Source organism: Streptomyces malaysiensis subsp. samsunensis, from assembly GCF_024519315.1.
In the GTDB taxonomy this organism is placed as follows: Bacteria; Actinomycetota; Actinomycetes; order Streptomycetales; family Streptomycetaceae; genus Streptomyces; species Streptomyces malaysiensis.
Genome location: NZ_JANIIC010000017.1, coordinates 1 through 114,140 on the forward strand (window position 1 = coordinate 1; position 114,140 = coordinate 114,140).

The window sequence follows — 114,140 nt, forward strand, 5'->3', positions numbered from 1 at the left end:
GTGGGGTGCGGCCCTCCGTCGTGCCGGGGGGTCGCTGTGTCTTGGGTCGTTCTGCCTGGACCGCGCTGTGCACGGGACCGCTCCGTCGAGAGCGCTCTGTCCGGGGCCGTTGTGGGGCGTGGGCCGACCCGGCACCCCGGCACCGTGGCTGGCGGGTCGGCCCGGCTCAGCTTCGTACCGCGCCGGTGACGATCCAGCGGCCGGAGCGGGTGCGCAGCCACAGGGTCGCCATTCGGACCGACATCATCAGCGCCATGGTGCACCACAGCGCGGTCAGTCCCCCGCCGAGCGATGGCACCAGCAGCGCCACCGGGGCGAAGACGACGAGGGTGACGATCATCGCCCGGGCCAGATACGGCCCGTCGCCCGCGCCCATCAGCACTCCGTCGAGGACGAAGACCACGCCCGAGACCGGCTGGATGAGGGCCGTGACCAACAGGGCGGGCAGCAGGGCGTCCCGTACCGCGGTATCGGTGGTGAACAGGGGGATGAACAGCGGCCGGGAGACGACCACCAGCAGGCCCAGCGCCACGCCCGAGGCGACGCCCCAGTGCACCATGCGGCGGCAGGCGACCCGAGCTCCCTCCTCGTCGCCCGCGCCCAGATAGCGTCCGATGATCGCCTGGCCCGCGATGGCGATGGCGTCCAGGGCGAACGCCAGCAGGCTCCACAGGGTGAGCACGATCTGATGGGCGGCGATATCGGTGTCGCCGAGGCGGGCCGCCACGGCCGTCGCGATCAGCATCACGGCGCGCAGTGAGAGCGTACGGATCAGCAGCGGTGCCCCGGCGTGGGCGCAGGCCCTGATCCCCGCGGCATCGGGCCGCAGGGAGGTGCCATGACGCCGGGCGCCCCGGATGACCACGACGAGGTAGACGGCGGCCATGGCGTTCTGGGCGATCACCGTGCCCCAGGCCGAGCCCGCGATGCCCAGCCCGGCTCCATAGACCAGGGTGGCGTTCAGCGCGGCATTGGCCCCGAAGCCGCCTATGGCGACATAGAGCGGAGTGCGGGTGTCCTGGAGGCCGCGCAGCACACCGGTGGCGGCGAGCACCACCAGCATCGCGGGGATGCCGAGGGCACTGATCCGTAGATAGGTGATGGCGTGGGGCGCGGCGGTGTGCGAGGCGCCGAAGAGATCGACGAGGGCGGGGGCGGTGGGAAGCGCGACGGCGATGACGGCGGCACCGAGCAGCAGGGCCAGCCAGATGCCGTCCATGCCCTGCCGGATCGCCCCGGCGAGGTCACCCGCGCCGACGCGGCGGGCCACCGCCGCGGTGGTGGCGTAGGCGAGGAAGACAAAGATGTTGACGGCGGTGGCGAGCAGGGCCGCGGCGACGCCCAGCCCGGCCAGTTGGGCGGTGCCCAGATGGCCGACCACGGCGCTGTCGACCATGACGAAGAGGGGTTCCGCCACGAGTGCGCCGAAGGCGGGAAGCGCGAGTGCGATGATCTCGCGGTCGTGGTGGCGCAGGGCGCTCCGCGCGCTCGTGGGGGCCTGTGTCATGAGGGCAATGTAATCGTCCACAGGTAAGAGACACAAGCTGCTGCTGGTCCTTACAAGGCGGCGCGCGGGACGATCTTCTCTGCGCCCTTTGTCGTGATCTTGCGCTGGGGGCGGAAGTTTTTCTTCTACACAGCCCCTGGATAGAGAAACCGCAGGTCAGGCTTGGACTCTCGGGGTGATTGTGTGTTTGTCCACAGCACTGTCCCCCGACCCGTGCACAGGTTCACGCGACTTACCCACAGGAAGGATCCCATCATCCACATGCCCTGTGGATAACCAAGTTGGCTGGCGGTCCCGACGGGCCTAACGTGGTCCGGCGCCCGCCACTCGATCCGGCCCTGGGAACCCCCAGACTCCGATGCGCCGTGTCCGGAAAGCCGGCCGCTCAGTTGTGTCATAGCCGTGCCGTAAGAAGGACGGGCACGGCGAGGTTCGCTACGCGGACGGGAGGAGGTGGCGGGGTGAGCGTTCCCGAGCCCATGGACGACCCATGGGCGGACTCCGGCCCGTCCGACCGGTTCCCGTCCCCCCGCTTCCGCCGCGGTGACGGAGGCGGCGGCCGGGGCCGCGACGACCGCGACGGAGGGGGCGGCTCCCCCTGGGAGGGCTCCGGCTTCGAACGCGTTCCGCCGCAGGACCTCGACGCCGAGCAGTCCGTCCTCGGCGGCATGCTGCTCTCCAAGGACGCCATCGCCGATGTGGTGGAGGTCCTCAAGGGCAATGACTTCTACCGGCCCGCCCATGAGACCGTCTACCAGGCCATCCTGGATCTCTACGCCAAGGGCGAGCCGGCCGACCCGATCACCGTCGCCGCCGAGCTGACCAAGCGCGGTGAGATCGCCCGGGTGGGCGGCGCCTCGTATCTCCACACCCTCGTCCAGTCGGTCCCCACCGCCGCCAACGCCGAGTACTACGCGGAGATCGTCCATGAGCGCGCCGTGCTGCGCCGCCTGGTCGAGGCGGGCACCCGCATCACCCAGATGGGATACGCGGCGGACGGAGACGTCGACGAGATCGTCAACAGCGCCCAGGCGGAGATCTACGCCGTCACCGAGCAGCGCACCAGCGAGGACTATCTGCCGCTCGGCGACATCATGGAGGGTGCGCTCGACGAGATCGAGGCGATTGGCTCGCGCAGCGGGCAGATGTCCGGGGTGCCCACCGGCTTCACCGACCTGGACTCCCTGACGAACGGGCTGCACCCGGGCCAGATGGTCGTCATCGCCGCCCGCCCCGCGATGGGTAAGTCCACCTTGGCCCTCGACTTCGCACGCGCCTGCTCGATCAAGCACAACATGCCGAGCGTGATCTTCTCCCTGGAGATGGGCCGCAACGAGATCGCGATGCGTCTGCTCTCCGCCGAGGCGCGGGTGGCGCTGCACCATATGCGCTCGGGCAGTATGACCGACGAGGACTGGACCCGGCTGGCCCGGCGGATGCCGGACGTCTCCCAGGCCCCGCTCTACATCGACGACTCCCCGAACCTGTCGATGATGGAGATCCGCGCCAAGTGCCGTCGGCTCAAGCAGCGCAACGATCTACAGCTGGTCGTCATCGACTACCTCCAGCTGATGCAGTCCGGCGGCGCCCGGCGCCCCGAGAGCCGTCAGCAGGAGGTCTCGGACATGTCGCGAAACCTGAAGCTGCTGGCCAAGGAGCTGGAAGTGCCGGTCATCGCGCTCTCCCAGCTCAACCGTGGCCCCGAGCAGCGCACGGACAAGAAGCCGATGGTCTCGGACCTCCGAGAGAGTGGATCCATCGAGCAGGACGCGGACATGGTCATCCTGCTCCACCGCGAGGACGCCTATGAGAAGGAGTCGCCGCGCGCGGGTGAGGCGGATCTGATCGTGGCCAAGCACCGTAACGGTCCGACGGCCACGATCACGGTCGCCTTCCAGGGCCACTACTCCCGCTTCGTGGACATGGCCCAGACCTGACGCGGACGCACGGGGTCGCAACATGTGTGCCGCCGTTTGCTGCGCACCCCTTTTGCCGTTTGCGCAAAGAACTTTGTCGGCTCGTCATGGGCGGGGGCAGGGTGGTGCGTATGGACACGCAGTTCTGGGACGACATGTATCGCAGCCGCGAGCAGCTCTTCAGCGGCTCGCCCAATGGAGTGCTCGTCACCGAGGTCACCGACCTGCCGCCGGGGCAGGCGCTCGACGTGGGTTGCGGTGAGGGCGCCGACGCACTCTGGCTGGCCCGGCGCGGCTGGCAGGTCACCGCGGTGGACATCTCCCGGATCGCCGTGGAACGCGCCGCCGCGGCGGCCACGGACATCGAGAGCCGGGTGGCGTGGACACGTGCCGATCTCGCCAGTACACCGCCCCCGGCCGCGGCGTTCGACCTGGTGTCCGCCCAGTACTTCCCGCTCAAACGGCAGCCGGACCACAGCGTGCTGCGCGGTCTGCTGGACGCCGTCGCACCCGGTGGCACCCTGCTCTTCGCCACCCATGCCCTCGCCGATCTCACCCCGGACCAGGAGCGGGACTTCAACCCCAGCGACTACTACCAGCCCGACGACATCGCCGGGCTCCTGGACGACGGCTGGACCGTACTGGTCAACGAAACCCGTCCACGCACCGCTCCCGCCCCCGCCGGCACCCACCACACCCGCGACACCGTCCTGCGGGCGCGACGCCTGCGATAGCCGCTGGGGGAGGCGGGTCAGGGCTGTAGCTGGTGCCCCAGCTCCGCCGCCTTCTCCGCGCGCCGGGCGAGGACCTCCTCATGGAGGTCCGCCATCTGCCGCAGCGCGTCCTTACGGTCGCGTTTGGAGAGCCGGTCGATGTAGAGATGCCCCGAGAGATGGTCGGCCTCGTGCTGGAGACACCGGGCGAAGTAGCCGGTGCCCTCGATCACCAGCGGGTTGCCGTCCTTGTCGACGCCGCGGACCACGGTGTGGTCGGTGCGCGGCACGTCCATCCGCGCGCCCGGTACGGACAGACAGCCCTCGGCCTCCTCGATGAGCAGCCGGTCGGCCGGGGCGGGCTGGTCCAGGACGGGGTTGATGATGTGGCCGATATGCCGTACGCCGTGGTCGTCCGGGCAGTCGTAGACGAACAGCCGCAGATCGACGTCGACCTGATTGGCGGCCAGCCCGGCGCCTTCGGCGATGTACATGGTGAGGAACATGTCGTCGATGAGGGCGTTCAGCTCCGGTGTGCCGAACTCGGTGACCTCTCGGCAGGAGCGGCGGAGCACCTCCTCACCGACCTCGGTGATCCGGCGCGGTGAACCGCGCTCGGCCTCGGGCGGCAGCGCCGGATAGGAGTCGACGGGTTTCCCCTGCACCAGGACGCGCACCGCTGACCTCACCTTTTCCGCCCCCACTGATAGCCGCCCCACAGATGGCCGCTCCCGCCGATGGTCTTGTCCGGACAACGTAGCAGGGGCGGTTCGGCCGCGGCCGTGGCACGCGTCAGATCGCGTCGGCGAGCTCCTCCAGCAGCCGCCGCTTGCTACGGGCCCCGACCAGCGACCGCACCGGCTCGCCCGCCCGGAACAGCATCAGCGTCGGCATCGACAGCACCCCGTACGCGGTGGTGGTGGAGGGGTTCTCGTCCACGTCCAGGGACACCACCTTCAGCCGGTGGCCCTCCTCCTGCGCGATCTCCGCCAGCACCGGCGCGATCATCCGGCACGGCGGGCACCACGAGGCGGTGAACTTCACCAGCACCGGCAGCTCGGCCGCCAGCACCTCCTCGGCGAAGGTGGCGTCCGTGACCGTGGCCACTCCCCCGGTGTGTGTCAGCGACATCTCATCTCCCCTTCGGAGTCCTTGTTGCGGAGTTCGTGCTTCGAGGTCGTTGCTTCGAAGCCGTCGTTTCGGAGTCGTTGTTTCGGAGTCGTCTGTGGTGACGGAAAAGGGCTCACGGTCCGGGCGGCGTCAGCTCGCAGCGCGGCTCCGGGGCCCTTTCGGGCGCCGTCGCCGCGGCCTCCAGCCGCGCGCGGGCCCGCTCCGCCTGGTCGAGCTGTGTTCCGACCCGCTCCCGGATGGCGCTCAGCCGGCCGATGCACTCGTCCAGCTCGGCCAGCTTGCGCCGGTAGACCTCCAGCGAGGCGGGGCAGGAGTCACCGGCCGGATGGCCGGAGCGCAGGCATTCGACGAACGGACGCGTCTCCTCCAGCTCGAAGCCGAAGTCCCGCAGCGTGCGGATCTGCTGGAGCAGCCGCAGGTCGTCCTCGTCGTACGACCGGTAACCGTTGCCGGTGCGGCGCGCGGGCAGCAGCCCGAGCGACTCGTAATAGCGCAGGGTGCGGGTGGTGGTACCCGCCCGTTCGGCCAGCTCTCCGATCCGCATGTGCCGACGGTAGACCTTGACCCCGACGTCAAGGCCAGACCGCCGTGCGCTCCCGGGCGCCTCCCCTGCTGTGGACGACTCACTGACCGATGTCGGACCTCGGCCGTACAGTGCCGACATGACCACACCCGACGTGGATGAGTTCGCCGAGCCGCTGCCCGCCACCCGCCGTGCTCTGCTGCGGCGCCTCGCCCTCGGCCAGGTTCAGGGCCGTGCCCCGTCCCTGATGGGGGCCGTGGTGCGGGAGGGGCGGCTGGTGTGGACGGGCTCGCGCAGCAGTGTGGAGGGAGCCGACCCGGACGCCGACACCCAGTACCGCATCGGCTCCCTGACCAAGACCTTCGTGGCGGTGCTGGTGCTGCGGCTGCGCGACGAGGGGCTGCTGGACCTCGGCGATCCGCTGGCCAAGCACCTGGACGTGCCGGAGGCCGCGGGCGCGACCGTGGCCCAGCTTCTCTCCCACACCTCGGGTCTCGCCGCGGAGGCCCGCGGCCCGTGGTGGGAGCGCACACCCGGGGCGCTGCGGCCCGAGACGGCCGATATCTTCGGCGAGCGCCCGCTGATCCACCCCGCGGGCCGCCGCCACCACTACTCCAACCCCGGTTTCGCGCTGCTCGGCGCACTGGTCGAGCGGCTGTGCGGAGCGTCCTGGGGCGAGGTGCTCGCCCACGAGGTGCTGGAGCCGCTGGGGATGGGGCGTACGTCGCTGGAGCCGCGGGCCCCGCACGCCGCGGGATGGGCCGTGCACCCCTGGGCCGATGTGCTGCTGCCCGAACCGGCCGAGGACACCGGGCGGATGGGCCCTGCCGGGCAGCTCTGGTCGACCGTGGGGGACCTGGCCCGCTTCGCCGCCTTCCTGCTGGACGGGGACGAGCGGGTGCTCGGCGCGGAGACGCTCGCCGAGATGCGGGAGCCCGCCGTCGCCCCCGAGGAGGGGGACTGGGACGGTGGTTACGGCCTGGGGACACAGCTCGTCCGCCACGGCGGGCGGTTCCTCTATGGCCACACCGGCTCCATGCCCGGCTTCCTGGCCTCGCTGTGGGTGAGCGCCGAGGACCGGCTGGCCGGGATCGCGCTGGCCAACACCACCTCGGGGCCCGCGATCGGCGCCATCGCCGCCGATCTCATACGGATCGTGGCCGAGCGCGAGCCCCGTATCCCCGAGCCCTGGCGGCCGCTGACCGAGGCCGATCCGGCGCTGCTGGCGCTGACCGGCCCCTGGTACTGGGGCCCGCGCGCCTACCATCTGCGGCTGCGCGCGGACCGGGGACTGGAACTGTCCCCGGCCGTCGGGGGAGGCCGGGCCTCCCGCTTCAGGGCCGAGCAGGACGGCACCTGGACGGGGCTCGACGGCTATTACGCGGGGGAGACGCTGCGGGTGGTCGAGGGGGAGGGCGGCGCCCCCGCCCATCTGGACCTGGGCACCTTCGTGTTCACCCGGCAGCCCTACGCCCCGGGCGACGCGGTGCCGGGCGGGGTCGACCCGGAGGGCTGGCGGCCGCTCTGAGGGTGCGGGGGCAGGGGTGCCGCGATCAGTCCGACGGTCGGGGGGTCCGGCGGCCGTAGCCTGACCCCACGAGTGGTACGCACGGCCGGGGGATGGGTCGGCGGTGCGTAGAGCGGCAGGTTGGTCTCCGGTACTCCCGAAGGCCCCGTACCGCGGTACATGGGACGCCGGTACGCCGGTGGTCACGTTGCTCGGTACGCCGGTACGCCGCGCTTGCGCGCTCACATACCTTCGCACGGGAGTGCCTGGTCCGCCCTCATCCCACCCTCCCCAGGAGCCCCGCCGTGCGCTTGTCCACGCTTCGCCTCAGCGCCTCCCTGCTCGCTCTCACCACCGTCATCGCCGCGTCCGGGACGGCCACCGCCCGGCCCGGGGGCCCGGCGGCCGGCCGCGACCGGCCGGGGACCGTCTGGGCGGCCGGATGGGCCGCCCCCGTCCAGCGCCCCAGCTCGGGCTTCGAGCAGAACTGGGCCGAGAGCGGCTTCGCCGAGCGCACCGCCCAGACCCTGCGTCAGGTCGTCCGGGTCACCGGCGGCGGCACGGCCGCCCGGATCAGGCTGTCGAACCGCTATGGCACCGCGCCGCTGCGGATCGCGGGCGCGACCATCGCCCGTACCGCGCACGGCGCCGCCGTCCATGACGCGAGTCTGCGCGCGCTGACCTTCGGGCACCGGCGGTCGGCGGAGATACCGGCGGGCGGGGAGACGGTGAGCGACGGGGCCCCGCTGCGCGTGGCGCCCCGTCAGCCGGTCACGGTCACGCTGTACTTCGACCGCCCGACCGGCGCCGCCACCTTCCACGCCCAGGCGTACGCCCGCAGCTACCGCGCGGACGGTGACCACCGCGCCGACCGCACCGGGACGGCCTTCGCCGAGACCACCCACTCCTGGTACTACCTCTCCGATGTCGAGGTCACCGGCGGCCCGCGCCGGCCGGGCACGGTGGTGGCCTTCGGCGACTCGATCACCGACGGGTTCGGCTCGACCTACGACGCGGACCACCGCTGGCCGGATCTGCTGGCCGAGCGGCTCGCGGCCGCGGGCACCCCGCGTCCCGTCCTCAACTCGGGGATCGGCGGCAATCTGCTGCTGCACGACTCGGCCTGGTACGGGGACCGGGCGGGCGCCCGCTTCCGGCGCGATGTGCTGGACAAGCCGGGCGTACGGTCGGTGATCCTGCTCGAGGGGCTCAACGACATCGGCTTCAGCGAGGTCGATCTGCCCACCTACAAGCCCAATCCGCAGGTGTCGGCCGAGGAGGTGATCGCCGGTTACCGGGAGCTGATCGCCCTGGCCCACGCCCGCGGTATCAAGGTCGTCGGCGGCACGATCCTCCCGTTCAAGGACGCCGAGTACCACACCGCGCGCTCCGAGGCGAAGCGTGCCGCGATCAACGAGTGGATCCGCACCTCGGGCGCCTTCGACGCGGTCGTCGACTTCGCGAAGGTCATGGCCGCGCCGTCCGATCCGCTGCGGCTGGACCCGGCGTACGACTCGGGCGACTTCAAGCACCCGAACGACGCGGGCTACCGGCGGATGGCCGAGGCCGTCGACCTCGCGACGCTGTGAGGCCGCCGCTCGCCGGTGAGGGCGGGTCGGCCGGGACGGGCCGGGACGATCCAGGCCAGGCCACGCCGGGACGATCTTGGCCAGGTCGGGCCAAGTCAGGCCAAGTCAGGTCAGGTCAGATCAGCGGCAGCTTGAAGCCGACGTGGCTGGCCTCGAAGCCCAGCCGCTCATAGAAGCGATGCGCGTCGATGCGGGCCGCGTCCGAGGTGAGCTGCACCAGCGCACACCCCGCGCGGCGCGACTCCTCGACGGCCCATTCGATCAGCTGGGTGCCGAGCCCGCCGCCGCGCTCCTCGGAGTGGATCCGGACGCCCTCGACGATCGAGCGCGTGGCACCGCGCCGCGACAGCCCGGGGATCACGGTCAGCTGGAGGGTGCCGACGGTGCGGCCGTCCCGGACCGCGACGACCAGCCGCTGCTGGGGGTCCCGGTCCAGCCGTTCGAAGGCGGCGAGGTACGGGGCCGGGTCGTCCGGGGACTCCCGGCGGGCGCCGAGCGGGTCGTCGGCGAGCATGGCCACGATCGCCGGGATGTCATCGGCGGTCGCGCGCCGTATCTCGATGTCGCTCATGCGGTGAGCCTACGCGGGGCCCCGTGAGCCCGGACGGCGGCGATGGGCCGGGGCGGGCGCCCTTTTGGCCGACGGCGGTCAGCAGGCGGTGCCGGTCAGCCCCTCGACGGCGGCGACGAGCGGCGCCAGCTCCGGCCGCCGGGCGGCGTCGGCAAGGGCCTCGCGCAGCGCGGCGTCATGTGTCGGCCGCGCCTCCTCCAGGAGCTTGAGCCCATCGGCGCTGACGTTGGTGTAGATGCCGCGGCGGTCGCTGGGGCAGATATAGCGGGAGAGCAGACCGCGGTCCTCCAGCCGGGTGACCAGCCGGGTCGTGGCGCTCTGGCTGAGCACGACGGAGTCGGCGAGCTGCTTCATCTGAAGATGTCCGCCGTCGCCGTCGTGCTGCCCGCTGAGCACATTGAGCACGGAGAATTCGCGGACGCTCAGATCGTGCCCGGCTTGCAGCGCACGCTCGATATGCGTCTCTATCCGGCCGTGCAGCGAGGACAGGGCGCACCAGCCCTGGGCGAGGGCCTGCCCCGCGGGCGGGGCGACGGCGCCGTGCGGCTCTTCCGGCATGGAACCCCTCCTTGGTGGGTGAGCGGATTCCAGGATAGTCCAGAGATGAAAAAGACCGCGTATGCAATTATCGGCGCTTTGTCGCCCGCAGCAGCCGCCCCCGGGCGGTGAGCCCCCAGGGCTTGATCACCGAGATCGCCGTGAGAAAGGTATAGACGCCCAGGCTGACCGACGGCGCCAGGATCAGGTCCGTGGTCGCCCCGACCGACCGCCCGGCCACCACATCGGCCATCGCGGCGTCGATGCGGGCACGCAGGGCGAACGCCGTGGCGGCGGTGGTGATCAGTGTCAGCCAGAACTTCACATACACCCACCGATGGCGCGCCAGCCCCCAGGGCGTCCCCAGCGACAGCACGATTCCGCTGGCCAGCGACAGCAGGCTGATCGGAATCAGCAGCCAGTCGCCCAGGACGTTCATGGACCGGTACGCGGCCCCGGCCTCTTCGGCCGAGTCGGCGACGGCCCCGGTGATCCCCAGGGCCAGCAGCCCGAGGGTCAGCCCGAGCCATCCGACGGAGACGACGACATGTACGACGAGGAGGCCCCGGCGCACGGGGCGGGTGAGCTGCTGCATGCCCCCACCGTGGCGGCGCCGCGGCCCCCGCGGCGTCTGACGACGGGAGTATCCGCGGGTACTCCCGGCGGCGGGCGATGGCGCGGGGCGATGGCGCGGGTGCGAGTGGGCTCCGGCTCCGGCTCTGGTTCCGGCTCTGGTTCTGGCTTTGGCGCGGGTCCTGGTGCCGGGCCGGGTCGGCGGGTCCCGGGTGGCTGCATCTACGCTCGGTTGAATGACCAGACTGCATCTGTTCGACCTGGACGGGACGCTCATACACGGCTCCGCCGCCGCGATCGAGATCTCCCGGCAGCTCGGTCTGGAGCGGGAGATCGCCGCGCTGGAGCGGGCGTTCGCGGGCGGGGAGCTGACGACGGCCCAGTTCGCGGAGCGGGCCTGCGTCCTGTGGGAGGAGCTGACGGAGGACCATGTGGCGGCGGCGTTCGAGGGGGCGCCGTGGCTGGAGGGGATCCGTGAGGTGTGGGCGGACATCCGGTCGCGGGGCGAGCGCTGTGCGGTGATTTCGCTCTCGCCGGGCTTCTTCGTGTCGCGGCTGCTGGAGTGGGGCGTGGACGCCACCTACGGATCGGCCTGGCCCTCCGTGCCGTTCCGGGAGCCGGTGGATCCGGCGGGGATCCTGACCCCGGCCGCGAAGGTCCGGATCGCCGATGAACTCTGTGCGAAGTTCGGGCTGACCAGGGATCACTGCGTTGCCTACGGGGATTCCCTCTCGGACGCCGAACTGTTCACGGTGGTCCCGGTCTCGGTCGCCGTGAACGCCGATCACCATGTGAGCGAAATCGCATCGCACGCCTATACCGGCCGTGATCTCCGAGGGGCTTACGAATTGATGGGTAACCACACGTAACTATCGGTAATTACCCGAGTTGGTGGGTGTAACAGATGCGGTGCACTTGGGGCTTGTGAATTCATCCCGGGCCGGTAGGGTCGGGTCCGGTTCCGTGCGGCAGACTGTAACGGGGTCAGAACGGGCATCCCAGGCCAATCAGCATAACGGGAACGCAGCCCCCGTTCCCCGGACTTCGGGCCTATGCGCCCGGGGCGGGGAGGGAGCGTGGCATGCTGCCCGGAAGAGAGTTACGGAGAGGGTCGGCACGACCATTCTCACTTGAACCAGTGCACCAGGACGGGGAATTGCGGGCACATTCCGGCAGCGGAAGTGCGAAGACCGACAGAAAGATGTTCGAGGCGAGGCAACCATGGACGCTCCGACCACCACATCGTCGGCCGGCAGTGACGGCTCCGGCGGAAACAGTGGCGACTGGGGCTGGTTCACCCCGAGCAGGAAACCGCCCGAGGACCAGAGGGCCCCGGACCAGCAGAGCGATGAGCGCGCGCCCAGCCGCCCGGTGAACCCGATACGGCCGGTCGGCACCGAAGCCGACCGCCGTACACCCGCGGCCCCCGCACCCGGCCCGGGGGCAGGCGACCGCCGCGGCGACAACCGCCGCACGGGCGGCCCCGCGAACACCGGTCCCGCGAACACCGGCCCCGCGCCCACCGGCCGCGCCGCCACCGGGCGCGAGGAGCATCAGCGCCCCGATGAGGCGGCCCCGGCCCCGCAGGATGTCCGGCCCGGCCCCGACTCGCCGTTCGTCGCCCCCGAGACCGCCTCGCCCGACGCGATCCTGTTGCGCCGCACCATGGCCGAGGTCGAGCCCATCAGCGACAAGGTCACCTCGTACTTCTACGCGCTGCTCTTCGTCCAGCACCCCGAGCTGCGGCCGCTCTTCCCCGCCGCCATGGACGCCCAGCGCGACCGGCTGTTCAAGGCGATCCTCACCGCCGCCCGGCTGATCGACGACCCCGACATCCTCACCGACTTCCTCTCCCGGCTCGGCCGTGGCCACCGTAAGTACGGCACCCAGCCCGAGCACTACCCCGCCGTCGGCGAGTGCCTGATCGGCGCGCTCACCCGCTATGCGGTCACCACCTGGAACGACGAGGCCGAGGCCGCCTGGGTGCGGGCCTACACCGCGATCTCCCAGATCATGATCGACGCGTCCGCCGAGGACGAGCTGATCGCTCCCGCGTGGTGGCAGGCCGAGGTGGTCGAACACGAGTCGCGCACCCATGACATCGCCGTGATCACCGTCCGCCCGGACCAGCCGTACCCCTTTCTGGCGGGCCAGTACACCTCACTGGAAACCCCCTGGTGGCCCCGGGTGTGGCGGCACTATTCGTTCGCCTCGGCGCCGCGCACCGACGGGTTGCTCTCCTTCCATGTGAAGGCCGTCCCGGCCGGATGGGTGTCCTCCGCGCTGGTGCACCGGGCCCGCCCCGGCGATGTGATCCGACTCGGGCCCCCCGCCGGTTCCATGACGGTCGACCACGCCAGCGACAACGGGCTGCTCTGCCTCGGCGGCGGCACCGGTATCGCGCCGATCAAGGCGTTGGTCGAGGACGTCGCCGACCACGGCCGCCACCGTCCGGTCGAGGTCTTCTACGGCGCCCGCAACGATCACGATCTGTACGACATCGACACGATGCTGCGGCTGGCGCAGAGGCATCCGTGGCTCGCTGTCCGCCCCGTCGTCTCCGACGGCCCTACCAACGGCCTCAGCGGCCGGCTGCCCGACGCCGTGCGGCAGTACGGCCCGTGGAACGCGTTCGACGCGTATCTCTCCGGGCCGCCCGGGATGATCCGCAGCGGTGTCGACGCCCTGGTGGGCGTCGGCATTCCGTCCCACCGCATCCGGCACGACTCCATCGAGGAGCTCGCCGCGGCCGCGGAGTAGGACGCGGACGGCACACGGCCAAACACCGGTAACAGGCAGGCATTCCGGCGATCCGGACGGCGCATCAGACGGCAGACGCAGACGGCGAAGCAGGGACGGGGACGAGAACCGTGGACAGTGCGGAGCACCTGGACGACCGCGCGTGGCGTCCGGGGAGCGACGGAGAACACCAGCTACAGCGGCGGCTGGGCACGGTCGACCGCGCCGACCGCTTCTACGACGATCAGGTGCTGGACCACCTCAACGTCCGGATGCGGGAGTTCATCGACCGCCAGGAAATGTTCTTCCTGGCCACCTCCGACCGGCACGGGGAGTGCGACAGCACCTTCCGCGCCGGGCCGCCCGGCTTTCTGCGGGTGCTCGACGCGCGCACGCTGGCCTACCCCGAATACCGGGGGAACGGCGTCCTGGCCAGCCTCGGCAATATCCAGGAGAACCCCCACCTCGGCATTCTCATGGTCGACTTCTTCCGGGACCGGATCGGGCTGCATGTGAACGGCCGGGCCCGGGTGGTGGAGGACGCCGAGATGCGCGAGACACACCCCGGGCTGCCGGTGGACCCGGTGCCGGGGCGGCGCGCGGTGGTGTGGGTCGAGGTGACCATCGAAGAGGCGTACATCCACTGCGCCAAGCACATCCCGCACCTCCAGAAGGTCCCGCCGCAGCGGCGCACCGCGGGAGGCGACGCCCGGCGCCGCGGACTCACCGGTGACCAGGCCCTCGAACATGACCGGGAGCGGGACTGGGGAACGGACGACGTCAAGCGGAAGGGCGGCGACTTCTTCGGCGCGGCCGCGGAGGCCCGAGAGGGCCGCCGGACCCCGCCTGGGCCGCCCGCTCCGCCTTCGCCCCCTGCTCCGCATGCTTCCTCGCAGCCGCCTGCTCCGCCTGTTCCACCGGCCATGCCTGCCCCGCGGGCCCCACTGGCCTCGCGGCCGGTGGACTTGCCGGGTGACCAGGCTGCCCCGGATGCGCAGGCCACGCAGGCCGTCCCGGGCCTTCAGGGCCCGGCGGACTCCGGCCTCAAGACCCCGGGCGTCCCTGGCCCCCTGACGCCTTCGGGAGTCCCGGGAGTCCCAGCCGAGCTGGCGCTCTCTGACGCACAGACCCATCCAGCGGCCCCGGCCTTCTCGGGTTCTCAGGCTCCGGCAGCCCCTGCCGTGCCGGCTGCCCCTGGCACTCATGAGACCTCTCCGGTCGCCTCGGCCGTCTCGGGCCCTGAGTCGTCGATGCCAGTCGCCCCGGCTGGCCCGGGTTCTCAGGGCCCGGCGGTCCCAGCCGCGCCGGCTGTCCCGGGGGCTCAGACTTCTCCGGTGGCTCCGGCCGTCTCGGGCCCTGAGTCGTCGGCTGTGCCAGCCGTCCCGGCCGTGTCGGGTCCTCAGGGCCCGGCGGTACCGGCAGCCCCAGCTGTCTCAGGCGCTCCGGGCGTGGTCGTCCAGGGCCCGCAGACTCTTTCGGTGCCGCCCGCCGCCTCGCGGGCCGAACCGGCTGTCCTGGTCGGCCCGGGGCCTCAGGCCCTGGCCACGCCAGCAGCCCCCACCGCCCTGGTCGTCCCGGGCCCTCAGAGCCTGGCGACCCCAGCGGCCCCGGACGCCGAGGCCCCAACTACCGCGGCTTCCTCGGCTGCCCCAGGCCCTGAGGCCCCCGCCGCCCAACCCGTCCCGGCGGTCCCGGGCCCTGAGGCTGCGGCCATCCCGACCGCACCGGCCGTCTCGGACCCTGGGACCGCAGCGATCCCAGCCGCTCCAGGACCTGAGGCCGTAGCCGTCTCAAGCGCCCCAGCCGTTCCAGGCCCCGCGGCCTTGGCCGGCCCGCCTGCCCCGGTCGTCCCGGGCCCCGAGGCCGTAGCCATCCCAGCCGCCCCGCCCGTACCCGGCCCCCAGACCCCTCCGGCCGCACAGGCCGGATCCGTCGAGGCGACTCGGCGGGGGCCGGAGCCGACCGTGGCGCGTGCCGATCTCAGCCCGGCCATCCGTCCGCCGGTCCGCCCCGAGGTGGGACCCGAGTCCTGGCGCGAGGAGGCCGAGCGGGTGCTGGCCGAGGCGCGTCAACGGGCGGCCCGGAAGACCCAGCAGCCGTTCAGCGGCTGGTTCCGCTAGGCCCGTCCCCGCCGGATCCAGTCCCCGCCGGATCCTGTCTCCGCCGAGCCCTGCCCGCGCGGGGCCCGCTTCCCCGGTCCCCCCCCGGATCCTGCCCCGCCGGGCCCTGTCGCGGGAAGATCTGCCGGGCGTGGCGCCTAGCCGAGGTCGTCCGCGAGCAGGGCCAGCACGCCCTCGATGTTGGCGTCGAGGTAGGCCCGTAGCGAGGGCGGCACCACCCCGACCGAGGCGATCCCCTCGCGGGTGAACGGGACTCTCACCACGTCGTACTCCCCGCACGGCTCGTCCACCTCCGGGCCGTGCCGCCGGGAGAGGTCCATCGAGGCGAGTCGGCAGACGAAGAAGTGCTGCACCTTCACACCGACCGCGCCCTCGGCGCCCTCAGTGCCGTCCGCCCCCGCCGGGTCCTCGGCGGTGTGCGGGACGGTGTCGACGAAGGCGGGCACCACATCGGTCACCTTCGCGCCCAGTTCCTCGTCCATCTCGCGGTGCAGGGCCTCGACGACGGTCGCGTCCTCGGGCTCCATCCCACCGCCCGGAGTGATCCAGTACGGCGCCTCGCCGGGCTTGGTGCGCTTGATCAGAATCATCCGGGGGGCGGCGGTGTCGCCCTCGAGGAGAATGGCGCGGGCTGTGCGTTTGACCACGGGTCGTTCGGTCATGCAGGACATCTGCCGCACCGTTCGCCCCGCGAAACCACTTACTCACCAATCGACAGCCGCACGCAGAAGCCACTCGTGCGCCCGCGCGATATGCGGGAGCGCGAGTGCCCCCGTCCGCACCACCAGGAAATAGGTGCGCAGCGGCGGTACGGGCGGGTTGAGCAGCGCCACGACCTGCCCGGTGTCCAGGGCGTCCATGCACAGATAGCGCGGCAGGACGCCGAGCCCGGCGCCCTCCGCGACGCAGGCGAGCACCGCGCGCAGATCGGGCGCGATGATCGTGCCGGCGGTGACGGGCCGGGCGTCGAAGACGGTCGACCAATAGCGGGTGACCAGCGGCAGGCTCTCGTGCACCTCGACGACGGGCAGCGCCTCCAGCGCGCTCACCCCCTTGATCTGGAGCACCGCGGGACCGCCGAGCCGGGCGGCCCAGCGCGGGGCCGCGACCAGCACATGCTCCTCGTCGCACAGCGGGGTGGCGGCCAGCAGCCGGCCCCGTGGCCGGGCGGTGGCGATGGCCAGGTCGTAGTGGCCGGCGCTCAACCCCTCGAAGAGCTCCTCGGCACTGCCGAAGGCGCAGCGCACCGCCAGCCCCTGGGCGACGAGGGCGGTCAGCGCGGGCAGGGCGCGCAGCGCGGTGAACTCGGGCGGGCCCGCGAGATGCAGGGTGCGCAGGGCCGAGCGGCTGTCCAGCCCCGTCTCGGCGATCTCCACCAGGGCGTCGAGATGCGGTGCGGTCTTGTGGGCGAGTTCGTCCCCGACGGTGGTGGGGACGACGCCGCGCGCCGTACGGAGGAAGAGGGGGCGGCCGAGCTGCCGCTCCAGGGTGCGTATCTGGCCGGTGACGGCGGGCTGGGAGAGCCCGAGCAGCCCGGCGGCGCGGGTGAAGGACCCGGCGCGGTGAACCGCGACAAAGGTGCGTAAGAGGGCCAGATCCATGCGGTTCCCCTCGCCTCGTCGAGCCCCGAACGCATGCCAACTATAAATATGCCGATAGGTCCATGTCGCTACTGTGATTGGACACTGACGCTGAGTCAACTAGCCTTGTTCGAGCGGTTCTCCACGAGAGGATCCGGGGCGTCTCAAGCCACGAGGGGGGAGGCTTGAGACGCCCGTTCAGACGTACCCGCCCGCTTTCAGCCACCTGCGGCGGGTCAGCCACCCGCCGCGGCGGACGCCGTGTCGGATGCGGCGCCGGACGCCGCGTCGAGCGCCCGCAGCACATCGGCGATCAGATCGTCCGGGTCCTCCGCGCCCACCGAGAACCGGATGAAGCCCTCGGGCACCGCGTCGCCGCCCCACCGTCCGCGCCGCTCCGCCGTGGAGCGCACCCCGCCGAAGCTGGTGGCGTCGTCCACCAGCCGCAGCGCGGCCAGGAAGCGGTCCGCACGCTCCTTGTCCGGCAGGGTGAAGGAGACCACACAGCCGAAGCGCCCGCCGCGCATCTGCCCGGCCGCGACCTGGTGGGCGGGGTCGGTCGGCAGACCGGGGTGGCGCAGCCCGGCGATCTCGGGGCGGTCGCGCAGCGCCTCGGCGAGGGCCAGCGCGGTAGCCGCCTGGCGGTCGACGCGCAGCTGGAGGGTGGCCAGCGAGCGGTGGGCGAGCCATGCCTCCATGGGGCCTGGGATCGCGCCGACCGTCTTGCGCCAGGCCCGCACCTCCGCGGCGAGCCGCGGATCGCGGCAGGTCACATAGCCGAGCAGCACATCGCCATGGCCGGTGAGCGCCTTGGTGCCGCTCGCCACGGCGAAGTCCGCGCCGAGCTCCAGCGGGCGCTGGCCCAGCGGGGTGGCGAGGGTGTTGTCGACGGCCACCAGTGCGCCCCGGGCGTGCGCCGCCTCGGCGAGCCGGCGGATGTCGCAGACATCCAGTCCGGGATTGGACGGAGTTTCCAGCCACAGCAGCTTCGTCCGGTCGTCCAGGGCGGCCAGCTGGGCGTCCTCGCCGGTCGGGGCGGTGCGTACCGCGACCCCGTAGCCCGCCAGCCGCTCGACCAGCGCCGGGAGCAGCTGATAGCCGTCGGACGGCAGGACGGCCGCGTCGCCCTGGCGCAGCTGGGACAGCAGCACGGCCGATATCGCGCCCATCCCGGAGGAGAAGACGACCGTCTCGGCGTCGGTGCCCGGTGACTCCAGCTCGCTGATCGCCCGCTCCAGCAGGGACCAGGTGGGGTTGCCGTCCCGGCCGTAGGTGTAGGGGCCGACGGCGTCGCCGGGCAGGTGGTAGTGGGCGGCGAAGACCGGGCCCGGCAGGGTCGGTGCGTACGCCTCGGCCTCGGGCAGTCCGGCCCGTACGGTGCGGGTGCCGTCACCGGTCATGCGGGCTCCCTTCCCGCGCCGGGGCCATCGGCGGCCGACGCGCTCTCCATGCTCCCGGCGCGCTCGGCGCCGCTCCCGGTGGTCTTCGCCGCGATCCGCCGCTCGGACTCATCGGCGGGGATCCGCCCCGTGGACTCGTCGGCGGCCCGCTCCGTGGCGTCCATGGCCGCTATGGCCTCGGAGACCGCCTCCAGCAGCCCGCCGCCGGCCGCCTCGATCATCTCCAGGCACTCCTCGAAGTCGTCCGGACCCCCGAAGTAGGGGTCCGGCACATCGAGGCCGCCCAGCGCGTCCTGGTCCGCGTCCGGGTCGTAGCTCCGCAGCAGCCGCACCTTGGCGGCGTCGTGCGGGGTCGGCGCGAGCGCGCGCAGCTCATGCAGATGGCCGCTGTCCAGGGCGATCACCAGATCGAGGCGATCGAACCACTCGGCACGGAACTGGCGCGCGATGTGATCCTGCTCATAGCCATGGGCGGTGAGCGCGTCGATGGCGCGGCGATCGGCCCCGTCGCCCTCGTGCCAGGGCCCGGTGCCCGCGCTGTCCACCTTGACGTGGCCGTCCAGACCGGCCTCCGCGGCATGGGCGCGGAAGACGGATTCGGCCATCGGCGAGCGGCAAATGTTGCCGGTGCAGACAAAGCAGACACGGTAGGGCGACGGGTCTCTCATGCCTCCCATCATCTCTGGCCGCGATCAGTCATCGTCATCGGGCAGCACGACATGCAGGGCCCACGCGACTATGGAGACGATCAGGCCGCCGAGCACCGCGGTGCCGAAGCCGTCGACGTGGAAGCTGAGATCCAGCTTTCCCGCCAGCCAGGAGGTCAACAGCAGCATCAGGGCGTTGATCACCAGCGTGATCAGGCCGAGGGTCAGGATGAACAACGGAAATGCCAGGAGCTTGACGATCGGCTTGACCACCACGTTCACCACGCCGAAGACCAGGGCGACGAGAATGAGGGTGAGCGCCTGGCGGCCGGTGTTCTCACCGGTGAGCGTGATGTCCTTGAGCAGCCAGATGGCGACGCCGAGGGCGCCGGCGTTCGCGATCGTCTTGACGAGAAAATTCTTCATGGCTGAGATCGTCGCAGACAGGCCCCGCGATCGGCAGGGGCATCTTGAGCAGGGGTGGAGAGACGAATGAAGGCGTTCCGGCTGGATGAGCTGGAGGCGGAGCGGGCCGCGAACAACGGCGCGTATCTACAGTTCCTGCGGGAGCGGAACATGTCCGTGGGGCTGTACGCGCTGGACGCGGGCCAGCCCGACCCACAGTCGCCGCACGGCCAGGACGAGGTGTACGTCGTGATGAGCGGCCGGGCGTCGGTCACGGTGGGAATGGAGACGACGCAGGTGGCGCGGGGCAGTGTGGTGTACGTCCCGGCGGGCACGGCGCACAAGTTCCACCACATCACCGAGGACCTGAGGGTGCTGGTGGTGTTCTCGCCCCCGGAGGGCTGATGCCGGTGCCGCCCCGGGGCTGATGCCGCCGGGGAGCTGATACCGCGGGAGAGCCGATTCCGCCGCCGGGCCCGTCCACCGTGGAGCCGATGTGCGGTGGGCCGGTCCCGTAGGGGTCCGGTCAGGGGAGGACGGGGGGCGCGGGGCGCCCGCGCGCTTCCGTCCCGCCCTAGCATCGATGGCAGGGAAAACCGGCCGTCGGCGTCCGGACCCAACGGCTCGGAGAGAAAGCAGGGAGTCACGTGACCACGAAGGGGATATTCCAGGGCCTGCCATGGTGGGTGACCTGGATCGCGATACCGGTCCTCGTCCTCGCCGTGTTCGGCGGTCTGATCATGAGCGTGATCGGGTTCGTGGTGAGCCTCGTCTTCAAGGCGCTGCTGCTGGTGGTGCTGATCGCCGGGCTGATCTATGTGGTGAGGAAGTTCACCTCCTGACCCGCCGCCCCGCGGCGCCCGCCGTGGCCCGCGGCGCCCGCCGTGTCGCCCAGGGCCTGACGCATCCCCGCAGGCCCTGACGGCCCCCGCGGCGCGCGGATACGCCGCGCGAGGGATACCGCCGGGGCGGGAGCACCGCCCCGCGCCACCCCTGCCGTTAAAGTGCGAGTCCTCGGCGTTCTTCCTCTCGGCGTCTGCCTCGCAACAACACCCCGGGGGTGCCTGTTGACGACAGCGATCTTCGATACGGCCGGTGCGCCGGCCCCGATCTCCCGCCCACCGGACCCGCCTCGTCCGCGCCGTCCGGCCCCGCGGGTTTCCTCACGGCAACACTGGCCATTTTCGTTCCCTCACACGAGGCAAACCGACTCCGCACCGCAATCGAGTCGCTACGCTCCAGAGTCGGCGAAGCGCAAACAACCCGGGGCGGCGAACGATGCGTGAGATGCGTGACACGGTTCAGGCGGAAGTGACGATGACCTTCCTGGTCTCGCAGGATCTCTCCTTCCGGATCCCGGTCGAGCTGTCCTACGACAGCGGCGACCCCTACGCCGTCGAGATCACCTTCCATTTGCCCGGCGATGCGCCAGTGAGCTGGGCCTTCGCGCGGGAGCTACTGCTGGACGGGTTGAGCAAACCCACCGGCGAGGGGGATGTGCGCATCGCCCCCGCCTCCCCCGAGGGGCTTTCGGACGTCTTCATCAGACTCCAAGTGGGCTGTGAACGCGCCCTGTTCCGGGCCGGGGCCGCTCCTCTGGTGGCCTTCCTCGACCGGACGGACCGGGTGGTGCCTTTCGGCCAGGAGCCGGCGGCCTGCGATCCGGTCGGCGATCTCGACGCCGAACTCCACCGCATCCTGGCCGAGGACCGATACGCGGGCTGAGAGCCGGGTGCGTACGGTGGGCCGGGGGCCGCTGCCGAGCCCTGACCGAGCCGCCGCGGGGGCGGCGTGCCATGCCCATCGGCTCAGCGTGCCACGCCCGTCGGCCAGCCTGCCACGCCCGTCGTCTGGGCGGTCTTCGCCCGGCGGCTCGGCGGTCCTCGCGCGTTGTCTGGGCGGTCTTCGCCCGGCGGCTCGGCGGTCCTCGCGCGTTGTCTGGGCGGTCTTCGCCCGGCGGCTCGGCGGTCCTCGCTCGTCGGCTCGGCGCGCCTTCGCCCACAGGCTCAGCGGTCTCGTCCGTCGCCTCGGCAGGTCTTGTCCGCTGCCTCGGCAGGTCGCGACCGTCCTCTCAGCGCGTCTTCGCCCGGCGCCGCCGCCCGCGTCCGCCCCGGCCGCTCCGGGCTCCCTGCGCGCCTTGCGCGCCTTGCGCGCTCTGCGTGCCGCCCGCGTCGGCCCCCGGCCGCGCGCCGCCGTCCGCCGCCGGGGCGCGGTCCGCGGAGACCACGAGCACGGCCAGCGCCGTGGTCACCGGCACCGACGCGACGAGCCCGATGCTGCCCACCAGCGTCCGTACGATCTCCTCCGCGACGATCTCGCTGGTGGCGACCGCGCCCACCCCGCTGTCCGCGATGGAGAACAGCAGCAGCAGCGGAAGCGACGCGCCCGCGTACGCCAGCACCAGGGTGTTCACGACGGAGGCGATGTGATCCCGCCCGATCCGCATCGCCGCGCCGTAGAGCCTGCGCCGGGACACGGTCGGGTCCGCGTCCCTCAGCTCCCACACCGCCGAGGTCTGGGTGACCGTCACATCGTCCAGCACGCCCAGCGAGCCGATGATCACGCCCGCGAGCAGCAGCCCCTTTATCTCGATGTTCGGATAGAGGCCGTGCACCAGCCCGGTCTGGTCGTCCGTATTGCCGGTCAGGCTCGCCCAGCCGATGAACAGCGAGCCGAGCACCCCGATCAGCAGCAGTGACACCAGTGTGCCGAGTACGGCGACCGATGTTCGGGCCGTCAGTCCATGGCACATATAGAGCGCGAGGAGCATGATCGCGCTGCCCCCGACGACCGCGACCACCAGCGGATTGGAACCCTGGAGTATCGCCGGGAGGATGAACAGCGTCAGCACCCCGAAGCTGATCGCCAGGGCTACCAGCGCGAACACCCCGCGCAACCGCCCCACCGCCACGACGGCCAGCGCGAACAGCCCCGCCAGCAGCGCCATCGGCATCGACCGGTCGACGTCGGACACGGAGTACTGGAGCTCCTTGGGCGCCTTGGGCGCGTACGCGAGCTTCAGCTGCTGCCCTGCGCTGAAGTGACGCGAGGCGTTGGGCTGGATGATTTCAGGGAAAGTGCGGCCTTTGTCCTTCCCCGAGGTGACCTCGATGGTGGCCTTCTCGCAGACGCTCTTCTTCGCGCTCTGCCCAGGGGCACCGTTCTGTGCGGCGCTGTCCTGGCCGGGCTCGGTGGGCGCCTGCGGCTGGGCGTTGACATCGGCGCAGTTCACCTCCTCGACCTTCACCACCCGTCCGGCGACGGTCTCCTGGTCGAAACCCAGACCGCTGCGGCCGTGCGCCTTGTGGTCGGGCGTGCCGCCCGGCCAGAGCGCGATCAGACCGGCGACGACGGCCACCGCGAAGGGGATGAGCACCGCCGCGATGATCTTGCGGAGGCGGGTGGAGACGGGGGTGGCGGGGCCATGGCCGTGGGAGTGGCCATGGGGAGTGCCGTGGCCGTGTGCCTGATCGGAGGGGTGGTGGGGCTGCTCGGGCGGGTGGTCCTGCTGGATGGCGGTCACGGTCGCATCATCGCAAGAGACGTGGGCCCTCTGTTCAGCGCTGTGGATAAACCGTTAGCGTGGTGACGAACCTTTGCAATCGCGGGAGCTCGGAGCACCGGGCTGAGAGGGCGCTGACGCTGAAGCTGCGCCGACCGCTGAACCTGTTACCGGGTAATGCCGGCGTAGGGAGTGGGTCTCATGACTCAGCAGGATGCACAATCGCGCGCCGAAAAGGCCGAATTCGGCTGGCATAAGGGATATGTCGCGGGTTCGCGCCCGGACCTCCAAGTCCCGGTCCGCCGAGTGCACCTCACCAACGGCCAGGACGTGACGCTGTACGACACCTCCGGCCCGTACACCGACCCCAACATCGAGACCGATGTCCGCCGCGGCCTGGCGCCGCTGCGGCAGAACTGGATCATCGCCCGCGGCGACACCGAGGAGTACGCGGGCCGCCCCGTCCGCCCCGAGGACGACGGGATCAAGCACACCTCGCCCCGCGGCGGACTGCGCAACCTCGACGCGGTCTTCCCCGGCCGTCCGCGCCAGCCCCGGAGCGGACGGCCGGGCGTCCCCGTGACCCAACTCGCCTATGCGCGGCGGGGCGAGGTCACGGCGGAGATGGAGTACGTGGCGATCCGCGAGAACGTCTCCCCCGAGGTGGTCCGGGAGGAGATCGCGGCGGGCCGCGCCGTGCTCCCGGCCAATGTCAACCACCCGGAGATCGAGCCGATGATCATCGGCAAGCGGTTCCTGGTGAAGGTCAACGCCAACATCGGCAACTCCGCCGTCACCTCCTCCATCGAGGAGGAGGTCGAGAAGATGACCTGGGCGACCCGCTGGGGCGCCGACACGGTCATGGACCTCTCGACCGGCCGCAACATCCACACCACCCGCGAATGGGTGCTGCGCAACTCCCCGGTCCCCATCGGCACCGTGCCGCTCTATCAGGCGCTGGAGAAGGTCGACGGCAGGGCCGAGGAGCTGACCTGGGAGATCTACAAGGACACGGTCATCGAACAGGCCGAGCAGGGCGTCGACTACATGACCGTCCACGCCGGCGTCCGGCTGCCGTACGTCCCCCTGACCGCCCGCCGCAAGACCGGCATCGTCTCCCGCGGCGGCTCCATCATGGCGGCGTGGTGCCTGGCCCACCACCAGGAGTCCTTCCTCTATACGCACTTCGAGGAGCTGTGCGAGATCCTCGCCGCGTACGACGTCACCTACTCGCTGGGCGACGGACTGCGCCCCGGGTCGATCGCCGACGCCAACGACGAGGCCCAGTTCGCCGAGTTGCGCACGCTCGGCGAGCTCAACCGGATCGCCAAGGAGCGCGGCGTCCAGACGATGATCGAGGGTCCGGGCCATGTCCCGATGCACAAGATCAAGGAGAATGTCGACCTCCAACAGGAGGTCTGCGAGGAGGCCCCCTTCTACACCCTGGGCCCCCTCACCACCGATATCGCCCCCGCCTACGACCACATCACCTCGGGCATCGGCGCGGCGATGATCGCCTGGTGGGGCACGGCGATGCTCTGCTACGTCACCCCCAAGGAGCACCTGGGCCTGCCGGACCGCGATGACGTCAAGACCGGCGTGATCACCTACAAGATCGCCGCCCACGCGGCCGACCTGGCCAAGGGCCATCCGGACGCCCAGGCGTGGGACGACGCGCTCTCCGACGCGCGCTTCGAATTCCGCTGGGAGGACCAGTTCAACCTGGCCCTCGACCCGGACACGGCCCGCTCCTTCCACGACGAGACCCTCCCGGCGGAGCCGGCCAAGACAGCACACTTCTGCTCGATGTGCGGGCCGAAGTTCTGCTCGATGAAGATCTCCCAGGACATCCGCCGTGAGCACGGCGGCGCGATGGACGCGGCGGAGGCCGAGGCCGGTATGGCGCAGAAGTCCAAGGAGTTCGCGGAGGCGGGCAACCGGGTGTACCTGCCGCTCGCGGACTGAGGCGCGGACGCGTAGGCCGAAATCGCGGGTGGAGTCCGGCAAAGCGGCGCCCGCGGATTGAACCAGGCGATACGCTGCGAGGCGGGTCCGAAGCCGCAACGTCGTTTTGCGACTTCGGACCCTCAGCGTGCCGCTACGCGGGCGGAAGCTCAGCCACGTAGATCGGGTTCCCGCTGTCCGTCATCCCGTTCTGACGGATGCAGCGGTGCTTCTGGAGAAAGCGCAGACAGTCGTGCACCCGCTGCCGGGTGAGCCCCGTCTTGGCCGAGAGCGTCTCCAGCGAGTGGCCGACCTGGCCGGCTTCGGCCAGCGTGGGAAGGATGTAGACGGCCACCGCCCACACGTCCTCGGTGATGCTCAGCCGGTCCTTCCACTGTGCGAACAGGTTCTCCGTCCTGAGCCTCAGCTCCCGCTTGTCCGCCTCGGGCTCAGCGCCCGGTCGGCAGCCCAGCGCGTCGAGGATCTGTGACCAGGCCTGCTCGGACCGGTGCAGGGACTCCAGTACCTCTGTATGGAAGCGTTCGGTCCGCATCTCCAGTCGGACGATCGCGTCCATGAGCTCGCTCGGTGGAGTGGGGCGGGAGATCTCGGAGACCTCCAGCGCGTATGAGCCCTCGCGTTGGACGGTGGCGATCACTCTGGAGACCCATTGTTTGAAGGGCAGGCACGCGGGCTTGGTGCAGCCGTTCACGAGCTGAATCAGCCCTTGCAGATTCACCAGATGCAAGTCTCGGCGCCACTCCCTACCTGCTGGAATGCTGAGACCGTAACGTGAGGTTACGTTCTCGAGCGTAGACTTTCCGCCAGCTTGTACATGGTCCGCCAACGCTTTTCGCGGGTTGGTGTGGCCGAGTTCCGCGCAGACGTCGACCGTTGGGAACCAGTGCTCGCCGTCCGGCATGGTCAGTCGGCGAAGCCGGGCCCCCGTGGCCGCGTAGACGAAGTCGTTGACGTCCATGGCGTCGTGCCGAGCGGACGGGCCCGGCGGTGTGTTGTGTTTGCGCATCGCGCATCACCTCCACCTACGGACGCTAAACATCACCGCCCATCAATTCCCCCGAATAGGCGGAAGTTCGCTCGATAGGATGGTAATCGATCAATCCGAGGGCGAACCGACCATCAGTGCTAATCCGGCTGGTGCTCCGGCCCGCCGTAGTCGGGGCTGGTGTAGTCCGGGCTGCTGTAGCGGGGGCGGGCCTTGGGGCCTTCGCCGTCGGTGCTGAAGCCGGGGCGGCTGTAGCCGAGGTGCGGGGTGCGGCTGACCGTCTCGGGGTTGATCGGGACGTAGGCGGAGGGGGACGGGGCCGAGGGGTTGGCCAGGGCCTCGTGGAGGAACGGCAGGATGCCGCGCTCCAGCAGGGCCTGGCGCCAGACCTCTCTGGCGCGGTCCACCTCCTCGAGCCGCTCGCTGCGCGCCTCGCCCCGGATCGCGCTGGAGCCGTTGCGCAGCGCCGTCAGCAGCAGTCCGACGCCGGCGATCAGGATGCCCGCGGCGGTCAGCGCGGCGAAGAGCCAGCCCGCGGTGACCATGGGCCCGGCGATGGAGGGGGCCGGATCGAGGACGTTGAGGGTGTAGCCGACGAGGAGAAAGATGATCGCGGCGGTGCCGGCGAGCACCGGGGCCAGCACCGCGAGCATGGCGAAGAGCCCCGCCCCCGTGGCGTCCTGCATCGCGCCGGCGAGCCCCACCGTGCCGTCCGGCTGCTCGCGCTCGCGCTCGCGCTCGCCCACGTCCCCGGCGAGCGGGAAGAGCGGCGCGGGCTCGCGCAGTTTGGCGCGAGTTTCGCGGTAGTCCTGATATTCGGCGGCGGCGCATGCCGCTATCGCTGCCGAGGCGCCGAGCGCCATTGTGCGCAGCTGCTCGGCGGTGAGCCGCTGCCCGGCACCGGTGAGGTCCGGGCGGCGGTCCGTGGTGCGCAGTGCCTCGTCGAGAACCCGCTCGAACTCCGGGCGGTCCTCGGTCAGCAGGTGCGGAGCGCTTTTCATGGTGCATCCCCCGATGCTCCGTAAGGCCGTGACACCCGGCTTTCACCGGGCAGTCGGGCGGAAACGGAGGAGAGCCTGCGACGGATAAGCCGATGGTAGAGCCGATCCGGCGTGGGGTGACAGCAAGTTTCGTGAATTGCTCCCGCGTCGGTGAAGCTCTCTATCTGCCCCGGACAGCGCCCGCTGAACCCTCAGTTCGCCAAGGGAAGTTGTACGACCAGCAGTTTTCCGGCCATGGTGATGCCGCCGTCCATGGCCACGGCGAGATTGTCCGCGTAGACATGCGGGCCCTCGATGGTGGGCGCGCCGCCGTCCTCGTCCTCGGAGCCGACCTCGCCGAGCAGATACGGAATGGGGCTGTGGCCGTGGACGACGCGCTCCCCGCCGTAGGTGTCGAGCAATTCGCGGGCCGCCGTGGGCCCGGAGTCCTCGTCGCGGAAGGCGAACCGCTTGGTGAATTTGCGGAACAGGTCCCAGCACTCGTCGGCGTCGCTGCGCTGGAGGGTCTCGGTGACGGTGTCGTTGACGGCCTCGATCGAGTCGCCGTACTCCAGATAGGCGGTGGTGTCGGAGTGGACCAGTAGATGGCCGTCCTCCTCGGCCATGGCGTCCAGCCGGGACATCCACTGGAGGTGGTGGTCCTCGAGCCGCTCCATGTCGGTGCGCTGGCCGCCGTTGAGCAGCCAGGCCGCCTGGAAGGAGGCCGTTCCGGCACCGGAGTTGACGGGAGTGTCGCCGAACCGCTTGGCGCCGATCAGCAGCAGCTCGTGATTGCCCATCAGCGCCTTGCAGTAGCCGCCCGCCGCGGCGGCCTCGGCGGACAGCTGCATGACCAGGTCGATGACGCCGATGCCGTCGGGGCCGCGGTCGGTGAAGTCGCCGAGGAACCACAACCGGGCGTTGCCCGCGGACCAGTTGCCCTTGGCGTCGATCAGGCCCTCGGCGGCGAGCGCCTCGCGCAGCTCCTCGTGGTAGCCGTGGACATCGCCCACGACGTACAGCGGGCCGGGCCCCTCGTCCTGGGCGAGCGGGCCCTGCTCGGGCTCGGGCACCGGGGTGAGCGCCACGGTGGGGCGGTCCTGCGGCGGGACCAGCGGGGTGTCCGGGATGGTGTGCCCCGGGCCCATGACCGGGAGCCGCTCGGTCGGGGTGTACTCGGCGGGCGGGGGCGCGGTGGGCGCGGGCGCCCCGGGAGCCGGCGCCTCGGGCGCGGGCGCCGGCGCCGGCACGGGCGCGGCGGGGCCCGGCGCGGTGGGCGCGGGCCCGGCCCCGGGCGCGATCATGCTGGGCGGGGTGGACGCCCCGTACGCGGGCACGAGCGGGATCGCAGCCGTGGTCCCTGCCGTGGCTTCCAGACCGGCCCCCTGAGTCATCGACCCCTCCACCATCACGCCGCCGTGCCACCTTGTGGACCTTGCCTGGTCGACGGCGGTCCGCGGTGTCGTCCGCCCATCATAGGAATGACCGTGAGGGCTTGTGACGCACCAGGGTGCCGTCAATCGCTGCTCGCTCCTGCCAGGTCGGACTTTTATCCCGGATTGGCCCAGTAGGGAAAGCCCATTGGCCTCAGGTCCTCCTCGGGTCATCCTTGAGTCACCCTCAGGTCAGCCTCCGGAGCGGCTGCGCGGGGCGCTGACCGTCGTACGCGGCGGACGGCGCTGTGACGACGTCCGCACCATCAATTCGGTGGGTATGACCTGTTCAACGGGCTGGTCGCCGTCAAGGCCCTCGATGGCGTCGATGAGCAACTGTACGACCGCCGTGCCGATCCGGCGGGGTTTGAGTGAGAGGGTCGTGATGGGCGGCTCGGTGGTGCGGTAGACGGTCGATTCGCTACAGCACACCAGCAGCAGATCGTCCGGGACGCGCAGCCCGTAGCGGCGGGCGGCGGCGAGCAGGTCGGTGCCGTTGGGGTCGAAGAGGCCGTAGACCGCGTCGGGGCGGTCCGGGCGCGCGAGCAGCCGGTCGGCGGCGACGGCACCGGCACAAGGATCGTGGGCCGGGTACGCCTCATACACCGGATCCTGTCCCACCCGTTCGCACCACTGGAGGTACGCCGTGGTGGACAGGCGGGTGTAGGTGTCGGTGGAGGTCCCGGTGAGCAGCCCGATCCGGCGGGCGCCGGCCTCGGCGAGGTGGTCGAGCAGTCCGAGCACCGCCGCCTCGTGGTCGTTGTCGACCCAGGCGGTGACCGGGAGGGAGCCGGCCGGGCGGCCGTCGCTGACCACGGGGATGCCCTGGCGCAGTAGCTCGGCGACGACCGGATCGTGGTCGGAGGGGTCGATCACCACGGTGCCGTCGAGGGCGACGTTGGACCACACGTCGTGGCGTGAGGTGGCGGGGAGGATGACGAGGGCGTAGCCGCGCGCCAGCGCGGCGGAGGTGGCGGCCCGCGCCATCTCGGCGAAGTAGGCGAACTCGGTGAAGGTGAAAGGTTCATCCCCGTACGTGGTCACGGTCAGGCCGATGAGGCCGGACTTGCCGGTACGGAGGGTGCGGGCCGCTGCGGACGGGCGGTAGCCCAGCCGCTCGGCGACCTCGCGGACATGGCGGCGGGTGGCTTCCGGAAGCCGTCCCTTGCCGTTGAGCGCGTCGGAGACGGTCGTGATCGAGACCCCGGCGGCGGCGGCCACGTCCCGGATGCCCGCCCGCCCTAACCGGCGGCCGGTCGACCGGCTCACCTGGTGCTTCCCTGCTGCTGTCATGGCCAGCCGATAGTAGGGCGCGGGTGGGAGGGTTGCGCGATTCCGCCATCGGTATTCGGAAGGCACGTTTCTGCATGAGCGCCTTCCCCAATTCCCTTGGAAGTGAAGCCAGTTGGGGGTTCCACCGGGCCTCTGGGCGCCCCTGGCATATCCACATCTGCTGATTGATACATGTCTCGAAGAGGTCTCAACTCACCTGCACGAGTGATGCGCGCCACGGCGCTCGCCACGGGCGCACGCGGAAAAGTGGGGCGCTCCCCCCGGTGGGTACGCGGGCGCCGGGGGCGGGTACGCGGCTCCCCCCGGCGGGTACGCGAGACGGGGGAATCCTCATAAGGTGTGCAGTATTGCCGTGTGCGAATGCTGTGCACGGCCGGGACAGGATGGGTCGAGGAGGACTGTCGGTGACCGAGAAGAGCCCCAAGCTGCGCGCCGCGCTGGACGGCATTCCGACGTACAAGCCCGGTAAGCCGGCCGCCGCGGGCGGCCCCCTGGCCTTCAAGCTGTCCTCCAACGAGAACCCCTATCCGCCGCTGGCCGGGGTGCTGGAGACCGCGGCGAACGCCGCCGCCTCCTTCAACCGCTACCCGGACCTCGCCTGCACTGCGCTGATCGCCGAGCTCGCGAGCCGCTTCGATGTGCCGCTGGAGCATCTGGCCACCGGGACCGGCTCGGTCGGTGTCGCCCAGCAGCTGGTCCAGTCCACGGCCGGACCGGGCGATGAGGTGATCTACGCCTGGCGGTCCTTCGAGGCATATCCGATCATCACTCAGATCGCCGGTGCGACAGCGGTGCAGGTGCCGCTGACCGATGCCGAGGAGCACGATCTGGAGGCGATGGCGAACGCCATCACCGACCGCACTCGGCTGATTTTCGTCTGTAATCCCAACAACCCGACCAGCACCGTGGTGCGCCGCGCCGAGCTCGAACGCTTCCTGGAGCGGGTGCCGTCCGATGTGCTGGTGGTGCTCGACGAGGCGTACATCGAGTTCATCCGGGACGACCGGGTCCCCAACGGCATCGATATCTACCGCGACCGGCCGAATGTGTGTGTGCTGCGCACCTTCTCCAAGGCGTACGGCCTGGCCGGACTGCGGGTCGGCTTCGCGATCGCCCATGAGCCGGTGGCGGCGGCGGTGCGCAAGACCGCGGTGCCGTTCGGCGTCAGCCAGCTCGCCCAGGACGCGGCGGTGGCCTCGCTGCGCAGCGAGGACGCGCTGCGGGAGCGGGTGGACGCGCTGGTCACCGAGCGGGGCAGGGTGTGGGAGGCGCTGACCGCCCAGGGGTGGACTGTCCCGGACTCCCAGGCGAACTTCGTCTGGCTGCGGCTGGGGGAGCGCACGGCCGACTTCGCGGTGGCGTGCGAGGCGGCGGGCGTGGTCATCCGTCCGTTCCCGGGCGAGGGGGTGCGGGTGACGATCGGCGAGCGCGAGGCGAACGAGATCTTCCTGCGGACCGCGGAGGAGTTCCGCAAGGAGCTCTGAGCCGCGCGGGGCGGCCGTCCGCGGGGCCGCCAAGGGGTCGTCAGCCCTGCCGCGAGGTGCGAAGGATAGCCATACGTGCCGCATTCGCCCCCTCCCACCCCCCTGGTGGGAGGGGGCGAAGCCGTATGCGTATCATTGCTTGTGAATGTGAATACGTTCACAAGCTCGCCCGCGAGCAGGCACGCCCGTAAGGAGAGATTCAGGTGAATCTGGCTCTGGCGCCGGAGACGCTGGCCCGGTGGCAATTCGGCATCACAACGGTCTACCACTTCCTCTTCGTGCCGCTGACGATCTCTCTTGCCGCGATCACGGCGGGTCTGGAGACCGCCTGGGTCCGCACGGGCAAGGAGAAGTACTTCCACGCCACCAAGTTCTGGGGCAAGCTCTTCCTGATCAACATCGCGATGGGTGTGGTCACCGGCATCGTGCAGGAGTTCCAGTTCGGTATGAACTGGTCGGACTACTCCCGCTTTGTCGGTGATGTCTTCGGCGCCCCGCTCGCGATGGAGGCACTGCTGGCCTTCTTCTTCGAGTCCACCTTCATAGGTCTGTGGATCTTCGGCTGGGACAAACTGCCCAAGAAGATCCACTGCGCCTGTATCTGGATCGTCGCGATCGGCACGATCCTCTCGTCGTACTTCATCCTCGCCGCCAACTCCTGGATGCAGCATCCGACCGGCTACACCATCGACAAGGCCACCGGGAAGGCCCAGCTCACCGACATCTGGGCGGTGCTGACCCAGAACACCACCCTCGTCGTGGTCTTCCACACCCTGACCGCGGCCTTCCTCACCGGCGCCGCCTTCGTCGTCGGCATCTCCTCCCTCCATCTGCTGCGCGCCAAGCGCCTCCGGGAGCGCGGCGAGGAGCTGGGCGAGGGGCGGAAGAAGCAGATCGGGGCGATGCGGACCTCGCTGCGGGTGGGCCTGGTGGTCGCGGTCATCGCCGGGCTCGGCACGGCGACCAGCGGTGACCAGCTCGGCAAGGTGATGTTCGAGCAGCAGCCGATGAAGATGGCGGCCGCCGAGGCGCTCTGGGACACCCAGGCGCCCGCACCCTTCTCGGTCTTCGCCGTCGGCGATGTCAGCAAGGGGCACAACAGCGTCGAGCTGGAGGTGCCCGGGGTGCTCTCCTTCCTGGCGCACAGCAACTTCACCGACTCCGTCCCCGGGATCAACGACATCGCCCAGCGGGAGGCCGACGCCTACGGCGGTCAGCCCGATGACTACATCCCCAGCATCTTCATGACCTTCTGGGGCTTCCGGCTGATGATCGGCTTCGGGATGACCTCGTTCGTCGCCGGGCTGATCGGGCTGTGGACGACCCGGCGCAAGCTGTGGCTGGCGCCCGCCTTCCGCACCGGCGAGGACGAGGTGCCCCGGCTCATGCTCACCAAGAAGCGTGAGATGGCCCCGCTGCTGTCCACCTGGTCCTGGCGGATCGGCATTCTCACCATGGGCTTCCCGCTGATCGCCAACTCCTTCGGCTGGATCTTCACCGAGATGGGCCGTCAGCCCTGGGCGGTCTACGGGCTGATGAAGACCGCCGACGCGGTCTCCCCCGGGGTCGGCCGGACCGAGGTGCTGATCTCGCTCGGCGTCTTCACGCTGCTGTACGGGGCGCTCGCGGTGATCGAGGTGCGGCTGCTGGCCAAGTACGCCAAGGCCGGACCGGACACCGACGAGAAGCCGCCCGCCAAGGACCCGAAGCTGCGGCTGCCCTCGGGCGGTCCGGGCGGCGGGGGCGCCGTCGAGGACGAGGACGCCGACAAGCCACTGACCTTCGCGTACTGACGGCCGGAGAGGATCGGGAGAGGATCATGCACCTTCACGACTTCTGGTTTCTGCTGATCGCCGTCCTGTGGACGGGCTACTTCTTCCTGGAGGGCTTCGACTTCGGCATCGGCGTACTGACCAAGCTGCTCGCCCGCGACCGCACCGAGCGCCGGGTCCTGATCAACACGATCGGGCCGGTGTGGGACGGCAATGAGGTCTGGCTGATCACGGCGGGCGGGGCGACCTTCGCCGCCTTCCCCGACTGGTACGCGACGCTGTTCAGCGGCTTCTATCTGCCGCTGCTGGCCGTCCTGGTGTGCCTGATCCTGCGCGGTGTCGCCTTCGAGTACCGGCACAAGCGCCCCGAGGACCGCTGGCAGCGCAACTGGGAGCAGGTGATCTTCTGGTGCTCGCTGCTGCCCGCGTTCCTCTGGGGAGCGATCTTCGCCAATCTGGTGCACGGGGTGCCGATCGGCCGTGACGGGAACTACGCGGGCGGTCTGACGGATCTGATCACGCCGTACGCCCTGCTGGGCGGGGTGGTCACGCTGGTGCTGTTCACCTTCCACGGCGCCGTCTTCGCCGCGCTCAAGACGGACGGGGGCATCCGGACGCGGGCACGGCGGTGCGCGGCCCGGCTCGGTCTGGCCACCGTCGTGGTCGCGGTGCCGTTCCTGGTCTGGACGCAGGGGGACAGCGGGAACGGTTCCAGTCTGGTGGCGGTCGCCATCGCCGTCCTGGCGCTGGCCGTGGCGCTGATCATGAACCAGCGGGGGCGTGAGGGGTGGGCGTTCACGCTGTCCGGGGTGGCCATCGCGGCCGCCGTCGCGATGCTCTTCCTGGCCCTCTTCCCCGATGTCATGCCCTCATCGCTGGACCCGGAGTGGAGCCTGACCGCGGCGAACGCCTCCTCAAGCCCCTATACGCTCAAGATCATGACCTGGATCGGGGTCATCATGATGCCGCTGATCATGGCCTACCAGGCGTGGACGTACTGGGTCTTCCGGAAGCGCATCGGCACCCGGCACATCCCCGCGACCCACTGACGCGGGTGCGGTGTTTCACGTGAAACCAATCGACCCCCGGCTGCTGCGGTACGCACGGGCCACCCGCTTCTTCCTCGCCGCCTCCGTGGCGCTGGGCCTGGCCGGAGCGGGGCTGGTCATCGCACAGGCGATGCTGATCGCCGAGATCGTGGTGGGCGCCTTCCAGCACGGCGACGGTGTGCGGGCGCTGACACTTCCGCTGGGGTTGCTGGCCCTGGTCGCCGTCGGCCGGGCGGTCGTCTCCTGGCTGACCGAACTGGCCGCCCACCGGGCCGGTGCGGCGGTCAAGTCGGAGCTGCGGCTGCGGCTGGTGGAGCGGGCCGTGCGGCTGGGGCCAAGCTGGCTGGATTCCCAGCGGACCGGTGAGCTCACCACCCTCGCCACCCGGGGTATCGACGCCCTGGACGACTACTTCGCGCGCTATCTGCCCCAGTTGGGGCTGGCCGTGGTGGTGCCGGTGGCGGTGCTCGCCCGGATCGTCACCGCGGACTGGATCTCCGCGCTGATCATCGTCGCGACGCTGCCGCTGATCCCACTGTTCATGGCGCTCATCGGCTGGGCCACGCAGTCCCGGATGGACCGTCAGTGGCGGCTGCTGTCCCGGCTGTCCGGGCACTTCCTCGATGTCGTCGCCGGGCTGCCGACCCTCAAGGTCTTCGGCCGGGCAAAGGCCCAGGCCGCCTCGATCCGCGCGATCACGGCCGACTACCGGCGGGCCACGCTCAAGACGTTGCGGCTGGCCTTTCTCTCCTCCCTCGCCCTGGAACTGCTCTCCACGGTCTCGGTCGCGCTGGTCGCGGTCGACATCGGAATGCGGCTGGTGCACGGCGAGATGGACCTCTACACCGGGCTGGTGGTGCTGGTGCTCGCACCCGAGGCGTATCTGCCGCTGCGGCAGGTGAGTGCGCAGTACCACGCGGCGGCGGAGGGGCTGACGGCGGCGGACGAGGTGTTCGCGGTGCTGGGGCGCGAGCCCTCGGAGGCGGGCGGTTCACCGGCCCCCGACGCCCGGGGCGCCGCGCTGGCGCTGGACGGGCTGGTGGTACGTCACCCCGGACGTGTCGAACCGTCCCTCGCGCGGACCTCGTTCGAGATCCGCGCGGGGGAGACGGTCGCCGTCGTGGGCCCCAGCGGTGCCGGGAAGACGACCCTGCTGAACGCCGTGCTGGGCTTCGCCGCGCCACACGAGGGCCGGGTGCTGATCGGGGGCCGGGACCTGGCCTCGCTCGAACCGGAGAGCTGGCGGCGCCAGATCGCCTGGGTGCCCCAGCGCCCCTGCCTCTTCGCCGGGACGATCGCCGAGAACGTCCGGCTGGCCCGGCCGGACGCCGACGACGAGGCGGTACGGACCGCCCTGCGGGACGCCGACGCGCTTGGCTTCGTCTCCGTCCTGCCGGACGGGATCGAGACCCGGCTCGGCGAAATGGGCGCGGGGCTGTCCGCGGGCCAGCGACAACGGATCGCCCTGGCCCGCGCCTTCCTGGCCGACCGGCCCGTGCTGCTCCTGGACGAGCCCACGGCCAACCTGGACGGTGAGACGGAGGCGTCGGTCGTCGAGGCGGTGCGGAGGTTGGCCGAGGGCCGCACCGTGCTGTTGGTGGTCCACCGCCCGGCACTGCTTCCGCTGGCCGACCGTGTCCTGCGACTGGCGGGGCCGGAGGGTGGTGCCGGGTCCGGGGCCGGGCCCGGGGCCCCTGTGGCCTCCGTGGCCACGCTGCTCGCCGCCGGGCACGGGGCGACGGTGGACGGTGCGGGTGTGGCCGGGGATCTGCGCACCGAGGCGTGCGTATCCGTGCGTCGGGGTGCAGAGGTGCGACTGTCCGCGTTGGAGGCGGCCACGGGCGCGGAGCGGGCACGGGCTGATGTTCCCGGTGGCGCGCATGAGCCGATGGCGGATGCGCCCGCTGGCGTGGAGCGCACGCCAGCCGCCGTATCCGGCGCCGCGCAGGCGCCGACGTCGGATGCCGGGTGCGGCCGGCGGTTGGGCGAGGCGCGGCCCGGGTCGGACGGGACGGATCTGGCTGCGTCGGATGGCCCGGTCGCGTCCGCTCGCCCGGCCGTGTCGCGCGGCTCGACCTCGTCGTACCGGACCGGCGTGCGGTCGCCGCGCGGTGTGTTGGCTCGGGTGCGGGTGGGGGCTCGTGGTGGGCGGGGGCGGTTTGGGCTGGCCCTGTTGCTTGGGAGCCTCGCTCTGCTGAGCGCGGTCGGGCTGATGGCCGTCTCCGGGTGGCTGATCTCGCGGGCCGCGCAGCAGCCGCCCGTGCTGTATCTGATGGTGGCGGTCACCGCGACCCGGGCGTTCGGAATCGGGCGGGCCGTCTTCCGTTACGCCGAGCGCCTCGTCTCGCATGACGCCGTGCTGCGGGTGCTGGCCGAGCTGCGGGTCGCCGTCTACCGGAGGCTGGAGCGGCTGGCGCCCGCCGGGCTCGGCCGGACGCGGCGCGGCGATCTGCTCTCCCGGCTGGTGGCCGACGTGGACGCCGTCCAGGACTACTTCCTGCGCTGGCTGCTGCCGGTCGGCACCGCGCTGATCGTCGGCGCGGCCTCGGTGGGCTTCCTCACCTGGGTGCTGCCCGAGGCCGGGGCCGTACTGGCGGCGGGGCTGCTGGTGGCGGGGGTCGTGGTGCCCGCCGTGTCCGGGGCACTCGCGCGGCGGGCGGAGCGTCGCCTGGCACCGGCGCGCGGTGCCCTCTCGGCGCAGGTCGTCGATCTGCTCGCGGGTGCCGCCGAGTTGACCGTCGCGGGCGCGCTGCCGCGCCGGCTGGACGAGGTACGCCGCGCCGATGGGGCGCTCACCCGGATCGCCCGGCGTACGGCGGCCGCCGCCGGCACCGGTGCCGGGCTGTCCGCGCTGGTCTGCGGGCTGACCGTGGCGGCCGCGGCGTGGGTGGGGGTGCCGGCCGTGGCGGACGGCCGGATCCACGGGGTGTGGCTGGCGGTCGTGGTGCTGACCCCGCTCGCCGCCTTCGAGGCCGTCGCGGGGCTGCCGCTCGCGGTGCAGCACCGACAGCGGGTGCGGCGGGCCGCGGAGCGGGTGTACGAGGTGCTGGACGAGCCGCTTCCGGTGCGCGAACCCGACGAGGCGCGGCGCGAGGAGGCGCCCAGCACGCCGTATCCGCTCGTACTGCGCGGGATCACCGCCCGCCACCCCGGGCAGTCCGCACCCGCCTTGGACGGGTTCGGGCTGGAGCTGCGCCCGGGGCGCCGGGTCGCGGTCGTCGGCCCGTCGGGGGCGGGCAAGACCACCCTCGCCCAGGTGCTGCTCCGCTTCCTGGACCCCGAGGGGGGCACCTACACCTTGGCGGGCCGGAACGCCGCCGCCCTGGACGGGGACGCGGTGCGGCGGCTCGTCGGCCTCTGCGCCCAGGACGCTCATGTCTTCGACAGTTCGCTGCGCGAGAACTTGCGGCTGGCGCGTCCCGGCGCGAGCGATGGCGAGCTCCGCTCGGCGCTGGCCGGGGCCCGGCTGCTCGACTGGGTGGACGGGCTGCCGGACGGCCTGGACACGCTCGTCGGCGAGCAGGGCGCACGGCTCTCCGGCGGTCAGCGGCAGCGGCTGGCGCTGGCCCGCGCGCTGCTGGCGGACTTCCCGGTGCTGGTGCTGGACGAACCGGCCGAGCATCTGGATCTGCCCACGGCCGACGCGCTGACGGCCGACCTGCTGTCGGCGACCCGGGGGCGCACCACCGTCCTGATCACACACCGGCTGGCGGGCCTGGCCGCGGTGGACGAGGTGATCGTGCTCGACGGGGGCCGGGCCGTCCAGCGCGGGACGTACGAGGAGCTGGCCTCGGCCGACGGACCGTTCCGCCGGATGCTGGAGCGGGAGGACGTGGAGGGTGGAGTGCCGGTGGGGGCTGGGCAGCTGGGTGCCGGCAAGGTTCTGTGTGGCTGATGCCGTGGGGTCGGGGACGGCCTGGCCCGGTGCGGGTGGGTGCCGGGCAGGTGTGGCCCTGGCGGGAGGACGTGGAGGGTGGAGTGCTGGTGGGTGCCGGCAAGGTTCTGTGTGGCTGATGCCGCGGGGCCTGCGACGGCCCGGCCCGGCGCCCGTGGGTGCCGGGCACGGGGGCGCCCACCAGGCCCTGTCGGCGGGTTTTCACGGGCCCGCCGACGCATCTCCCAGCGGCCCTCGGCCACGGCGGGGCTCCGTGGCGTCGGCCGCTCGTGCCACAGGCGCCGCCAAGGTCCACCGGACAGGGCCTGGCACGGCAGGGCGTTCATCCGCCGCATTCATTAGGCTCGACGGCATGGCGGCCGCTGCCCCCTCCCCCGACCCTCTGGACGTGGCCGCGGAGGCGACCCGCGGTCTGCGAGGGCTGTCCACCGAGCTCACGGCCCGGCTGCCGCGGCTGCTCGAGGCGATGCGCGCGCTCGGCACCGGGCCGGACGCGCACACCGTCCTCGACCGGATCGTCCGCACCGCGGCCGAGCTGGTGGGTGCCCGCCGCGCCGCGATCGGGGTGCACCATGCCGAGGGTGACGCGGCCGCGGGCCAGGGCCTGGCCGATGTGGTCACGTACGGCGAGACCGAGGCCGACCGGGAGGGGTGCGCGGAACTGCTCGCCGAGGCGCGCCGGACCGGGGCGCCCTCGGCCGCCGGGCCGCAGGGCTCGTATCTGGCCGTTCCGCTGCGGGTGGGGGAGGAGACCTTCGGCACCCTCTGCCTCGCCGGGAAGCGGGACGGCGGTCCGTTCACCGAATCCGACCGGCATCTGGTCGAGGTGCTGGCGACCGAGGCGGGGATCGCCATCGGCCACACCCGCGTCCAAGGGGCCACCCGGCAGCGCGAGCGCTGGATCGAGGGGGCGGTGGCCGTCACCCAGGCGCTGCTGTCCGGCGGCGCCGGGGAAAGTGCCGTAGGCGGGATGGGCGGCGGGCCGTCCGTGGTCGCCGAGAAGGTCCGGGAACTCGCGGACGCGGCGGTGGGGATCGTGCTGCTGCCGGAGGACGGCGGCGGCGGGCTGAAGGTCACGGCGGTGGCCGCCGACGAGCCGTCCGGGCTGCTCGGCACGGCGCTTCCGGCCCGCTCCCCGGCCGTGCCGAGGCTGCTGGCCGGGCAGCCGGTCCTCATCGAGGATCCGGCCGCCGACCCGCTGCTCGGCACCAGCGCCCCCGGACGCTACGGGCCGAGCCTGATGGTGCCGCTGAGCAGCGGCGACCGGGTGCTCGGCGCGCTGGCCACCGCGCGCGAGCGCGGCGGCCGCCCGTTCACGGCCAGCGAGCGCGCTCTGGCCGCCCAGTTCGCGGCGCAGGTGGCGATCGCGCTGGTGCTCGCCGAGGCGCAGCGCGACCGGGAACGGCTCGTGGTCCTCGAGGAGCGCGACCGGATCGCCCGCGATCTCCACGACCTCGTCGTCCAGCGGCTCTTCGCGGCCGCGATGCTGCTGGAGAGCGCGGAACGCCGGTCGGACGCGCCGGAGGTGCGGGCGCGGATCGAGCGGGCCGTCGAGGAACTCGGCGCCACCATCCAGGAGGTGCGGACGGCGATCTACGCGCTCCAGCAGGCCCCGCCCGAAACCCCGGCCGGGCTGCGCGGCCGGGTGCTGCGCGAGGTCAGGGCGGCCGCCGTACCGCTGGGCTTCCAGCCGTCCCTGACCTTCGTGGGCCCGGTGGACGACCAGGTCGGCCCGATGACCGGCGCCCATCTCGTCGCGGCACTGCGCGAGGCGCTGTCCAACGCCTTCCGGCACGCCCGGGCACAGCGGATCGAGGTGGTCGTGGACGCCACGGCTCGGCTCGCGGACGGGCGCCCGGCGGTCCGGCTGACGGTCGCCGACGACGGCGTGGGCGTGCCCGCGGGCGGCCGGCGCAGCGGCCTGGCGAACCTGGCCCGGCGGGCCGAGGCTCTGGGCGGATCGAGCGCCTTCGGCCCCGGCCTGGGGGAGGGCGGCCGCGGCACAGCGGTGACGTGGGAGGCACCGCTACCTGGCGAGGGCGCTTGATGGGGTGTTGTGTGTCTCGGTGGCGTTTTGGGTGCTTGAGGGGCTGACGCGGGCCTCACGCGGCTGGACGCTTGAGGGCGCTGGTGTGGCCCCTGGGCCGCCGTGCATCTGACGAGACCGCCGCGCGCCCTATGGCCGCTACGTGCCTGACGGGCGGCCGTGCGGCTGTGCGCCGCATGGCGCCGGGTGCCTGGCGGGGGTGCTGTGTGCCTCGTGACGCTGGGTGCTTGATGGGCTGCTGTGGACCTCATTCGGCTGGGCGCCTGATAGGGCGATATGGACCTTATGTCGCCGGACGCCCTGTGAGGCCGATCCACGCCTCATGGCTGCTATGTGCCTGACGGGTCGCTATGGGCCTCATACGACTCGGCGATTGATGGGGATGCTGTATGGCCATGCCGCTGGGCGTCTGACGAGGCCGATGTGCGCCATGCGGCTAATCGCCTGGTACGGGCCTTATGCGGCTGTGCGCCTGGCGAGGTCGCTGCGTGCCCCATGGCTGCTACGCGCGCCTGACCGGCTGCTGTGCGCCGCATGGCGCTGGGTGCCTGGCGGACTGCGGTGTGTCGGACGCCGCTATATGCCTGACGGGCGGCTGTGTGCCTCGTGCCGTTAGGCGCTCGACGGGGCCGTCGTGGGCCTCATGCCGGTCATCCCACTGGGCGCTTGGCGAGGTCGCTGCGTGCCCCATGGCTGCTACGCGCGCCTGACCGGCTGCTGTGCGCCGCATGGCGCTGGGTGCCTGGCGGGCTGCTGCGGACCCCTGCCGCTTGGCGGCTCATGGCCGCTATGCGCTTGGCCTTCGCTGTGTGTCGGACGCCGCTATGCGCCTGGCGGGCTGCTGTGTGCCTCGTGCCGAGGATGGCCGGGCAGCAGTCCCACCCCGAAGGTGCCGGTGGCCATGAGGCGCTCGACGGGGCCGCCGTGGGCCTCATGCCGGTCATCCCGATGGGCGTCTGACGAGGCCGCTGCGCGTCCCACGGCCGCTACGCGCCTGACCACTTGCTCCGCGTCTGACACGCCGCCCCGGGGCGGCGTTTGTCGCTCGGGCGGCCCAACGGCTCACCTACGCGGGCCAACTAGCGCCTCGTCAGAGTGCGGGTCGTGGTGGCCGACGGTGGGATGAGCCTCGCGGGCCGTTCGGTCCTTCGTATCCCATCGCACTCCGCGACAGATGTTGGCCCGACCGCGGGGAAGGAAGTCATGACGTGAACAGCCAGAGTCCCACTCCCAAGCGACCCCGGACGCGTCGCCGGGTCCTGTTCGCCACCGTCACCGCGGCGGCCCTTATCGGACAGGTGATGACCCTGTCCCCCGCCGCCCAGGCGGATGACACCACGGGCGGCGGCTTCGGTCGGCCGAAGCCGCCCAAGCCGCCGGCCATCATCCACGGGATCCAGGAGTTCACCGCGGACGGCACCTTCACGCCTCCCGCCGGTGTCACCTCGGTGCACATCCAGGCGTGGGGCGCGGGCGGCGGTGGCGGCGGTGGTGGCGGTGGTGCCAGCGCGACGCTGACCGGCGCCGGTGGTACCGGTGGGGGCGGCGGATCCGGCGGCTTCACCTGGTGCGTCATCCCGGTCACGCCGTTCGCCAGCTATGCCGTGGACCTGGGCACCGGTGGCACCGCCGGCACCGCAGGTCCGGGTGGCCCCACGGGCGGCAACCCCGGTGGTGCCGGTGGTACCGGTGGCAACGGTGGGGCTACCACCCTGACTTCCTCCAGCGGGGTCCAGCTCATCGCCGGCGGCGGTACGGGCGGTACGGGCGGTGGCGGCGGCACGGCCGCCCCGGGCACGCCGGGCACCGGCGGCACCGGTGGCACCGGCGCCTGCAACAGCCTCTCCGTGGTGAACCGCACCGGTGAGAACGGGGCTTCCGGCGCCGACGGCGGTGAGGGCGGCGACGCGGTCGACGGCATCGTCGAGCTGCCCCCGACGAACACCAGCGCGGGCGGCGACGGCGGCGTCGGCGGCCCCGGCGGCAACACCCCGGGCAGCGCGGGCTCCGTCGGCACCGCCGGTGGCAACGGCTACCTGGTCTTCTTCTGGTAAGCACGGCCGTGTGAACCCGCCGCCCCCCGGTCCGGTGGCCGGGGGGCGGCACAGCGCGCTCAGCCCGTCAGGATCGGCTCGTCAGCCCGCCAGCATCCGCTCGATGACGGCGGCGACGCCGTCCTCGGTGTTGCTCGCCGTGCGGTGGGTGGTCGCGGCGAGCACATCCGGATGGGCGTTGGCCATCGCGTACGAGGTGCCCGCCCACATCAGCATCTCCAGGTCGTTGGGCATGTCCCCGAACGCCACGACATCCGCGGCGGAGATCCCGCGCTCGGCGCAGCACCGGGCCAGGGTGCTGGCCTTGCTGACCCCGAGCCCGCTGACCTCCAGCAGGGCGGACGGGCTGGAGCGGGTGAAGTCGCCGTGGGACCCGGCCACCGAGCGGGCCAGCTGGAGGAAGGCGTCGGGCGCCAGCTCGGGGTGGTGGGCGAGCAGCTTGAGGACCGGCATGTCGGCGTGGGCGAACCCGTCGTGGAGCAGCTTCTCGGCGGGGGCGACGATCGCGCCCGGGTCGAGGTGGAACGGCGGGTACCGCGGTTCGTAGAAGATTCCGCCGCTGCGCTCGATCGCGAAGGTGGTGCCGGGGGCCGCTTCGCGCAGCGCCTCCACGACGGCGAGGGCCCGGTCGGTGGCGAGCGGGCGGACCTCGATCGGCAGCCCGCCCTGGTGCAGATCGACCACGGCGGCGCCGTTGGCGCAGATCGCCAGGCCGTGGCCGTGCACATGGGCGCTGACGACATCCATCCAGCGGGCCGGGCGGCCGGTGACGAAGAACACCTCGATGCCCGCGCGCTCGGCCGCCACGAGCGCCGCCACGGTGCGCTCGGAGACCGTCTTGTCGTCCCGCAGCAGCGTGCCGTCGAGGTCGGTGGCGATCAGCCGGGGCCGGGCCGGGGCGGGGCGGGAACGCTCTGTGGCCGGGGTGTTCGGCCGCTCGGTCGCAGGAGCCACGGCAACATCCTCCCGCATATGCCACTCATCGGTGAGGGGCCGGTGCCGGTGCGCGGTGCCCGTAGGCGTCCCGCGTCCTGCGCGCTCGTACGCGTCCCGCGGTGCTAGTGAGGTGCTGCTGGGGTGCTGCTGCGCGTCCTGCGTGGCTCGTTCGCGGCCTGTGGCGCGCTTGGTCGCCCTGCGCTGCCGTCCCGGGCATCCCGCGGGTGCTGCGTTGTCACACCCACCGCTTAGGCTCGCGGTATGCGAGTGAGCACCGTGATCCTGCCCGTCCACCGCTGGTCCGAGAGCGGCCGGGAGATATGGCAGCGCGCCGAGGAGCTGGGTTTCCACGCCGCGTACACCTATGACCACCTGTCCTGGCGCAGCTTTCGCGACGGGCCCTGGTTCGGGGCGGTCCCCACGCTGACGGCGGCCGCGGCGGCCACCTCGCGGCTGCGGCTGGGCACCCTGGTCACCTCCCCGAACTTCCGGCATCCGGTGACGCTGGCCAAGGAGCTGATCACGCTGGACGATGTGTCCGGCGGGCGGCTCGCGCTCGGCATCGGCGCGGGCGGCTCCGGCTTCGACGCGACGACGCTGCTGCGGGGCGGTGAGGAGCCGTGGTCGCCCCGGGAGCGGGCGGACCGGTTCGGCGAGTTCGTCGAGCTGCTCGACCGGCTGCTGACGCACGACGCGGTGACGTACGAGGGCACGCACTACAGCGCCCACGAGGCGCGCAACATCCCCGGCTGTGTGCAGCGGCCGCGGCTGCCGTTCGCGGTGGCCGCCACCGGTCCGCGCGGGCTGCGGCTCGCGGCGCGACACGGTCAGGCGTGGGTCACCACGGGTGATCCGAAGATCTCCGAGACCGGCACCCCGGCCGATTCGCTGGCCGCCATCGGCGGTCAGATCGAGCGGCTGGGCCGGGCGTGCGCGGAGGCCGGGCGGGATCCGGGTGAGCTCGACAAGATCATGCTCACCGGTTTCACCCCGGCGGCCGCAGGGCCGCTGAGCTCGGTGGACGCGTTCGTGGAGTTCGCCGGACGCCATGCCGAGCTGGGCATTGATGAGATCGTGCTGCACTGGCCGATCCCCGATTCGATCTTCGCGGCCGACCTCGGGGTCTTCGAGAAGATCGCCTTGGAGGGCGCGGCGCAGATCACCGAATAGCAGATCACCGAATAAGGGACCAGGGACGCGACGCGGATCGTCCGATAAGCGGCAGAATCGGGTATAGAGCCTTTGGCGCCATCGGTACAGAGCCCTTGGCGTCGTGTCAATGGGGAGGCGCGTCATGCCCCGTACCCGCTATGCCCCTGACCGGGGGCTGACCACTCGCATGGTCACGACGATGTTCTTCATCGGGCTGCTCTACGTGGTCTTCATCGGTGTGCTGCTCGCCGTGTTCAAGGGCGCCTGGCCGCTGATCGTGATCATCGCGGGAGGGCTGTTCGTGGCGCAGTTCTGGTTCAGCGACCGGATCGCGGCGTTCAGCATGGGTGCCCGGGAGGTCACCCCGCAGCAGGCCCCCGAGTTGCACGGTGCGGTGGACCGGCTGTGCGCGCTCGCGGACATGCCCAAGCCGCGGGTGGCCATCGCCGACACCGATGTGCCGAATGCCTTCGCCACCGGGCGCAACCAGCGGAACGCGCTGGTGTGCGCCACCACGGGGCTGCTGCGGCGGCTGGAGCCGCAGGAGCTGGAGGGCGTGCTCGCCCATGAGCTGTCGCATGTGGCGCACCGCGATGTGGCGGTCATGACCATCGCCTCCTTCCTCGGCGTGCTGGCGGGCATCATGACCCGCGCGGCGCTGTGGGGCGGGCTCAGCCGCGGCAGCCGTAACAACAACGTGGGCATCGCGGTGCTGCTCATCCCGCTGATCAGCGCCGTGGTCTATGCGATCAGCTTTCTGCTGACCCGGCTGCTGTCCCGCTACCGCGAGCTGTCCGCCGACCGCGCCGGTGCGCTGCTGACCGGGCGGCCCTCGGCACTCGCCGCCGCGCTGACCAAGGTGACGGGGCAGATGGCCCGGATCCCGACCCGGGATCTGCGCAAGGTCGAGCCGTTCAACGCCTTCTTCTTCGCGCCCGCGCTCTCCGGCGAGAGCGTCAGCCGGCTGTTCTCCTCGCATCCGACGCTGGAGCGGCGGCTCGACCAGCTCGGCCGGATCTCCGCCCAGCTGGGCCAGGCGGGAAGGGGCTGAGGCGTGAGGTTGTGGGACGCCATCCTGGGCCGCAGCAAGCCGGCACGGCCCGACCTCGACCGGCTCTTCGGGCTTCCGGGGGCCGCGGTCACCCTGGAGGCGGGGGCGGGGTTCACCTCCACCGGCCGGGGCTCGGTCTGCTTCGCGAGCGTGGAGGGCGGCGCCTTCTCCCAGCTCCAGCGGGACGTCCGGGAGCTGCTGGACGCGGACACGGACCGGGGCGGGATCCCCGTGGAGTTCAGCCAGGACGCGTACGGCTACACCTGGCTGCTGGCGCGGCAGGCGCCCGACGACGTGGCCTCCCTGGTCAATGATGTGCACGCGGTCAATTCGCTGCTCCAGGACGGGGGGTTCGGCCCCCAGCTGCTGTGCTCCCTGATCGGCTTCCAGGACGCGTCGGGCCGTTCGCTCGCGCTGGTGTATCTCTACAAGCGCGGCACCTTCTACCCCTTCGCACCGCTGCCGGGCGCCGTGGAGAAGCGGGACAACGCGCTGGAGCTCCAGATGCGGGCGCTGCTCGGGGACGATCTGCGGATCGAGGAGGACCTGAGCCGCTGGTTCCCGGTCTGGGGCGCACCGGGTCTCTAGCGCCCTTGGAGACGCCGTCTCCGCCGTGGCTCCGGCCGTGGTCGTCTCGGCCGGTCTGGCCGCCGTGGCGGCCCCGGCGGTGCGGTTCGCCGGGTTCGTACTTCCGGCCCTGTTCACCGGCGCCGTTCACCGCGTCGTACCCAGGATGGGCACGATCCCGTCCGGCGACCGGCCGCAGACCGGGCATAAGGCCCCGGAACGGCTGTGGATACCCGCGGTAACCCCCTCCGGTCGGGCCCCGCCCCCTACGGGCGCGTCAGACCCGAGGACGATGCGAATCCCACCGTCTGGAGTGACGCCGCCTGTGTCCGGGCCCACTACCGTCGAACGCGTGACTGTGATCGCCACCGAAAGTCTGAGCAAGCGGTTCCCCCGCGTCACCGCGCTCGACCGGCTGTCCGTAGACATCGCACCAGGGGTCACCGGCCTGGTGGGTGCCAACGGCGCCGGTAAGTCCACGCTGATCAAGATCCTGCTCGGGTTGTCCCCCGCCAGCGAGGGCCGCGCTTCCGTGCTCGGTCTCGATGTGGCCAAGGACGGCAGCGCCATCCGCGAAAGCGTCGGATACATGCCCGAGCACGACTGCCTGCCGCCCGATGTCTCGGCGACCGAGTTCGTCGTCCACATGGCGCGCATGTCCGGGCTGCCGCCCTCCGCCGCCCGTGAGCGCACGGCCGACACCCTGCGCCACGTCGGGCTGTACGAGGAGCGGTACCGCCCCATGGGCGGCTACTCCACGGGCATGAAGCAGCGGGTCAAACTGGCCCAGGCCCTGGTGCACGACCCGCGCCTGGTCCTGCTGGACGAGCCGACCAACGGACTGGACCCGGTCGGCCGCGACGAGATGCTCGGGCTGATCCGCCGCGTCCACACCGACTTCGGCATCTCGGTGCTGGTCACCTCGCATCTGCTCGGCGAGCTGGAGCGCACCTGCGACCACGTCGTGGTCATCGACGGCGGCAAGCTGCTCCGTTCCAGCTCCACCAGCGACTTCACCCAGGCGACGGCCTCGCTCGCGGTCGAGGTGACCGACACCGCCGACCACCCGGACGGCACCACGGCGCTGCGCACCGCCCTCGACCGGGCCGGGCTCACCGTCCAGCCCGCCGGCCGCGGCGCCGACGGGGCGCCCGGCTCCGACCATGTGCTGCTGGTCGACGTGGTGGGCGAGGAGACGTACGACACGGTCCGCGACACCATCGCAGGACTCGGCCTCGGCCTGGTCCGCATGGAGCAGCGCCGCCACCGCATCGCGGAGATCTTCCGGTCCGACGACGAGGCGGAGGCCACGGACGCCGTGGACGCCGTGGACGGCACGAGAGCGCCCGGAGCACCGGCCGCCGCAAGCACACACGGGAAGGGGGGTGCCGTCGATGCCGCCTGAGACCGTGACCCAGCAGCGCGCCGACGTCATTCACAACATCGGCTACCGCCACTACGACGGCCCGCGCCTCGGCCGCGCCTACGCCCGCCGCTCGCTCTTCTCGCAGAGCCTGCGCGGTGCCTACGGCCTCGGCCGCTCGGCGAAGTCCAAGGTGGCGCCGATGCTGCTGTTGGCCGTGATGTGCATGCCCGCCGCGATCATCGTCGCGGTGGCCATCGCCACCAGCGTGGACGAGCTCCCCGTCAAGTACACCCGCTACGCGATCATGCTTCAGGCCGTCATCGGCCTCTACACCGCCTCCCAGGCGCCGCAGTCCGTCTCCCGGGACCTGCGCTTCAAGACGGTCCCGCTCTACTTCTCGCGCCCCATCGAAACGATGGACTACGTGGTGGCCAAGCTGGCCGCCATGGCCTCCGCGCTCTTCATCCTCACCGGTGTGCCCCTGCTGATCCTCTACGTCGGGGCACTGCTCGCCAAGCTGGACTTCGCCGATCAGACGAAGGGCTTCGCACAAGGACTGGTCTCCGTGGCTCTGCTCTCGCTCCTCTTCGCCGGCATCAGCCTGGTGATCGCCGCGCTCACCCCGCGCCGCGGCTTCGGCGTCGCAGCCGTCATCGCCCTGCTGACCATCTCCTACGGCGCGGTGTCCGCCGTCCAGGCCATCGCCTGGGACCAGGGCAACTCCGGCCCGGTGAGCTGGATCGGGCTGTTCTCGCCGATCACCATCATCGACGGCGTGCAGACGGCGTTCCTCGGTGCCACCTCCTCCTTCCCCGGCGGGGTCGGCCCCGGCACCGGCACCGGGCTCGTCTACGTCCTCGTTCTCCTCGGCCTGATCGCCGGCTCGTACGGGCTGCTGATGCGCCGCTACCGGAAGGTCGGCCTGTGACCACGATCGCCATCGACAACGTCTCCCGCTGGTTCGGGAACGTCGTGGCCGTCAACGACGTGACCATGAACATCGGCCCCGGTGTCACCGGGCTCCTCGGCCCCAACGGCGCCGGCAAGTCCACCCTCATCAACATGATGGGCGGCTTCCTGGCCCCCTCCACCGGATCCGTGACCCTCGACGGCGACCCGATCTGGCGCAATGAGCAGGCGTACCGCCACATCGGCATCGTCCCCGAGCGCGAGGCGATGTACGACTTCCTCACCGGCCGCGAGTTCGTGATCGCCAACGCCGAGCTGCATGGGCTGCCCGATCCGCGCGGAGCCGCCCGTAAGGCGCTCGACACGGTCGAGATGGACTACGCGGGCTCCCGGAAGATCGCCACGTACAGCAAGGGCATGCGCCAGCGCGTGAAGATGGCCTCCGCGCTGGTGCACGAGCCGTCGGTGCTCCTCCTGGACGAGCCGTTCAACGGCATGGACCCCCGGCAGCGGATGCAACTGATGGATCTGCTGCGGCGGATGGGCGCGGAGGGCCGCACCGTGCTGTTCTCCTCGCACATCCTGGAGGAGGTCGAGCAGCTGGCGGCGCATATCGAGGTGATCGTCGCCGGACGGCACGCCGCCTCCGGCGACTTCCGCAAGATCCGCCGGCTGATGACGGACCGTCCGCACCGCTATCTCGTACGGTCCAGCGACGACCGCGCGCTCGCGGCCGCCCTGATCGCCGACCCGTCGACCACCGGTATCGAGGTCGACGCGAGCACCGGCGTCGACGGCGGACTGCACATCCAGGCGGTGGACTTCGCCCGCTTCACCGAACTGCTGCCCCGGGTCGCCCGTGACCAGGGCATCCGGCTTCTCACGGTCTCGCCCTCCGACGAGTCCCTGGAGAGCGTCTTCTCCTACCTCGTCGCGGCCTGAAAGGAGCCCACAGCGATGTCCTCGCTCTACCACCCCACCGTCGCCCGGCTCACCTACCGGGCCCTGCTCGGCCGCCGCCGCGCGCTGATCCTCTTCACCCTCCCCGGGCTGCTGCTGATCATCTCGCTCGCCGTACGGCTGCTGACCGGATCGGACGACGGCACGGCCGACGCGATCCTCGGCGGCTTCGCCATGGCCACCATGGTCCCCTTGATCGGCGTGATCGCCGGTACGGGCGCGATCGGCCCGGAGATCGACGACGGCTCGGTCATCTATCTGCTCGCCAAGCCGGTGAAGCGGCCGACGATCATCGTCACCAAGCTGATCGTGGCCATCGGCGTCACGGCCGCCTTCTCCGCGATCCCCACCCTGCTCGCGGGCTTCGTGCTGAACGGCAACGCCAATCAGCTGGCCGTCGGCTACGCCGTCGCCGCCGCCGTGGCCTCGGTCGCCTACAGCGCGGTCTTCCTGCTGCTGGGCACCGTGACCCGGCACGCGGTGATCGCGGGCCTGGTCTACGCCCTGGTGTGGGAGACGTTCTTCGGCAGCGTGGTCGCCGGGGCCCGCAAGCTCAGCGTCCAGCAGTGGGCGCTGGCGCTCGGCCAGAAGGTCGCGGACGGCGATGTGATCACCTCGGATGTCGGCCTGGCGACCGGCGTCATCCTGCTGCTGGTCGTGACCGTGGGCGCCACCTGGTACGCGGGCCGCAAGCTGCGCTCGCTGACACTCGCGGGGGAGGAGTGACCACCCGCGTGAGCTGACGCCCCGGCGGCCTGGGGCCCGTACGGGGTTTATGCGGGGGCTCCCGCAGAAGGCCGCCGGGAGTTCGTGCCCGCCTTACGGCCGCCACCGCGCCGGGACGGTGGAGCCGCCCCGGTTGTCTCCCCGGCGGCGGCGGGCGTCGTGACGGCCGCCGCCGCGGTGTGTCCGGGGCCGCGCCGGTCTGATCCAGGGTGGCGGCCACGGTGTGAGAACGCGAGCGGCTCAGGCCCGGATCTTGCGGTCGCGGCCCGCGCCCAGGCCCAGCACCACCAGCGCCCCGCAGACCGCCAGCATCAGTGTGAGCGGCAGCCCCCAGCCGCCCGTGGTCTGGTGCACCACACCGAGCGCCAGAGGGCCCACAGCGGCCAGCAGATAGCCCCAGGTCTGCGCCATCCCGGACAGCCGTGCCGAGGTGTGGGCGTCCCCGGTCCGCAGCACCATCATGGTCAGCGCGAGCCCCACGGACCCGCCCTGTCCGACACCGATCAGCGCCGCCCACACCCACGCCCCGGCGACGGGAGCCACCAGCAGGCCCGCCATACCGGCGGCCATCAGCGCGGCGACCACGACCGCCAGCATCCGCTGGGCGCGCATCCGCCCCGCGAGGGTGGGCACCACGAACGAACCCACCATCTGCAACATGGTGCTGAACGCGAACACCAGCCCGGCCGCGCTCTTGCTCATGCCATGGTCGGTGAAGATCGTCGGCAGCCATGCGATACAGACGTACGCGATCGACGATTGCAGCCCCATGAACAGCGTGACCTGCCAGGCCAGCGCGGAGCGCCCCAGCCTCGGCCCCGCGTCCGGTGCCGTCCTCACGGGCGTCGCCGCGGGCTCACGGTGGTGCGTTCCGCGCCGTGCGAGCACCGTCTGCGGTGTCCAGACCAGCGCCGCGACGGCCGCCAGCAGCGACCAGGAGGCGAGCGAGCCCCGCCAGCCGCCGAGCCCGTTCTCCAGGGGCACGGCGGAGGCGGCGGAGACCGTCGCCCCGCCGATCATCGAGGTGGTGTAGAGGGCCGTCATCCCGGCGGCCCGATGCGGGAAGTCACGCTTGACCAGGCCCGGCATCAGCACGTTCAGGAACGCGATCCCGCTGCCGACGAGGGCGCCCCCGGCGAAGAGCGCCATCACCGGCGGCGCCACGCGCAGCAGTATGCCGCCGAGCAGCAGCACCAGCGCGCCCAGCAGCACCGCCTCGGTGCCCCAGCGCCGGGCGAACCGGGCCGCGAAGGGCGAGGCCAGGCCCATGAAGATCAGCGGAATGGTCGTGACCAGGCTGCCCATGGTCGCGGACAGCCCGAAATGGCCGCTGATCTCGCCGAGCAGCGGGGAGACCCCGGCGAGCGCGGCCCGCATATTGAGCGACGCCAGCACGATGCCGATCAGGAGCAGAGCGGGGTGGGCCCGCAGGGCGCGCCGCGCGACGGCCACCTCGGGGGTCGGCCGCAGATCCGTCTCGGCGTCCACGAGCAGGGGTTCGGCCGCGGGGCCGGGGGTGTGCGGGCGTGCCAAGAAGAACTCCGTTCCATGGTGCTCAGATGAGTGAGGCGGTGGTGGATGGGGCCCGGCGAGCGGACTCAGCCGGTGGCGAGCAACGCCTCGATGGCGCGTTTCGGCGTCTCCAGCAGGGCCCGTGCCGCCGCCTCGGCGGCCGCGGGGTCGCCGGAGGCGATGGCCTCGACCAGGGCGCGGTGATCGGCGGGGACGATGCTCGGCACCTCGCGATCGCCGAGCGAGGCCACCAGCGAGTCGTGCACCGAGCTGCTGAACCAGCCGTAGGTCGCGCTCAGCGCGGCGTTGTGCGCGGCGTCCACCACGGCGGTGTGGAACTCGAGGTCATGGGCCGCGTGCAGCTCATGGTGGCCGGACGCGGACTGCTCCCCGGCGTCCTCGAACGCCTCGAGCGACTTCAGCGCCGCCCGCATCCGCCGCAGATCGGCGGGGCTGTGCCGGAGCGCGGCCAGCCGCGCCCCCTCGGCCTCCAGCGCGATCCGCAGCTCCAGCACATCCCGGATCCCGGCGCGCCGCACATCCCGCATGACCTCGGCGGGGTCGGTCGTGGAGACCACGAAGGTGCCCTCGCCCTGCCGGGACTGGAGCATCCCCGCGTGTACGAGGACCCGGACCGCCTCGCGGACCGTGTTCCGGCCGACCTGGAGCTGTTCGGCGAGGGCATGTTCGGTGGGCACGCGGTCGCCGACCTTCCACTCGCCCTCGGCGAGCTGCCCGCGCAACTGCTCCACCACGGTGTCGACCAGTGACTGCCGCCCGGCCGCCCGCAACGCCATCCCTCTCGACTCCCTCACTCGATTCACCCGGTTGCCCAGTCATCCTACAACTCATGCCCGAAAAGCCCGGTGAGCGGGTCGTCACCGCGCGGCTCTGACCTGCAAGCCTTCCATAGGTCCAAAACGAACCTATGGGATCAGAGTTATCCACAGGGCATGTACCCCCCAGCCCACCGAGCTCCTCCGGTCCGCTATGCGCGCCGCCGCTTGGCGCGCCGCGCCCGTCGCTGAGCCGCCTCGGCCTTGAGCGTGGCGACATCCCTGCGGACCTCGGTCATGTCCTCACCGAGATCGCAGAGCCGCTCGCTCATGGCGCAGATGAACCGCCCGTGCGCGTCGAGCCGCCGGTCCATGCCGTCCAGCCGGGCGGAGACCCCGGCCATCCACGGCGCCAGCTCCCGCAGTGTGGAGCCGACATCCTCCAGACACGCCTCGACGGCTTCGAGACGTGTCCCGATCGGCCCGGTCAGCATCCGCTGGGTGAGGACCTGCTCGAGCGGGAGCTGTTCCGCCCCGGCCTCCGGTCCGCTCCGGGCGGCCTCCTCGACATCGAGGAGGTAGGTGCGTACCCGCTTGGCGATATCGCTGTCCCGCAGCAGCATCGCCACATTGAGCACCGCGCGGCGGGGGTAGAGGGTGAGGTGGGCGCGGCCCTGTGGATAACTCGAATCTGAAAGGTCCACGTTGGACCTTTCAAAAACTTGCAGGTAAGAGCCTCGGAGGATATGCATCCCGTTGCTCTGGAACTCCGCCCGATGCCGCTTGGTCAGACTCTTGACGGCTTCTTCCCCAACCTCGAAGTACTCCGCGACCATGCGTGTGGTGATATGCAGCCCATCGGGCAGCACGGTCAGGATCTTGACCTTGTCGAGGACATCCGTCCGTTCGATGACGCTGTCGCGCAGCGCGCGCGACTCCAGCAGTGCGATCTCAGGTGGCATATGTCTGCCTTCCGGTGTGGATTCGGGTGTGGTCACGCCCCACCAGCCAGGGGCCAGGCCGCCCGTATCCAGGGACCAGGAGCGGAGGGTGCCAACCTCTTTCGGACCCAACCGCCGTGACATCTCTGCGCGTCGATCCGTCGCCCGGCCGAGGCTCGAACTCGCGTTGCCTCCGCGCATAACGCGTAATAAGACAAACGATCAGATCGCGGAGGGGTTACTCGCACCACGCACGTTGACGGACCCCGGCCTCAACGCCACGAGGGGCGGGCGCCGTCGGGCGCCCGCCCCTCGTTTGGTACGCCACCCACGGCTCAGGCGTGGACCGGCTCCGTCGGGGATTTCTCGGTGGTCGGCTTCCGGGGCGGGCCGCCGGGGCCGCCGCGGACGACCGCGAGGACCAGCAGGCCCGCCGCCAGTGCCGCGATGCCGGCGATCACGCAGATGCGGTCGAGTCCGGCCGCGAAGGACTCGTGGACCAGCGCCCGTGCCGCGTCCGCGCGGGCCGGGGGCGCGGCGGCGATCACGGCGTCCGCGTGACCTCCGCTGATGGCCTCGGCGGCCTGGCCGGCCGCCCGCGCCGGGACGCTGCCGCTGTCGTCGACCATGTCCCGTACCCGCGTCGCGAAGACCGTGCCCAGCACGGCGATCCCCAGTGCGTAGCCCAGCTGCCGGAAGGTGTTCACCGCGCCGCTGGCCATGCCCGCACGCTCCGGCGGGGCCGAGCCGAGGGCCGCCGAGACCAGCACCGGCATGGCCAGGCCGATCCCCAGCCCGGCCAGGGCCAGGCCCGGCACGAAGGCCGTCCAGCCCGCGTCCGGGGTCACCATCGCCGCGTTGACCAGCGCGCCCGTGCCCACCAGCAGCAGTCCGCCGCCGAGCGTCCGCCCGGGGGCGACCCGCTCCAGCAGCCGTCCGCCCGCCGCGCCGACGACCAGCGAGACGCCCGCCATCGGCGTCACCGCGAGCCCCGCCTGCACCGGGCTCATGCCCAGCACCGACTGGAGCCACAGCCCGGCGTAGGTGAGGTACGGGAAGGCCGCCGCCTGGAGCAGCAGGGCCGCCGCCATCAGCACCGCGAAGGTCGGGCGGCGCAGCAGCGCGAGGTCCAGCAGCGGCTGCCGCTTGCCGCGCTCGACCACGGCGAAGGCGAGGAGCGCGATGGCCGCCACCATCAGCGAGGCGACCGTGCCGGTGTCGGCCCAGCCCTCCTCGCCACCGCGCATCAGCCCATACGTCAACCCCCCGGCGCACACCGTGAACGAGGCGGCGCCCGGCCAGTCGATCCGCACCCCCGGCACGCCGCGCGACTCGTCGATGGAACGGACCGTGATCCACACCGCGATCGCCGTCAGCGGCAGGTTGACCAGGAAGATCGCCCGCCAGTCGACGTACTCGGTCAGCACTCCGCCGAGCACCGGGCCGACCGCGGCGGCCGCCCCGCTCGTACCGCCCCACACCCCGAAGGCGATACCGCGGTCGCGTCCGGAGTACGTCGCCATCAGCAGCGGGGTGTTGGTGGCGAACATGGCCGCGGCCCCCAGCCCCTGGACGGCGCGGGCCGCGATCAGCACCCCGGCGTCCGGTGCCAGACCGCAGGCCAGGGAGGAGATCGCGAACACGGCGAGGCCGACGAGATACAGCCGCCGCCGTCCGAAGAGGTCCGCCGCCGAACCGGCCACCATCAGCAGCGCGGCCAGCGCCAGCGCGTAGATGTCCATCACCCACTGGAGGGAGGTGAAGGACGCGTCCAGCCCCCGCGCCACTTGGGGCAGTGCGGTGTTCACGATCGTGACGTCTATCAACAGCATGAAATTGCCGAGCGTGATGGCGGCGAGCGGCCACCATGATCTGCGCATGACTGACTCCGGGATCCGGCACATTCCGGCGAGGGGATGTGGCACATTCCGACAAAGGGACGCGGGGCCGGCCCCATTGGCGGTTCCCGCGACCCTTACGGTCGTCCTGGCTCGGCCGCACCTCCAACCGGCACCGCCCCGGCGGCGGTATCCGACATCGGCTAGCTTTGTGCGGTGGAATCCGACGCCTACGACGACCTGGACCGGGCGCTGGTGCACGCCCTCCAACTCGACGGCCGGGCCCCCTTCAGCCGGTTCGCCGAGGTGCTGGGCGTCTCCGACCAGACCGTGGCCCGCCGCTACACCCGGCTGCGGACGACGGGAGCGCTCCGGGTGCTGGGGCTCACCGACCCGGCGGCGGTCGGTGAGGTGGTCTGGCTGGTGCGGGTGCGGTGTCTGCCGGACGCCGCCCTGCCGGTGGCCGAGGCGCTGGCCCGGCGGGCCGACACCTCCTGGGTGCATGTGCTCTCCGACGGCACCGAGGTCGCCGCGGCGACACGAGTGGCGTCCGGCCGGGACAGCGACGCGCTGCTGCTGCGCAAACTCCCGCAGACCCCACGAGTGGTGGGGGTGAGCGCGCACTGCGTGCTCCATGAGTACTACGGCGGGGAGCAGAACCTGGTCAACAAGTCCGACGCGCTGACGGCCGAGCAGATCCGGCGGCTGCGCGCGCCCGTCGTGGACCGGTCGAAGGGCCCGCGCGGACCGGTGAGCGCCGAGGACCGCAGGCTGCTGGACGTCCTGGCGCGGGACGGGCGGGCTCCGCCGGCCGAACTGACCGCCGCCACCGGCTGGTCGCAGTCGACGGTGCGCCGCCGGCTGGCCGATCTGCGCGCCGACGGCACCCTGTACTTCGACGTCGTCTACACCAACCGGATGTTCCGGCAGACCGTCACCACCACGATGTGGCTGTCGGTACGGCCGTCGGAGCTCGCCGCCACCGGGCAGCGGCTCGCCGACCACCCCGAGGTGGCGTTCGCATGTGCGACCACCGGAACCAAGAATCTGATGGCGTCCGTGGTCTGCGCCGATGTCCCGGCCCTCTACACCTATCTGACCACCCGTATCGCCGAGCTCCCCTCCGTACGGGACATGGAGACCTCGCCGATCCTCCGCAGGATCAAGGGTCCGGGGCCGTTGCTCACCCCTCCTTCCCAGGTGCCCTGGCGCGCTTCCTGAACGGCCCGCGCGGCAGCGGTAGTTGGAGGAATCTCCGAAACTCCGGTGGTCGAACTCTGTTCATCTCTACGTCGATGTAGATCTTGACGGTTGTCAGGGACCTGGCGAACTCTTGGCGTGTGCTGGATCACACCGCGCCGCCCCCTCCCTTCGCCACAAGCGGTTGAGGGGGTGTCAGGAGTGAAAACGGAGGGAACCAGAATGCGTCGCCTCGTCACGAGTCTCGCCGCCACCGCGGTCACCGCGGCCGCCACCATCGCCCTGGCCGCACCCGCCCAGGCGGTCCCCGCGGACAAGCAGCAGGTCCTCGCCAGCTGGACCCAGACCAGCGCCAGCAGCTACAACACCTGGCTCGCGGCGCGGAACAACCAGGGCTCCTGGTCCGCCTACCAGTTCGACTGGTCCACCGACTATTGCAGCAGCTCCCCCGACAACCCCTTCGGCTTCCCCTTCCAGACCGCCTGCGCCCGGCACGACTTCGGCTACCGCAACCACAAGGCGATGGGCATCTTCGACGCCAACAAGGCGCGTCTCGACAGCGCCTTCTACGAGGACCTCAAGCGGGTGTGCGGCGCATACAGCGGTGCCACCAAGACGTCGTGCGACGGTACGGCCTGGACGTACTACCAGGCGGTCAAGATCTTCGGCTGACCCGGCTGACCCGGCTGACCCGGCTGACCCGGCTGAACCTGCCGGTCCAGCCGGCCCTTCCCGGATCGGGCCCGCACGCCGCGGCCGAGGGTCCGATCACCGCTGCCGAGCCCGGATGCCGGGCGGTCCGCCGAGGCGGCCGCACCGGCATCCGGCCGGTTCACCGGCGCGCCGCCGGGAAGAGCTTCTCCAGCACCACGGCGATACCCTCCTCCGTGTTGGAGGCGGTGATCTCGTCGGCCACGGCCTTGAGATCCCGGTGTGCGTTCGCCATCGCGACCCCGTGCCCGGCCCAGCCGAACATCGGGATGTCATTGGGCATATCGCCGAAGGCGATCGCGTCGGCGGCGGTCATCCCCAGCCGGCGCGCGGCCAGCGAGAGTCCCGTGGCCTTCGTCAGCCCCAGCGGCAGCAGCTCCACCAGCCCGGCGCCTGCCATCGTCACCCCGACCAGGCCGCCGGCGGCCGTCCGGGCGGCATCCGCGAGCGCGTCGTCGCCCAGCTCGGGGTGCTGGATGTAGAGCTTGCTGATGGGCTCCGACCACAGCTCGGCCGGGTCCGTGAACGACACGAGGGACATCCCGTCGTGGTCCATCCGGTACCCCTCGCCGAACAGCACCTCGCCGTCCAGCCCGTCGCGGGCCGCGGCCAGCGCCAGCGGACCGATCTCCGCCTCGAGCTTCGCCAGCGCCAGCTGGGCCACCTGGCGGTCCAGCGTGACGGAGGTCAGCAGCCGGTGCTCGCCCGCGTGGTAGAGCTGTGAGCCCTGGCCGCACACCGCGAGCCCCTGGTAGCCGAGGTCGTCGAGTATGTGCCGGGCCACCGGCACGGTCCGCCCGGTGACCACGATGTGCGCGGCGCCCGCCGCGGTGGCCGCGGTGAGCGCATCACGGGTCCGCGCCGAGACGGTGTGGTCGGGGCGCAGCAGCGTCCCGTCGAGATCGGTCGCGATCAGTCGGTAGGGCAGCTCGTCGGTCCGTCCGGCGTTCGTCACCGCGCCGCGACCGGTTCCAGGACCTCGCGTCCGCCGAGGAACGGCCGCAGCACCTCGGGCACCCGCACCGAGCCGTCGGCCTGCTGGTGGTTCTCGAGGATCGCCACGATGGTCCGGGTGACCGCGCACAGCGTGCCGTTGAGCGTGGCCAGCGGACGGACCCGCTTGCCCTCGCGCATCCGGATCGACAGCCGCCGCGACTGGAACTCGGTGGTGTTGGAGGTCGAGGTCAGCTCGCGGTACTTGCCCTGCGTCGGGATCCACGCCTCGCAGTCGAACTTCCGCGTCGCCGAGGAGCCCAGGTCACCCGAGGCCAGGTCGACCACCCGGAACGGCAGCTCCAGCGAGGTCAGCCACTGCTTCTCCCACTCCAGCAGCCGCTGGTGCTCGGCCTCGGCCTCCTCCGGGGTCGTGTAGACGAACATCTCGACCTTGTCGAACTGGTGCACCCGGAAGATCCCCCGGGTGTCCTTGCCGTACGACCCGGCCTCCCGGCGGAAGCAGGAGGAGAACCCGGCGTAGCGCCGCGGCAGTGCGTCCGCCTCCAGGATCTCGTCCATGTGGTACGCGGCCAGCGGGACCTCGGAGGTGCCGACCAGGTAGAGGTCGTCCTTGTCGAGGTGGTAGACGTCCTCCGCGGCCTGGCCGAGGAAGCCGGTGCCCTCCATGGCCTTCGGCTTGACCAGCGCGGGGGTGAGCACCGGGGTGAAGCCCGCCGCGGTGGCCTGCGCCATCGCCGCGTTCACCAGAGCGAACTCCAGCAGGGCGCCGACGCCCGTCAGGTAGTAGAAGCGGGAGCCGGAGACCTTGGCGCCGCGCTCGGTGTCGATCGCGCCGAGCAGCTCGCCGAGCTCCAAGTGGTCCTTGGGCGCGAAGCCCTCGGCCTCGAAGTCGCGCGGGGTGCCTACGGTCTCCAGGACGGCGAAGTCGTCCTCGCCGCCGACCGGGACCTCCGGGTGGACGAGATTGCCCAGCCGGAGCAGGAGCCGCTGGGTCTCCTCGGCGGCCGCGTCCTGCTCGGCGTCGGCCGCCTTGACGGCCGCGGACAGCTCGCCCGCCTTCTTCAGCAGCTCGGCCTTCTCGTCACCGGCGGCCTTGGGGATGAGCTTGCCGAGCGCCTTCTGCTCGGCGCGCAGCTCGTCGAAGTGGACACTGGAGGACCTGCGCCGCTCGTCGGCGGTCAGGAGCGCGTCGACGATGCCGACGTCCTCTCCACGAGCGCGCTGGGAGGCGCGCACACGATCGGGGTCCTCACGGAGCAGGCGAAGGTCAATCACCCCCCCAGGTTACCGGTGTGACCTCGGGTGCTCGACGCGATATTCCTTTGCGTCCCATTTTGCCCCCTTTTGGGGCTGTGGGTAAACCGGGGAATTCCTGTGACGGTCACCGTCAAGGAATGCCTGCGCATTCCCCGAAAAGGGGCAAAGAGATGGCGTCGAGTCGACCTTCTTCCCGTGTGTACAGGGTGAGTTGGGGGTTCGTTGTCCACAGGCGAGGGGTGAATCCCGAAAGTTATCCACAGGCTGTGTGTGAGATCTGTGGATGCCGCGGTGATCGTTTGGGTCGCCCAGGTGCTCGGCGATGGATTCCCCTATCAAACCGCGTTCACACACTCCTCAAGAGAGGAATCCCTCACTCCAAAGAGTTGATGGAGAGAATTGGGATGACGGATGAGGGATGTCCTGCGATGGGCGGCGGATGTGTCGAATGTCATGGAAAGTCCGCCTCGCCGGATTGGTGATGTCGACTTATCCCCAGCATGGACCATCGGCCTGTGGATAACTTTTCCGCAGCGATTCCGGCGCTCCCCGGCGTCGGGCCCGCGGACGGGTCTGAGCCTCTGTGGGCGACCCGCCGTGGACGGCCCGTTATGACCGTCATGGGCGGTTTTGGCTCAGGCCCGGCCGTCCTGGCAGCGGGCCAGCCACTCCGCCGCCTCCGTGAACGCCTCGTCCGAGGTTCCGTGCCGCAGCGGCGCCATCTCCTCCGCCACCACCCCCGCCTGGGGGTACGAGCCCAGGAACCGCACCTTCGGGCAGATTCGCTTCAGCCCCATCAGGGCCGAGCCCACCCGCCGGTCGGCGATGTGCCCCTCACAGTCCACCGAGAAGCAGTAGCGGCCGATGCCCTCGCCGGTCGGGCGCGATTCGATCCGCATCATGTTGACCCCGCGCGCGGAGAACTCCTGGAGCAGCTCCAGCAGCGCGCCCGGGTGGTCGTCGCCGAGCCAGATCACCACGGATGTCTTGTCCGCGCCGGTCCGGGCGGCGGGCCGGGCGGGGCGGCCGGCCAGGACGAAGCGGGTCATCGCGTTCTGCGCGTCATGGATGTCGGTGACCAGCGGCTCGAGCCCGTACGTGGCCGCCGCGAACTCGCCTGCGAACGCCGCGTCGTACCGCCCCTCCTGCACCAGCCGCGCACCGTCCGCGTTCGAGGCGGCCGACTCCCAGACGGCGTCCGGGAGGTTCGCCGCCAGCCAGTTGCGGACCTGGGGCTGGGCGACCGGATGCCCGGTCACCGTCTTGATGTCGGCGAGCGCGGTGCCCGGCCGCACCAGCAGCGCGAAGCTGATCGACAGCAGCACCTCGCGGTAGATCATCAGCGGTTCGCCGGTGGCCAGCTCGTCGAGGGTCGCGGTGACCCCGCCCTCGACCGAGTTCTCGATGGGCACCAACGCGGCCGCCGCGGCGCCGGAGCGCACCGCGTCGAGTGCCACCGGCACGGAGACCATCGGCACCAGCTCCCGGGTGGCGGCCTCCGGCATGGACCGCAGGGCGGCCTCGGTGAAGGTGCCCTCGGGGCCGAGGTAGGCATAGCGGCTGGCCGACATCACGGTCGCTCCCTGTGATCAGACGAGACCGCCACGATACCCGCGCCCGCCCGGCCCGCCGACTCGCCTGCCGAACGCTCGGACGCGAGGGGTCAGGGGCGGCTCGTCCCTTCCCTATCCCTCCAAGAGTGCCTGACCCACGTACTCCCCCGGAGCGCAGCCCGGAGGCACCGCGAACAGCGCGCTGGTCTCGTGCCGCAGGAACCGCGAGAGATCGTCGCCCAGGTCCAGCTTCCGCTGCACCGGTACGAACCCCTTCATCGGATCCGCCTGCCAGGCGATGAAGAGCAGTCCGGCGTCCGGCGCCCCGTCGTCGCGGAAGCCGTCGTGGTACGAGAAGGGCCTGCGCAGCATCGCGGCGCCCTGGTTGGACGCGGGGGCCGCGACCCGCACATGGGCGGCGCCCGCGATGGCCAGCGAACCGTCCTCGTTGACCTTGTCGAGCCGGACCGGGGTGGTCTCCGTGCCGCCGGACAGCGGGGCGCCGTCCGACTTGCGGCGGCCGACCACCTTCTCCTGCCGCTTCAGGGAGAGGTGGTCCCAGGAGTCCAGCAGCATCCGGATGCGCCGGACGACCGCGTAGGAACCGCCCGCCATCCACGCGGGCTCGCCCTTCTCCGGTACGAAGATCCGCCGCTCGAAGTCGTCATCGGCCGGCTTGGGGTTGTTGGTGCCGTCGATCTGGCCCATGAGGTTGCGGGTGGTCATGGGGCGGTCGGTGGCGCCGGGGGTGCGGTTGAAGCCGTTCATCTGCCAGCGCGGCCGGGCCGTGTCCGCGGCCTCCCGCTGGAGTGCGCGCAGCGCGTGGAAGGCGACCAGCGCGTCATTGGCGCCGATCTGGATCCACAGATCGCCGTTGCTGCGCCTGGGATCGAGCGCGTCCGAGACGAAGTCGGGGAGCGGAGCGAGCGCCTCCGGCAGTTGGCCGCCGAGTCCCGCCTTGCCGAAGAAGGTCCGGCCGAAGCCGAAGGTGACCGTGAGGGAGGAGGGACCGGCGTCCAGCGCGATCCCCGTGTCCTCCGGCGGGGCCTCGCCCGCCATCAGCTCCTGGGCCGTGCGCGACCAGCGGCGCAGCAGCGCGGCGGCCGCCTTACGGTTCGCACCGGGCGCCAGGTCGAAGGCGATGAGATGGCCATGGGCCTGGAGGGGGGTGGTGATACCCGGCTGGCGCCTGCCGTGGAAGGGCACGGCGGTCGCGCCCAGGGAGTTGAGGGGTTCGGGTGTGCTCCGCGTGGCCTCGGCCGCGTAGGCTCCGGCGGCGCCGCCGGCGACCAGCCCGGCCGCGCCGGCGGCGCCCGCCGAGCCCAGCAGACGCCGCCGGGAGATGCCGGACGAGGGTGTTTGCTCTGTGGTCATTGAGCGACTTTCACGTTCCTGGTCTCCGTCACCTGGTCGATGTCGGAGGTTCGTACGGTCAGGGAGAGCTGCCAGGTCCCGGCCATGGGCAGCTGGACGGTCCTGGCGCTCCAGTGTCCGGTCGAGAGGCGCTCGAGCGGGATGCGCAGCGGCCCGATCCCCTTGGACTCGAGCGTCAGCGACAGCTTGACCTCGGGCACGTCCACGGGACGGTCGGCCGGGTCGGTGGTGAAGACATGCAGCGCGTTGTCACCCGGCAGGGCGGGTTCGATCATGACCACGGCCTTGCCGCGGCCGCTCTTGGGGCCCGTGTTGTAGGGGATCAGCACGCTCACCGGGTCGACGTTCAGCCGGTCGCGGCCGGGCTGGGTGGCCGCGGCACCGGCCTGCTCGGTCTCGGCCCGGCCGGGCTGGGTGCCGCTCAGCACGGTGGCCACCGCGAGCAGCACGACGGCCACGACGGTCTCGGCGATCACCGACCGGCGCAGACCGCTGCGCTCACGGTCGGCGTCCCGCTCCCGCAGCGTGGTGGCCTTGCCCTTGGCGGCCCGCTGACGGGCGAGCTGGGCGGCGCGTACGGGATCGCCGTCGTCGGACTCCTCACCGGACTCGGCCTCACCGGACTCGGCCTCACCGGACTCGGCCTCACCGGACTCGGCCTCGGCGGGGGTGTCGATGGCCGCGTCGGCCGCGCCGGTACGGGCCGGCTGGGCGGCCTTCACCGCTGCTGCCGTCTCGGCGTCGGCCCCGGCCTCGGCCCGCGCCTTCGTCGTGGCCTTCGCGTCCGAGGCCGCCTCCGACGCGCTCTCCGCCTCCGTCTCCTTTTCCGCCTCCGCCTCCGCCGTGGCATCCGTAAGGCGCCCGGTCCAGCGTCGCGAGACGGCGGCGATGCCCACGAGCACCGCCACCAGACCCACCTTGACCAGCAGCCATCGCCCGTACTCGGTGTCGGTCAGCGCGCTCCAGGAGCCCACCTGCCGCCACGACTGGTACAGCCCGGTGACCACCAGGGCGACGACCGAGCCGAAGGCCAGCCGCGAGAAGCGGCGCACGGCCGCCCGCTCGATCGGCTCGCCCGCCCGGAGCGTCACCGCGAGCGAGGCGAGGCCGCCCATCCACACCCCGACCGCGATCAGATGGATCACGTCCACCGGCATGGCCAGCTGCCGCTGGAGGCCGACCGAGGCGTGCTCGGCCATCGCCCAGGTGGCGGCGAGGCCCACGGCCATCACCGTGCCGCCGAAGCCGAGCCCGAAGGCGAGGTCCTGGCGGCGCCGGGCGTCCACCTCCGCATCCCCGGTGCGGCGGGTGTACGAGCCGAAGAGGACGGCCAGGAAGATCGCCGCCGCGCCGAGCAGCAGCAGCCGGGACAGCAGCGCCGCGCCCGGCTTGGTGGACAGCACATCGCCCAGCCTGCCGAGGCCGAGGACCCCGCCGATTCCCTCGCCGTCCGTGTACGGCCCGCGCAGCAGCAACAGCAGCAGGGTGGCCGTGAAGACCGTCACCCAGCCGCCCACGGCGATCTTCCGCACCGGGCGTGAGGACCGGCAGAGCCCGGCGAACACACAGCCGCCCACGAGCGCCGCGAAACCGCCGTAGGCGGCGTACCGGCCGATCCCGTAGAGCGTGCCGACCGTGCTGTCGGACCCGCCGCCCGTGGACACCTTCGCGGTGGTCTTGGACGGGGCGCCGATGGAGAAGGTGAACGCGCCGCTCACCGGGTGGCTGTCCTCCGAGACCGCCTTCCAGGCCACCGTGTAGGTGCCGTCCGGAAGCCCGGAGTGCAGCCCGGCGGCGGCGGTCGAGGACTTGCCGCCGACATGGGCGGTCTTCCCGGTGTCCACGCGCTTGCCCTTGGGGTCGAGCACGCGCACCGAGTCGCCGGAGAGCAGCACGCCCTCCGAGAAGTTCAGCGTGACCTCCCTGGGGGCGGTCTTCACCACCGAGCCGTCGGCGGGGTCGGTCGAGGTGAGCGCGGCATGCGCGGACGCGGAACTCGCGCCCACGCTCAGCGCGCACAGCAGCGCGGCGAGCAGGGTGCCGCAGATCGCCGTCAGCCGCCGGGCGGTCGCGGTGGTCCGGGAGCGGGTCGCGGTGGGTCCGGCGGGGGCCAGGGAGGTCAGCGAGGGCATCGGGCGTCAGTCCTTGGGGCGGTACGTCGTGGGCTCGACCGGGACTTTGATCTCGATGGGGGCGGAGGTGGCGAAGTGAAGGGTGAAGTTGACTTTCTCACCGACCTTGGGCCGGTGGGTGAGGTTTGTCAGCATCAGATGATCTCCGCCGCTGGTCAGCTCGAGCCGGCCGTTCGCCGGGACATCGAGCGAGCTCACCTGCTTCATCCGGGTGCCCTGGGTGCTGTGCAGGGTGACCTCGGAGGCGAGCGGGGTGGTGACGGACGTCAGCTCGTCGGCGCCGCCACCGGTGTTCCGTACGGTCAGGTATCCCGCCGCCATGTCGTCCATGGGCGGCCGCGAAACGTAGGCGCCGCTCACGGACAGCTTCGGGGCGCCCTTATGGCCGGCGCCGTCCCCGCTGCTCCCGCCACCGTCGCCGCCGTCCGAGCAGGCGGCGAGCGCGGCGGACAGACCGAGGGCGAGGACCGCGGTGGCCGCCTTACGGATGCCGGGACCCGTCCTCATCACGGGTTCCGCCCCTCGATGATCTTCGGCAGGTCCTTGGCGTAGCGGTCGGCGGTGGCTTCCGTCGTGTAGATCCAGCGGGCCTTGTCGTCCTTGGGCGAGAAGCCGATCACCTCGGCGCCGTGGCTGACGGTGATGCTGCCGTCCTTCTCCTTCTTCGGCTTCTCGATGTAGATGCCCAGCGGCCGCGCGGCGGCCTTGATGGTGTTGAAGTCGCCGGTCAGGCCGACGAAGTCGGTGCCGCCCTGGGCGTCGAGCCAGGACCGGATCCGCTTGGGGGTGTCCCGGGCGGGGTCGGTGCTGACGAAGACGACGCGCAGCTTCTCCCGCTCGGCCTTGGAGAGCTTCTTCACGGCGATGCCGACGTTGCTCATGGTCAGCGGGCAGACGTCGGGGCAGTGGGTGTAGCCGAAGAAGAGCAGGGTGGGCCGGCCCTTGGTCTCCTCGAGCAGGTCGTACTTCTTGTCGTCGGTGTCGGTGAGGACGAGGTCCGGCTTGGCCTTCGCCTGGTCCAGGACGATGGCCTGACCCGGCTTCTGGCCGCCCTTGACCTCGGCGGCGGCGTTGTCGCCCTTGCCCCCGCCGTCCGAGCCGCCGCAGGCGCTGAGGGTGAGCGCGGCGGTGGCGACGAGCGCGGTGGCCAGGATTTTGGTGCGCATGGAGCTGTTCTCCCAAGAGAGGGGTGGATCGGTGGCGCGCGGGGCGGCGGGCACGAGGGCCCGCCGCCCCCGACGGGATCACGCGGTCGGCTCAGGACCCGCGGTCACCGGCGGTACGCGTGTGGTGTTCGGCCGGTCGGTGGTCAGGCGGAACGGCGGCGGCTGGCGACCACGCCGAAGGCGACACCGGCGGCGCCGACGACGATGCCCGCGATGCCCAGCACCCGGGCGGTGGTGTCGCTGCCGTCTTTGTCGTCCGAGGCGTCCTCGGAGGCGGAATTCTCGGCTCCGGCCTTCTCGGAGTCCTTGCCCTGCCCCTGTCCGGAGGCCGCGGCGGCGTCCTGGCCGTCCGAGCCCTTGGCCGGGGCGACCAGCTTGAGCACCGGCGCCGGGTTCTCGGGTTCGGCGGCGCCCTCCTGGGGCTCCTCGATCCAGCGCACGACCTCCTTGTTGTCGTACGTCTGGAGCGCCTTGAAGACGAGCTGGTCGGCGTCCTCGGGCAGCTGGCCGACCGAGAGCGGGAACTGCTGGAACATCCCCGGCTCGATCTTTCCGCCGGTCCAGGTGACCTTGGTGACCGCCTCGTTGATCTTCTCGCCGTGCATCTCCATGGGCTTGGCGAGCTTGGACTTGGTGACCTTGACGTCCCACCCGGGCACCGGCTGGGGCATCACCGAGGCGAGCGGGTGGTCGGCGGGCAGGTTCACCTCGAGCTTGACGGTGGAGGAGTCGTCGCGCTCGTTGGGCACCTTGAAGTTGATGGTGCTGTAGCCGCCCTTCTCGGCCTGGCCGGGCTGCACGCTGACGTGCGCGAAGGCCGGGCCCGCGGTGAGCAGCACCAGGCCGCCCGCGGTGAGGCATCCGATGACCGGCAGACGGCGAAGACGCATGGCGTTCATGTCAACACTCCGGGAAGACAGGAATGAGCAGATGGGTGGGCGCGCGTGCGGCGACGTCGCGGCCACCCTCCGGTCCCGCTGGAGAGCGTCGCGTCGGTCAGGCCGCCAGGTCGCAGGCCGGCGGTCCCCGCCTGATCACGCTGTGCTGGAGGACCAGGGCCGTCGTCCCGCCCTCGTCCCGCTCGGCCGTGCGCGGACGGCACGGCCCGCCGTAAGGCGCCGCCGAAGGGGCGAGGAGCACCCTGACGAGCTTCAGGGCGGCCCGCAGCGCCCGTACGAGCGTGGCCTCCGCGACGCCCCGGGCCCCGTCCACCGACAGCCGCACCGCCCGCCATACGGCCGCCTCGCCCCGGCGCAGCAGCCAGCCGATGGCCAGCGCGGCCAGCAGATGGCCCAGGGCCATGGGCAGCGACGGCAGCAGGCTCTCCATCCCCGCCGCCCGCTCCACCGGGGCGGTGGCCGCCGGCATGGCGTGCGCGCCGTGCGAGGCGGACGGGTCGATGCCCGCGTGCGCCACGATCCGGTGGGCCGTCGCGGCGTCGAGCCGCCCGGGGCCCGACGCGCACAGCAGCCTGGCGGCCAGGCCGATCACATGGCCCTGGGCGGCGTCGGCCCGATGGGCGGCCTCCTCGGCGGCGGCTGCCCGGTCCTGCCCGAGGGCGAAGAGCGTGTGCAGCGCGAGCTGCCCGGTGGCCAGCAGGACCGCGATCCCGGGCAGCGACCGCTCCCGCCCGGCCAGCGACAGCGCCACCGTGAACATCGCAGCGCAGCCCACGCCCAGCGTCCACAGCGGCACGGTCGCACAGGACCCCAGCACATGCCCCGCCGCGGACAGCATGACGCAGACCGCGGTGAACACCGCGGCCCGCAGCATTCGCAGATCGGCGCCGGCACGGGCGACTGGGGAAGCCATGGCCGCGCCATCATCCCACCGGGGGGCCGCGTTACCTACAGGGGGTGGGGCGTACCGGCGCACACCGGGACAGGCTCATACACCGGTTCGCGCATCGAGCGCGTCCGCCGAATGAGCGGAGTCACGTTGATAACACGCTTACGGACCATGGACCCAGGCAATACGTAACGGTATGTCGAGCCGCGGCCGGGAGGCTGGAGCATGAGCATCTGGTGGTCACTCCATTTGCCCCGCGAGGCGGCGAGCGTTCCGCTCGCACGACGACTGCTCCTCGGCACCATGGAGACGGCCGGAGTCGATCCGGAGATCTCCTACGATCTGTCGGTCGCCCTCTCCGAAGCGTGTGCGAACGCGGTGGAGCACGGGGGCCGCGACGGCGCGGGCGGGGATTATCGAGTCACGGCCTATATCGACGGCGACACCTGCCGTATCGAGGTCACCGACTCCGGTCCCGGCTTCGCCGGACGCGGCACCGTCCGCCGCGGGGCGCGCACCCGGAGCGAGCGGCGTCCGGCGGGTCCGCCGAGACCGCAGCAGCCGCGCGGTCCGGCTCCGCCACAGGCGGAGCACGGGCGGGGGCTCTTTCTCATCGAGGCCCTCACCGACCATGTCCGCTACCGCGACCGTCCGGGCCGCGGCGGGGTGGTGGTGAGCTTCGACAAGATCCTCAAGTGGCGTGAAGGGGCGCTGCTCAAGGCGTCGTAGGCGCGTCACGGTCCTTCAGGAACCTCAACCTCGACCTCAGCAAGACCGGCGGCCTCAGCGACCTCATCGGGCTCAGCGAGTTTCAGCGAGCCGGGGAAGCGCGGGAGGAGTCAGGAAGCTCAAGGAGTCGGGCGGCCGTCTGTTTCGGGCGGCAGAGCGCGGCACAGCGCGTCCAGTGCCTCCGCGAAGGAGTGTTCGGGCGGGGTCGCGTAGCCCACCACGAGCCCGTCGAGACGCGGTGTGGTGGCCTCCGGGTGGCGGTAGCCGCCGAGGCCGTCGAGCGCCAGCCCCTGCCAGGCGGCGGCGCGGAGTGCGGACCGCTCGGTGCCGGGCGGCAGCTCCAGGACCGCGTGCAGACCGGCCGCGATCCCCGAGACCCGGATATGGGGCGCGTGTTCGGCCAGGGCCGCCACGAGCTGATCGCGCCGACGGCGGTAGTGCTGGCGCATACGGCGCACATGGCGGTCGTATCCGCCCGATTCGATGAAGTCCGCGAGGGTCAGCTGGTCGAGGACGCCGGTCCATCCCTCGCGCTCCCCCTTGACGGCCAGCAGACGGTCGACCAGATGGTCCGGCAGCACCATCCAGCCCAGCCGCAGGGCCGGGGAGAGGCTCTTGCTGACCGAGCCGAGGTAGACCACCCGGTCGGGGTCGAGCCCCTGGACGGCGCCCACCGGGCGGCGGTCGTAGCGGAGCTCCCCGTCGTAGTCGTCCTCCAGGACCAGACCGCCGCTCTCGCGCGCCCAGGCCACCGCCGCGGCCCGCCGCCCGGGGTGCAGCGGACCGCCGGTGGGGAACTGGTGGGCGGGGGTGAGCAGGGCCGCCCGTACGCCGTCGAGGTCGGCCAGTCCATCCGTAAGGGCGCCATCGGCGTCCAGGGGAAGCGGGACCGTACGGATCCCGGCGGATCTCAGAAGCGAGCGGTGGAAGGCCAGACCGTAGGACTCGACGGCCATCCGGGGCCGCGTCAGCCGGGTCTCGCCCAGCAGCCGCAGCGCATGCGCGAAGCCCGAGCAGACGACGATCCGCTCGGGGTCGGTGCGCACGCCACGGGCGCGGGCCAGATAGTCGGCCAGGGCGCGGCGCAGTTCCGGGCGGCCGCGCGGATCCCCGGGGCCGAACGCCTCGTTGGGCGCGGCGGTCAGGGCGCGGCGGGCCGAGGCGAGCCAGGCGGCGCGGGGGAAGGAGGCGGCGTCCGGCTGACCCTGGAGCAGGCTGTGCACCGGACGCGGGGCCGGCCGGGGGCCCCGGCGGCCGCCGGTCGGCAGGGGCGGCCGCCCGCCGCGCTCCCGGCGGGCCGCGCGCCGACCGGGCGAGGGCGGTGCGGGACGGGACGCCACCCGGGTCCCGGAGCCCTGGCGGGCGGTGAGCCAGCCCTCGGCGACCAGCTCGGCGTAGGCGTCGGCGACCGTGTTCCGGGCGATGCCCAGGTCGGCGGCGAGAGAACGGTAAGGCGGCAGCCGGGTGTCCGGGGCGAGCCGCCCGTCGCGGATGGCCTCGCGCAGCGCGGCCATCAGGGCCGTCCTGCGGCTGCCCGCGCGGGTGAGCTCCAGATGGAGGTCACTGCCGAGGATCTCCGCCGAATTGACCCATGAATCCACCATGGAAATGCACCCTACAGGGGGTCGCATAGCGGCCTAATTTCATTCCCATGACGACTTCGGCGACGACCACAGCGACGACGACAGCGACGATGGCGGGGACGACGGCCGGGACGACGACCGCCGAGACGGTGACGACGGCACGCGAGACCGGGCGGGTCGACTTCGCGAAGGCCGCCCCCAAGGCGTTCAAGGCGCTGATCAGCCTGGACGCGGCCGCGCGCGAGGGGCTGGACCCGGCCCTGGTGGAGCTGGTGCAGATCCGCTCCTCCCAGCTCAACAACTGCGCCTACTGCCTCCATATGCACACCACCGACGCCCATGAGGCGGGCGAGAGCAACGAGCGCATCGCCCTGGCGGGCGTCTGGGAGGAGGCCGGGAAGGCCGGGTTCTACACCGAGAAGGAGCAGGCCGCCCTGGCGCTCACCGAGGCGGTCACGCTGCTGCCCGGCGGTGTCCTGGACGGGGTCTACGAGCGGGCCGCCCGGCACTTCGAGGAGCGGGAGCTGGCTCAGCTCATCGCCCTCATCTTCACGATCAACTCCTGGAACCGGATCGCGGTGACCACCCGCAAGGTGCCGGGGCAGGACTGAGAACGGCCGGGACAGGACCGAGAACGGCCGGGCAGGACCGGGAAGGGCCCGAGAACGAACCGTGGGGAGCGGCGCCGCCGCTCCCCACGGTCCCTCCCATGCGATCAGGCGATGAGCCGCCCCCTCAGGCGGTGAGGCGGGCCATCCACGCCTCGACGTCGTCCGCGGTCCGCGGCAGCGCGGCCGACAGCACGCGGTTGCCGTCCTCCGTCACCAGGACGTCGTCCTCGATCCGGACGCCGATGCCCCGGTACTCCTCGGGCACGGTCAGATCGTCGGCCTGGAAGTACAGCCCCGGCTCGACCGTCAGGCACATCCCGGGCTCCAGGGTGCCGTCCACATAGGTCTCGGTGCGGGCCACGGCGCAGTCGTGGACGTCCATGCCGAGCATGTGGCCGGTGCCGTGCAGGGTCCAGCGGCGCTGGAGCCCCAGTTCGAGCACCCGCTCCACCGGGCCCTCGACCAGGCCCCATTCGACCAGCTTGGTGGCGAGGACGCGCTGGGCGGCGTCGTGGAAGTCGCGGTACTTCGCGCCCGGCCGGACCGCGGCGATACCCGCCTCCTGAGCCTCGTACACCGCCTCGTAGATCTTGCGCTGCACCGGGCTGTAGGTGCCGTTCACGGGCAGTGTGCGGGTCACATCGGCGGTGTAGAGGGTGGTGGTCTCCACGCCCGCGTCCAGGAGCAGCAGATCGCCGGAGCGGACCGGGCCGTCGTTGCGGACCCAGTGCAGGGTGGTGGCGTGGGCGCCCGAGGCGCAGATGCTGCCGTAGCCGATGTCGTTGCCCTCGACCCGGGCCCGAAGGAAGAACGTTCCTTCGATATAGCGCTCCGATGTGGCCTGTGCCTTGTCCAGAACCTTGACGACATCCTCGAAGCCACGGACCGTCGAGTCCACGGCCGCCTGGAGCTGACCGACCTCGAACTCGTCCTTGACCAGGCGCTGCTCGCTGAGGCAGACCCGCAGCTCCTCGTCGCGCTCACCGGTGACCTTGTCGGTCAGGGCGGCCTCCAGCCCGGCGTCGTGACCGCGCACGATACGGACCGGGCCGGTGGCGTCCGTGAGCTCGTCGGCCAGCTTGCGGACGTCCTTGGCGGGCAGGCCCAGCCGCTTCTCGGCCTCCGTGAGGCTGAGCCGGCGGCCGACCCACAGCTCGCCGTGGCCGTCCAGCCAGAACTCGCCGTTCTCCCGGTTGGAGCGCGGCAGCACATACAGCGTCGCGGTGTGGCCGCCGCTCGCCTCGGGCTCCAGCACCAGCACACCGTCCTCGGTCTGGTCGCCGGTGAGGTACGCGTACTCGGTCGAGGCGCGGAAGCTGTAGTCCGTGTCGTTGGAGCGGGTGCGGAGATTGCCCGCGGGGATGACCAGGCGCTCGCCGGGGAAGCGCGCGGAGAGCGCGGCGCGGCGGCGGGCGGTGTGCGGAGCCTGCTCGACGGGCTCCAGATCGTGCAGCTCGGTGTCCGCCCAGCCGGACTTCATGTTCTCGGCGAGCTCGTCGGAAACGCCTGGGTAGAGGCCGTTCTTCCGCTGCTTGATGGGCTCCTCGCCTTCCGGGGTCTCCGGGGCTTCTGGAGTGGGCTCCTCGGTCACGTCATCCTCCTCGAACTGGACCCCTCCCATGGTATGTGCGGGCGCCCGACGGCAGGGAGGGCCCATAGCACCGGGTGACCATGGCTCCGACCGAGGCCGTGGTCCCGCTCCGGCCTCGGTCCACGCGGGCCATGAATCAGGTACGAACCACTGGACGAGTGGAGGAGCCGTTCAAACGACAGCCAATAAGACGAGCCGTTCAAACGGCGGCCAATGAGACGTGAGCCGTGCATCAGTCGAAGTGGGCCACGAGCAGGACGAGGTCCTCGGTGTCGTCCTCCGAGGCCCGCCCGACGGAGGCCGCGGAGCCATCGGGGAGGACCGTACGGAGCACATGGTCGGCGAAGGCGTCCGGATCGCCGCGCACGCCCCTGGGAGCGCTCGCCGCGGCCGTGTGCAGCCGGTTGAAGGCCCGGTCCATCGGCTCCCCCGTACGGTGGAGCAGCCCGTCGCTGTAGAAGAGGAGGGTCTCTCCGGAGGACGGCTCGATCTCGACACTGGGCGCCTCCCAGCACGAGAGCATCCCCAGCGGCGCGGACAGCGTGGTCTCCACGAACTCGGTGCGCCGCTGCCCGGTGAGCAGCGGCGGGCAGTGCCCGGCCCCGGCCAGCACCACCTTGCGCGTCCCGGGCTCGCAGTAGGCGAAGAGGGCGGTCGCGGAGCGGGCGGGCTCGGTGAGCCGCATCAGGAGCTCCAGATCGGACAGGACGGCCACCGGGTCCTCGCCCTCCATCACCGCGTACGCCCGCAGCGAGGCCCGCAGCCGCCCCATGGCGACCACGGCGCTGGGCCCGGAGCCGGTGACCCCGCCCACCGAGAGCCCGAGCGCCCCGTCCGGCAGCGGCAGCGCGTCGTACCAGTCCCCGCCGCCGTGCGGACCAGGGTGGTGGCGGACGGCCAGGCGCACCCCGGGGACCCGGGGCAGCCGGGTGGGCAGCAGCTCCTCCTGAACGGTCGCGACGGTCGCGCGGGCGCGGGAGAGCTCGATCAGCCGGGTGATGTGCGCGGCGGCGTATTGGCAGTACAGCCCCACGAGATGGCGCTGGCGCTCCGCGGGCTCGGCGGGCTCGTCATAGAGCCAGGCGACTCCCCCGAGCCGCCCTGAGGGGCCGCCGGCGCCCATGGCGGCGGCGATGCCGGGCGCGGTCGCGGCGGCCGGGGCGACGCGCCCGTGGCCCGCTCCGGTGCCGCTGGTGGCGTTCGGGGCGTTCGTGGAGCTCGCCGTGCCGGGGGGCGGATGGTCGCCCGCGCCCGCGGGGCATCCGGCGCCATGGGCGTCGGCACCGGGGGCGGGCGCCGGGATGGCGGTGAGGCCGGTTGCGGGGATGGGGGTGAGACCGGGCGCGGTACACGGGCCGGTCCGGCACGGGTCGAGCGGCACCGCGTAGCTCGCGGAGAAACCGAGCCGTGCGGCCACCTCGCGGTGGCGCGGGTCGAGATCGGCCTCGCCGGCGATATCGGGGTGTGTCACATCGGCACGCCGGTCACCGTCCGGCTCGGGCAGCCCGTCGAGGAGACGGCCGGCGGAGGCGGAGCCGCGCGGGATGGTCTCGATCTGGCCGAGGTCGGCGTGGCCGAGACCGAGCCCCACGGTGGTCACCGGGCCGAGCCCGTCGGCCGGTTCGAGCGCCACCAGTCCGCGCTGGGCGCCGACCAGGGCCGCGCCCGCGCGCAGCAGTTCGCGCAGCGCCTCGTCGAGCGTGTCGGTCCGGACCAGCCGCTCCGTGAGCTCATGAAGGGTCGTGAGATCCGACACCCAGCTCGCGAGCCGGTCCTGGACACCGGAGTTGGGCGCGGTCAGGGGCGGAGTGACGGGGTCCACAGTTTGCGTGGGCGAGGGGAGGGAAGGATCGATTCCAGCCACTTTCGGCGCGTGGGGCGAGTTCATGGCCCGCTGCCTCCGCCCACTGCGTCCGGCTCGCTCAATAGCATCGCAAACCCCCTGTCGTGCTGCGCCGCTACTGTGCCGCTACTGTCTCCAGATGTACACGGAGCGGAGATGCGATGTCCAGCATTGTCCCGGTGGTCTTGTTGGTGTCTGGGAGGAATTGAACTTGGCCGAAAAAAAGCCATTACGCTGTACCTTCGAGGTCGACTGACGTCATTCGACAGCGCGTCGTCTCCACCGCGGCGGGTACACATTCGGGGAGGGGCAGGGGCAGTTCGGATCGCCCCGGAACCCCGCGGCCGGTCCAGGCGTCATAGACCACAACGGCCGCGCCCATCCCCGAGTGGCGAGGAAAGCACCAACCGGACGGCAAGCGCCATGCGCGCGCCACCCCTCGCCACGTTCCACGCTCGGCCTGCGGCATGATGCGCTGCCTTGTACGCGCAGTGACTTGTGATCCACCTGCTGTGACGGGCCGAACGATGCCGGACAGCGCCACGTAGTGCTCAAGTGAAGTGCCATCTGAAGTGCGATGTAGTGCGACGGACAGCCCTCGGCGTTAACGGAAAGGAACGAGCGCTCATGCGCGAGATCCTCGGAAGGCGACGCAAGTTCTCGCTGCGGCGCGGCGCGCGGTCGCCGCTGCTGCGTGCGGCGCTCACCTGCGCCACCGAGTGGCAGTGGCCTGTGGTCCCCGGCGTCGGACTCCGGTCCGGCGGCGGTCGGCCGCGGGTATGCGGCTGCCCCGACCCGGAATGTGCGGTTCCGGGCGGTCATCCGTTTGATCCTGTTCTCCTTGCTGCCACCACCGACGAGCGCATGGTGCGCTGGTGGTGGAGCAACCGCCCCTCCGCTCCCCTCCTCCTGGCCACCGGCGGCCGCGCGCCCTGTGCGGTGAGCCTGCCGGCGGTCGCCGGGGCGCGGGCGCTGGCGGTCTTCGACCGGGCCGGAGTGCGGCTCGGCCCGGTGGTCGCCACGCCCACCCGCTGGTCGCTGCTGGTGGAGCCGTACTCCCTCGAGGACCTCGGCGAGCTGCTGAACCAGCAGGACTGGGTGCCCAGCTCGCTGCGGTTCCACGGCGAAGGCGGCTATGTGGTGCTGCCGCCGTCCCAGACGGGCCCCGGACGGGTGCGCTGGGAGCGGCCGCCGCTGCGCCGCTCCGGGCAGCCCTGGCTGCCTCAGGTGGCCACAGTGGTGAACGCCTTGGTCGAGGCGAGCACCAGTGCGCCCGACGGGGGCAGCCGGCTCGCCTACTGAGGGCGGGCCCCGGGTGCGGGGGTTCGGGGGCCGCTGAGCGCGAGGCTCAGGGGCGTTGTGCGGGCTCGGAGGCGGGCTCGACGGTGGACTCGGAAATGGGCCCGGAGGCCGGGGAGGCGACTTCCCGGGCTCCGGGCCCGGCGTTTCCGGGGGGCACGGCCGCACAGGGCTCCGGGGGCGGCCTGTGCGGCGTACAGAGCTTTCCGGGGTGGCGTACGGAGCTTTTTCCGGGTGTACGGAACTCCGCGGCCCGGGCGCTCGGCTTCAGGGCTTTCTCCGGGGCCGGAGCCCCGCGCTTCGGGTTCGCTGCCGGTGCCAGTGCCGCTTCCAGTCGCGGGCCCGGTTCCGGGAGCAACTCCCGCGGTGCCGCGGTCAGTTGGTCCGTACCTTGTCGGCCGTCTCGCGCCGCCGTCCGGACGCGGACGCCGAGCGGACATGGAAGCGCCCGGTCGCTGGCGACGGGGGATGCACCAGCGACCGGGCTTTTAGAACCGTAACAAGAGATCGGCTGTTAGCAAATTCGATCGCGGATTTCCGGACGTCTATTTGCAGGGCGTAACAGTCAGTTGTGAGCAGCGTCACGTGCCCCGGAGATGCCCGCTGCCCGTCCGGCTACCCTCAGCTCAGCGTCACCTGACGGTTGGTGAGACCGCCCCGGGCGCGGCGCTGCTCGGGCGTCAGCGGGGTGTCGGAGGCGAGGGCCTCCGCGAGCCGCTCGGCGAGGTCCACGGCCGGCTTCTCGGTGTCCTCGGCGCTCATCCCGAGCGGCAGATCCCATACCGGCACCGTGAGCCCATGGGCCCGGAAGGAGCCCACCAGCCGGGTGTTCTCGCCGAGCGAGGAGGCGCCCGCGGCGTGCAGCCGGGCCAGCGCGTCCAGCAGCTTCTCCTCGGGGTGGGACATCACCCAGCGCAGGTGGTTCTTCTCCGGCGTCCGGCACCAGTAGGCCGCCTCCACGCCGGTGAGCCGGGCGGTGGGGATCGCGGCCGCGTTGGCCCGTTCCAGGGACGCGGCGACCTCTCCGGTCGCGTTCGCGGCGTCCTCGAGCCAGAACTCGAAACCCTCGTGCAGGGTCGGCGAGAAAGTGCCCTTCGGGTCGAGCAGATCCTGGAGCCGCGGACCGTCGCCCGGGGCCCGCTCGGCGATCACCGGAGTGCCCGGTTCGGCGATCAGCGCCCGGCGCAGGGTGTCGGCCAGGTCGCGGCTGATGTCGCCGGAGGGCGTGTCGTTCTGGAGGCCGACCAGCACGGTGCCGTTGTCGCGGCGCAGCGCGGGCCACGCCATGGGCAGCACGGTCGCCAGGGTCACCGACGGAACCCCCTCGGGCAGCCCCTCGGCGAGGGTCAGCTCGACGGTCGCGGCGGGCACCAGCTCGCGCAGGGCCACCCAGTCGCATTCGCCGGGGAGCCCCTCGAAGGGGCGCTGCACCAGCTCGGTGACGGCGTGTGCGGCTTCCCTGCCGTGACAGGCTTTGTAGCGACGGCCCGAGCCGCACGGGCACGGCTCCCGCGCGCCCACCACAGGGATCTCGCCGGTGGCGACCTGTGGGCCTGTGGCCTTCGTCTGGGGGCGGCGCTTCTTGGCCATGGTGAGGCTGTCTCCCGATCGTGCGGCTCAGGGCTTGCTCGTACGCCCGTGACGGTCTGCGTACGGCCGCGGCGGTGCTCTTACGGCGCGTACGACTGGTACGGGCGCGAGCCTAGCCCTTTGGCCGAACCACGTCGGCTCCATGAGCCGCGTCGGCTACGCGAGCTCGTCCAGATCGGCGAAGTCCAGCTCGCGATCGAAATCGGGGTCGATGTTCGCCTCGATGTTCGAGCCCAGGTTCGAGCCGAGATTCGCCCCGAGATTCGCCCCGAGATTCGTGCCGAGGTTCGGGTCGAGACCGGCTTCGATATGGGGCCCCAGATTCGCCCCGAGGTTCGTGTCGAGATTCGCGTCGAGGCTCGGACGCAGCCCGGAGGCCAGCCCCGCGCCCAGGTCGGGGGAGATGTCCAAGGGAATCGTGACGCGATGGGCGAAATCATCATCAGGTGGAAGAAGGGCCCATACGGTGACCTCGCCGATGTCGTCCCGCACGCCCCAGTCCTCGGCCAGCGACGTGATGATGTTCAGTCCGCGGCCGCCGCGTGCGGTCACCGAGGGATTGGCCGGAAGTGGCCTTGTCGGCCCTCCGCCGTCCGTCACCTCGACCGTCAACCGGTCGTCCTCGTCGACACTCCATGCAGCCCGAACCGTGGCCCCATCATGGCCGGAACGCCAAGGGCGGCCATGTCGCCATGCGTTGCTGAGTAGTTCTGAAAGGATCAATACAGCGTCGTCTATGACCGAATCCGATACCCCAGTCCTGCCCAAATCCACACGCATCCGCTGTCTTGCCGCGCGGACGCCCGCAGGACCATGGGGTACGGCCATGGTCGACGACGTCGGCACCTGCCGTGCCACCACCAACGCCACCCCCGAGACCTCCTTAGCCCCACGCCACGGGATGAATGCCCCGCGGCGCTGGAGCGGAAACCGGCCAAGTGGCATCGCGTGACGCACTCGTCACGATCGAATACGTACCGAACGCGCCGGTGCACGCCTTGTAATGCCCATTATGAGCGTCCGAGTTGGGACAGTACCTGTTTGGGGCGATTGGTGATCAGGGCGTCAACGCCCAGACGGAGGCACAGCTCGACATCCTCCGGTTCGTCGACGGTCCAGACGTGCACTCGGTGCCCCTCGCGCTGGAGCCGCGCCACATACCCGGGGTGGTTCCGTACGATCCGGATGCTCGGCCCCGCGATCCGCACCCCGGCCGGCAGCTGCCCGTCCCGGTGGCGCGGCAGTATGAACTGCATCAGGTAGACGGTGGGGATGGCGGGGGCCGCGATCCGCACCCGGTGCAGTGAGCGCGCTGAGAAGCTCATCACACGGATGGGTGAAGGTTCGCCGGGCGGCGGCGTGTCCAGGCCGTAGCGGCGCAGCAGCGCGAGCAGCCGCTCCTCCACCTGGCCCGCCCACCGGGTGGGATGTTTGGTTTCGATCGCCAGTTCGACGCGGCGTCCGGCATCGGAGATGAGCTCCAGGAGCCGTTCCAGGGTGAGGACGGAGGTGCTGTCCCGGCTGTCGCGGTCCGGCTCCTCCTTGTCGGTGGCCCGGCCCCGCCAGGAGCCGAAGTCCAGGGCCGCCAGATCGGACAGCTCCAGTGCCGAGACCGCGCCCCGGCCGTTGGAGGTGCGGTCCACGCGGCGGTCGTGGACGCAGACGAGATGGCCGTCGGCGGTCAGCCGGACATCGCACTCCAGGGCGTCGGCGCCGTCCTCGATGGCCTTGCGGTAGGCGGCCAGGGTGTGCTCCGGAGCGTCCTCGGAGGCGCCGCGATGGGCGACGACGGAGACGGTGTGCGGCCAGGGGCGGCTGTCCCGGGCGGGGCGCGCATAGGTCACCGCGTTATGGTGCCACCGCCCGGTGTGAGCCGGTCGACGCGGCCCCTCCGTTCGTTCGCACGGAATGGCGGTAGGGCGAATTGTCCGGGATAAAGGGTGGTAGTCCGCGGGGCTGCCGCTCCTTACGGCGGTCTGACGCGCTGTGGGAAAAGCTGACGACGGTAAGACGCACACATGGGCCGTCGAGGAAAACTGTCGTGCACCTGAGGAGAGAGCTGTGAGCACCGAGAACGAGGGCTCTGCCGTTCCGCCCGCGCCCGGGTCGCATCCGGCCCCTCCGGCACCGCACCCGAACCCAGCGGTGCCGCCCGCGCCGGACTACGAGCCCACCGCGGGCTCGCGGCCGACCGCACCGGACGCGCCAATAGGCACGCCTGACGGAGCAGGGTCGCCGGGAGCCCCCGGCCCCGCACCGTCGGCCGCGCCCCCCGCCCAACCCCCGTCGACGCCCCCGCCCGCGTCACCGGCCGCTCCCCCGGCCGTCTCGGCGTCGGCCGGCGCGGACGACGGATCCGGCGGCGGCGCACCCGGTGCCCCGGGCCCCGGACCGGACGCCGGGCAGTCCAGCGCCTGGTGGTCGGCCGAAGGCGGACAGCCGCACGGCGGCGGCCCGGGCGACGGGCAGGGCGGACAGAGCGGACACGGCGGACAGGGAGGCCCGGGCGGACCGTGGGGGACCGCTCCCGTGCCCTCCTCCGGCCCGTCCGAGCGCAAGCCACGCGGGCTGGTCGCCGCCGTCCTGGCCGCCGTGCTGGTCGCGGGCGGTATCGGCGGCGGCATCGGCTTCTGGGCCGCCGACCAGGAGAGCGACGGCGACACCACCACCGTCTCCGCCTACGGCAACCCCAAGACGGAGAGCCGCGCGCCCGGCTCCGTGTCGAGCATCGCCAACAAGACCCTGCCCAGCGTCGTCACCATCGAGGCCCAGGGCAACAACGGTGAGAGCGGTACCGGCACCGGCTTCGTCTACGACAAGCAGGGCCACATCCTCACCAACAACCACGTCGTCGCCTCGGGCGCCGACAACGGCAAGCTGACCGCCACCTTCTCCAACGGCAAGCGGTACACCGCCCAGGTCGTCGGGCGCGCCCAGGGCTACGACGTCGCCGTGGTCAAGCTCAAGAACGCCTCGGGCGCCAAACTGGACCCGCTGCCGCTCGGCAACTCCGACCGGGTCGCCGTCGGCGACGCCACCGTCGCCATCGGCGCCCCCTTCGGCCTCTCCGGCACCGTCACCACCGGCATCGTGAGCGCCAAGAACCGCCCGGTCGCCTCCAGCGACGGAGGCAGCGGCAACGCCTCGTACATGAGCGCCCTCCAGACCGACGCCTCCATCAACCCGGGCAACTCCGGCGGCCCGCTGCTCAACGCGGACGGCGGTGTCATCGGCATCAACTCCGCCATCCAGTCCGCCGGCAACGGCAGCGGCCTCGGCGAATCCCAGCAGTCCGGCAGCATCGGCCTCGGCTTCGCGATCCCGATCAACCAGGCGAAGAACGTCGCCGAGCAACTGATCAAGACCGGCCAGCCCGTCTACCCGGTGATCGAGGCCACGGTCAACATGAAGGACTCCTCCAGCGGCGCCACCATCGCCTCCGGCGGCGCCGGCGGCAGCCCCGCCGTCGTCCCCGGCGGCCCGGCCGACAAGGCCGGCCTCAAGTCCGGCGACGTGATCACCAAACTGGACGACACGGTCATCGACAGCGGCCCGACCCTCATCAGCGAGATCTGGACCCACCAGCCCGGCGACAAGGTCACCCTCACCTACAAGCGCGGCGGCAAGGTGTCCAAGGTCGACCTCACCTTGGGCAAGCGCAAGGGCGACAGCTGACGCGCTAGGCTGATCCCCGCGCCACTACGAATGGCGCGGGGAGGCTTGCCCGAGCGGCCTAAGGGAACGGTCTTGAAAACCGTCGTGGCAGCGATGTCACCGAGGGTTCAAATCCCTCAGCCTCCGCCGAGGTCAGCGAACTAGCTGGTCAGAAGGGGTGCCCCTGGTTCAGGGGCACCCCTTCTGCGTGCTCCTTGTCTCACCCTGTCTCGCCTGTGTCCCAGCTTTGACCAGTACGTATGGGCCATCTGTGGGCCAGCGGCGGGCCGTCAGCCCTCGTTCAATCCCTGCGTGATGAGCTGGTTGGAACGGGACTGATCCCCGCGAAGGATCTTGGCGTAGAAGCGGAACAGGACAGCGATGCTGTGCCCGGCCCGCCGGGCGACTTCCACTGGATCGACTCCCGACTTGATCCAGAGAGACACCCCTGCGTGCCGGAGCGAGTACGGCACTTCGGCGAGGGGGGTTGCTGCTTCCTCCTCCGAGAGCACTGCTGTCCGGGCCTCCTCCCACAGATCGCAGTACTCGGTAGACCGGATGCGTCCGCCTCGTGCCGCGCGGAAGAGACGGCCGTCTGGGGCCGTCCCGTACCGCTCGATGTGCTCCCGCAGCATCCGGACCAGCACCGGGGGAATCGGGACCGATCGCGTCGCCCCGCGGGCCCGCCGCTTGAGGCTGCGGGATTCGTACGACGCACCGTCGTCCGTCCATCCGCCTCCCACCTCCGGGCGGCTCTCCCCGAGCAGCAGTTCCCCCCACTCCTCATCCTCCGGGGGCAGGGTGCAGTCCGCGGCTTTCAGCGAGGCGATCTCAGCGGGTCGCATCGCGGCGTAGTACAGGCAGCCGAAGAACGCCTCAAGATGCTCTCCACGGGGGCCAGCGTCCCGTACGGCCTTGAGGAACGACCGCGCCAGCGCTGGGCCAGGGACGTACCGGAAGTCGATTTCGTCGTCCGTCTCCGGTGGCGTCCAGTCGACGCGGGCAAGGGGGTTGGCCGACAGGAGTCCCCGCTCCTCCACCGTGAAGCGAAGGAAGTTGCTCAGCACCATGCGCTTGCGTCGAGCGGTGTTCTCGGCCGCCTTCCTTCCGTCCAGCCGTAGCGACAAGGCGTCCAGGGCTGGCCTCAGGAGAGCCGCGTTCTCCAGGGCGTTGACCTTCATCGAATGGTCAGCGATCCAGGACAGAGCTGTACGGATGTCCTCCGGCGGCTCCTCGACCCTGTGGCGGGGAGCCAACTTCCCGTCAGACCCCTTCACGGCACGGAATGCCCACTGGTAGAGCGCGTCCCGTATGAGCTTTGAGTCCGGTACGCCGCGGGTGGTTGTGACCAGCGTCGGCGTGACGACCGCGAGCGCTTCGGCGATGCTGGCACGATGCTTGGCCGCGGCGCGGGGCCACTTCACCAGGACGTACGCGGTCGCGTGCTCGTACCAGGTGGGGGAGGACAGGGCAGCCAGCTCGTGGGCAGGCAGGCCGGTGTCCTCGTCGAACTGCTCGCGGTCGCGGAGCGCGGCCAGGAGCTCCGACTGGCGCCCCTCGGCCTGGGTCTTGAGCTTGAAGCTCTTGGAGTGCGACCGCGAGCCTACGCGCCATCTGAGTTCGTATGGTTTCGGACGGCTGGCGCGCTTGCGGATGGACCAGAAATCGACGTCGTACGTGAGCATGCGTCTCCCAAAACGAGGGGCCCGCCGTAACGGCGGGCCCCATGGAGCTGGTTGGTCCGGGCTAGGCGGCGTTCTGCCCGCAGCTCTCCCACCACGCGTCCAGGTCACGACGGCTCACGCGGACCTGACCGTTGGGGAGCTTGCTGATTCGGGGGGCCTTGCCGCGGGCCCGCATGCGGTAGAAGGCGGCGCGGCTCATCTTGATCTCTATGAGGACGTCAGCGAGCTTGATCTTCTCGTCGCGTGCCACGCGTTCGACTCCTTCGAGCTGCCTCTTGGTGAAGTGCTGGGAGTTGGGCCCACATTGCTCTGAGTCGTGACTCATCGCGACTCAGAGCGGGTTGGCGGGGGCTTGAGACGCGATGAGTCACGACTCAGGAAGATGTGGATCTGCTTTGAGGGTGATCCCGTTGTAGGTGGCCACCTGTCGGCCGTACGGGTCGCGGGGGCGGGTCCGGTGGAGCTGGGGGATGACGGATAGCAGGTTGCGGCCGAGCATCTGCTTGGTGCCGATCGCCTTCACGCCGTTGTCCTCGGCCCACTCCCGCCAGACCGTCCACAGTGTGTCTACGGGCACGCTGCACGTCGGTCCGGTGGTGCAGCGTTCGCGGACGAATGCGCTGGTGGGTGAGGCGGTGTCCTGCATGGTGGTAACAGCTTCGCGGCTGGACGACGGCTCTGTGATCCGGCCCGTGGCTTCGAGCCGGGCGAGTCCGTCAAGGGCCCAGTTGAGGATGCCGGGCATTTCCGCTACGAGCTTGTCCATGAGGGTGGGGTCTTCCTTGCCCAGCCAGGACACCGTCATGCTGAGCAGGATGAAGCGGCGGGCGATGACTCCGGAGGAGTCGCCGAAGTGCGGCAGCTCGTTGGACAGGATCATTAGCCGGGTGGGCAGTTTGCCGGTCCATGGCTCGCGGTACTTGCGGTCGATGTCGATGGTGTCTTCACCGGAGATGGTCAGCAGCCGTTCGACGACTTGGCTGTTGTCGTTGCCGGACAGCCGGGCGTCGGAGATGACCGCGAGCGGTTTGCCGACCAGGGTGGACAGCCCGAAGTTCGTGCCGAGTCCGGCGAGGGTGGGTCCGGCGAGGTTGTCCTTGCCCACCAGCTCTTTCAGCACCCGGGCGATGGTGCCCTTGCCTGAACGCGACGGCCCGACCATGAGCAGGATCTTCTGCTGGTCGGTGCGGCCGGACAGGACGTAGCCGAACCACTCCTGAACTGACTGGATGGCCTCGGGGTCCTCGGGCCAGATCTGGGACAGGAAGCGTTCCCAGGTGGGGGCGGTGGCGGTGGGGTCGTAGGCGAAGGGGACCGAGACGAGGTTGAAGAAGTCGGGGCTGTGCGGCAGCAGCGCGCGGTCCCGGATACGCAGCAACCCGTTCTCGCAGGCCACGATGCGGCCGTCGTCCCGATCGGCTGCCTGCCGGTCAAGCCAAGCGGGGGCGTCCATGTCTGTGGGCAGGAGGGTGATCGCGCCCAGCGCGTCCAGCAGGTTACTGATCTTCGGTTTGGTGGGGGCCCAGTCGCGGATGTCGGGCTGCCCGTCCTTGTCGGTGCCTGCCTGGTAGATGGCGTGCTCCAGCCGCTCGTACATGGACTTCTTCACCTGCTGTTCGTCCAGCTCGCGCCAGCAGGTGCCGGTCCAGCGCATCCACGAGCCGCGCCAGCGCCTGCACAGCAGGTGCCCGTCCTCGGTCTGCCAGTCCGGGAGGAGACGACGCGCGACAGCCATCGGGTTGGTGGGGGCGGGCAGTTCTTCGGCGGCGGTCATGCGGCGTTCCTCCCATCCTGGGGAGTGCGCAGCGGGCAGGCGGTCTTGTGTGCTTCGTGGTCAGCGATCAGGGCCAGGACCCGCCGCCGTCCGACCGCACGGCGGTCCCGGCCACACGCGCATTTCGAGGTGGCGGTGGGGGTGGCGCGCCAGTCCGGCGGGGCCGTGACGTGGAGCCACGCGACCGGGTACCGGCCGTCTCCCTGCTGCCGGTCAGAGCGAAGAGCAGAAGGGACGGCCTGACGGCCGACGTCCTTCGGCGCCCTACGGCCGTCCGATGCAGGGGCCGGTTCGGCGGGGCGCGGCTGCTCGGTGGCTGTGGGCAGGCTCTTAATGGGGGGATGGGGTGCCCTGGTCATGCGGTCCTGCCCTGCGGGTTGTGGGCGATGGACCAGTTCAGGGCGCTGGTGATGACCGGCCCGCACTCGTACGGGCGCAGTCCGGCCCGCTCCCCCGCCCCATTAAGAGCCTCCTCAACCTCCGAGCGGGTGAGGTCGCCCGATGCGATCAGCCGTCCCAGAGCGCGTGCGGCCCGCAGCAGCGTGTGGTTGCGCTGTCCCACTTCGGCTCCCGCGACCGCCGCGATCTCGGCCTCGAGGGCGGCTGTGGCGTAGCGGGAGGCGCGGGAGGAGGACGGAACGGCTACGCGTCCGCGCGGCTGCGGGCGGGCGGTCAGGCGGTCACAGAGCCATCCGGGCAGCGGGGCGACGTGCACCCCGCTGTCGGCGTACAGGCCACCGCCGATGGCGCTGCCCGCGGCGACGATGTAGCCGCCCCAGGCGCGGGTGTCGATGAGCGGTCCGAGCTTGCCCGCGGTGTTGGTTAGCCGGATGCCGGGCGGGGCGGTGAAGTACAGGTGCCATCCACCGCTCGCGGTCCGCACCCGGTAGGTGTTCGGGACGGGCTGTCCGGCGCGCTCGCAGAGCGCCTTGAAGGTCGTCACGCCGCACGGCGTGTCCGTACTGCTGTTGCCCTTGGGCACGTCCAGGTCGATGACGACCAGGCCAGACGGACCGGTGGCGACGGCGATGTTGTACCAGCGGCGTGACCACCATGCCGCGATCTGCTCGGGGTCGTCGGTGGCGCGCTGTTCCCACTTGCGGTGACTGGTCGCGCAGTCTCCGGTGTGCGGGCAGCGCTCTGTGCCGTGGAGGGCGGGCGGCTTGGCTCCGGGGAGGAGGGGGAAGACGTGCCAGCCTCGTCCGGCAGCGTTGAACGCGAAGGGAAGGAAGGGGTTGCCCTCTGTGTCGTAGGGCATGCTGGAGACCTCCAATGGTCTGTTGAGGACTGGAGAATCGGGGCGGCCGTGACTTTGGCGAGCGACGGCCGCCCCAGCCGTGTCTAGAACGGGGGTTCGGCCCAGGGGTCGATGTCGGGGTGCTGCCGACGCAGCCACCGGGGGCGGCGCGGGAGGGGCAGCAGGGTCCAGCAGCGGGTCTGGTCCCAGCAGGGGCAGGGCTCGTAGTCGGTGCCCGCGTATTCCCCGGTCTCGTAGTCGCCGTAGTCGTGAGCGGTGCCGCCTTCGCCCTCGCAGTCGGAGCAGTCGGGGCGGGGCGTGTCGGTGAGGATGAGTGCCCGGCGGCAAGCCGAGAACTGGATGCGGAGTCGGGCCATGCGGCGTTCCTTCGGCAGTGAGTGGTCAGCTGTGGAAGTGGCTGCGCTTGATGACGGCCTTGCGGATGTTGACCGTGGTTCCGGTGCTTCGGCCGCGGCTGGTGCCGAGGATCTGTACGGCGATCCAGCCGCCGAAGATGACCGCGGCCAGGATGATGAGCTGGGTGATGAATGCGGTCAGGGCGGCGATGAACGTGGTGAGCAGGAAGAGCCCTCCGCAGACCGCGGCGAACCCGATCCCGCCGAGGGCGATGTTCACCGCTGTGGGGGAGATGACGGGCTTGGCCGTGACGGGTTCGGGCTTGACCGGCTCGATGGCGTAGCCGGTGATGACTCGCCCGTCCGGCAGCACGACGCTTTGCACCTGAGCCGCCGTGCCCGGCTGCACGGGCACCAGGGGTGCGGCGGTCGGGTGTGGGGTGATGGGTTGGGGGTGGTGGACTTCGACGGCCGGGGGCCGGTCGAGGTGGGTCATGGGTTCCCCTCCGGGATGCCCGCGGGCCCGCGCCGGGAGAGGGCGCGGGCCCGCGGGGTTCGGGTGTCAGGCTCGGGTGTCAGGGGTGTCACGCCGGGGCGTCACGCGTTTCTGACAGCGGGTTTGCCTAGGGGTTTGGGTGTCAGGGGCCGTGACGGTGTCAGGTGTCAGGCGGCCGTCAGGGCGGGGACGATGCGCCACCGGCCGGTGGTGTTGGTCGCCTCCAGACGGCCCTCCATCGCGGCCTCCTTCAGCCGCGCGGACACCCAGGGGCGGGAGAGGTTGTTCCGGTCGCACCAGTCCGTGAAGTCCTTCGGACCCACGACCATCCGGCCCTCTTCCTCGAACTCCTCCAGCGCGCGGGCGAAGAGCTGCCGTGCCTCGGCCGGGGAGGGCTTGTGGCCGCTCTCCTGGCCGAAGATCGGGGCGTCATCGCCCTGCTCGGCCTCGGGCAGCTCGGCCTCGGGGTCGATGTCGGCGTCCTCGGGGTCCACCAACAGCCCGTACTCCATGCCGTCCTCGTCCTCCTCCACGGCGTCCGGCGCCGCCGCCTGGTCGTCCCCGGCAGCGGTGCGGCCGGTGTAGAGGCGTCCGGCGACCCCGGAGGCTGCGCCCGCGGTGATGGGGTCGGCGGTGGCGCCGTTGCGCTGTGCCCAAGAGGCCAGCACCTCCATGAGCGAGACCGCGCGGTGGCTGAACGCCCGCGTACGGCCCGGAGAGGGGTAACGGTCCTCGGGGACGCCGGGCGTGACCAGGTAGCAGTACCCGGGGCGCCGGTTGCCCCACGCCCCGGGGTGTGCGCCTGCATCCAGCACCGAATCCGGCAGGGAGAACCCCTCATCGCGCGGGTCGCAGCCGAGAGCGAGCACGGAGGGCAGGGAGGCGCGGGTGCTGGTGCTCATCTGGTCATAGCTCGGCCGCTGGAGCGAGACCACCAAAGAGATGCCGGCGGAACGGGCCTCCTGTGCGATGCCGGTGAACGCGTCGTCCCCCAGGGCGCGCAGGGTGTTCGCGGCCTCCTCCATCCAGGCGACCAGGAACGGCATCCCGGGGCAGCCACACGGGCGGCCGTCCGGGCGGCAGGTGTGCTCGGAGCTGTCCTGCACCTGCGCGCACTCGGGGACCCACTGGCGGTAGCTGTGGGCTCCGAGCCAGCGTGTCCGGGCCGGGATGGCTGCCTTGACGCCCTCCACCATGACTTCGGTGTCGGGGCCGCCCTCCACGCCCCAGTCCAGACCGGGACGCAGCGGGCCGAAGTCCTGGAACGCCTTCGGGTCCGACAGCCACACCAGCACATCGCGGCGGGAGAGAATCTCCGTCAGCAGGTTCAGTGCCGCGTCGCCCTTGCCCGAACCGGTACCGCCCGCGATCAGCAGGTGCGTGGAGTTCCGCTTGACCTCCGGACTCGGGTCGCCCGGCAGCCACAGCATCAGCGGGGCGCCGTCGTCGTAGCGGCCGATGACCAGCGGATCGGCGATCGAACCGCCCAGGTCGGACGGGCCTTCCCACTCGATCGTCTCGGCCAGCATGTCCTCCGGCACGATCACCAGCTCGCCGCGCCGTGCCGAGTCGGCATCGGGCGTGTATCGCACGGCCGACGTCGGCAGGTCGAGCGCGGAGGCGATGTGGGCCAGCGCCTTCGTCACGTCGTCGTGGGTGTGCTCCCCGGCCGCCCCAGCGATCGGGGCGGTGACGCGGTTCGGCTCCACCTTCGCGGCCCCGATCTGCGCCCGCGCCAAACCGACCTTCTCCAGCAGCCCCTTATCCGAGCCCGCGCCTTCCCCGGCCCCGTCGGTGCGGCGCATGGCCATGCGCACGTTCCACGACAGCGCCACACCGGGCCCGCCCATGAGGTAGAGGTCATCGATCGGGCCGGTGGTCGGTCCGGCCAGGCAGGCGGCGGTGAGCCAGGCCGAACCGGCGGCCACGGTGATGGCTGAGTGGAGACGGCGCTGTTTGCCGGTGGTGCGGCCGACCCACCAGGTGGTGCCGGTCAGGGCCACGGACGCCAGGGTCAGACCGACCCCGGCCCCGGCACTGTTGGCCCACCGCTCGTGTCCGAGGGCCCCGGCCAGGCCCGCACCGGCGATGCCGAGCCATGGGGGGAGGTGGGGCTTGACGCGGTGCAGCAGGTACCCCGAGATGCTGCCCCCGCCGGAACCGCCGCGCGGGTCCATGGTGTAGCCGTTCATGGTGCCGTCGTCGTTGTAGGCGGTCACCCTGTTGTTGCGGGTCATGGCCGCACCTCCCTTTCTACTGCTGGGTGAAGTCCATGCGCGGCTGCTGGGGGCGCCGGGCACGGTGACGGACGCGGTTGATCTCTTCCTCGTACTGCTGCTGGAACGTGGCGTAGGCAGCCGCGGCGTTCTTGGCCGCATCCCGCAAAGCGTCAGCGGACTTCTGGAGCTTCCGGGCCACCTTCTGCGCCCGGATCCGGGAGCCGAACGTCTTGCCCTCCGGGTCCGGCACCGCGGCCAGCACACCCTTGAGGATCTCGGCGCCCATGGCCACCTCGATGGACAGCGTGACGGCCGCTGCACGGATGCTGTTGCAGTAGAACCGCACCTGTGCCGGGGAGGTGAACTCCGGGGAAGGCAGCAGGGCTTCGGAGTGCGGACGGGCACCGCCAGCGTGGTTCTTGTTGCGGTTGTTGTTGACCGTGACGTTGATCGGCGGGACGAACGAGCCGCCCATCGCGCCGACGAACCCGCCCGCCGCGGCGCCCGCGTTGGCGAACTTGTTCCCTTTGCCGTTGTCCGCGCGGCCGTTGGTGGGCCGGTGCGGGCGCTGGCCGTTGGTGTGCTGAGCCATCAGACGGTCCCCTTAAGTCAGTTGGCGGTGCGGCGGACGATGAGCCAGGTGGTCTGTGCGGCGATCAGGTTCAGCAGCCACCACAGGGGCAGCGGACCGGCCAGCGGGCCAAACCCCGCGGCGGATGCGGCCCAGGCGAGACCGGAGGTGCCGAGCAGGGCCGCGGCTATGCGCCAGCCCCACACCTCCGCCCCCTTGGCCGGGCGACGGCGCTGCGCGATGCCCAGCCACAGCAGCGGGCCCGCGGCGGCGGGGGCGAGCACCAGAGCGGACCACCAGGCCATCACGTGCAGGAGCGCGGTGACGGGGAAGGCCAGCACGCTCAGGGTGAGCGGGGCGAGCGCGCGGCGGTGCTTCCACAGCCACCGCGCCGCGGCGTCCAGGGCCAGGCGGGTCAGGGTCGGGCGTTCGGGCACCACGACCACGAACGGATCAGCAGAGCGGCGCCCACGCTGGCGCGGGATACGGACGGTGGTGACGCCCGCCGCGGTCTTCACGGTGCGGGCACGGGTACGGCTGGACACAGCGAAACTCCCGGGAAGAGGTGGAGTGGAGTGGGTTAGGCGGGGCGCTGTTCGTCGGGGTAGGCGCATGTCACGCACAGGCCGAGGGAGGTCGGGATGCAGTACCCGGCATCGGTGCGGCAGGCGGGGCAGGTACGGCGCGCGAGCATCGCCGCGGCGAGCGCCGCGGACTTCGCAGCCGTCATCGGCCGCACCCGCTTCGCCCGGTCCAGCCGGTACAGGAACGCGACCTGCGTCCCACCGGCGCGGCGGTTGGCCCGCATGACCTGGGCTGCGATCGGCTGCCCACCGGGCCGCAGCCCGCGGGCCCGTAACTGACGGCGCGTGGCCATGCCGTCCGGCGCCAGGCGCCACGGGAAAGTGGGGATGCCGTAGCGGGCGCCGGAAGGGTCGTAGCACTTGCCGAACGCCGGGCTCACCGGGCACCACCGAGGGGGAGCGGCTGCACCCGCCACAGGACCTCGGCGGCCGGGGGCAGAGCGGCGCCCGGCGTGTGCGCGGTCCACCCCTCGCGGGGCGCGCCCTCGGCTTCAGCCGCGGCCTCCGCTGCGTCGAGAGTGGCGTGCACGCTGTGCAGGGCCCCGCGGTGGAAGAGGACGTAGACGCGGTCAGTCAGGGCGCTCTGCTTGCGGACCGTGCGGAGCAGCATCCGCAGCGCCTGCCGGTCCTCGGTATCGAGGAGGGACTGCGCCCGCAGGGTCTCCAGCTCTCCCTCCAGCCGGGCGGCATCGGCCGTAGCGCGGACCAGTTCGGCGCGCAGCTCCTCAAGGGCGGTCTCCGCGCGGATCGCGGAATCGGTGACGATCTCGGCTTCCCGCCGAGGCTCCTCGGCCTCGGCCTCGGCCGTCATCAGGTCAGCGCGCAGGGTACGCAGGGTCCGGGTACGGCAAACGGCGATCACGTGACGGCTCCTTCGAGGACGGGGGTGGTGGTCGCACCGTGGTCGCGCAGTTCCTGGTAGCGGGTGGAGACCCAGCCGACAGACCAGCCGCACAGCTCGGCAGCGGCACGCACCGGCAGTCCTGCCTCGAACGCGGCCTGAACGGTCGCGCGGGCCCGGTCCTCGGGGAACTTCTCCACCGCGGGACCGGCGGCCAGCAGCGCGGCGCGTTCACGCTCGGCCCGCTCCTCGCGCTCCCGCTGTTCACGACGCGCAGCGGCTTCCCGCTCGCGGCGCTCATCCTCACGGCGCTGGGCGGCCTCGCGTTCACGGCGTTCACGCTCCCGCTCACGCTGTTCACGCTCGCGCTCACGGCGCTCACGCTCTTCCCGCTCGGCACGTTCGCGGGCTTCGGCCCGCTCCCGTTCCTCACGGCGGGCCCGCTCCTCCCGCTCAGCTTGCTCACGGGCGAGACCGGCCTCGTGTTCACGCTGTTCACGCGCCAGCATCGCGGCGTGCTCGCGCTCCTCACGGGCCCGCCGCTCGGCCGCCTCACGGCGTTCGGCCGCTGCCTTCTCGCGGGCCTCCCGCTCGGCGCGCTGCTCCGCTTCCAGCGCGGTCACAGCCGCAGCGATGGCCCGCCGGTAGGCCAGCCCGGTTTCCGCGGTGACGATCAGCAGCAACGGCGCAACCGCATGCACGGCCACGCCCACCAGGTCTTTCTTCAGCGCGGAATCGGCGACGTTCAGCGCCAGGGTCATGCAGCCGGTCATCCACCGCAGCACGACCGGCCACCGGCCGCCATGCCCGCCCAGCCGGGCCAGCACCGCATCCAGGCGGACCACGATCACCACCGCGGCGTCCACCACCAACGGCAGAATCGGCGCGGTCCAAGCCCACTTGGCCGGGGTGTGCTCGGATGCCAGCGGGGTGACGGTGAGGACCGAGTAGAGCATGGCGCCCGCGACGATCAGCCATGTGCCCACCGACAGAGCGCGCTCGGCTGAACGGATCTGAACCGCGTTCACGCGTCCACCCCCGCCCGTGAACGCACCCGGACCGTCGCGATCAGGCACACCGGAGAGGAGAGGTCTTCGGGGATGTCGGGGGTCTCGCACCACTCCCACTCAGCGCCCGGCACCAGCTCATAGCCCAGCGCGGTGAGCGCCGCCGCGCGTTCGGTGAACGTCGGCACCGGAGCGGCACGGCCGAAGTCGTGCTCCGGCCAGATCTCGAAGGTATTCAGCAGCACCACGTACAGGCGCCACCCACGAGCGCCGGTGGACATCTGCGCCGTGAACTCCTGCGTCATCAGGCCACCTCCGGCGAGATCGCCCCGTCCCGGTTCGCCAACGCCCGCCGCGCGGCCAGCACCCGGCGCCGGGCCCGGCGGATACGGCGCGCATCCAGCTCGGAGACCGGCCGGTCCAGCAGGCTGATCTGCACATCCAGCAACTCGACTTCCGCTGCGATGAGCGGCATCTCGTCCTCGATCGCGTCCAGCTCCGCGGCGGTCGGCTCGCGGTCGGACAGGTCGGCGGTAACAACCGCCTGAAGTGCACCGATGTGCTTCATGGGTCGTGGTTCCTTCCAAGGTGGTACGGCCCGAAAGCGGCTCCGGTGTTCCGAGCACCGGAGCCGCGCGCCGTTGGGGAAAGCGGGCCGCATGATCCGGCCCGGACCGCTCGGGAGTTCCGAGCGGATGGCGGACGGGGAGGGAGTTGCACCCTCGACCCCGCAGGGACGCTCTACGCGCCGTCCGTTGGTCTGCCACCAGCCATGCCGTACACCTCCCATCAGCGGCTTTGGCTGGGACCTATGAAGTTCTCAAGCAGCAGGCGCTTCCTTTCACCCCCTTGTGAAGGGCTTCCGGGCGCTACGGAGCAGCCCAAAGAAGGCCCTCCGTGCCGCCTCCGGTCTTGCTCGGTGGCGACGTGTTCAACATAGCCAACCTGCTTAAGCAGGTCAACCAAGATGGGTGGCTCGCTCAGGCTGGGCAGGTGCCTTACCATGGCGGAATGAGCCTTGACCCGAACGACGACCGACCGCCGTACATGCAGGTCAGCAGCGTTCTACGAGCGGAAATCCTCACAAGGAAGTTCGAGCCCGGAACGCAGTTGCCGTCAGGCCCGGACCTGGCCAAGCGGTTCGAGGTAGCCCGCGGGACGGTGGGCAAGGCGCTGGACCTGCTGAGGGACGAAGGGCTGATCGTGACCCGCAAGGGGTCCGGCTCCTTTGTGCGGGAGCGCACGGAACGACCTGTCGGCCTGCGTCCCCACCTCGAAATGGCCTTCGCGGATCCGCACGTGACGGTGGACTTCGCGGGATTCAGCAGCGAGACGTTGCACGGCGCGATGCAGGAACCACTCGATAAGATCCGCACGGGGCGACTCCGCCCCGAGTCGATCACGGTGCGGTTGCTCCTGCCTGACACCACAGCCCCCATGGCGGTGCCCACGCTCGTGGACGGCCTCGCGGACGACCCGGCCCTACGCAACCGCGCCCGGGACATCGCCCTGACGCACGCGGCCGGCATAAAGCACTCGGTCGAGGTGCTGGCCGAACTCGGCCTCGTCGAGAAGGCGACGGTGGAGGTCAAGGTCTACCGTGCGACGTCACTCTTCAAGCTCTACGTTCTGAATCACCGTGACGTGTTCTTCGGCTTCTATCCGCTGCGAGAGCGCACTCTCACGGTCGAGGGGGAAGCCCGTACGTTCTTCGACATCACCGGCAAGGACACGACGCTCTTCCACCACGCTGCCGGTCCTGACGGAGAGTCGATGGGGTCGCAGTACGTTCAGCAGGCCACGAAGTGGTTCGAGAGCATCTGGGACACAATCGCCTACGAACGCGAGGCATGATCATGGCACCCGAGACCCTCGATGGAACCCTGGCCCCCGTACGGCACGTGCTACTCGACTTCGACGGCCCAGTGTGCTCGGTCTTCGCGGGCTTCTCTGCCGGTGACGTCGCCCGAAGTCTGGCTGCACTCCTGAGCGGCCCCGACGGTGCACCGCCGGGGCACGAGGAGTCCGACCCCTTGGCGATGCTCCGCCGTATCGCTGAGACTCGGGAAGACCTGGTCTCAGCAGCGGATTCGCACCTCACCCAACTAGAAGTCGAGGCCGTTGAGCGGGCCCGACCTACGCCGGGGGGCGTCGCCTTCATGGAAGCCTGCGCCGCTACCGGCCGCTCGGTGTGGGTGGTCAGCAACAACGCAACGGCGGCCATCGACCGGTACCTATCCGATCACGGGCTCCGCGACCTGGTCGCGGGCACTTTCGGTCGTACCGCCGGTCGGCCAGAGTCGATGAAGCCTTCGCCGGAACTCCTCATCGCAGCCATGCGCGCGGCTGACGCGAAACCTGGCGAATGCCTGTTCATCGGGGATGCGGTCCGGGACGTCGAGGCCGCCCATGCGGCCGACATGAAGACGATCGGGTACGCCAACAAGCCGGGCAAGGCGGATGCTCTGTCCGCGGCTGGAGCTGTCGCGGTGGTGACCTCCATGGAGACGCTGGCAGCAAGCGTCACCTGACATCAACGCTGACATCAACCGGCGGCGCGATCCTGAGGCGCAATTCCGGGGCCTGTGGGCCATGTGTGGGCCAGCCGCCCAGTGGGGGCGCGCGATCCTCACATCTGTGCAGCTCAGAGGCTGGTTGGATCGGGACACCGCATCGCTCTTGAAAACCGTCGTGGCAGCGATGTCACCGAGGGTTCAAATCCCTCAGCCTCCGCCGAGGTCAGCGAATTAGCTGGTCAGAAGAGGTGCCCCTGGTACGGGGGCACCCCTTCTGCGTGCTCGGCGGCTCGCCCTGGGGCGTTGGAATTGCACTTTGATGCCGGCCGTGGCTCAAGTTGGGTTCTCGTGTGGTACGACGACGATCTGGTGCTCGTCCTCGTAGACGATCCTCCCCGGGTTGGACGACTGGATCATTCGGCACTCGATTCCATGAGCGGCGAGGATCTCCAGGTAGCCGTCCACCCGCGCGATCAGATGCTGGGACGTGGACTTGAACCAGGCCGCTGCTCCGGGGTGGAGCTTGTGGTCGTAGACCGTTGGGTCCGCGGTTGAGGGGTCGGGGTAGGCCGCGTTGTACCAGTCGTTGTTGGCTCGTCTGAAGCGCTCCTGCTCGGGGGGCAGCTTTCCGTTCCGTGCCAGGAGGTTGACGAGACCGAACACCCCGGTGAAGTAACCGCGCTGGTTCCGGATCGGGCTCTGGAAGCGTACGTAGGGGGCTTCGTCAGAGGGAGCCTTTGCTTCGCCGATTTTCACGGTGCGGATGTTAGAGGCGGGCTGCGCTTCGCCGAGGCGCGTGGTGCCGGTGCCAGGCCCGGTGGTGGGTAGATCTGGCCGAAAAGCTATGGGTGGGGTGTTGGTGCAGGTCAGGGCTGGCGACCGGCGGTGTGGAGGGTTGGTCGTGGGTGGGGATCCCGGAAGTGGGCTTTTAGTTGTAGCTAAAGGTGGGAATCTGTAAACGAGGGCGCTCGAAGCCCGACGTCGGCACCATGCGCTGGGAGGGTGATTGAGCGTGCCGTGGAAGAGCAAAGGTGAGAAGGCGGAGGCCGCGGACCGCGCGGGGGCCCGGCTGGCGCGTCAGGCCACTGTGGAGGTCGCGGGGTTGCTGGGCAAGCGGGACATGAGCCGTGCTGACCTCGCCCGGCTCATGGGCGTCAGCCCGGGACGGGTGAGTCAAATACTGTCCGGGGATGAGAATTTGACGTTGCGGAGCCTCGCTGCCGTGGCCGAGGCCCTGGAGCTGGACGTCAAGATCAGTTTTGTGGAGCCCAAGGACGACGGGCCCCGCCGGGCGCATGGGCTGGGCGATGGGTCCGATGCCTTTGTCTTTGTTCCTTGAGGGCGTGTCGGGTGAGGGTTTCTGTGGATATCCCCGGCGGGCGTTGGCGTGTTGTCCTGTGTCGCTTCAGGGGTGTGGCGTGCCCGTCGTGGCGAGTGCGCGCACCGTCAGGGCCTCGTCCCGGAGGCGTATGAGTTCCCGGTCGCCGCTGCGCTTGCCGGTGCGGTAGCCGAACTCCAGCATGCGGACGCAGGCGTCCATGGCCATCGCCAGGGCCTGGCGGCGGTCCTCCGCCTCCTCACGGGTCGGGGTGTGCAGATCCGGCGGGAACTCCTGGACCTCGCGCTGCCGGCACTTCGCCTCGATGTCGGCCTCGACCTTGGCCGCGTCGTCCAGGAGCTGGTCGACCTCCTCGTACAGGGTGTTGATCGTCGTCTTGTCCTTGGCCGCGGGGGCGCAGCCGCGCAGGTGGCGGCGGGCCTCGAAGGCGAATATGCGCAGCTGGGCCACGTTCTGGAAGTCCCTGACCAGCCGGTGGCAGTGGATGTACATGTCGTGGACGAGCCGTCGTTCCAGCTCGCTCAGCAGTACCGCGATGCCCAGCGTGATCACGGCCACGAAGGGCGGGGTGGACTGCTGGTTCTGCTGCTGGCGGACGCGAGGCGCCAGGGCCCCGCCCGCGGCGGCAGCGGCCACGGCGGGTGGCACATCGGCGGCGTGCGGCAGCAGCAGGGTGATGGTGAGCAGCGCCGCCGCGCAGGTGCAGGCGATGATTCCGCAGCACAGCGCCGTGGACCGTACGGTCCCCAGCAGGCGGCCCTTGTCGGCGAAGCGATGGACCAGCGAGATCCACGTGACCATCGCGCAGACGCCTATGGGTAACGCGGCATCCGCGAACCACCCCTGTGCGTAGAGCTCGTGCAATGCTCCCCCTGCTCGCGCCTCGGTGCCGGTGCGCCGGAGGCGGTCGGCCGATCACCGGGCACTGGGCACCGGTCGTGGTGCACCGGTCGCGGGGAGAGCGGGAATCCCTTCACTGTCCGCCTCTGGGGCGGAAGCACCGGCGAGTGGGCGTGTGGTTCCTGGGCCGTTCGGTGCCCGCGCCGTCTGGTTCCTGCGCCGTCTGGCTATGCCGGTTGGTCCTACAGCCGCTCGGCCCTACGTCGCCCCGTCCCCGCGCCGTTCGGTCCCCTGCGCCGCCTGGTTCCGACGTCCTTCGGTGCCCGCGCCCCTCGGTTCCTGTACGGAGCGCCTCGTCGCGTGGTCACGATAGTGCTCTTCGTTCCCATAGCGCACGGCTCACCGCCCGTGTACCGCTGGATCGCGCCGCCTCTGGCGTTCTGCCGTACGTCTGGCGCCTCCGCTCCGTTCATCCGGCCCAGGGCGTCGGGCGTTCGGCCGGCACGCGTCAGGCCCACGCCTCCGGGGGCTGGAGGTGGCGGGCGGCGCTGCGGGCCGCGGAGGCGACGGTGGCGCGGGCCTCGTGCGGGGGCAGGCCGGTGTCGAGCGCGGCATCGATCAGGGCGGGGGCCAACTCCGGCCCGGCGCCCGTCTCGTAGGCGCGGCAGGCCGCCCAGAACAGCCGGTCATTGCGCTGACCCTCCCGTGAGGCGCGGACGAACCGTACGAGCCCCTCCAGGGCGGCGGGGTGCGGGTCACGGGACGGCGGGCCGGGGCGGTACGAGCGGGGCGGGGCCGGGCGCGGGGGTGTGAGCAGGCGCAGCAGGGCGGCCGGGACGGGGGCCGGGTCCCAGGCGGGGGAGCCGGGCGCGAGGCGGTAGCTGCCGTGCGAACCGTATGAGCCGGGGCCGACCAGATAGCCGCCCATCCCGCGGACGTCGATGCCGGGGGCCAGACGGCCCGCGGAGTTGGGGACGGCGAGGCCGGGCGGGCCGCTCAGCCATAGATGGCGGCCACCGCTCGGGGTGAGCACGGTGACCGTACGGGGGATGGGGAAGGCATGCTCGCGGGCCAGCCGGGCGAGGGCGGCCAGACCGTTCGTGCCGTCCTTACCGTGCTCCGGGCCGCTCTTGCCGGCTTCCGTGCCGTCCTTACCGTTCTCACCGTCCTCCATGACGCCCTTACGGTTCGCATCGGGCCTCCAGGGCCGACCGTCCCGGTCGCCCGTCGCTCCCCCGGCCACCTGAGGTCTTCCCGGCTTTCCCGGCTTTCCGGGATATCCCGGCCGGCCGTCCTTGAGGTCGAGGTCGATGCCGATGAGGTGGTACGGGGCGTATCCGCAGGCGATGCCGTAGCCGGTGGCCCAGGGGGCGGCGGCGAACAGGGCGCGGATCGCCCGCGGGTCCGCCGACGCGTCATGGACTCCATGGCCCAGCCGCCCGCATTCACCGCGGCACGGCAGGGGCGCCGGGTCGTGGTGGTGGGGGGAGCGCACGGCGGGCAGCTTCGCGCGGGTCAGCGGGATCACGCGGAAGCCATGGGCGGCGGCGGTCAGGGCGTGGGCAAGAGCATGGGCGAGTGAGGGATTCGCCATGCCATCCATTTTCGGACAAGTGTTCGGTAATGGGAAGAGGGCCCGGCGAGTCGCCGAGGATGGCCGAAATTATGTGGAACCGGCTCCCCTGTAGGGCTCGCCCCGGCGTCCGGCGAGGTGGTGTACCGGCGCACTGGCGCGTCGGCCGGAGTGGGGGCGGGAGGGGTGTTTAAAACAAGTTCGTCATGCTTGCGTGGTAATTCCAGCGGCTCATATGCATCGTCCGGGAATCGGTGGGCAACTCTGCTTCCGCGACGCTTCCCGAGCGAGCGTCGGAGGAATCGGAGCAACGGAGGAATCGAGATGGCGGACACCCGGACAGGTCTTGGCCGTACCGGCCGCGTCATCGCCGCGTCGCCGCTCTCCGCGTCCAGGGCGGGGCGTGGCTCCTGGGATCTGACCCGATCACACGGAGGCAGGTCGCCGCCATCGTGAGCGCTCGTAAGGGAGACGCAGGCGCGAAGCGGTGTCCGATCGATCTGAGTGAGCTGTGGTGATTCATTGAGCGAAACGGGACGGGTGAGGTCGTACGGTCGCGCGATGGCGTATCGATGCCATCGCGCGACCTTGCGTGGTGGTGTGCTTCAGCGTTCTTGACAGCGTCGATTTATCTGACGGATAGTCAGATGGCTTTCTACGGCAGACATGCGGCAGGGGAAGCGATGACGCGCGATGAGCTGGGTGTTGACCCGGACGAGCTGTACGGACGGCTGAAGGCGTACGAGGGACGGACGGCCGCGAGCGGCGGCACGGGCCGGGACCCCGTCAACGAGCCGATGATCAGGCACTGGTGCGAGGCGATGGGCGACACCAACCCCGCCTATCCGGGTATCGCCCCGCCGACGATGCTGCAAGCGTGGACGATGGGCGGGCTGGCCGGGCACCCCGGCGGTTCGGCCCGCTCCGAGGCGTACGACGAGCTGCTGGCGTTGCTCGACGACGCGGGCTGCGCCTCGGTGGTCGCCACCGACTGCGAGCAGGAGTATCTGAGGCCGCTGCGCCCCGGCGACCAGGTCACCTTCGACGCGGTCATCGAGTCGGTGTCGCCGCGCAAGACCACCAAGCTGGGCACCGGATACTTCGTCACCACCCGGATGAACGTCCGCGCGGGGGACGGTGAGGACGGCGACGGCGGTGAGCTGGTCGGCACCCACCGCTTCCGCATCCTCAAGTACGCACCCGCGCGGCCGAAGACGAAGGCGAAGCCGGAGCCGAAACCGGCCTCGGAGACGAATCGGGAGCCGGAGCCCACGGCCGACCGTCCCCGCCGCCCCCGCCCCGTCATCAACCGCGACAACGCCGGTTTCTGGGAGGGCGTCGCCCGGCATCAGCTGCTCATCCAGCGCTGCCTGGACTGCGGCGCCCCGCGCTTCCCCTGGCTGCCCGGGTGTGGGGGGTGCGGTTCCCAGCGGTGGGAGGCGGTCGAGGCGTCCGGCGCCGGCACGGTGTTCAGCTATGTGGTCATGCACCATCCGCCGTTCCCCGCCTTCGACCCGCCCTACGCGGTCGGCCTGATCGAGCTCGCGGAGGGGGTGCGGATGGTCAGCGGCATCACCGGGGTGCCGTACGACAAGGTGCGCATCGGCATGCCCGTCGAGCTGGAGTTCCTGCGTGTGGACGAGGAGCTGGAGCTGCCCGTGTTCCGGGGCGCGGAGGCGTGAGGGGCGTGAGGAATGAGGGGAACGGACGTGGCATGAGGGACGGACGAGGAGGCGGCCCTATGACGGTGCGTACGGGCGATGAGCTGCCCCCGCTGCGTATCCCGATCACCCGGACCCTGATCGTCGCAGGCGCCCTCGCATCCCGGGACTACCAGGATGTGCACCACGACGCCGAGGCTGCCAGGGAGAAGGGCTCCCCGGACATCTTCATGAACATCCTCACCACCAATGGGCTGGTCGGCCGGTACATCACCGATCACTTCGGGCCGCGGGCGCGGCTCCGTAAGGTCGCGATCCGGCTCGGGGCGCCCAACTACCCCGGGGATGAGATGGTGTTGACGGGCGAGGTCACCTCGGTCGCGGAGGGCACGGCGGAGGTCGCCGTCATCGGCAGGAACGGCATCGGCCACCATGTGACCGGCAAGGTCACGGTGCGGCTCCCCAGCGACGTCCGCGCGACAGCCGATGTCCGCGCGACAGCCGACGTCCCCGCGGCCGCCGACATCCCCACGACCGACATCCCCGCGACAGCGGACGCCCGATGAGCGCCCGCAAAGCGGACACCCTGGGTGGCCGGGCCGCCATCGTCGGCATCGGCGCCACCGAGTTCTCCAAGGACTCGGGCCGCAGCGAGCTGAAGCTGGCGGTCGAGGCCGTCCACGCGGCCCTTGACGATGCGGGGCTCACCCCGGCCGATGTGGACGGGCTGGTCACCTTCACCATGGACACCAGCCCCGAGATCTCCGTGGCGCAGGCGTGCGGCATCGGCGATCTCACCTTCTTCTCGCGCGTCCACTACGGCGGCGGCGCGGCCTGCGCCACCGTGCAGCAGGCCGCGCTCGCGGTCGCGACCGGGGTCGCCGAGGTCGTCGTCTGCTACCGCGCGTTCAACGAGCGCTCGGGGCGCCGCTTCGGCTCCGGCGTACAGCACCGCGAGCCGTCCGCCGAGGGCGCCGCGCTGGGCTGGTCGCTGCCCTTCGGGCTGCTGACCCCGGCCTCCTGGGTTGCCATGGCCGCGCAGCGCTATCTGTACGCCTACGGGCTGAAACCTGAGGTTTTCGGCCATGTGGCGGTCACCGACCGCCGTCACGCGGCCACCAACCCGGCCGCGTATTTCCACGGCAAGCCGATCACCCTCGCCGAGCACGCTGCCTCCCGCTGGATCGTCGAGCCGCTGCGGCTGCTCGACTGCTGTCAGGAGACGGACGGCGGCCAGGCGATCGTGGTCACCAGCGTGGAGCGGGCGCGCGATCTGCCGCGTCCGCCCGCCGTGATCACGGCCGCGGCGCAGGGCGCGGGCCGTGGCCAGGAGCAGATGACGAGCTTCTACCGCGACGATCTGACGGGGCTGCCCGAGATGGGGGTGGTCGCCCGTCAGCTGTGGCGTAGCGGCGGACTGACCCCCGCCGACATCGACGTGGCCATCCTCTACGACCACTTCACGCCATTTGTGCTGATGCAGCTGGAGGAGTTCGGCTTCTGCGGGCGCGGTGAGGCGGCCGGATTCGTCGCCGAGGACGCGCTGCCGCTCAATACGCACGGCGGTCAGCTCGGTGAGGCGTATCTGCATGGGATGAACGGGATCGCCGAGGCCGTCCGCCAGATCCGCGGCACCTCCGTCAACCAGGTGCCGGGGGCCGCCCGCGCCCTGGTCACCGCTGGCACCGGGGTACCGACATCCGGGCTTCTCCTCGGCGCAGACGGCTGAACCGCGCGCGTGTCGGCGGTATCGGGCCGCCGAGCTCCACCTTCACTCGTCGTATGACCCGAAGTATGACTCGAAGCAGGCAGAGCGGATGGCAGGTCACGGGCTGGACCGCCGGTCTGGCCGCGGCACTTGCCACCGCGATCGCCGGTGCCACCCCCGCCGCCTCGGCGGAGGTCCTGCCCGACCCCCGCCCCCTGGGCGCCGAGGTCTACGAGGGCTGGGCCTTCGACACCTGCCATGCGCCCTCCCTCGCCACCCTGCGCGCGTGGAACAGCTCCCGCTACCGGGCCGTCGGCGTCTATTACGCGGGCCGTGGCCGGGCCTGTGCGAGCCAGCCCAACCTCACCGTCTCCTGGATGCGCGGCGTCAAGAGCATGAAGTGGCGGGTGCTGCCCATCTTCGTCGGATCCCAGTCCCCTTGCGTCCGCAACACCAACAAGAAGCATGTGCCCATCGGCGGCAAGCCCTTCTCCCAGGGGCAGACGGAGGGCAAGGACGCGGTGGCCCGCGCCAAGGCGCTGTCCCTGAAGAAGCGCAGCGCGCTCTACCTCGACATGGAGGCGTACGACCTGAAAAAGACGAGCTGCGCCGCCAAGACGCTCTCCTTCATCCGCGGCTGGAACCGCGAGGTCCGCTCGCGCGGCTTCTTCCCCGGCTTCTACAGCAGCGCCGAGTCCGGGGTGCGCCATATGGAGCAGGCCCGCCGGGCCGGGGTCCATGACCTGCCCTCCGTGATGTGGTTCGCGCGCTGGAGCGGTAAGGCGTCGCTCTACGGGGAGCCGACGCTGGCCGGGAGCGCGTGGAATCCGCACCGCCGCATCCACCAGTACAAGGGCAATGTGGATGTGACGCACGGCGGCCGGAAGTTGCGCATCGACCGCAACAAGGTGGACGCGCCGGTCGCGATCATCAAGTGAGCCGCCGTGGGCGCCAACACGCCCCGGCCTCCGGAAGCGTGACTCCCGGAGAGCCCGGAGATCCCGGAGAACTCGGAGAGCCCGGAGAGCCCGGAAGACCGGCAGAGTCCGCAGGACCCGGACAGCCCGGCCGACCCGGAGAATCCCCGGGAAGAACCCTGACCCTCCACCCGCCCCCTCCCCCCGCAGTAGGTGGTGCCAGCCCCACCCGTACACCCTGAGGCTGATCCGCCTTCGGCACTTATGGCCGATCCGCTTCGACCTGCTCGCTTCTAGCGTTGAGCCATGACCACGACCGTGTGCACAGGCGTATCCGCGGCCGCGTTCCCGTCGTTCAGCTCGTACGTACGGGCGCGGGGGCCCGTGCTGCTGCGCACCGCCCGCTCGCTGACCTCCAACGTCTGCGACGCCGAGGATCTGCTCCAGACCGCGCTGACCAAGACGTACCTGGCGTGGGAGCGCATCGAGGACCACAACGCGCTGGACGGCTATGTGCGGCGCGCCCTGGTCAACACCCGCACCTCGCAGTGGCGCAAGCGCAAGATCGACGAATTCGTCTGCGATGAGCTGCCCGAGCCCGAGACGGTGCCCGCCCCGGACCCGGCCGAACGGCAGGTCGTCCGCGACGCGCTGTGGCGCGCCGTACTGCGGCTGCCGGACCGTCAGCGGGCGATGGTAGTCCTCAGGTACTACGAGGACCTGAGCGAGGCGCAGACGGCGGAGGTCCTCGGGGTGTCGGTCGGCACCGTCAAGAGCGCGGTCTCACGCGCCCTCGGCAAGCTCCGCGAGGACCCGGAGCTTGGCCACGCCGCCGCGTGACGGACTTGGGCCACGCCGCGTGACTGATCCCGGCCACGCGGCCACGGATCCCGGCCACGCGGCGTGACCCGACGGGCCGGGAGACGCGATTCCGACCCGGCGGGCGGCCTGGCCCGGCCGGGCAGGGGACGTGACCCGACCGGCCGGGAGGCGCGACTCGACAGGGCGGGACGAGACGGGCCCCGGGGGGTAGTGACATACCGGCTGGTCGGCTGCACAATCGGCGGAACCTCTGACCGCGCGTAACCGGAACCCTGGAGGCCCCGGTGCTCAGCACGATGCAGGACGTACCGCTGACCGTGACCCGCATCCTCGTGCACGGGGCACTCGTGCACGGCCGTACGGCCCATGTGACCACCTGGACCGGCGAGGGCGAGCCGCGGCGCCGCAGCTTCCACGAAGTGGGTGTGCGGTCGACCCAGTTGGCGAACGCGCTGCGTGATGAGCTCGGGGTCGAACCGGGGCAGGCCGTGGCCACCTTGATGTGGAACAACACCGAGCACCTGGAGGCGTATCTCGCCGTCCCGTCCATGGGCGCCGTGCTGCACACCCTGAACCTCCGGCTGCCTGCCGATCAGCTCGGCTGGATCGTGAACCACGCCGCCGACCGCGTGATCATCGTCAACGGCTCCGTGCTGCCGCTGCTCGCCCCGATCCTCCCCGGCCTCACCACCGTGAAGCACATCGTGGTCACCGGCCCCGGCGACCGCTCCGTCCTGGACGGCTGCACCGCCCGGGTGCATGACTACGAGGAGCTGATCGAGGGCCGGCCTTGGCAGTACGCCTGGCCGGAGATCGACGAACGCCAGGCCGCCGCGCTCTGCTACACCTCGGGGACGACCGGGGAGCCCAAGGGCGTGGCCTATAGCCACCGTTCCATCTATCTGCACTCGATGCAGGTCAACACCGCCGAGTCGTTCGGGATGTCCGGGGGCGACACCCTGCTGCCGGTGGTGCCCATGTTCCACGCCAACGCATGGGGCACCGCACACGCCGCCTTCATGGCGGGCGCCTCGATACTCATGCCCGACCGCTTTCTCCAGCCCGAGCCGCTCGCCGAGATGATCGAGCGCGAGCGCCCCACCATCGCCGCCGCCGTCCCCACCGTCTGGCAGGGGCTGCTCGCCGAACTCGACGCGCGGCCGCGGGAGGTGAGCTGTCTGCGGAATGTCTTCATCGGCGGCTCGGCCTGCCCGCCCTCCCTGATGAAGGCGTACGAGGAGCGCCACGGCATCCGCGTCGTCCATGCGTGGGGCATGACGGAGACCTCTCCGCTCGGCTCCGTGGCCCATCCACCGGGCGGCCTCTCGGCGGAGGACGCCTGGCCGTTCCGGCTGTCGCAGGGACGCTTCCCGGCGTCCGTCGAATGCCGGCTGATCTCGGCGGACGGCGAACTCGTGCCGTGGGACGGGAAGACGCCGGGGGAGCTGGAGGTGCGCGGGCCGTGGATCGCGGGCGCGTACTACGGAGGGGCGGACGGCGAGCCGTTCCGCCCCGAGGACAAGTTCACCGAGGACGGCTGGCTGAAGACCGGCGACGTCGGCACCATCACCCCCGACTGCTATCTGACGCTGACCGACCGGGCCAAGGACGTCATCAAGTCGGGCGGCGAGTGGATCTCCTCGGTCGAGCTGGAGAACCAGCTGATGGCCCACCCGGAGGTCGCCGAGGCCGCGGTGGTGGCGGTGCCGGACGAGAAGTGGGGAGAGCGTCCGCTGGCCACGGTGGTGCTGACGGACGGCGCCACGGTCGACTACGCGGACCTGCGGGCCTTTCTCGCCGAACGGGTGGCGCGCTGGCAGCTGCCGGAGCACTGGGCGCTGATCCCGGCGGTGCCGAAGACGAGCGTGGGGAAGTTCGACAAGAAGGTCATCCGCAAGCGGTACGCGGACGGGGAGCTGGATGTGACCACGCTGGGCCGAGGCTGAGGGACGGTGGGGCCGGGGCGTGGGGCGACCGACGCCCCTGCCCCACCGTCGGCAACGCGGCCACCGTAAGGAGGCGGGCGTCTCCTTACGGTGGCCGCGCATCACCGTAAGGACCGTAAGGATCGCGGGCCGCGCACCACCGTAAGGAGCCTTGAGTGTCCCCTTGAGGAGCCCTGAGTGTCCCCTTACGGTCCGCACGCCTCCGTAAGGCCGGCGGGCGTCAGTTGGTGCCGATCTTCGCCAGCAGGTCCACGATCCGCGCCTGCACCTCCGCGCTCGTCGAGCGCTCCGCGAGGAACAGCACCGTTTCGCCCGAGGCCAGCCGCGACAGATTCGCCGGATCGATGTCCGCGGAGGTGTAGACGACCAGCGGGGTGCGGTTGAGCAGCCCGTTGCCGCGCAGCCAGTCGACGATCCCGGCCCTGCGGCGGCGTACCTGCATCAGGTCCATGACCACCAGGTTCGGCCGCATCTGCCCCGCGAGCGAGACCGCGTCCGCGTCCGTCGCCGCGCGGGCGACGTGCATCCCGCGCCGTTCGAGCGTCGCCGTCAGCGCCGCCGCGATCGGCTCGTGCTCCTCGATCAGCAGAACGCGCGGCGGATGCTGCTCGCTGTCGCGCGGGGCGAGCGCCTTGAGCAGGACGGCCGGGTCGGCGCCGTACGCCGCTTCCCGCGTCGCCTGGCCGAGCCCCGCGGTCACCAGCACCGGCACCTCGGCCGCGACGGCGGCGGTACGCAGCGACTGGAGCGCGGTCCGGGTGATCGGCCCGGTCAGCGGGTCGACGAACAGCGCCGCCGGGTACGCGGCGATCTGCGCGTCCACCTCCTCACGGGAGTTCACGATCACCGGACGGTAGCCGCGGTCGCTCAGCGCCTGCTGGGTGGACATGTCCGGCGCGGGCCACACGAGGAGGCGGCGCGGGTTGTCCAGCGGCTCGGGCGGCAGCTCGTCGTCGGGCGGCGGGGTGCGGTCGTCGACGATCTCGACGGCGCCATTGGGCCCGTCCAGCGGCTCCGGCCCCTCGGCGCCCTCGTCCGGCGCGCCGATGGCGAACGTACGGCCCGAGCTCTGCGACGGGCCCGCCGCACGCTGCGGCTGCGCCCCCGGCCCCGGCTGGGGGCGGGGCTGCGCGCCGGTCTGCGGCCCTGGGTGCGGTTGCGGTCCGGTGTGCGGCTGCTGGCCGCCGTGCGCATGCGGCCCGGTGTGGGGATGCGCCCGGCTGTCGGCCGGCTGGAGTTCGGCCGAGGCGCCCTGGTCCGTCATCTCCGGGCGGGCGGCCAGCTTGCGGCGCCTGCCGCCCCCGGTGCTGGTGCCTCCGGAGGGAGTCTGGGGCTGGCCCTGCGGCGGGCGGCCCTGCGGCTGGCCTTGTGCGGGCTGGCCCTGGGGGTGCTCCCCCACCTGCTGGGCGAACGGCACCCCTTGGCCCAGGGTACGCACGCTGATCGAGCGCCCCTGGGTGGTGTCCGCGCTCGGCGGGGCCTCGGCGGGCAGCGGCTGCGGACGGGGCTGCGCGGGCGCGTCCGGCCACTGCGCCGGCTGCTGGGCGGGTGGCTGGGCCGGTGGGTGCCCGCCCGTCTCCGCGGGCTGCGGACCGGCCTGCGCCGCCTCCGGCTGCTCCTCGGCGAGCGGGCGGCGGGCGCGGCGTCGTCCGGTGGGCGGGGTTTCCGGTGGTTGGCCGCCGCTGGTGCTCTGGCCCCAGTTGGGCTGTTGTTCCTGGGGGGTGCGGGCCGGGGGGAGTGCGGGCATGCCCGACGCGGCCGGCTGGGCGGGGCCGGAGCCCTGGGCCTGCGGCTGGGGCCGACGCGGGTCCTGGCCCTGCGCCTGGGCGGGGTCGGACGGCCAGCCCCCGGGCCGTGCGGCGCCGTTGGGCGGTACGGGCTCGCCTCGTACGGCCAGGCCCCCGCCCTGCTGTGGCTGGGGCGCGCCCCGCCCGTCGCGGGTGCCGTGCTGTGCGGGGACGAGCCCGGCCGGGCCGAGCTCCGGCGGCATCGCGCCGGGCTGCGCCCGGTCGGCGGCGGCCGGGGGCAGCGCGAAGGGGGAGCGGACGAGACCGGGCTCCCCGGCTGCCTGCGGCTGCGGTTGTGGCTGGGCCTGCTGTGGCTGTGGCTGTGGCTGTGGCTGTGGCTGTGGTTGGGGCTGCGGCTGCGGCTGGCCGGGGGCCTGCGCCTGGCCGGGGGCCTGCGCCTGGGCCTGGTCGGGCGTCGGCGACTCCGGCGCATCGGCCAGTGCGCGGCGGGCGCGGCGTCGTCCGGTGGGCGGGGTTTCCGGTGGTTGGCCGCCGCTGGTGTTCTGGCCCCAGTTGGGCTGTTGTTCCTGGGGGGTGCGGGCCGGGGGGAGTGCGGGCATGCCCGACGCGGCCGGCTGGGCGGGCTGCTGAGGCGTGTCGGAGGGCGCCGCGGGCAGGGCGAGGGCGGGTCGGCCGCCCGCGCCCTGCGCGGGGGCACCGGCGGCCTGAGGGCCGCCCTGCTCCTCCGCCGGGGCGCCGCGCCGGGCGCGGCGGCCCTGGGGCTGCTGCTGGGCGGGAATGCCCTGAGGCGGCACAACGCCCATGGCGGCGGGGCCCGTCGGCTGCGGACCGGCCGCTTCCGGTGCGCCGCCACGAGCGTGGCGATGACTGCCGGTGGGGGCTCCCTCGGCGTTCTGGGCGGGGTTCGCGGCCGCGACCGCCGACGGGTCCTCGTCCGGGTGGGGGCGCGCCCGGCGCCGCCCGGTGGGCCGTGGGGCGTCCGCGGGCTCGACCGCGCTCCCCTGCTGGGCCGCGGTGTTGTCGCCGACGACCGCGGGCAGCGCGGCGGGCGCGCCCGGGGCGCCCTGCTGGGCGGCGGTGCGCGGGTCGGCGGTACGGGGATCGGCCGTACGAGGGCCAGCCGTGTTCGGGTCGGCCTTACGGAGGTTGGGCGGAGGCGTACCGCCCTGTGTGCCGTTGCCCTGTGTGCCGTTGCCCTGCGTACCGCCGCCGCTGGTGTCGCCTGGTGCGCCGCTGGGGGCCGCGCCGTGCCGGCCGTGGCGTGCGGCCGGGGTCTGGCCGCTGGGGTTGCCGCCCGCGGTGCCCGTACCGGCGCCCGTACCCGTACTGGCACCCGCGCCCGTGCCCGTATCGGCACCCGCGCCCGTACCCGTATCGGCACCCGTGCCCGTATCGGCACCCGTGCCCGTACCCACGCCGGTGCCCGTACCGGAGGTGCCCTGCCCCCGCGTACCGTCGCCCTGTCCGGCGGCGTTGCCGTCCACGCGCTCCTGCTCGGCGGCGGCCGCCGCCGAGATCGGCACCTCCAGGACGTAGGCGTGACCGCCCATGCCCGGCATCTCATGGGTCTGGAGCACGCCCCCGTGCTGGCGTACGATCCCGCGCACGATCGGTTCGTGCACCGGGTCGCCGCCCGCGTACGGTCCGCGGACCTCGATCCGTACGACATCGCCGCGCTGGGCCGCGGCGACCACGATCGTGGAGTCGCTCGCCGCGGCGCCCGCGGCGGTGTTGCCGGTGGAGTCGACCCCGGCGACGTCCGCGATCAGATGCGCGAGCGCCTGGGCGAGCCGCTCCGGGTCCACCTCGGTGTCGATCGGCGGCGCGTGCACGGCGAACTGCGCGCGCCCCGGGCCGATCAGCTCGACCGCGCCCTCGACACCGGCCGATACGACCTCGTCCATCGAGACCGTACGGCGGGCCAGCTCCTCGCCGTCCGCGTCGAGCCGCTGATAGCTCAGGACGTTGTCGACGAGCGTGGTCATCCGGGTGTAGCCGGCGGCGAGGTGGTGCAGGATCTGGTTGGCCTCGGGCCACAGCTGCCCGGCCGGGTCGTCGGCGAGCACACCGAGCTCATGGCGCAGCTGGAGCAGCGGTCCGCGCAGCGACTGGTCCAGCACGGCGAGCAGCTGGCCGTTCCGGGCGGTGACGGACTCCAGCTGTGCCGCGTACCGCGCGCGCTCCTCGGCGAGCTGCGCCCGCAGCTCCTCCAGGGCCTTGGTGTGCTGGGTGGTGAGCTCCTCCACCTCCTCGGCGTGCCGGGCGGTGAGGCCCTCCACCTTCTCCGTGTGCCGGGTGGTGAGGCTCTCGACCTCCTCGGCGTGCTGGGCCGCCATGGCCGTCTCGGGACGCCGGTCGGTGAAGGTCAGCACGGCGCCCACGAGTTGCTCGCCGTCGCGGACGGGCGCGGTGGTCAGATCGACCGGGACCTCGCTGCCGTCCTTCGCCCACAGCACCTGGCCGCGCACCCGGTGCTTGCGGCCGGAGCGCAGGGTGTCGGCGAGGGGCGACTCCTCGTACGGGAAGGGGGAACCGTCCGGGCGCGAGTGGTGTACAAGAGAGTGAAGCTCCTGACCGCCCATGTCGCTGGCCCGGTAGCCGAGGATCTGCGCGGCGGACGGGTTGACGAGGACCACCTTGCCCTCGGTGTCCACGCCGACCACGCCCTCCGCCGCCGCGCGCAGGATCATCTCGGTCTGGCGCTGCTGACGGGCGAGTTCGGCCTCGGTGTCGAGCGTCCCGGTCAGGTCGCGCACGATGAGCATCAGCAGCTCATCGCCGGTGTAGCTGTACTGATCGGCGTAAGGAGTCCGCCCGTCCTCCAGATTCGCGCTGGTCACCTCGACGGGGAACTGTGCCCCGTCGGTGCGCCGGGCCATCATCCGGGTGGGCTTGATGCCGTCCCGCTGTGCCTCGTCGGGGCGCCGCATCGACCCGGGAATGCGATTGGGATCGAAGGAGGGAAGCAGATCGAGCAGACCACGGCCGACCAGGGCGGTGCCCGGAGCCTCGAAGGACTCCAGCGCGATGTGGTTGGCGTTGACGATCGTGCCGTTGCAGTTGACGAGCAACAGCGCGTCCGGCAGGGCGTCGAGTATCGCCGCGAGGCGAGCAGCGCCTCGGGATGGCCTGCTGCTCACGACGACGCTTCCTCCCTGGCTACCGCACCTTGCTGACACCCGCGGTCATTTTGCCGTCCCATCTGCGGAGTGTCTCTAGGGGAGTCTACGGGCACCAGGGCCAGGCGCGACGGCGGATGAGAGGGAGGTCGCAGCGCGACGTACGCGTCTCGACGCACGCCCGGACAAACTTCACCGAGCTCTCCTCTTCTCACTCCAGACCCAATCCCCAGGTCAGCTCCCAGGAGTGCGCAAAACGACGGAGAACCGGTTCCACCGGGCGATTTCACATCCATTGGTGCGGTTGAACCAGGCGTTGACGGGACGCCCCGCCCAATGGCCGGTCACCCGAGCCGTGATCGGCCCGCCGTACTGCCCGGTGCACATCGCGTCCGGCGGCACCGGCGCGAACGGATCCCGGCCCCACACGGTCTGCGAATCCAGCTGCGCACACGCGGCCCGCGCCCGGGGATGCGTACCGCCGGTCGGGTGGCAGTCCAGCACATAGGTCGCGGCGTCATCGGGATCACCGGTCTCGCTCACGGTGATCACGAGCCGGTCCGCGCTCTCCCCGTCGAACGGCAGGGGCAACGGCAGCGGCGTGGCCCCGGCGGGAGCCAGCGCACCCACGGTGGCGGCGGTCGTCAGGGCGGCGGTGACGGCGAGGCGGTGCAGCAGGGGCATGGAGGCACTCCTGGTTGTGATCAGAGGGGGCGCGCTGCCCCTGCCCCCTCTAACGCGCCGCCGAGGCGCGCGTTGCGCCGCCATAAGGGGCTGCGTACGGGGGCTGTGTACGGGGCTGTGCAGGCCGTATGGGCGCCGCTCGGCGTAAGGGCCGCGCGGGCCATAAGGCTCCCCGCGGCCGTACGGGCCGCACGCCGCCGTACGGGCCGCGCCCCCACAAGGGCTTTGCGATGGGCCCCGCCCGCCGAGTACCGTGGTCGGCGATTGGTGACATCCCACTGGGCTGTGACATCATCTGCACACACCGCCTCGCGCTCGCGCGAGCGACCGGTGTGCTGGAGGCTTCGCCTAGTCTGGTCTATGGCGCCGCACTGCTAATGCGGTTTGGGCCCTAAAGCCCATCGAGGGTTCAAATCCCTCAGCCTCCGCTCTCCGATCAGGGAGCCTGTGCCGATGGCGCGGGCTCCCTGTGTCGTTCCGGTGGGAACTGTGAATGATCGCGGGACCGGACCGGGGCCGGACTGGAGCAGACCGGATCGGACTGGGCCGGGACCGGACTGGAGCGGACCGGAGCGACGCCGACGGCCCCCGCTCTCCCCTTTTACTCCGGTCGCTGCGAACGACCCAGCTCAGCCGCCCTGGACCAGGTGAACGTCAAGCCTTCTGCGGCGACGACGCAGCGTGACCCGCTGGTTGCCCTCGGTGTCACCCGCCCTCGCTACTCAAGCGTCGCGCGACGCGGAACCCGGCTCTCCGGGGCCTTGTAACGGCCGTCCCGGCGCCCCCTGAAAATGGCGTTTCCGCAGGTCAGTGTGGGTATGGGAAACGGATTTCGCCTGACGGCGCAGGTCATGTAATGTTGTCCCCGCAACGCCGACCGGCAAGAAAAACCGCCGGGAAGCCAAGCGCTCGTAGCTTAACGGATAGAGCACTTGACTACGGATCAAGAGGTTGCAGGTTCGAATCCTGCCGAGCGCGCACCAGCTCAGAGGCCCCTTCCAGTGATGGAAGGGGCCTCTTGCGTTGCCCGTTGACGGCGGTCGTTGACGGCAACCGCCGCGCGCCTCGATCAGACGGCGACCAGAGCACCATCCGCGCCGTCGTCATCGTCCGGGCCATCGCCGTCACGCAGGGCATCGCCGACGCGGTCGAAGGCGGAGCGCTGCGAGTCCAGCCGGACGAAGGTGTAGATGTCCATCGTCACGCGGATCGAGCTGTGCCCGAGGACTTCCATGATCATTCGGGCATCGGCTCCCTGCTCGTGGAGCAGCGACGCGCAGGTGTGCCGGAGGTCATGGAAGCGGACGCGTCGGACGCCTGCCTTGTCGCACAGGAGGGTGAAGGCGCGATTGAGGTTGCGCGGCTCGATCGGAGTCCCTTTCTTCGTGGTGAACACAAGATCACTGCCACCGCCCTTCCACTTCTCTCCCGCCGCCATCCGATCCCCGCGCTGCTGGGCACGGCGAGATCGGAGCGCCGTCACGCACTCGGCGGGCAACGCCACCCGCCGGGCGGACCTCTGAGTTTTCGGGGCCGAGATCAGCAGCTCCCCATTCACGCGCTGGAGCGTCTGGCGGATCGTGACTGAGCCGCCCACAAGATCTACGTCCTTCCAGCGGAGGCCGAGGACTTCCCCGCGCCGAAGGCCGATCCGTACGGCCAGCTCGTACACCGCCCAGAGCCGGTTACCCCGTGCCGCCGCCAGGAGCTGACGCCCTTCCTTCACGGTCAGCGGCTCTATCTCGCGCTTGGTGCCCATGCCCAGCTCCACGTTCTTGGCCACGTTGCGCGGCAACTCGTCCTCCCGCACGGCGTGCTCCAGCGCGGCCCGGAGCAGCACCAGGAGAAACCGCACGGTTCGGTCGGACGGGTACGACTTGCAGCACTTGCCCAGCGCGCAGCAGCGGCGTTTCCGCTCTGGGCGCGCCTTGTCCTTCCCCTGAGCGCAGCACTGGCATGTACGGGCCGTGGCGGCGAGGAAGGCCCGGATGTCCCGCGCGGTGAGCCGCGTCAGCCTCTTCTTCCCGAGGCCCGGAGCCAGGTAGTTCCGCACGAGGGAGTCATAAGCGGCGTACGTGGCCGGACGGACCTTGATGCGTGCGACGTTGGCCAGCCAGTACGTCAGGAAGTCGCCCAGGCTCTGTTTGCTCGTGGCGACGGGGAGCCCGTTGTTGGAGTCGGCTTTGAGCCTGGTCAGCTTGTCGTGGGCGTCATCCCAGGTCTTCCCGTAGACACTGCGCCGCTTGTGCGTGCCGTCGGCCGTCAGGACGTACGCGATGCCCTCCCAGCGCCCGTCCTTGCGCTGGTAGATGCTTCCCCCGCCGTTCGCGTTCTTCTTGCCCATCAGGCGGCCTCTCCTTCGGTCTGGCGGTGGATGTAGTCGTGCAGTGCGGATTCGGTGATGCGTCGGCAGCGGCCGATGGTCAGGGAGGCCAGCTCCCGTGAGCGGATGAGGTTGTAGACCGTCCAGCGGCTCACCTGGAGCCGGGCCGCGACCTGGTCCACGTTGAGCAGGCCCGTGCTCACAGCCAGGGGTCTCCTTCTGTCTTGCGGCGGTCGGTGTGGTCGCGTGCTTGGGCGATGTCGTGGCGGACCTGGGCGGCGAGGAGTTCTTCGCCGGGGCTGTAGCCGGAGGCCAGGTATTGCCAGTGGGAGACGACGAGGGTGGTTTCCTCGTCCAGCTCGAGCTGGCCGTCTGCGGTGCGTGCTTGTTCGGTGCGCCAGGTGCGGCGGGTGTCGCGGAGTGCGCTGAGGGTGGTGGAGTAGCGGCGGGATTTGCTGGAGAAGTGGCCTCGGAAGCCGAGCATGTGGGCCCACTTCCAGAGCTTGAGTTCGGCGAATTCGGGGAGGTGGCCGAGGTTCCAGGCGGTGCGGATCATCTGGCGGACGTGGCTGTGCACGGGCAGGTCCGCGATGGGTTCGGACTGGCCGGTGCCCTCACACTCGTCGCACAGGTCCCGGAAGCCGTCGGGGCCGCGCTGGTAGCCGCGTCCGGCGCAGTGGGCGCAGCGCAGGGAGCGGTCTACCGTGCCGGAGTCCTCGGCGCTCTTGGTGGCGTACTTCGCGACGTAGGCGGCGACCTTCTGATCGGTCAGTTCACCGTCGCCCAGGGCGGCGATCTCGCGGATGTCGAGCTGATCGCCCCACCGGAGTTCGCGTTCGCCGATGGCGTCGGAGGTGACCGTGAGCACGGCGCGTTCGACCGCCTTGGTGACCGCGTGGGTGAGGGCGTCGGCGGTGGCCCATCGAGGCGGGGGCTGGTTGCTGCCTTCGGGGCCGTCGAGGCGGATTACGGCGTGGAAGTGGACCAGGCCGCGCCGCTGGTACTCGGCGACCTTCGCGAAGGAGACCCGTAGCGCCGCGTTCAGCGCCTTCTGGGTCATGCCGAGGTGGGCGGCCAGCTCTCGGCGGAGGTAGGTGGTGAAGCGCGCCCACAGGGCTCCGGCGTGGGCGTTCCAGAGCACGGCGCCGGTGTAGTCGTAGGTGGCCGGGGACAGCGGGGTGCCCAACGCGGGGTCGTCGGCGGGGTGGCGGATGCCGCAGCGGCAGGCCAGGCTCTCGCCCGCCTCGGTGGTGCGGCGGTTGTGGACCGGCCCGAACGAGGGTGCGGTCAGGGTGACGAACACGCGCGGGTGTGTGCGCACGGTTTCCGGCACGTTCTTGCCGCCGGAGAGTCCGGCCCGGATGAGGTGGTAGGTGTCGGCTGCGTAGAGGCGGGAGCAGGAGGGGCAGCGGGAGGAGCGGCGGTTGCCGCAGGCGGTCAGCAGCCGCCCGGTGGGTTCGTCAGCGGTCGTGTACGAGCGGACGACGGCGTTCGTCGCTGTGTCGCGGGTTTCGGTGGAGCCGACGAGTTGCACGGGGCGGGTGCAGCCGCGGATTTGGCTGATCTGGTCTTGGACGCGGTCGAAGTCGGGGTGGTGGGCGAGGTGGATGAGGTCCCGCAGGGCCAGGCTCGCCACGTGGCGCAGGTCCAGGGGGGCTTTCACGGGTGACGCATCCTTTCGAGGGAGAGGGGCCCCGGGCAGCACCGGGTCAGGGGTGCGGGTGCTGCTCGGGGCATGACGAATCCGGGCCCGGTCAGGGGCGGGGGTTTCTGGATTGCCGGGACGGCCGGCACGGGGGTCAGAGCTGGGCGTGCGCGGCGGTGGCCAGCGGCAGTGCGACGCCGAGGCGGGCCCGGAGCTGGGCCGGGGTGATGGGCTCGCCGTGCTCGGCCCGGTAGGTGTCGGCGATGGTGCGCGCCGCGTTCAGCAGCGGCACGGGCACCGTGACCGCCGGGGACGTCTCGGCTTCGGCGCGGCCGGGGATGAGACCGGTTCCGGTACTGGGGCAGGCTCGGGCGCGGGGGCCGGGGCCTTCTCGATCGGAGTGTCTGGGGTGGCCGGAGCGTCAGGCACGGACTCGATCGGGCCTGGTGCCTCAGTAGCGGTGTGAGCGACGGTGTGAAAGTGGCGCAGGAGTTGCGGGCCGACGGCTCCCCAGCCCAGGAGGAGGAGCGGGGCGACCGCGTCCACGGCCGCGCGGCCGTAGTGTCCGGCGACGATGGGTTCGGCGACGTTGAGGGCCAGGGTCAGCAGCCCGGACACGTGCATCAGCCGAGTCGCGCCCTTGATCTGCTCGGCGGGGACGCCGCGCAGCGACAGGTAGCGCAGGGCGACCAGGAGGCCGACGACGGACAGGTCCACCATCGGAGCGATCAGCGGCGCGATCGGGTCGGGGACGCCGAGGCGCAGCGCGAGGGCCCAGACGTTGCCGAAGGAGAAGACGAAGGCCAGGGCCGCGATGATGCCCATGACCACGGTCACGGT

The 114,140-nt window shown here is 71.4% G+C and carries 99 protein-coding genes, 3 tRNA genes and 2 pseudogenes (1 of these 104 running past the window's edge); 43 read left to right on the forward strand and 61 right to left on the reverse strand.

Annotation, left to right across the window (positions count from 1 at the left end; all coding sequences use genetic code 11):
* Positions 1–166: 166 nt before the first annotated feature.
* A complete protein-coding gene (locus NQU54_RS16480) occupies positions 167–1,507 on the reverse strand; it encodes an MATE family efflux transporter (protein ID WP_257631726.1) in 1,341 nt (446 codons plus the stop codon).
* Between the two features lie 479 nt (positions 1,508–1,986).
* On the opposite strand from NQU54_RS16480, the gene dnaB reads away from it, so the two are divergent.
* Together dnaB and NQU54_RS16490 are read left to right on the forward strand one after the other, a co-directional pair.
* On the forward strand, positions 1,987–3,444 hold the full coding sequence (dnaB, locus tag NQU54_RS16485) for a replicative DNA helicase (protein ID WP_093700180.1): 1,458 nt from the start codon (positions 1,987–1,989) through the stop codon (positions 3,442–3,444).
* Positions 3,445–3,554: 110 nt separating this feature from the next.
* Positions 3,555–4,157 (forward strand): class I SAM-dependent methyltransferase, encoded by a 603-nt coding sequence (locus tag NQU54_RS16490; RefSeq protein ID WP_257631727.1) that lies wholly within the window; start codon positions 3,555–3,557, stop codon positions 4,155–4,157.
* Between the two features lie 17 nt (positions 4,158–4,174).
* Here NQU54_RS16490 and def read toward each other — a convergent pair whose 3' ends face one another.
* The 3 genes from def to NQU54_RS16505 all read right to left on the reverse strand — a co-directional run bounded on the left by def (position 4,175) and on the right by NQU54_RS16505 (position 5,811).
* Complete coding sequence (def, locus tag NQU54_RS16495) at positions 4,175–4,813, reverse strand: peptide deformylase (RefSeq protein ID WP_257631728.1); 639 nt, start codon at positions 4,811–4,813, stop codon at positions 4,175–4,177.
* 115 nt (positions 4,814–4,928) lie between these two features.
* Positions 4,929–5,267 (reverse strand): thioredoxin, encoded by a 339-nt coding sequence (gene trxA, locus NQU54_RS16500; RefSeq protein ID WP_069861177.1) that lies wholly within the window; start codon positions 5,265–5,267, stop codon positions 4,929–4,931.
* Between the two features lie 112 nt (positions 5,268–5,379).
* Positions 5,380–5,811, reverse strand: a complete 432-nt coding sequence (locus NQU54_RS16505) for a MerR family transcriptional regulator (RefSeq protein ID WP_257631729.1) — start codon at positions 5,809–5,811, stop codon at positions 5,380–5,382.
* A 118-nt stretch (positions 5,812–5,929) separates the two neighbouring features.
* On the opposite strand from NQU54_RS16505, the gene NQU54_RS16510 reads away from it, so the two are divergent.
* Both NQU54_RS16510 and NQU54_RS16515 read left to right on the forward strand, forming a co-directional pair.
* Positions 5,930–7,318, forward strand: a complete 1,389-nt coding sequence (locus tag NQU54_RS16510) for a serine hydrolase domain-containing protein (protein ID WP_257631730.1) — start codon at positions 5,930–5,932, stop codon at positions 7,316–7,318.
* A gap of 284 nt (positions 7,319–7,602) precedes the next feature.
* A complete protein-coding gene (locus NQU54_RS16515) occupies positions 7,603–8,886 on the forward strand; it encodes an SGNH/GDSL hydrolase family protein (protein WP_257631731.1) in 1,284 nt (427 codons plus the stop codon).
* Between the two features lie 115 nt (positions 8,887–9,001).
* Here the strand turns inward: NQU54_RS16515 and NQU54_RS16520 are convergent, their stop codons facing one another.
* The 3 genes from NQU54_RS16520 to NQU54_RS16530 all read right to left on the reverse strand — a co-directional run bounded on the left by NQU54_RS16520 (position 9,002) and on the right by NQU54_RS16530 (position 10,589).
* On the reverse strand, positions 9,002–9,457 hold the full coding sequence (locus NQU54_RS16520) for a GNAT family N-acetyltransferase (protein WP_257631732.1): 456 nt from the start codon (positions 9,455–9,457) through the stop codon (positions 9,002–9,004).
* Positions 9,458–9,535: 78 nt separating this feature from the next.
* Complete coding sequence (locus NQU54_RS16525; RefSeq protein WP_069861167.1) at positions 9,536–10,015, reverse strand: MarR family winged helix-turn-helix transcriptional regulator; 480 nt, start codon at positions 10,013–10,015, stop codon at positions 9,536–9,538.
* Positions 10,016–10,082: 67 nt separating this feature from the next.
* Complete coding sequence (locus NQU54_RS16530; RefSeq protein ID WP_257631733.1) at positions 10,083–10,589, reverse strand: DUF2269 domain-containing protein; 507 nt, start codon at positions 10,587–10,589, stop codon at positions 10,083–10,085.
* 214 nt (positions 10,590–10,803) lie between these two features.
* Here NQU54_RS16530 and NQU54_RS16535 point away from each other — a divergent pair, with 214 nt between their 5' ends.
* The 4 genes and pseudogenes from NQU54_RS16535 (at position 10,804) to NQU54_RS16550 (ending at position 15,426) form a co-directional block, all read left to right on the forward strand.
* Positions 10,804–11,436: an HAD family hydrolase gene (locus tag NQU54_RS16535; protein ID WP_257631734.1), complete on the forward strand. Its 633-nt coding sequence runs from the start codon at positions 10,804–10,806 to the stop codon at positions 11,434–11,436.
* A 352-nt stretch (positions 11,437–11,788) separates the two neighbouring features.
* Positions 11,789–13,327: a globin domain-containing protein gene (locus tag NQU54_RS16540; protein WP_257631735.1), complete on the forward strand. Its 1,539-nt coding sequence runs from the start codon at positions 11,789–11,791 to the stop codon at positions 13,325–13,327.
* A 185-nt stretch (positions 13,328–13,512) separates the two neighbouring features.
* Positions 13,513–14,143 (forward strand): annotated as a pseudogene (locus tag NQU54_RS16545) (pyridoxamine 5'-phosphate oxidase family protein); the annotation flags it as partial.
* Between the two features lie 1,127 nt (positions 14,144–15,270).
* The gene (locus tag NQU54_RS16550) at positions 15,271–15,426 is read left to right on the forward strand and encodes a hypothetical protein (protein ID WP_200764454.1); all 156 of its coding nucleotides are present in this window, start codon (positions 15,271–15,273) and stop codon (positions 15,424–15,426) included.
* Between the two features lie 137 nt (positions 15,427–15,563).
* Here the strand turns inward: NQU54_RS16550 and NQU54_RS16555 are convergent, their stop codons facing one another.
* The 5 genes and pseudogenes from NQU54_RS16555 to NQU54_RS16575 form a co-directional block, all read right to left on the reverse strand.
* Complete coding sequence (locus NQU54_RS16555; protein ID WP_257631736.1) at positions 15,564–16,088, reverse strand: NUDIX domain-containing protein; 525 nt, start codon at positions 16,086–16,088, stop codon at positions 15,564–15,566.
* 42 nt (positions 16,089–16,130) lie between these two features.
* Positions 16,131–17,027: a LysR family transcriptional regulator gene (locus NQU54_RS16560; protein ID WP_069861159.1), complete on the reverse strand. Its 897-nt coding sequence runs from the start codon at positions 17,025–17,027 to the stop codon at positions 16,131–16,133.
* Positions 17,028–17,242: 215 nt separating this feature from the next.
* Entirely contained in the window at positions 17,243–18,406 is a 1,164-nt protein-coding gene (locus tag NQU54_RS16565) for a cystathionine gamma-lyase (RefSeq protein ID WP_257631737.1), read from the reverse strand.
* Positions 18,407–18,576: 170 nt separating this feature from the next.
* Positions 18,577–19,074: pseudogene (locus NQU54_RS16570) on the reverse strand (low molecular weight protein-tyrosine-phosphatase); the annotation flags it as partial.
* 24 nt (positions 19,075–19,098) lie between these two features.
* Entirely contained in the window at positions 19,099–19,479 is a 381-nt protein-coding gene (locus NQU54_RS16575) for a phage holin family protein (protein WP_069861156.1), read from the reverse strand.
* A 66-nt stretch (positions 19,480–19,545) separates the two neighbouring features.
* Here NQU54_RS16575 and NQU54_RS16580 point away from each other — a divergent pair, with 66 nt between their 5' ends.
* The 3 genes from NQU54_RS16580 to NQU54_RS16590 all read left to right on the forward strand — a co-directional run bounded on the left by NQU54_RS16580 (position 19,546) and on the right by NQU54_RS16590 (position 21,183).
* On the forward strand, positions 19,546–19,863 hold the full coding sequence (locus NQU54_RS16580) for a cupin domain-containing protein (protein WP_079258260.1): 318 nt from the start codon (positions 19,546–19,548) through the stop codon (positions 19,861–19,863).
* A gap of 242 nt (positions 19,864–20,105) precedes the next feature.
* Entirely contained in the window at positions 20,106–20,300 is a 195-nt protein-coding gene (locus tag NQU54_RS16585; RefSeq protein ID WP_020870014.1) for a DUF5326 family protein, read from the forward strand.
* Between the two features lie 445 nt (positions 20,301–20,745).
* Complete coding sequence (locus NQU54_RS16590) at positions 20,746–21,183, forward strand: SsgA family sporulation/cell division regulator (RefSeq protein ID WP_044572700.1); 438 nt, start codon at positions 20,746–20,748, stop codon at positions 21,181–21,183.
* A gap of 346 nt (positions 21,184–21,529) precedes the next feature.
* Here NQU54_RS16590 and NQU54_RS16595 read toward each other — a convergent pair whose 3' ends face one another.
* Positions 21,530–22,981: a YibE/F family protein gene (locus tag NQU54_RS16595; RefSeq protein WP_257631738.1), complete on the reverse strand. Its 1,452-nt coding sequence runs from the start codon at positions 22,979–22,981 to the stop codon at positions 21,530–21,532.
* A 180-nt stretch (positions 22,982–23,161) separates the two neighbouring features.
* On the opposite strand from NQU54_RS16595, the gene thiC reads away from it, so the two are divergent.
* Positions 23,162–24,925: a phosphomethylpyrimidine synthase ThiC gene (gene thiC, locus NQU54_RS16600; RefSeq protein WP_257631739.1), complete on the forward strand. Its 1,764-nt coding sequence runs from the start codon at positions 23,162–23,164 to the stop codon at positions 24,923–24,925.
* Positions 24,926–25,058: 133 nt separating this feature from the next.
* Here the strand turns inward: thiC and NQU54_RS16605 are convergent, their stop codons facing one another.
* The 4 genes from NQU54_RS16605 to NQU54_RS16620 form a co-directional block, all read right to left on the reverse strand.
* Positions 25,059–25,931: a BRO-N domain-containing protein gene (locus NQU54_RS16605; protein WP_069861147.1), complete on the reverse strand. Its 873-nt coding sequence runs from the start codon at positions 25,929–25,931 to the stop codon at positions 25,059–25,061.
* Positions 25,932–26,050: 119 nt separating this feature from the next.
* Positions 26,051–26,911: a hypothetical protein gene (locus NQU54_RS16610; RefSeq protein WP_257631740.1), complete on the reverse strand. Its 861-nt coding sequence runs from the start codon at positions 26,909–26,911 to the stop codon at positions 26,051–26,053.
* A 191-nt stretch (positions 26,912–27,102) separates the two neighbouring features.
* Positions 27,103–28,284: a metallophosphoesterase gene (locus NQU54_RS16615; protein WP_372505900.1), complete on the reverse strand. Its 1,182-nt coding sequence runs from the start codon at positions 28,282–28,284 to the stop codon at positions 27,103–27,105.
* A gap of 231 nt (positions 28,285–28,515) precedes the next feature.
* Entirely contained in the window at positions 28,516–29,616 is a 1,101-nt protein-coding gene (locus NQU54_RS16620) for a LacI family DNA-binding transcriptional regulator (RefSeq protein ID WP_079152833.1), read from the reverse strand.
* Positions 29,617–30,020: 404 nt separating this feature from the next.
* On the opposite strand from NQU54_RS16620, the gene hisC reads away from it, so the two are divergent.
* From hisC to NQU54_RS16650, 6 genes are all read left to right on the forward strand, one after another.
* On the forward strand, positions 30,021–31,100 hold the full coding sequence (hisC, locus tag NQU54_RS16625) for a histidinol-phosphate transaminase (protein WP_069861139.1): 1,080 nt from the start codon (positions 30,021–30,023) through the stop codon (positions 31,098–31,100).
* 203 nt (positions 31,101–31,303) lie between these two features.
* Positions 31,304–32,893, forward strand: a complete 1,590-nt coding sequence (locus NQU54_RS16630) for a cytochrome ubiquinol oxidase subunit I (RefSeq protein ID WP_257631741.1) — start codon at positions 31,304–31,306, stop codon at positions 32,891–32,893.
* 26 nt (positions 32,894–32,919) lie between these two features.
* The gene (cydB, locus tag NQU54_RS16635; RefSeq protein ID WP_257631742.1) at positions 32,920–33,921 is read left to right on the forward strand and encodes a cytochrome d ubiquinol oxidase subunit II; all 1,002 of its coding nucleotides are present in this window, start codon (positions 32,920–32,922) and stop codon (positions 33,919–33,921) included.
* 19 nt (positions 33,922–33,940) lie between these two features.
* Entirely contained in the window at positions 33,941–37,816 is a 3,876-nt protein-coding gene (cydD, locus tag NQU54_RS16640) for a thiol reductant ABC exporter subunit CydD (RefSeq protein WP_257631743.1), read from the forward strand.
* Between the two features lie 352 nt (positions 37,817–38,168).
* Positions 38,169–39,863 (forward strand): GAF domain-containing sensor histidine kinase, encoded by a 1,695-nt coding sequence (locus tag NQU54_RS16645; RefSeq protein WP_257631744.1) that lies wholly within the window; start codon positions 38,169–38,171, stop codon positions 39,861–39,863.
* A gap of 1,208 nt (positions 39,864–41,071) precedes the next feature.
* Complete coding sequence (locus tag NQU54_RS16650; RefSeq protein ID WP_257631745.1) at positions 41,072–41,917, forward strand: hypothetical protein; 846 nt, start codon at positions 41,072–41,074, stop codon at positions 41,915–41,917.
* 81 nt (positions 41,918–41,998) lie between these two features.
* Here the strand turns inward: NQU54_RS16650 and NQU54_RS16655 are convergent, their stop codons facing one another.
* Complete coding sequence (locus NQU54_RS16655; protein ID WP_257631746.1) at positions 41,999–42,871, reverse strand: Cof-type HAD-IIB family hydrolase; 873 nt, start codon at positions 42,869–42,871, stop codon at positions 41,999–42,001.
* A gap of 243 nt (positions 42,872–43,114) precedes the next feature.
* On the opposite strand from NQU54_RS16655, the gene NQU54_RS16660 reads away from it, so the two are divergent.
* The 7 genes from NQU54_RS16660 (at position 43,115) to NQU54_RS16690 (ending at position 49,584) form a co-directional block, all read left to right on the forward strand.
* On the forward strand, positions 43,115–44,023 hold the full coding sequence (locus NQU54_RS16660) for an LLM class flavin-dependent oxidoreductase (RefSeq protein WP_257631747.1): 909 nt from the start codon (positions 43,115–43,117) through the stop codon (positions 44,021–44,023).
* A gap of 124 nt (positions 44,024–44,147) precedes the next feature.
* Positions 44,148–45,056 (forward strand): zinc metalloprotease HtpX, encoded by a 909-nt coding sequence (gene htpX / locus NQU54_RS16665; RefSeq protein WP_069861126.1) that lies wholly within the window; start codon positions 44,148–44,150, stop codon positions 45,054–45,056.
* Between the two features lie 3 nt (positions 45,057–45,059).
* Complete coding sequence (gene pspAB, locus NQU54_RS16670; protein WP_232639875.1) at positions 45,060–45,644, forward strand: PspA-associated protein PspAB; 585 nt, start codon at positions 45,060–45,062, stop codon at positions 45,642–45,644.
* Between the two features lie 271 nt (positions 45,645–45,915).
* A complete protein-coding gene (locus NQU54_RS16675; RefSeq protein WP_306278779.1) occupies positions 45,916–47,028 on the forward strand; it encodes an ABC transporter ATP-binding protein in 1,113 nt (370 codons plus the stop codon).
* Positions 47,018–47,917 (forward strand): ABC transporter permease, encoded by a 900-nt coding sequence (locus NQU54_RS16680; RefSeq protein WP_167502354.1) that lies wholly within the window; start codon positions 47,018–47,020, stop codon positions 47,915–47,917. Before NQU54_RS16675 ends, NQU54_RS16680 begins: the two co-directional genes overlap by 11 nt.
* A complete protein-coding gene (locus NQU54_RS16685; RefSeq protein ID WP_069861120.1) occupies positions 47,914–48,840 on the forward strand; it encodes an ABC transporter ATP-binding protein in 927 nt (308 codons plus the stop codon). Before NQU54_RS16680 ends, NQU54_RS16685 begins: the two co-directional genes overlap by 4 nt.
* Positions 48,841–48,855: 15 nt before the next feature.
* Positions 48,856–49,584 carry an ABC transporter permease subunit gene (locus NQU54_RS16690; RefSeq protein ID WP_069861118.1) on the forward strand — a complete coding sequence of 243 codons (729 nt, stop codon included), beginning with the start codon at positions 48,856–48,858 and terminating at the stop codon, positions 49,582–49,584.
* Between the two features lie 240 nt (positions 49,585–49,824).
* Here NQU54_RS16690 and NQU54_RS16695 read toward each other — a convergent pair whose 3' ends face one another.
* The 4 genes from NQU54_RS16695 to NQU54_RS16710 all read right to left on the reverse strand — a co-directional run bounded on the left by NQU54_RS16695 (position 49,825) and on the right by NQU54_RS16710 (position 54,693).
* Positions 49,825–51,117, reverse strand: coding sequence for a CynX/NimT family MFS transporter (locus NQU54_RS16695; protein ID WP_257631749.1), 1,293 nt, complete (start codon positions 51,115–51,117; stop codon positions 49,825–49,827).
* Between the two features lie 65 nt (positions 51,118–51,182).
* Positions 51,183–51,893 (reverse strand): FadR/GntR family transcriptional regulator, encoded by a 711-nt coding sequence (locus NQU54_RS16700; RefSeq protein WP_257631750.1) that lies wholly within the window; start codon positions 51,891–51,893, stop codon positions 51,183–51,185.
* Between the two features lie 191 nt (positions 51,894–52,084).
* Complete coding sequence (locus NQU54_RS16705; protein ID WP_257631751.1) at positions 52,085–52,834, reverse strand: hypothetical protein; 750 nt, start codon at positions 52,832–52,834, stop codon at positions 52,085–52,087.
* Between the two features lie 314 nt (positions 52,835–53,148).
* Positions 53,149–54,693 (reverse strand): MFS transporter, encoded by a 1,545-nt coding sequence (locus NQU54_RS16710; RefSeq protein ID WP_257631752.1) that lies wholly within the window; start codon positions 54,691–54,693, stop codon positions 53,149–53,151.
* A gap of 174 nt (positions 54,694–54,867) precedes the next feature.
* On the opposite strand from NQU54_RS16710, the gene NQU54_RS16715 reads away from it, so the two are divergent.
* Both NQU54_RS16715 and NQU54_RS16720 read left to right on the forward strand, forming a co-directional pair.
* Positions 54,868–55,872: an Lrp/AsnC family transcriptional regulator gene (locus tag NQU54_RS16715; protein WP_257631753.1), complete on the forward strand. Its 1,005-nt coding sequence runs from the start codon at positions 54,868–54,870 to the stop codon at positions 55,870–55,872.
* A gap of 201 nt (positions 55,873–56,073) precedes the next feature.
* Positions 56,074–56,523 (forward strand): phospholipase, encoded by a 450-nt coding sequence (locus NQU54_RS16720; RefSeq protein ID WP_069861105.1) that lies wholly within the window; start codon positions 56,074–56,076, stop codon positions 56,521–56,523.
* A gap of 160 nt (positions 56,524–56,683) precedes the next feature.
* Here the strand turns inward: NQU54_RS16720 and NQU54_RS16725 are convergent, their stop codons facing one another.
* The 9 genes from NQU54_RS16725 to NQU54_RS16765 form a co-directional block, all read right to left on the reverse strand.
* A complete protein-coding gene (locus NQU54_RS16725) occupies positions 56,684–57,517 on the reverse strand; it encodes an HAD family hydrolase (protein WP_257631754.1) in 834 nt (277 codons plus the stop codon).
* Positions 57,514–58,794 carry a serine--tRNA ligase gene (serS, locus tag NQU54_RS16730; protein WP_069861103.1) on the reverse strand — a complete coding sequence of 427 codons (1,281 nt, stop codon included), beginning with the start codon at positions 58,792–58,794 and terminating at the stop codon, positions 57,514–57,516. The genes NQU54_RS16725 and serS overlap by 4 nt, the downstream gene beginning before the upstream one ends.
* A 617-nt stretch (positions 58,795–59,411) precedes the next feature.
* Positions 59,412–60,347: a prephenate dehydratase gene (gene pheA / locus NQU54_RS16735; protein WP_257631755.1), complete on the reverse strand. Its 936-nt coding sequence runs from the start codon at positions 60,345–60,347 to the stop codon at positions 59,412–59,414.
* Between the two features lie 114 nt (positions 60,348–60,461).
* Positions 60,462–61,703, reverse strand: a complete 1,242-nt coding sequence (efeB, locus tag NQU54_RS16740; RefSeq protein ID WP_257631756.1) for an iron uptake transporter deferrochelatase/peroxidase subunit — start codon at positions 61,701–61,703, stop codon at positions 60,462–60,464.
* Positions 61,700–63,835 carry a copper resistance CopC/CopD family protein gene (locus tag NQU54_RS16745; RefSeq protein ID WP_257631757.1) on the reverse strand — a complete coding sequence of 712 codons (2,136 nt, stop codon included), beginning with the start codon at positions 63,833–63,835 and terminating at the stop codon, positions 61,700–61,702. The genes efeB and NQU54_RS16745 overlap by 4 nt, the downstream gene beginning before the upstream one ends.
* A gap of 6 nt (positions 63,836–63,841) precedes the next feature.
* Positions 63,842–64,342: a copper chaperone PCu(A)C gene (locus tag NQU54_RS16750; RefSeq protein WP_257631758.1), complete on the reverse strand. Its 501-nt coding sequence runs from the start codon at positions 64,340–64,342 to the stop codon at positions 63,842–63,844.
* A complete protein-coding gene (locus NQU54_RS16755) occupies positions 64,342–65,001 on the reverse strand; it encodes an SCO family protein (protein ID WP_257631759.1) in 660 nt (219 codons plus the stop codon). Before NQU54_RS16755 ends, NQU54_RS16750 begins: the two co-directional genes overlap by 1 nt.
* 143 nt (positions 65,002–65,144) lie before the next feature.
* Positions 65,145–65,900 carry a YcnI family copper-binding membrane protein gene (locus NQU54_RS16760; protein WP_372505902.1) on the reverse strand — a complete coding sequence of 252 codons (756 nt, stop codon included), beginning with the start codon at positions 65,898–65,900 and terminating at the stop codon, positions 65,145–65,147.
* Between the two features lie 97 nt (positions 65,901–65,997).
* On the reverse strand, positions 65,998–66,813 hold the full coding sequence (locus NQU54_RS16765; protein WP_257631760.1) for a hypothetical protein: 816 nt from the start codon (positions 66,811–66,813) through the stop codon (positions 65,998–66,000).
* 201 nt (positions 66,814–67,014) lie between these two features.
* Here NQU54_RS16765 and NQU54_RS16770 point away from each other — a divergent pair, with 201 nt between their 5' ends.
* Positions 67,015–67,518, forward strand: a complete 504-nt coding sequence (locus tag NQU54_RS16770) for an ATP-binding protein (RefSeq protein WP_257631761.1) — start codon at positions 67,015–67,017, stop codon at positions 67,516–67,518.
* A gap of 119 nt (positions 67,519–67,637) precedes the next feature.
* Here NQU54_RS16770 and pdxR read toward each other — a convergent pair whose 3' ends face one another.
* Positions 67,638–69,122, reverse strand: coding sequence for a MocR-like pyridoxine biosynthesis transcription factor PdxR (pdxR, locus tag NQU54_RS16775; RefSeq protein ID WP_257631762.1), 1,485 nt, complete (start codon positions 69,120–69,122; stop codon positions 67,638–67,640).
* A gap of 47 nt (positions 69,123–69,169) precedes the next feature.
* On the opposite strand from pdxR, the gene NQU54_RS16780 reads away from it, so the two are divergent.
* On the forward strand, positions 69,170–69,712 hold the full coding sequence (locus NQU54_RS16780) for a carboxymuconolactone decarboxylase family protein (RefSeq protein ID WP_372505903.1): 543 nt from the start codon (positions 69,170–69,172) through the stop codon (positions 69,710–69,712).
* A 124-nt stretch (positions 69,713–69,836) separates the two neighbouring features.
* Here NQU54_RS16780 and NQU54_RS16785 read toward each other — a convergent pair whose 3' ends face one another.
* A complete protein-coding gene (locus NQU54_RS16785) occupies positions 69,837–71,333 on the reverse strand; it encodes an aminopeptidase P family protein (protein WP_257631763.1) in 1,497 nt (498 codons plus the stop codon).
* Between the two features lie 202 nt (positions 71,334–71,535).
* Complete coding sequence (locus tag NQU54_RS16790; protein ID WP_257631764.1) at positions 71,536–73,191, reverse strand: GAF domain-containing SpoIIE family protein phosphatase; 1,656 nt, start codon at positions 73,189–73,191, stop codon at positions 71,536–71,538.
* Positions 73,192–73,773: 582 nt separating this feature from the next.
* Between NQU54_RS16790 and NQU54_RS16795 the strand changes: the two genes are divergently transcribed.
* Positions 73,774–74,448 carry a bifunctional DNA primase/polymerase gene (locus tag NQU54_RS16795; protein ID WP_167502341.1) on the forward strand — a complete coding sequence of 225 codons (675 nt, stop codon included), beginning with the start codon at positions 73,774–73,776 and terminating at the stop codon, positions 74,446–74,448.
* Positions 74,449–75,066: 618 nt separating this feature from the next.
* On the opposite strand, the gene NQU54_RS16800 is transcribed toward NQU54_RS16795, so the two are convergent.
* From NQU54_RS16800 to NQU54_RS16810, 3 genes are all read right to left on the reverse strand, one after another.
* The gene (locus NQU54_RS16800; RefSeq protein ID WP_257631765.1) at positions 75,067–76,035 is read right to left on the reverse strand and encodes a DUF5926 family protein; all 969 of its coding nucleotides are present in this window, start codon (positions 76,033–76,035) and stop codon (positions 75,067–75,069) included.
* A 156-nt stretch (positions 76,036–76,191) separates the two neighbouring features.
* Entirely contained in the window at positions 76,192–76,905 is a 714-nt protein-coding gene (locus NQU54_RS50100; protein WP_372505905.1) for an ATP-binding protein, read from the reverse strand.
* 140 nt (positions 76,906–77,045) lie between these two features.
* Positions 77,046–77,879, reverse strand: a complete 834-nt coding sequence (locus NQU54_RS16810; protein ID WP_093705982.1) for a glycerophosphodiester phosphodiesterase — start codon at positions 77,877–77,879, stop codon at positions 77,046–77,048.
* A 217-nt stretch (positions 77,880–78,096) separates the two neighbouring features.
* Here NQU54_RS16810 and NQU54_RS16815 point away from each other — a divergent pair, with 217 nt between their 5' ends.
* Positions 78,097–79,710 (forward strand): S1C family serine protease, encoded by a 1,614-nt coding sequence (locus NQU54_RS16815; protein WP_257631766.1) that lies wholly within the window; start codon positions 78,097–78,099, stop codon positions 79,708–79,710.
* A gap of 39 nt (positions 79,711–79,749) precedes the next feature.
* A tRNA-Ser gene (locus tag NQU54_RS16820) sits at positions 79,750–79,836 on the forward strand.
* Between the two features lie 143 nt (positions 79,837–79,979).
* Here the strand turns inward: NQU54_RS16820 and NQU54_RS16825 are convergent.
* From NQU54_RS16825 to NQU54_RS16890, 14 genes are all read right to left on the reverse strand, one after another.
* Entirely contained in the window at positions 79,980–81,374 is a 1,395-nt protein-coding gene (locus NQU54_RS16825) for a tyrosine-type recombinase/integrase (RefSeq protein ID WP_257631767.1), read from the reverse strand.
* A gap of 61 nt (positions 81,375–81,435) precedes the next feature.
* Positions 81,436–81,624 (reverse strand): helix-turn-helix transcriptional regulator, encoded by a 189-nt coding sequence (locus NQU54_RS16830; RefSeq protein ID WP_087684243.1) that lies wholly within the window; start codon positions 81,622–81,624, stop codon positions 81,436–81,438.
* 117 nt (positions 81,625–81,741) lie between these two features.
* Complete coding sequence (locus NQU54_RS16835; RefSeq protein WP_257631768.1) at positions 81,742–83,148, reverse strand: DNA primase family protein; 1,407 nt, start codon at positions 83,146–83,148, stop codon at positions 81,742–81,744.
* A 355-nt stretch (positions 83,149–83,503) separates the two neighbouring features.
* Complete coding sequence (locus tag NQU54_RS16840; RefSeq protein ID WP_257631769.1) at positions 83,504–84,406, reverse strand: bifunctional DNA primase/polymerase; 903 nt, start codon at positions 84,404–84,406, stop codon at positions 83,504–83,506.
* Between the two features lie 83 nt (positions 84,407–84,489).
* Complete coding sequence (locus NQU54_RS16845) at positions 84,490–84,762, reverse strand: hypothetical protein (protein WP_257631770.1); 273 nt, start codon at positions 84,760–84,762, stop codon at positions 84,490–84,492.
* Between the two features lie 25 nt (positions 84,763–84,787).
* Positions 84,788–85,237, reverse strand: a complete 450-nt coding sequence (locus NQU54_RS16850) for a hypothetical protein (protein WP_257631771.1) — start codon at positions 85,235–85,237, stop codon at positions 84,788–84,790.
* 167 nt (positions 85,238–85,404) lie between these two features.
* The gene (gene traB / locus NQU54_RS16855) at positions 85,405–87,474 is read right to left on the reverse strand and encodes a plasmid transfer protein TraB (protein WP_372505906.1); all 2,070 of its coding nucleotides are present in this window, start codon (positions 87,472–87,474) and stop codon (positions 85,405–85,407) included.
* 16 nt (positions 87,475–87,490) lie between these two features.
* The gene (gene traA, locus NQU54_RS16860) at positions 87,491–88,048 is read right to left on the reverse strand and encodes a plasmid transfer protein TraA (RefSeq protein ID WP_257631772.1); all 558 of its coding nucleotides are present in this window, start codon (positions 88,046–88,048) and stop codon (positions 87,491–87,493) included.
* A gap of 17 nt (positions 88,049–88,065) precedes the next feature.
* Entirely contained in the window at positions 88,066–88,572 is a 507-nt protein-coding gene (locus NQU54_RS16865; protein WP_257631773.1) for a hypothetical protein, read from the reverse strand.
* A 35-nt stretch (positions 88,573–88,607) separates the two neighbouring features.
* Entirely contained in the window at positions 88,608–88,991 is a 384-nt protein-coding gene (locus NQU54_RS16870; RefSeq protein ID WP_257631774.1) for an RRQRL motif-containing zinc-binding protein, read from the reverse strand.
* Entirely contained in the window at positions 88,988–89,473 is a 486-nt protein-coding gene (locus NQU54_RS16875; protein ID WP_257631775.1) for a hypothetical protein, read from the reverse strand. The genes NQU54_RS16870 and NQU54_RS16875 overlap by 4 nt, the downstream gene beginning before the upstream one ends.
* Positions 89,470–90,480 carry a DUF2637 domain-containing protein gene (locus NQU54_RS16880; RefSeq protein WP_257631776.1) on the reverse strand — a complete coding sequence of 337 codons (1,011 nt, stop codon included), beginning with the start codon at positions 90,478–90,480 and terminating at the stop codon, positions 89,470–89,472. Before NQU54_RS16880 ends, NQU54_RS16875 begins: the two co-directional genes overlap by 4 nt.
* Complete coding sequence (locus tag NQU54_RS16885; protein WP_257631777.1) at positions 90,477–90,764, reverse strand: DUF6303 family protein; 288 nt, start codon at positions 90,762–90,764, stop codon at positions 90,477–90,479. The genes NQU54_RS16880 and NQU54_RS16885 overlap by 4 nt, the downstream gene beginning before the upstream one ends.
* Positions 90,764–91,027, reverse strand: a complete 264-nt coding sequence (locus NQU54_RS16890; protein ID WP_257631778.1) for a DUF6284 family protein — start codon at positions 91,025–91,027, stop codon at positions 90,764–90,766. Before NQU54_RS16890 ends, NQU54_RS16885 begins: the two co-directional genes overlap by 1 nt.
* A 443-nt stretch (positions 91,028–91,470) precedes the next feature.
* Between NQU54_RS16890 and NQU54_RS16895 the strand changes: the two genes are divergently transcribed.
* Positions 91,471–92,313 carry a GntR family transcriptional regulator gene (locus NQU54_RS16895; protein WP_257631779.1) on the forward strand — a complete coding sequence of 281 codons (843 nt, stop codon included), beginning with the start codon at positions 91,471–91,473 and terminating at the stop codon, positions 92,311–92,313.
* Positions 92,310–92,990 carry an HAD family hydrolase gene (locus tag NQU54_RS16900; protein ID WP_257631780.1) on the forward strand — a complete coding sequence of 227 codons (681 nt, stop codon included), beginning with the start codon at positions 92,310–92,312 and terminating at the stop codon, positions 92,988–92,990. Before NQU54_RS16895 ends, NQU54_RS16900 begins: the two co-directional genes overlap by 4 nt.
* A 318-nt stretch (positions 92,991–93,308) precedes the next feature.
* On the opposite strand, the gene NQU54_RS16905 is transcribed toward NQU54_RS16900, so the two are convergent.
* On the reverse strand, positions 93,309–93,731 hold the full coding sequence (locus NQU54_RS16905) for a hypothetical protein (protein WP_257631781.1): 423 nt from the start codon (positions 93,729–93,731) through the stop codon (positions 93,309–93,311).
* A 256-nt stretch (positions 93,732–93,987) separates the two neighbouring features.
* Between NQU54_RS16905 and NQU54_RS16910 the strand changes: the two genes are divergently transcribed.
* Positions 93,988–94,314, forward strand: a complete 327-nt coding sequence (locus NQU54_RS16910) for a helix-turn-helix domain-containing protein (protein ID WP_257631782.1) — start codon at positions 93,988–93,990, stop codon at positions 94,312–94,314.
* Between the two features lie 66 nt (positions 94,315–94,380).
* Here NQU54_RS16910 and NQU54_RS16915 read toward each other — a convergent pair whose 3' ends face one another.
* Both NQU54_RS16915 and NQU54_RS16920 read right to left on the reverse strand, forming a co-directional pair.
* On the reverse strand, positions 94,381–95,178 hold the full coding sequence (locus NQU54_RS16915; protein ID WP_257631783.1) for a hypothetical protein: 798 nt from the start codon (positions 95,176–95,178) through the stop codon (positions 94,381–94,383).
* 484 nt (positions 95,179–95,662) lie between these two features.
* Complete coding sequence (locus NQU54_RS16920) at positions 95,663–96,748, reverse strand: bifunctional DNA primase/polymerase (protein WP_257631784.1); 1,086 nt, start codon at positions 96,746–96,748, stop codon at positions 95,663–95,665.
* Between the two features lie 662 nt (positions 96,749–97,410).
* Between NQU54_RS16920 and NQU54_RS16925 the strand changes: the two genes are divergently transcribed.
* The 6 genes from NQU54_RS16925 (at position 97,411) to NQU54_RS16950 (ending at position 103,781) form a co-directional block, all read left to right on the forward strand.
* Complete coding sequence (locus NQU54_RS16925; protein WP_257631785.1) at positions 97,411–98,409, forward strand: bifunctional MaoC family dehydratase N-terminal/OB-fold nucleic acid binding domain-containing protein; 999 nt, start codon at positions 97,411–97,413, stop codon at positions 98,407–98,409.
* A 59-nt stretch (positions 98,410–98,468) separates the two neighbouring features.
* Positions 98,469–98,954 (forward strand): MaoC family dehydratase, encoded by a 486-nt coding sequence (locus tag NQU54_RS16930; RefSeq protein ID WP_257631786.1) that lies wholly within the window; start codon positions 98,469–98,471, stop codon positions 98,952–98,954.
* The gene (locus NQU54_RS16935; protein WP_257631787.1) at positions 98,951–100,117 is read left to right on the forward strand and encodes a lipid-transfer protein; all 1,167 of its coding nucleotides are present in this window, start codon (positions 98,951–98,953) and stop codon (positions 100,115–100,117) included. Before NQU54_RS16930 ends, NQU54_RS16935 begins: the two co-directional genes overlap by 4 nt.
* 65 nt (positions 100,118–100,182) lie before the next feature.
* A complete protein-coding gene (locus tag NQU54_RS16940; protein ID WP_257631788.1) occupies positions 100,183–101,034 on the forward strand; it encodes a DUF1906 domain-containing protein in 852 nt (283 codons plus the stop codon).
* A gap of 285 nt (positions 101,035–101,319) precedes the next feature.
* Entirely contained in the window at positions 101,320–101,853 is a 534-nt protein-coding gene (locus NQU54_RS16945) for a SigE family RNA polymerase sigma factor (RefSeq protein WP_257631789.1), read from the forward strand.
* 266 nt (positions 101,854–102,119) lie between these two features.
* The gene (locus NQU54_RS16950) at positions 102,120–103,781 is read left to right on the forward strand and encodes a long-chain fatty acid--CoA ligase (RefSeq protein WP_257631790.1); all 1,662 of its coding nucleotides are present in this window, start codon (positions 102,120–102,122) and stop codon (positions 103,779–103,781) included.
* 220 nt (positions 103,782–104,001) lie between these two features.
* On the opposite strand, the gene NQU54_RS16955 is transcribed toward NQU54_RS16950, so the two are convergent.
* Positions 104,002–108,669, reverse strand: a complete 4,668-nt coding sequence (locus tag NQU54_RS16955) for a hybrid sensor histidine kinase/response regulator (RefSeq protein WP_257631791.1) — start codon at positions 108,667–108,669, stop codon at positions 104,002–104,004.
* A 213-nt stretch (positions 108,670–108,882) separates the two neighbouring features.
* On the reverse strand, positions 108,883–109,332 hold the full coding sequence (locus NQU54_RS16960; protein ID WP_069861047.1) for an SSI family serine proteinase inhibitor: 450 nt from the start codon (positions 109,330–109,332) through the stop codon (positions 108,883–108,885).
* Between the two features lie 337 nt (positions 109,333–109,669).
* On the opposite strand from NQU54_RS16960, the gene NQU54_RS16965 reads away from it, so the two are divergent.
* Together NQU54_RS16965 and NQU54_RS16970 are read left to right on the forward strand one after the other, a co-directional pair.
* Positions 109,670–109,760: transfer RNA gene (locus NQU54_RS16965), tRNA-Ser, on the forward strand.
* Positions 109,761–110,237: 477 nt separating this feature from the next.
* Positions 110,238–110,310: transfer RNA gene (locus NQU54_RS16970), tRNA-Arg, on the forward strand.
* Positions 110,311–110,401: 91 nt separating this feature from the next.
* Here NQU54_RS16970 and NQU54_RS16975 read toward each other — a convergent pair.
* The 5 genes from NQU54_RS16975 to NQU54_RS16990 all read right to left on the reverse strand — a co-directional run.
* The gene (locus NQU54_RS16975; RefSeq protein ID WP_257631792.1) at positions 110,402–111,676 is read right to left on the reverse strand and encodes a site-specific integrase; all 1,275 of its coding nucleotides are present in this window, start codon (positions 111,674–111,676) and stop codon (positions 110,402–110,404) included.
* Positions 111,676–111,858: a helix-turn-helix domain-containing protein gene (locus NQU54_RS16980; protein WP_257631793.1), complete on the reverse strand. Its 183-nt coding sequence runs from the start codon at positions 111,856–111,858 to the stop codon at positions 111,676–111,678. Before NQU54_RS16980 ends, NQU54_RS16975 begins: the two co-directional genes overlap by 1 nt.
* Positions 111,855–113,318 carry a replication initiator gene (locus NQU54_RS16985; protein ID WP_257631794.1) on the reverse strand — a complete coding sequence of 488 codons (1,464 nt, stop codon included), beginning with the start codon at positions 113,316–113,318 and terminating at the stop codon, positions 111,855–111,857. Before NQU54_RS16985 ends, NQU54_RS16980 begins: the two co-directional genes overlap by 4 nt.
* 136 nt (positions 113,319–113,454) lie before the next feature.
* Positions 113,455–113,592 (reverse strand): hypothetical protein, encoded by a 138-nt coding sequence (locus tag NQU54_RS49300; RefSeq protein ID WP_306278781.1) that lies wholly within the window; start codon positions 113,590–113,592, stop codon positions 113,455–113,457.
* Positions 113,580–114,140: the 3' portion of a DUF2637 domain-containing protein gene (locus NQU54_RS16990; RefSeq protein ID WP_308408490.1), read on the reverse strand. It continues 27 nt past the right edge of the window; only the last 561 of its 588 coding nucleotides appear in the window; the start codon falls outside the window, past its right edge — the gene reads right to left on this strand; it ends in the stop codon at positions 113,580–113,582. The genes NQU54_RS49300 and NQU54_RS16990 overlap by 13 nt, the downstream gene beginning before the upstream one ends.

Coding starts and splice junctions, on each gene's coding strand:
- NQU54_RS16480 (WP_257631726.1), bottom strand. CDS start 1,507: ATGACACAGGCCCCCACGAGCGCGCGGAGCGCCCTGCGCCACCACGAC.
- dnaB (WP_093700180.1), top strand. CDS start 1,987: ATGGACGACCCATGGGCGGACTCCGGCCCGTCCGACCGGTTCCCGTCC.
- NQU54_RS16490 (WP_257631727.1), top strand. CDS start 3,555: ATGGACACGCAGTTCTGGGACGACATGTATCGCAGCCGCGAGCAGCTC.
- trxA (WP_069861177.1), bottom strand. CDS start 5,267: ATGTCGCTGACACACACCGGGGGAGTGGCCACGGTCACGGACGCCACC.
- NQU54_RS16505 (WP_257631729.1), bottom strand. CDS start 5,811: ATGCGGATCGGAGAGCTGGCCGAACGGGCGGGTACCACCACCCGCACC.
- NQU54_RS16510 (WP_257631730.1), top strand. CDS start 5,930: ATGACCACACCCGACGTGGATGAGTTCGCCGAGCCGCTGCCCGCCACC.
- NQU54_RS16520 (WP_257631732.1), bottom strand. CDS start 9,457: ATGAGCGACATCGAGATACGGCGCGCGACCGCCGATGACATCCCGGCG.
- NQU54_RS16525 (WP_069861167.1), bottom strand. CDS start 10,015: ATGCCGGAAGAGCCGCACGGCGCCGTCGCCCCGCCCGCGGGGCAGGCC.
- NQU54_RS16530 (WP_257631733.1), bottom strand. CDS start 10,589: ATGCAGCAGCTCACCCGCCCCGTGCGCCGGGGCCTCCTCGTCGTACAT.
- NQU54_RS16535 (WP_257631734.1), top strand. CDS start 10,804: ATGACCAGACTGCATCTGTTCGACCTGGACGGGACGCTCATACACGGC.
- NQU54_RS16540 (WP_257631735.1), top strand. CDS start 11,789: ATGGACGCTCCGACCACCACATCGTCGGCCGGCAGTGACGGCTCCGGC.
- NQU54_RS16555 (WP_257631736.1), bottom strand. CDS start 16,088: ATGACCGAACGACCCGTGGTCAAACGCACAGCCCGCGCCATTCTCCTC.
- NQU54_RS16560 (WP_069861159.1), bottom strand. CDS start 17,027: ATGGATCTGGCCCTCTTACGCACCTTTGTCGCGGTTCACCGCGCCGGG.
- NQU54_RS16565 (WP_257631737.1), bottom strand. CDS start 18,406: ATGACCGGTGACGGCACCCGCACCGTACGGGCCGGACTGCCCGAGGCC.
- NQU54_RS16575 (WP_069861156.1), bottom strand. CDS start 19,479: ATGAAGAATTTTCTCGTCAAGACGATCGCGAACGCCGGCGCCCTCGGC.
- NQU54_RS16580 (WP_079258260.1), top strand. CDS start 19,546: ATGAAGGCGTTCCGGCTGGATGAGCTGGAGGCGGAGCGGGCCGCGAAC.
- NQU54_RS16590 (WP_044572700.1), top strand. CDS start 20,746: ATGCGTGACACGGTTCAGGCGGAAGTGACGATGACCTTCCTGGTCTCG.
- thiC (WP_257631739.1), top strand. CDS start 23,162: ATGACTCAGCAGGATGCACAATCGCGCGCCGAAAAGGCCGAATTCGGC.
- NQU54_RS16605 (WP_069861147.1), bottom strand. CDS start 25,931: ATGCGCAAACACAACACACCGCCGGGCCCGTCCGCTCGGCACGACGCC.
- NQU54_RS16610 (WP_257631740.1), bottom strand. CDS start 26,911: ATGAAAAGCGCTCCGCACCTGCTGACCGAGGACCGCCCGGAGTTCGAG.
- NQU54_RS16615 (WP_372505900.1), bottom strand. CDS start 28,284: ATGACTCAGGGGGCCGGTCTGGAAGCCACGGCAGGGACCACGGCTGCG.
- NQU54_RS16620 (WP_079152833.1), bottom strand. CDS start 29,616: ATGACAGCAGCAGGGAAGCACCAGGTGAGCCGGTCGACCGGCCGCCGG.
- cydB (WP_257631742.1), top strand. CDS start 32,920: ATGCACCTTCACGACTTCTGGTTTCTGCTGATCGCCGTCCTGTGGACG.
- NQU54_RS16645 (WP_257631744.1), top strand. CDS start 38,169: ATGGCGGCCGCTGCCCCCTCCCCCGACCCTCTGGACGTGGCCGCGGAG.
- NQU54_RS16660 (WP_257631747.1), top strand. CDS start 43,115: ATGCGAGTGAGCACCGTGATCCTGCCCGTCCACCGCTGGTCCGAGAGC.
- htpX (WP_069861126.1), top strand. CDS start 44,148: ATGCCCCGTACCCGCTATGCCCCTGACCGGGGGCTGACCACTCGCATG.
- NQU54_RS16675 (WP_306278779.1), top strand. CDS start 45,916: ATGCGAATCCCACCGTCTGGAGTGACGCCGCCTGTGTCCGGGCCCACT.
- NQU54_RS16680 (WP_167502354.1), top strand. CDS start 47,018: ATGCCGCCTGAGACCGTGACCCAGCAGCGCGCCGACGTCATTCACAAC.
- NQU54_RS16690 (WP_069861118.1), top strand. CDS start 48,856: ATGTCCTCGCTCTACCACCCCACCGTCGCCCGGCTCACCTACCGGGCC.
- NQU54_RS16700 (WP_257631750.1), bottom strand. CDS start 51,893: ATGGCGTTGCGGGCGGCCGGGCGGCAGTCACTGGTCGACACCGTGGTG.
- NQU54_RS16705 (WP_257631751.1), bottom strand. CDS start 52,834: ATGCCACCTGAGATCGCACTGCTGGAGTCGCGCGCGCTGCGCGACAGC.
- NQU54_RS16710 (WP_257631752.1), bottom strand. CDS start 54,693: ATGCGCAGATCATGGTGGCCGCTCGCCGCCATCACGCTCGGCAATTTC.
- NQU54_RS16720 (WP_069861105.1), top strand. CDS start 56,074: ATGCGTCGCCTCGTCACGAGTCTCGCCGCCACCGCGGTCACCGCGGCC.
- pheA (WP_257631755.1), bottom strand. CDS start 60,347: ATGTCGGCCAGCCGCTATGCCTACCTCGGCCCCGAGGGCACCTTCACC.
- efeB (WP_257631756.1), bottom strand. CDS start 61,703: ATGACCACAGAGCAAACACCCTCGTCCGGCATCTCCCGGCGGCGTCTG.
- NQU54_RS16745 (WP_257631757.1), bottom strand. CDS start 63,835: ATGCCCTCGCTGACCTCCCTGGCCCCCGCCGGACCCACCGCGACCCGC.
- NQU54_RS16750 (WP_257631758.1), bottom strand. CDS start 64,342: ATGAGGACGGGTCCCGGCATCCGTAAGGCGGCCACCGCGGTCCTCGCC.
- NQU54_RS16755 (WP_257631759.1), bottom strand. CDS start 65,001: ATGCGCACCAAAATCCTGGCCACCGCGCTCGTCGCCACCGCCGCGCTC.
- NQU54_RS16760 (WP_372505902.1), bottom strand. CDS start 65,900: ATGAACGCCATGCGTCTTCGCCGTCTGCCGGTCATCGGATGCCTCACC.
- NQU54_RS16765 (WP_257631760.1), bottom strand. CDS start 66,813: ATGGCTTCCCCAGTCGCCCGTGCCGGCGCCGATCTGCGAATGCTGCGG.
- NQU54_RS16770 (WP_257631761.1), top strand. CDS start 67,015: ATGAGCATCTGGTGGTCACTCCATTTGCCCCGCGAGGCGGCGAGCGTT.
- pdxR (WP_257631762.1), bottom strand. CDS start 69,122: ATGGTGGATTCATGGGTCAATTCGGCGGAGATCCTCGGCAGTGACCTC.
- NQU54_RS16780 (WP_372505903.1), top strand. CDS start 69,170: ATGACGACTTCGGCGACGACCACAGCGACGACGACAGCGACGATGGCG.
- NQU54_RS16785 (WP_257631763.1), bottom strand. CDS start 71,333: ATGGGAGGGGTCCAGTTCGAGGAGGATGACGTGACCGAGGAGCCCACT.
- NQU54_RS16790 (WP_257631764.1), bottom strand. CDS start 73,191: ATGAACTCGCCCCACGCGCCGAAAGTGGCTGGAATCGATCCTTCCCTC.
- NQU54_RS16795 (WP_167502341.1), top strand. CDS start 73,774: ATGCGCGAGATCCTCGGAAGGCGACGCAAGTTCTCGCTGCGGCGCGGC.
- NQU54_RS16800 (WP_257631765.1), bottom strand. CDS start 76,035: ATGGCCAAGAAGCGCCGCCCCCAGACGAAGGCCACAGGCCCACAGGTC.
- NQU54_RS16825 (WP_257631767.1), bottom strand. CDS start 81,374: ATGCTCACGTACGACGTCGATTTCTGGTCCATCCGCAAGCGCGCCAGC.
- NQU54_RS16835 (WP_257631768.1), bottom strand. CDS start 83,148: ATGACCGCCGCCGAAGAACTGCCCGCCCCCACCAACCCGATGGCTGTC.
- NQU54_RS16840 (WP_257631769.1), bottom strand. CDS start 84,406: ATGCCCTACGACACAGAGGGCAACCCCTTCCTTCCCTTCGCGTTCAAC.
- NQU54_RS16845 (WP_257631770.1), bottom strand. CDS start 84,762: ATGGCCCGACTCCGCATCCAGTTCTCGGCTTGCCGCCGGGCACTCATC.
- NQU54_RS16850 (WP_257631771.1), bottom strand. CDS start 85,237: ATGACCCACCTCGACCGGCCCCCGGCCGTCGAAGTCCACCACCCCCAA.
- traB (WP_372505906.1), bottom strand. CDS start 87,474: ATGACCCGCAACAACAGGGTGACCGCCTACAACGACGACGGCACCATG.
- traA (WP_257631772.1), bottom strand. CDS start 88,048: ATGGCTCAGCACACCAACGGCCAGCGCCCGCACCGGCCCACCAACGGC.
- NQU54_RS16885 (WP_257631777.1), bottom strand. CDS start 90,764: ATGACGCAGGAGTTCACGGCGCAGATGTCCACCGGCGCTCGTGGGTGG.
- NQU54_RS16890 (WP_257631778.1), bottom strand. CDS start 91,027: ATGAAGCACATCGGTGCACTTCAGGCGGTTGTTACCGCCGACCTGTCC.
- NQU54_RS16895 (WP_257631779.1), top strand. CDS start 91,471: ATGAGCCTTGACCCGAACGACGACCGACCGCCGTACATGCAGGTCAGC.
- NQU54_RS16900 (WP_257631780.1), top strand. CDS start 92,310: ATGATCATGGCACCCGAGACCCTCGATGGAACCCTGGCCCCCGTACGG.
- NQU54_RS16920 (WP_257631784.1), bottom strand. CDS start 96,748: ATGGCGAATCCCTCACTCGCCCATGCTCTTGCCCACGCCCTGACCGCC.
- NQU54_RS16925 (WP_257631785.1), top strand. CDS start 97,411: ATGACGCGCGATGAGCTGGGTGTTGACCCGGACGAGCTGTACGGACGG.
- NQU54_RS16930 (WP_257631786.1), top strand. CDS start 98,469: ATGACGGTGCGTACGGGCGATGAGCTGCCCCCGCTGCGTATCCCGATC.
- NQU54_RS16935 (WP_257631787.1), top strand. CDS start 98,951: ATGAGCGCCCGCAAAGCGGACACCCTGGGTGGCCGGGCCGCCATCGTC.
- NQU54_RS16940 (WP_257631788.1), top strand. CDS start 100,183: ATGACTCGAAGCAGGCAGAGCGGATGGCAGGTCACGGGCTGGACCGCC.
- NQU54_RS16945 (WP_257631789.1), top strand. CDS start 101,320: ATGACCACGACCGTGTGCACAGGCGTATCCGCGGCCGCGTTCCCGTCG.
- NQU54_RS16960 (WP_069861047.1), bottom strand. CDS start 109,332: ATGCCCCTGCTGCACCGCCTCGCCGTCACCGCCGCCCTGACGACCGCC.
- NQU54_RS16975 (WP_257631792.1), bottom strand. CDS start 111,676: ATGGGCAAGAAGAACGCGAACGGCGGGGGAAGCATCTACCAGCGCAAG.